Below are 115,343 nucleotides of genomic sequence, written 5' to 3' on the forward strand. Positions count from 1 at the left end.
TCAGCCACACCGAGCGCGAGCCCAGCGCCGAGGTCACGCAGATCCGGCTCATGCGCGCGCACCGCGTGGGCGTCATCCTCGTCGCCGGGTCCGGGTACGTCGAGCCCGCGATGGAGGCCGACGCCGCGCGCGAGCTCGAGGCGTTCCAGGAGGCCGGGGGACGGGTCGTCGTCATCGGGCGGCACCACCTGCACAGCGACGCCGTGCTCCCGGACAGCGAGGCAGCGGCCGCGAGCCTCACGGACCACGTCCTCGGGCTGGGCCACCGCCGCCTGGCCATCGCCGCCGGACCCGAGCGGCTCACCACCGTCGCCGACCGCACCGCCGGCATCCGGAGCGCGGTCGCGGCCCACGGCCTCGACCCGGACGACCTGTTCGTCGTCCACGCGCCCTTCACGCGCGAGGGTGGGCGCGACGCCACGCAGCGGATCCTCGCCCAGCGCCCGGACACGACGGCGATCCTCGCGCTCAACGACGCCATGGCCACCGGGGTGCTCTCGCTCCTGCGCGAGCGCGGCGTCGTCGTGCCGCGCGACATGTCCGTCACCGGGTTCGACGACATCCAGGTCGCCCAGGACCTCGCACCCGCGCTGACCACGGTGCGCCTCCCGATGAGCGAGATGGGCGCGACGGCGTTCGAGCTGGCGCTCCGGCCGCCGTCGGGCCGACCGCGCCGCAAGCGCACCGACCACGAGCTCGTGGTCCGCGACTCCACGGCCCCACCCCGCCCCGGCCCGCTGTGGGCTGGGTGAGGGCGCCTCAGAAGGGCTTGCGGGCCACGACGAGGAAGCGCGGGGCCTCGTCGACGAACTCGTGGCCCGCGGCGAGGTGCAGGTGCAGGGCCCGCAGCGGCGCCTCGTACCGGGCGACCGCCTCGGGCGACAGCGAGGCGAGGTCGGGCACCTGCCATGCGATGAGCTTGAGGTACCAGAGCACGGACGACAGGTCGCGGAAGCGGCGCAGCCCCTCGTGCTCACGCGCCACGTCGACGACGAAGCCCGCGTCCCGCAGCACCTCGACCGCGGCCTCGAGCGTCACCGAGTCCGGGTCCCACGGCAGCTCGACGCCGAGCGCCGTGTTGAGGCGCAGGCCGTCGCGGGTGTCGACCTGCTGGGTGATGAACACCCCGCCCGGCTCGAGCACGCGCAGCACCTCGTCGGGGTCGAACTCCTCGTGCCGGTCCAGCACGACCGCGAACTGGCCGTCGAAGAACGGCAGGAGCTGCTCGTCGTCGCCCTCCACGGACCGCACCTCGACGCCCAGGGGCTCGAGCCGGCGTCGGGCCACGGGCAGGTTGGGCGCCCAGCCCTCCGTCGCCGCCGACCCGGCGGGCAGCGGTCCCAGCGTGGACAGGAGCTCGCCGCCGCCGGTCCCCAGGTCGAGCACCGGGCCGCGGCCGCTGCCGACCAGCTCGCGCGCGAGCGCGGCGTAGTCCCACGGCAGCGGGTCCTCGACGACGCGCTCCGCCACGGGCGAGAGGTCGAACCCGACCACCGGCACGGCACGGGCCCAGGCGACGTGCTCCTCGAACGAGGCGTCCCGGGCGGGGACGGGCACGTCGGTCGCCCGGTCGGAGGTGGCGGGGGTGTCGGGGACCGCGGCAGGCATGGGTCGATTGTCACCCGCCCCGGCGCCGACGCCGAACGCGCACGCCGAGCCGGCAGAGACCCGACGGGGAGTCCTCCCCATCGCCGCGAGGCGCGTGCGCGCGGTAGCCTCCCCGATGCCCGTTTCGTGCGTTCCGTGACGCACGGGGCGCGGCGGGGACACGGATCGACCGACGAGGGGACGAGGACGACGTGAGCGGGATGTGGGGCGCCGACGTCACCGAGCTGAGGAGGCTCGCGCAGTCGCTGCGCTCCGCCTCCGACCAGCTCGTGAGCACGACGTCCGAGGTCAGCGGCCTCGTGGAGGCCGCCGGCCGGTGGCAGGGTGGGGACGCCGACCAGTTCCGGGGCGAGTGGACCGGGTCCTCGGTGGCGCTCCTGCGCGGGGTGAGCCAGACGCTCGCCGAGGCGTCGCAGGCGGTGCTGCGCAACGCCGACGAGCAGTACCTGACGAGCACCGAGGGCGGCACGATCCCGTCTCCCGGCGTGCCCGGCCCGGGCGTGCCCACGGGCCCCGGCGGCGGGCCGCTCGGTGGCGGGACCCCGCTCGCCGGGTCGATCTGGGACGTCGGTGAGACCCTCGTGGAGGCGGGGACGTACGTCCTCGACGGGCTGAAGGCCTGGAAGGTCGGCCAGTCCCTCACCGCGTTCCTCCAGGCCAGCCGCCTCGCCGACCTGTCCGACGCCGCCGCGAGCGCGTCGGTCTTCGCGCGCGGCATGGTCCTCGACGACGCGATGGGGTTCCTGGGCGGGCTCGGGACGGCGGGCCGGCTCGTGGGCGGCGTCGGCGGCCTGTTCGGCGTCATCGGCGGCGTCAACCAGATGTTCAACACCGAGTACGACGGCGTCCGGGGCGGCGTCGACCGCGTCATGGGCGGCCTGTCGGTCGTGGGCGGCGCGGGGACGATGCTCATGATGGCGGGCATGCTCACCAATCCCGTGGGCATCGGGATCGTGGTGGGCGCGGGCGTCGTCGCGGGCGCCTGGGCGCTGGGGAACCTGGTCGTCGACAACTGGGACGCGATCTCCGGGTTCGCCACCAACCCCGGCCCGTACCTCGCCGACGGGTGGAACACCGTGACGGACTTCGCGGGCGACGCGGTCGATACGATCGGGGACGTCGCGTCCGACGTCGGGGACGCGATCGGCGACGGCCTCTCCGCCGCCGGTGACTTCGTCGGAGGGCTCTTCTCGTGACCCAGCAGACCATGCGGTGGTCCGCGTCGGACATCGCCGCGGCCGAGAGCGCGCTGGAACGGGCCGTCGCGGGCGAGGTCACGCACGTCGTCACGCTCACCGACGAGGAGATCGTCATCCTCGACGGGCTCCAGAACCCCCAGCTCGTGGCGGTCCCGTGGCTCGACGCGCAGGAGGGCGCGGACCGCGCGCTCGTGGGCCGCGTCGCGCTCCGCTCGCTCCTCGCCCGCGGCATGGTCGTGCCGAGCGAGGACGCGGCCGCGGCCGAGCCCGTGGACGGCCGGCCGGCCGTCGGCATCGAGGCCGTCCCGGAGATCACGGGTCCGCTCGTCCTGCGCCGCACGGCGAACGCGATCCTGTCCGTCGAGCGCACGACGTCGCTCGGCCGGCACTGGGTGTACGTCTACCTCCACGAGGACGACCGCGTGCTCGAGGAGGAGGTCGCCCCCAGCGGCCACCACGCGTTCAGCGTCTACCCGTTGTCCGAGCTCGCGGGTCGGCTCGCGGTCTTCGTCGACCCGGCCTCCCAGGCCCTGCTCGACGGTCGCTCCCAGACGTTCACGCCCGACGACTTCGCCGCCCGGGCGTCGAGCCTGCCGGAGCTCGCGGGAGCGCTGGCCGTGACGACGCTCGGCGCGGTGCACGCGGGCTCCGACGTCCTGGAGCAGGTGAGCGTCTACGCGACCCCCGACGGCGTGTACACCGTCCGGGGCGGCGAGCACGGGGCCGACGGCGCACCGACGTCGCTCACGCTCTCCGAGGTCGGGGCGGCCACGGTCCGCCGTCTCCCGCTCGAGCTGCTCGGCCGATGAGCGGGCCGATGGCGGGGACCGTGACCGGTGCGCGCGCGACGCGCAAGGTGCGCCACCACGCCGAGCTGTCGGGCCTCGGCACGGTCCGGCACGTGTCGGCGGCGACGCCGAACGCCCCGGCGTGGGCGGTGACGGTGGTCGTGGTGCTCGTGTTCTCCGTCGGGCCGGCGCTCGTGGGGAACGCGGGGCCCGCCGCGATCGGCTACCTCCTGCCGTCGTTCGCGGCGATCGCCGCCGTGATCCTCTGGTTCCTCGGGTCCGAGAAGCTGGTCGTGCTTGACCACGGGATCCTCGTCGGCTCGTTCGCCCCGTTCCTGCGTCCGGTCGCGGTGCCCTTCGCGGCATTCGACGTGCGGACCGTGCGCGCCGCCGTCGCGAGCCCGCGCACCCTCGGTCTGCTGCTCACCGACCGCGGCGTGTCGACGGCGTCGCGCACCGTGGTCTGGTCGCGCCGCACCGTGACCTTCGTGGGGGTCGCGCCGAGCCAGCTCCGGCAGGCGCGCGCGCGGGGGCTGCACGTCGACCTCGCGACCGCGACGGCCGTCGACCTCTGGGTCTTCTCGGCCCGCGACCCGCGTCGCCAGGAGCAGGTCGTCCGCGCGCTGGGCGACGCCACGCGCGCGGCCGGGGTGCCGGGCGCGGAGCAGGTCGAGGCGCTCGCCCTGCCCGCGCAGCCCGTGCAGGTGTCGCCGCAGGGCGCGGACCGTCTCGCGGTCCCGGAGCGGCTGCGCAGCGCGCGGGCGCGGCACCCGCAGACGACGCGCTGAGCGCCTCGCGGGCGGTCGACCGCCGGCGTCAGGCGGAGGTGGGTCCGAACGCCGCGGCGAGGCGCGCCGTCGGGCCGTCGCCCTCGGTGCTCGCGGCGCCGAGAGCGGCGACCTGGAGCACCATCCACGGGCTGAACGCCCACGGGGTGGCGGCGACCGCGCGCGCGACGTCGCGCGGGTCCGCCCAGGCGGTCTCCATGACCTCGTCGGGGTTCGGCTCGACCGTGCCCGCCGCGCGCGCCGCGTAGACCGGGCAGATCTCGTTCTCCACGACGCCGGAGGCGTCGACGGCGCGATAGCGGAAGCCCGGCACCGCGACCTCGAGGCCCGCGATCTCGAGCTCGAGCTCGTGCCGCGCGTGGCGGACGATCGACTCCTCGGTGGTCTCGGTCCAGCGCGGGTGCCCGCAGAAGGAGTTGGTCCACACCCCCGGCCACGTGCGCTTCGCGAGCGCGCGCCGCGTGAGCAGGAGGCGGCCCGCGTCGTCCAGGACATAGCAGGAGAAGGCCAGGTGGAGGGGCGTCTCGGTCGTGTGGACCGCGGCGCGCTCGAAGGTGCCGGTCCGTCGACCCTGGTCGTCGACGGTGACGACGTGGTCGGCGGCGACGGGGACGTGCGAGGTCATGCGGCCACTCTCGCACACGCCGGTCCGGGACGGGGAAACGCTGTCAGGAGTCGGTGGGACGCCCGTGGCGGGGCCCGGGGGGGGAGGGTCGGGCGCGGCGCGGCCGTGAGGGGAGTCACCCCGACGGCTCGTCGCACCGTCTTGCCGAGCCCACCCCGGAGTGAATTAAGGTGAGGGTAACCTCACTCGCAGACGACCGACCGGGCACGCGCCCCCGAGCAGATCCGAGCACCATGACCTCGCCCGCGACCGCCGACGCGCCGGCCGGCGTCCCCGACGGGACGCTCCGGCCCGCGACGGACCGCGACGACCGACCGGCCGGGGTCGCCCGCACCAACGCGGGGCGCAGCCTCGGGCTCCTCGTCGCCGTCGTGGTCCTCGTGCTCGCGATCGTGCTCAGCCTGGTCGTCGGCTCCAAGCCGGTCCCGCTCGGCACCGTCTGGGACGCGCTCACCGGGTACGACGGCTCGGGCGACCACGTGATCATCCGCGACCTGCGGCTGCCGCGCACGATCGTCGGCCTCCTGGTCGGCGCCGCGCTCGGGGTCTCGGGCGGGCTCATCCAGGCCATGACGCGCAACCCGCTGGCCGACCCGGGCATCCTCGGCGTCAACGCCGGAGCCGCGTTCGCCGTCGTGCTCGCGGTCGCGTTCCTCGGGTTCACGGACATCCAGTCCTTCATCTGGTTCGCGTTCGCCGGGGCGGTCGTGGCGACCGTCGCGGTCTACGCCATCGGGTCGCAGGGGCGCGGGGGAGCGACGCCGGTGCGCCTGACCCTCGCGGGCGTCGCGCTCGGGGCGGTCCTGGGCGGCATCTCGCAGGGCATCACGCTGCTCGACCCCGCGGCGTTCGACCGCATGCGCTTCTGGGGTGCCGGCTCGCTCGCCGGGCGCACGATGGAGATGGCCGGCACGATCGCGCCGTTCGTCGTGGTCGGGCTCGTCATCGCGCTCGTCGTCGCCCGCCCGCTCAACACCATCGCGCTCGGCGACGACCTCGCGAGCTCGCTCGGCGCCCACGTCGGGCGCACGCGCATCCTCGTCGGCGTCGCGGTCATGCTGCTGTGCGGCGCCGCGACGGCGGCCGCCGGGCCGATCGCGTTCGTCGGGCTCATGGTGCCGCACGTCGCGCGCTGGACGGTCGGCCCCGACCAGCGCTGGATCCTCCCGTACTCGGCCGTGCTCGCGCCGGTCCTGCTGCTCGTGTCCGACGTCGTCGGCCGCGTCGTCGTCATGCCCGGCGAGCTCCAGGTCGGGATCGTCACCGCGTTCGTCGGCGCCCCCGCCCTCATCGCGCTCGTGCGCCGCTCGAAGGCGAGCGGGCTGTGAGCGCCCCGGTCCGGGACGACGCGCCCGTAGGCCCGTCCGTGCGCGGCGGCGGCGTGCACCGCGTCGACTTCGGCCGCCCCACGCGGGTGGTGCGCGCACTCGGCGGCCGCGCGAGCCTCCGGCTCGACCTGCGCACGCTCGGCGTGTGCGCGGTGCTGCTGCTCGTCGCGCTCGCGATCGGCGTCGTCGCGCTGACCACCGGCGACTACCCGCTCACGGTCCCGCAGGTCCTCCAGGCGCTCGTGGGGGCGGCCGACGGTCCCGTCCACATGGTCGTCGTGGAGTGGCGCCTGCCGCGCGCGCTCATGGCGCTCGTGCTCGGGGCGGCGCTCGGCGCGAGCGGCGCGATCTTCCAGTCCCTCACGCGCAACCCGCTCGGCAGCCCCGACGTCATCGGGTTCAACACCGGCGCGTACACGGGCGCGCTCGTCGTCATCATGCTGCTCGGCGGCGGGTACGTCGGTGTCGCGGCGGGCGCGCTCGTCGGCGGCATCGTCACCGCGGGGGTCGTGTACCTCCTGGCGTACCGGCGCGGGGTCCAGGGGTTCCGGCTCATCATCGTCGGCATCGCCGTGTCCGCGATGCTCGCGTCCGTCAACCAGTGGCTCATCATCAAGGCGGACCTCGAGACCGCGATGGCGGCCGCCGTGTGGGGCGCCGGGTCGCTCAACGGCATGACCTGGGCGCAGGCCGTGCCCGCGTGCGTGCTCGCGGCGCTCCTCGCGCTGCCGCTCGTGTGGCTCGCGCCGCGCATGGGGCTGCTGGAGCTCGGGGACGACGCCGCGGCCGCCCTCGGCCTGCGCAGCGAGCGGGTGCGCCTCGCCCTCGTCATCGTCGGCGTCGCGCTCACGGCGCTCGTCACCGCGGCGGCCGGGCCCATCGCGTTCGTCGCGCTCGCCGCCCCGCAGCTCGCGCGCCGCCTCACGGGCGCCGCGGGCGTGCGGATCCTCCCCGCCGCCGTCATGGGCGCCGTCCTGCTCGCGGCGAGCGACCTCGTCGCCCAGCGCGCGTTCGCGCCCACCCAGCTCCCGGTCGGCGTCGTCACCGTGAGCGTCGGCGGCGCCTACCTCGTCTGGCTCCTCGTGCGCGAGGCCCGCAAGTGACCACCAACCCGCAGACCGGAAGGACCCCGGTGGCTCTCACGAACCTCGCGGCCGCCCCGAGCGACACCGTCGCCGCCGCGTCGACCGACGCGCGCGCGGCCCGCGTCCCGCCCGCGGACCGCCTGCACGCCGAGGGGATCACGGTCGGCTACGACGACCGCGTCATCTCCTCCGACCTCGACGTGAGCATCCCCGACGGGTCGTTCACGGTGATCGTCGGGCCGAACGCGTGCGGCAAGTCGACGCTGCTGCGCGCGCTGTCGCGCCTGCTCAAGCCGTCGCGGGGGCAGGTCGTGCTCGACGGCCGCTCGATCTCCTCGATCCCCGCGAAGGAGGTCGCGCGCCGCCTCGGACTCCTGCCGCAGTCGTCGATCGCCCCCGAGGGCATCACTGTCGCCGACCTCGTCGCACGCGGGCGCTACCCGCACCAGAAGCTCCTGCGGCAGTGGTCGCGCGAGGACGAGGCCGCGGTGGTCGGCGCGCTCGCCGCGACCGGGACGACCGAGCTCTCGGGCCGCCTGGTCGACGAGCTCTCCGGCGGGCAGCGCCAGCGCGTGTGGGTCGCCATGGTCCTCGCGCAGGAGACGCCCATCCTCCTGCTCGACGAGCCGACGACGTTCCTCGACATCGCGCACCAGATCGAGCTGCTGGAGCTGTGCGCCGACCTCAACCGCGACCGCGGGCACACGCTCGTCGCGGTCCTGCACGACCTCAACCACGCGTGCCGCTACGCGACCCACCTCATCGCCATGAAGGACGGCGCGGTCGTCGCCGAGGGCGCGCCGGCCGAGGTCGTGACGGCCGAGCTGGTCGAGGACGTGTTCGGCCTGCCCTGCCGCATCATCGCCGACCCCGTGACGGGAACGCCGCTCGTCGTGCCCGAGGGTCGTCCCCGCCGCGCCTGACCGCGGCCCCGTTCCCCGCCGGTCGACCCACCCGCCCGACCGGCCCCCCACCGTCCTGCGCTCGCCCGCACCGCCTCGTCGGAGGAGCAACGCATGACCCGCAGCACCCGTCCCTCGTCCACCCTGCCCACGCCGGCCCGCGAGGCCCGGCCCCGGCGCGCGGTGCGTCCCCTCGCCGCCGGCACCATCGCCGTCGGGCTCGCGGCCACGCTCGCGGCGTGCTCGACCGCCACCGACCCGGGCGCCGACGGCGCGGACGACGGCGCGGCCCCGTCCGCCGCCGCGGAGGGCTGGACCTGGACGTCCTCGGGCTACGGCACGACGTACGCGCTCGACGAGGCGCCGGACAGCGTGGTCGTCGACGGCTACACCGCCGCAGCGCTGTGGGACTACGGCGTGCGGCCCGCGGGCGTGTTCGGCTACGGCTTCTCCGACGCCGGCGCGCTGTCGATCGGCAACGCCCGGGTCGACGAGATGGAGGTCGTCGGAGCCGACGCCGAGCTCAACCTCGAGAAGCTGCTCGCGCTCGAGCCCGACCTCGTGATCGGGTTCGGCAACGAGGACGGCACGGCCTGGACCTGGTGGGACGACAAGGTCACGACGGAGGCGACGGCGGTCGCGCCGTTCGTCGGCATGAGGTTCTCGGGGCGCCCGGTGGTCGAGGTGATCGAGGACTACGCGTCGCTCGCGGAGTCGCTCGGCGGCGACGTCGAGTCACCGGAGGTCACGGAGGCGAAGGTCGCGTTCGACGAGCGGCTCGACACGCTGCGCGGCATCGCGGCCGAGAAGCCGCTGACGATCCTGCCCCTCAACGGCGCGGAGCAGCTGTGGGTCGGTCAGAAGAACCTGGGCCAGCTCGCGCTGCTCGAGGAGCTCGGCTTCACGATCGGCGGGCCGCAGGACCAGGAGGGTTGGGCCGAGCTGAGCTGGGAGCGCGTGCCGGAGCACCCGGCCGACGTCGTGCTGAGCTACACGGGCTCCGACGAGGCGATGGCCGCCAACCCGGTCTACGCCGGGCTCCCCGCCGTGCAGGCGGGCCAGGTCGTGGGCTGGGACGACAAGCGCCCGTTCACCTACGCGAGCTACGTCGAGTGGTTCGACGAGCTCATCGCGGTGCTCGACGGCGCGGAGGTCGTCTCGGGGCCGCCCGCATCCTGACCGTCCCACCAGTCGAGCACGACGGTCGCGTGGTAGGTGAGCCAGCGTGACGGCTCGCCCGCGGGAGCGTCGACCTCGAACCACACCCGGCCCGGGTGGCGCCGGCCCTGGAGCCAGGTGCCGTCCGGGCGCCGGGCGCGGCGGACGTGCTCGACGGCGTCCGCCGCGCGCGGGTCGGGCGGCGTCCCGTCGAGCAGCGACGCCTCGCGGAGGTAGACCAGCGCGTTGAGCACGCTGTAGTACCAGCGGAACGGGTACGCGAGCCGGAAGACCCAGTCCCCGACGGGCTCGCCCGTGCTCAGGCGGCGGAACAGGCCCCGGCGCAGCAGGTACTCCTCGCCGGACCGACGCGCCGCGCGCAGCTCGTGGTCCCCGCCCGCGAGCTCCTGGTACGCGAGCAGACCCTTGAGCGCGTTGAGCGTCGAGTGGAAGGACGACACCGTGGCGCCCTCCACCCACTCGCAGTTCCACCCGCCGTCGGGCAGCCGTCCGGCGAGCACCGCGGCGAGCAGCTCCGACACGTCGACCCCGAGCCACGCACCCGCCGCGAGCGTGTACCCGTTGATGCACCAGTCGACCTCGCCGCCCCAGTAGGGCAGGTCGTCGTACTCCCAGCGGCTGTGCGCCGCGAGCAGCTCGGGCGTGCGGCGCGCGCGCAGCACGCCCGGATCGAGACCCCACTCGCGCAGCGCGACGAGCGACCACGTCGTCGCGGTCCACGGCTGACCCTCCTCGGGCCTGCCCCCGGCGTCGTACGCGGCGTCGGTCGCAGCGTCGACCGCGCCCACGTCTGCGGGGAAGTACGCGCCGCCCGCCCACTGCCCGTCCGGGTCCTGCAGCGCGAGCAGGCGTGCGCCGAAGCCCTCGGTCGCGACGCGCGCCCGCGTCGCCTCCCACACCTCGGGAGGCGCGCGCACGACGTCCCGCTCGACCCGCCAGCGCAGCGCAGGGTCGGCCTCGAGGAGCCAGTCGACCAGCCCGCCGTCGGGCGGCCCTCCGGGAGCGGCATCGGCCATCCCGTCACGCTACGCCCGGGCCGCAGCCGGCGTCAGCCCGTCAGACGAATCCGAAGACGGGCGGGAAGACGATCGCGACGATCGCGGCCCACACCGCGTACACGGGCAGGAACCGGGTCTGCCAGGCCACGAGGTCGGCGAACGGGCGGCGCCCGCGCAGGAACGCCGTCGCCAGCACCGCGGACCACACGAGGTGGACGAGGAGGAGCAGGTTGAGCCCCAGCGCCGCGGCCTTGTTCGGGCTCACGCCGAACTCCGCGATGCGCGTGAGCATCGCGGTGAGGGCGACGGCGTCGACCGCGAGCGCCGCGACGACGAGGACGACCTGGAGCCCGTCGAAGAACGACCGGGGCGCGAGCGGGTCGCGCGCCGAGACGGAGTACAAGAGCAGGCACAGGACCAGCACGAGGATCGCGTCCATGAGGATGAGCAGCTCGCGGTCGACGGCGGCGAGGTTCCCCGCGGTCGCGAGGACGACGAACACGGCGAGGAGCATGACGAGCGTCAGGGGCGTGAAGACGCGCGTGAGCACGGGCGCGATGTTCTCGACGACGTTCTGCTTGGCCTCGACGAGCCACGCGGCGACGATCAGCGCGGCCGGGACGCACAGCGGCAGGATCCAGTCCTCGAGGTAGGGCTCGAGGTCGACGTCGGCGAGGGAGAAGACGCCCGCGGTGAGGCCGAGCAGGACCCCGCCGCCGAGCGCGAGGAGCGTGTAGTACACGGCGAGCTCGCCGGTGAAGCGCGCGAAGTCCATGCGGCGCGCGTCCGAGCGCCAGCGCCCGCCGACGTACGCGAGCCCGACGACCGCCCACAGCGTCGCGGGGGCGGCGAGCGCCGCGAGGACGAGGGTGGAGCCCGTGGGCTCGAACGGGTACACGTTGAGGACGACGCCCAGCACCACGAACGGCACGGCCAGCGCCCCGACGACGCGCGCCGTGACCTGGCGCTTCCACGCGAGGTAGGCGGTGAGGAACGGCAGCACGAGGAGCCCGACGTTGAGGCCGACGGTCTCCGGGTCGAGGACGGCGGTCGCGACCTTGACCGTGATCCCCGTGGCCACGGCGAGCGCGAGGACGACCGCGAGCTCGCGCCACGACCGCGTGCGGCCCGGCTGCTCGCCGACGAGGACGAGCTGCTTCCACAGCCGCTCGGAGTGCTCCTGCGCGAACTCGCGCGACAGGTCGTCGAGCGTGCCCATGCGCTTCACCGCGACGAGGAACGCCTCGTCGTCGTCGAGCCCGGTCGCGCGCAGGTCCTCGACCCGCTCGCGCAGGTGGTCCTCCATCTCGTCGACGTCCGCCGCGGAGATGGCCTCGCGGCGGCGCACGTACCCGCGCCACTGGTCGATCTGGGCCTCGAGCGCGGCGTGCGGGCCGGGGTGCGCCCCGTCGGTCGGCGCGGTCGCGGCGCCCATCAGGCCCACCCCTCCGCGACGCGCGGCGGGGTCGGCAGCCCGTCCTGGGCCGTGCGCCAGACCTGGTGGAGCGCGTGCGCGACGACGTCCCACTGCGCCTGGCGCTCGACGAGCGCCTCGCGCCCGGCAGCGGTGATCGCGTAGTGCTTGCGGCGCCGGCCGACGTCGGACGTGCCCCACGACGCCTCGACGAGCCCGAGCCGCTCCAACCGGTGCAGCAGGGGGTACAGCATGCCGTCGGTCCACTGCATGCGGCCGCCCGAGAGCTCGTCGACGCGCTTGAGGATCGCGTAGCCGTACGACTCGCCGTCGGCGAGGATCCCGAGCACGAGCGGGGTGGCCGACGCGGCCACGAGGTCCTTGTCGATACGCATGGCACTCCTATGCCTAGTTCTTCTAGGGGTATTGACCCTAGCAGATCTAGGGTTGGATGCGGTCGGCTGCGAGGGGACGGGGAGGCGATGGCGCGACGACGGGCCTGGAAGCGGGACTGGGGGACCACGGTCGCCCTCGCGCTGGTCGCGGTGTTCCCGGTCGCCGTCCAGGGAACCGTGCGGTCCTGGCGGATGCACGACCGGGGGGAGCTCTCCGCGACCGGACTCCTGTGGATGGGCGTCGCGGGCGTCGTCCTGGTCGCCGCCGTGTCGATCGTCGCCCGGTCGCGGGTCCGACGCGAGCTCGACCGGGCCGTCGCCGCCAACCCCGGCGCGACCGTGGCCCTCGTCCGACCGGTCCGTCGCTCCACGGCCCTGCTCGACCAGATCCCGCTGAAGCAACGCAAGCGGCAGATGCCGTGCCTGCTCGTCGTCCGACGCGACGAGGTGGACCTCTGGAGCACCGTGGACCCGCCGACCTTCCTCCTCCGGGTGGAGCGCGAGGGCCTCTCCGTCGAGCTCGTGGCCCTCGACCTCTTCGAGGTGGAGGAGCTGCTGACGCTCCGGCTCACGCGAGGTGACACCCGCCTCGAGGTCGCCGTGCAGGGACTCGTCGGCTCGCGCTCGTGGGGCCACCGCGGTGCTCTCGAAGGGCTCGACGAGGTGCTCCGCGCCCTCGGTTACGCGATCCGGCCCACGGCCGACGCGAAGCGGGGTCGGCCGGGCCGCGTCGCGGAGCAGCCTCAGGGCTAGCGTGGTCCCACGGACGCGCGCCGCCCGGCCGGCCCGCGGAACGACGGGGGAGGGCTCATGCCTCGCACGTACCTCTTCGCCCTGACCGACGGCGGCGGGACGGTCCCGCCCGAGGTGGGGGCGGTGCGTCGGCTCGTGGAGCGCGGGCACCGCGTGCGCGTGCTCGCCGAGGACTCGATGGCGCCCGAGGTGCGCGCGACGGGCGCGACGCTCGTCCCGTGGCGCACGGCGCCCAACCGCCCCGACCGCGACCCGGCGCACGACCCCCTGAAGGACTGGGAGGCGTCGGGCCTGCTCGCGCAGGCGCGCGACATCGGCGACCACGTGATCGCCGGGCCCGCGCCGGACTACGCGCGCGACGTCCTCGCGGCCGTCGACGACGAGCGCCCCGACCTCGTCGTGACGTCCGTCTTCGCGTTCGGCGCGATGATCGCCGCGCAGTCGCGGGGCGTCCCGTTCGACGTCCTCGTCCCCAACGTCTACGCGCTGCCCACGCCCGGCCGCACGCCGTTCGGTGCGGGGCTCAAGCCCGCGCGCGGGCCGCTCGGCCGGCTGCGCGACCGCATGATCACCGGCCTCTCGACGCGCGTGTTCGACCGGTACACGCGCGACCGGCTCAACGCCCTGCGCGCCGACCTGGGCCTCGACCCGCTCGCGCGCTCGTGGGAGCAGATGAGCGCCGCGCGCCGCCAGCTCGTCATGACGAGCCCCGCGTTCGACCTCCCCGGCCCGCTCCCGGCGAACGCCCGGTACGTGGGGCCCGTGCTCGACGACCCGACGTGGGCCGACGACGTCCCGTGGGCCGCGCCGCCGCGCGACGACCCGCTCGTCCTCGTCGCGCTGTCGTCCACGTTCCAGGACCAGGCCGCGCTCCTGCGGCGGATCGTCGCGGCGCTCGCGACGCTGCCCGTGCGCGGGGTCGTCACGACCGGGCAGGGGCTCGCTCCCCGCGAGGTGCCGGGTGCGGCGAACGTCGCCGTGGTCGCGTCCGCTCCCCACCACGAGGTGCTGCGCGACGCCGCGCTCGTCGTCACGCACGGCGGGCACGGCACGCTCCTCAAGGCGTTCGCGGCGGGCTGCCCCGTCGTCGTCCTGCCGCACGGGCGCGACCAGGGCGACAACGCCGTGCGCGTCACGCTGCGCGGCGCGGGCGTCGCGCTCTCACGGAAGGCGTCCGCCGAGCGGGTCGCGCGCGCCGTCCGGCAGGTCCTCGACGACCCCGAGTACACGCGCCGGGCCACCACGCTCGGCGACGCGGTCCGGCGCGACGCCCAGCACAGCACGCTCGTCGCCGAGCTCGAGGACCTCGGCCCCCAGCGCTCCGCACCGCCGCTACGGTGACCCGATGGACGCCGAGACCCACGCCCGCCGCCTGCGCGACCACCTCGACGCCGCGACGCCGGACGCGGTCCGTCGCCTGCCGCTCGTCGCCCCCGGGCGCGCGGCCTACGACGCGCGCGACCTCGTCGTCGACACGGCCGCCGCGTGGGTCGTCGAGGTGTGGGACGCCGCGGCGCGGGGACGCTCGCGCCTCCCCGGCCGGGTCGAGGGGCACGACGGGTACGGCACCCGCGTCCCGCTCGCCCTGGCGCCCTGACCCGACGGCCCGTCCCTCGCCCTGGGCGAGGCGCATGAGATCTCCCGCTTGAGGCGCTGGACGACGGGAGGGCCGGCGGCGCCGGAGCCGGGTAACCCGGTCCCGGCGCCGTTGCTGCGCTCGGTCAGGCGACCGCGGTCGCCTCCAGCTCGACGAGCTGCCCGGTGACCGCCAGGCGGGTCACCCCGAGCATCGTCGTCGCCGGGGCGACGCGCGCGGCCCCGAGCCGTGCGGCGAGCACCCCGTAGTGCTGGAAGAGCGCGTCGACGTCGGTCGTGTAGACGTTCAGCCGGACGACGTCCGCGAGCGTCATGCGCGCCTCCGCCAGCACCGCCTCCAGGTTGTCCAGGCTCAGCGCGAGCTGCGCCGCGAGGTCGCCCTCGTGCTGGGGACGGCCGTCGGGAGACATCGCCGTCTGCCCGGAGCAGAAGAGCGTCCGGGTGTGCCCGGAGACCAGCTCCGCCTGGTTGAACCCCAGCTCCTGCGACCACGCCACGGGGTTGATCGCCGTTCGTTGCACTGCCATGCCGACTCCGTCCGACTCGTCCTGCCCGGGCGCGCGTCGACCCTCGTGGCCGACGTCCCGCACGCCCGTATCCGAGCCTCTCTGCGATAGACGACACCCTCTGTCATGTATCCCGGTACGTTTCTCGGGTGCGCGCCGACCGGCTGGTCTCCCTGGTGCTGCTGCTCCGGCAGCGGGGCCGGCTGTCCGCGACCACCTTGGCGCGCGAGCTCGAGGTGTCGACCCGGACGGTCCTGCGCGACGTCGAGGCGCTCTCCGCCGCAGGCGTGCCGATCTACGCCGAGCGCGGCCGGCACGGCGGCTTCGCGCTCCTGCCCGGCTTTCGCACGGAGCTCACGGGCCTCACCCCGGACGAGGCGCTCGCCGTGCTCGCCGCCACGTCGGGGCGTGGCGAGCAGGCGCTCGGCCTGGGGACCGCGCTCGCGTCGGCCGTCCGCAAGGTCGTCGACGCGCTGCCCGAGGCCCACCGTGACGCCGCCGACGACGCGGCCCGGCGGATCCTCGTCGAGCCGGAGATCGACCTGCTCGCTCGCCGGCAGGCCGCCGAGGAGGTCCCCGTGGGAGTCCTGCGCGAGGTCCGGCGCGCCGTGCTCGACGGACGAAGGCTCCGGATACGCTACGCCGCCGTCGACCGGCCGCCGGCCTCGCACGAGGTCGACCCGCTGGGGATGGTCACCGCCCGTGGCACGGGCTACCTGCTCGCCACCGTCGGCGGGGCGGACCGCACGTACCGCCTCTCCCGGATCCTTGCTGCCGAGGCGCTCGCCGAGCCGGCGGACCGTCCCGACGTCGTCGACCTCGAGCAGCTCTGGCGCGAGCGCAGCGCCCGGTTCCGGGCGGGAGACGACCAGGTCGTCGCGCGCGTCCGGCTCGTGCCGGACCGACGGGAGATGCTCGTGGGCACCGCGGTCTCCGTCCACGCCGAGTCCGTCGCCGACGACGGCCTGCTGGTGCTCGACGTGAGCTTCCAGGACCTCCGGCACGCCGTCTGGGCCGTGTGGCAGCTCGGACCGGACGCCGAGGTGCTGGACCCGGCACCGCTGCGCGACCTGCTGCGGGACCGCGCCGTCGCGACCGCGCGGCGCTACGGGGCACCGGAGGACGCCCCGGCAGAAGGACGGCCCCGCCGCGGACGGCGCGGCGGGGCCGCCGTCGAGCCCGGGCGGGACCAGGTGGTCCCGCCCAGGGTCGTGCACGGGTCTCCCGGAGGAGGGTCGGGCTACCCGGCGTAGGTCTCGAGCTCGGCGACGCGGGGAGTGCCCGACGCGCCGGTGATCTCGAGGTTGATCTTCTTGAGCGACGTCGCGGTGAACGTGATCGTGCCCGCACCGCTGCCCGTCTTGAGGACGGCGCCCGTGTCGTTGTTCACGAGGCGCCACGTCCCGATGCTGCCGCCGCCAGCGGCCTCCTTGACGACGACCCGGCCCACGGTCGTCGCGGTGCCCCACTTGACGGAGACGGTCCCCGTCGAGCCGCTGGGCGACCACCAGGTGGCGGTGCTGCCGTCGATCGCGTTGCCGTAGCTCGTCCCGCTGCCCTTGCTCGAGCCGTCCGCGCCGGCGCCGATGCTGAGGTTGGTGCCCGACGGCGGGCCGGTCGGGTCGGTCGGGTCCGTGGGGTCGGTCGGGTCGGTCGGGTCCGTGGGGTCGGTCGGGTCGGTCGGGTCCGTGGGGTCGGTCGGGTCGGTCGGGTTCGTCGGCTCGCCGCCGAAGGTGACCCGGAGCGAGCCGTCCGCCGCGAACGACCAGCCGAGCTCGCCGTCGTACGCGGAGCAGGCCGACCCGTTCGAGCCGGACCAGAACGAGTTGCCGCCCGCGTCCGTGCCGACCGTCTTGTCGTTCGCCCCGGAGTCGCACGACACGTTGCCGCTGAACCGGTGGGTCCCGGCGTCGAAGCTGAAGTTGCGCTCGGCGTTGCCGACCGCGACGTTGCCGCTCACGGCGATCGAGCCCGGGTTCGAGTTGTACGTGAACCCGTGCTTGCCGTTGTCCACGGCGAACGAGTTGCGCACGACGTGGTCGACCTTGATGTCCTCGCCGCCGAGCTTGTACCCGTTGCGGTCGCCCGCACCGGCCTGGCCGCCGTCGGAGAGCGTGCCGTTCTCGTAGGCGAGCGAGCTCTCGATCGTCACGGGCCCGATCGGCCCGGTGTCGGACTTCGTGTACAGGTCCCAGCCGTCGTCGATGTTGTTGTGGGCGACGGTGTCACGGAACACGTTGCCCGGACCGGACGTGAGCTTCGCGGCGAAGCCGTCCGCGTCCTCGCCGTCGGAGTCCGCGTTGTCGTGCGACTCGCTGCTGACGACGAGGTTGTTCGACGGCCACTCGCTCGCCGGGGCGCCCGCCACGAGACGGGAGAGCTGCAGGCCGGTGTCGTGGTTGTAGCGGGTCACGACGCGCTCGATGACGTTGTTGCTGCCGCCGAGCAGGATGCCGTTGTCGCCCGCGTGCTCGACCACGATGCCGTAGACGTGCCACCAGTCGCCGCCGATCGCGAGGCCGCGGTTCGCCGAGTTCTCCGCCTGCGCCGAGAAGTTCAGCACGGGCCGCTCCCCGGGGTACGCGGACAGCAGGGTGCGGTCGCCCGACGTGCCGTCGTTGCCCGGCTCGATCGTCACGGTCGACGACAGGTCGTACGTGCCGCCGCGCAGGAAGATCTCGCCGCCCGAGGCGACGCGCTCGATCGCGACGGGGAGCGTCGTCGGCGCCGACAGCGTGCCGGCCGCGCTCGCGCTGCCGTTCGGGGCGACGTAGATCGTCTCGGCGCCCGGCTCCGGCGGGTCCGTCGGGTCGACCGGGCCCGGGTCCGTCGGGTCGGTCGGGTCCGTCGGGTCGGTGGGGTCGGGGTCCGGCGTCTGCGGCGTGCACGAGCCGTCCGAGACCTTGAGGCCCTTGTTCGCGCCCGCGGTCTGGTTCACGAGGTTCGGCACGCAGCTCGCGCCGTCGAGCGTGTAGGAGTACGGGATGCTGACCGACGTCGTGGAGGTCAGGTTCGGGCCGGCCGGCTGGATGTCACCGCTCGGGCTCGACCACGTGACGTTGTCGAGGACGTTCCCGGCGACCTGCCAGGTGCCCTTCTGGTCGGTGTAGAACGTGCCGAGGACGTCCTTGGAGTCCTCGAAGTAGTTGTTCTCGACCTTCGCCTTCGCCCCGGCCCGCGAGTTGATCCCAGACTCGTTGAGCTGCACGTAGTGGTTGTTGTAGATGTGGGCGATGCCGCCGCGCAGCAGGGGCGTGCGCGAGTCGAGGTTCTCGTACTTGTTGTGGTGGAACGTCACGAACCCGTTGGACGTGTCGCTCTCACTCGAGCCGATGAGGCCGCCGCGGCCGGAGTTGCGCAGGATGCTGTAGGACAGCGTCACGTACTGGACGCCCGCCTTCATGTCGAAGAGGCCGTCGTAGCCCTCGGACTCCCCGCCCGACGCCTCGAGCGTCACGTGGTCCACCCACACGTTGTTGACGCCGCTCTCCATGCCGATGGCGTCGCCGCCGTTCGACGTGGGCGAGCCCGACTTCTTGACGTTCTTCACGGTGACGTTCTGGATGATGATGTTGCTGGCCTCACGGATGTGGATGCCCAGCTGGTCGAACGTCGCGCCGTTGCCGACGCCGACGATCGTCACGTTGCTGATCTGCTTGAGCTCGATCACGCCGGCCGCCGTGTTGCAGCTGTCGCCCGAGACCTTCGCCGTGTTGCCGTGGTTGATGGTGCCCTCGACCTCGATGACGATCGGGGTGTCGTCGCTGGCCCGGTTGCACAGGGCCGCGTGGATCTGGGTGCCGGTCGTGGCGCGGACGGTCTGTCCGCCGGCGCCACCGGTCGTGCCGCCGTTCTGGGTCGCGTAGCCGGTCGGGCTGCCGGTCACGGCCGCGTTCGCGGTCGTCGTCAGGGCCGTCACGCCCATCGTGGCCGCCAGGGCCGTCGCGGCGGTCGCCGCGAGCAGTCGTCGTGCGACGGGTCGTCTCATCGTGGTGCCTCACCTTTCGTCATCGAACTGGGGGCAGTGCGTGGTGACTCACGGCTCCAGGTCCGCGTTCGCATCGGTCGACGCGACGACCTCGTCCTGGTGCGCGGGCGCCGGGTCGTGCGCCCTGCGCGGCCGGCCGACGACGACGTCGGGCAGCCCGCCTCGGAAGAGCTCGTCGAGGCGTTCAGATGGGGTCGAGATCTGGGTAACCGGTTTCTCGATCGTAGGATACCGGTTTCCCATTGCGCAAGCCGCAGACACTTGACTAGTTCTTGACTCCTGCCGACCCGATGGCGGGGGAGCGCTCCACGCCCCCTGGCGTGGGGGATCGGATCAGGAGGAGCCCGGGATGCAAGAAGTCCCGGTCAGGATCACCTGACCGGGACTCTTGCGCGGGCCTTCCGACTGTGACGTCGAAGCCCTCGCCACGTGCGCGAGGGGGGACTTGAACCCCCACGCCCTTTCGGACACTGGCACCTGAAGCCAGCGCGTCTGCCATTCCGCCACTCGCGCGTGCCGCAGAAGACTAGCACGGCGCACAAGGACGCCTGGAACCCCGCGGCCCGACGTGACGGCCGCCACGTGCCGGTCGTCGCGCACCGACGAGGTGCCCGACGGCCGCGCGCCCGACGTTCACACGCTCCGCCCCGAACGCACCACATCCGTCCGGAGATCGTGCGACGAATCGGGCCTCCGTCGCAGACGTGATCGATACGATCTAGGTAGTCTGCCCGGGACGCAGGTGTGCACCAGAGGCCACCGGGAGCAGGTCCGGGAGGCGCAGACGAGGACCGCGGCACGAGCCGCAGCACGAGCGAGCACGAGGGAGGAGGTGGCATGGGAGTCCTGGACCGCTTCGAGAAGGGCGTCGAGCGCGTGGTGAACAACGCCTTCGCCAAGGTCGGACGCAGCGAGGTCAAGCCCGTCGAGCTCGCGAGCGCGTTGCGGCGCGAGGTCGACGACCGCGCCGCCGTCGTGGACCGCGAGCGCACGGTCGTGCCCAACGAGTTCACCATCGAGCTGTCGGTGGACGACTTCGGCCAGGTCGAGGGGTGGGGCGCGGAGACGCTCGCCGACGAGCTGGCGTCGAACGTCACGCAGTACGCGGCGTCGCAGCACTACGCGTTCGTCGGCCCGGTGAGCGTGAGCTTCGAGCAGAACGACACGCTCGACGTCGGCCGCTTCCAGCTCCGCTCGGCCAGCGTGCGCGGCAACGTGGCGCCCGCGACGTCCGCGTCCCCGAGCACGCGGCACCCCCTCGTCGACATCGACGGGCAGCGCTACCTGCTCACAGGCCCGGTCACCGTCATCGGGCGTGGCTCCGAGGCCGACATCGTCGTCGACGACCCGGGCGTCTCGCGCCGCCACCTGGAGATCCGCGTGACGCCGGAGGGCGTCATCGCGACGGACCTCGGCTCGACCAACGGCCTGTTCGTCGAGGGCCACCAGGTGCCGGCCGCGACGCTGCTGGACGGCAACTCCCTGACGATCGGCCGTACCCGCATCATGTTCTGGACCGGCGCGTCCGACAACGAGGAGTGGTGATCCGGCCCGCATGACCGACCTCACGTTCACCCTGCTGCGGCTGGGCTACCTGGTGCTGCTCTGGGTGTTCGTGCTCTCCGCGATCGGGGTGCTGCGTCGGGACCTGTACGGCACCAAGATCACGCCCCGCCGGGGCCGCAAGGGCGCTGCGCAGGCCGCGCGCCCGACGTCGGGCCCCACGCCTGCCGCGGCTCCGGAGCCCGCACGCCCCGCCGCACCCGCGGGACCGTCCCGGCTCGTCGTCACCGCCGGCCCGCTCACGGGCACGACGATCCCCCTCACGACGTCGTCGATCCTCATCGGACGGGCGCCGAGCTGCACGCTCGTGCTCGACGACGACTACTCCTCGTCGCGCCACGCGCGCATCTTCCCGCAGCACGGGTCCTGGTTCGTCGAGGACCTCGGCTCCACCAACGGCACCTACGTCGAGGACCAGCGCATCGCCCAGGTGACGCCGCTGGGCCCGGGCACGCGGGTGCGGATCGGTCAGTCCGTCGTCGAGCTGCAGAGGTAGCCCGCAGTGAACATCGCCCTGCGCTACGCCGCGCGCTCCGACGTCGGGCTCGTGCGCTCCAACAACCAGGACTCCGGGTACGCCGGGCCGCACCTGCTCGTCGTCGCCGACGGCATGGGCGGCCACGCAGGGGGCGACGTCGCGTCGTCGATCGCCATCGCGGCGCTCGCGCCGCTCGACGGCGAGTCGCACGGCCCGGACGACGCGCTCGCCGAGCTCGAGCGCTCGATCGACCACGCGCGCCAGGACCTCGTGGACCGCAGCGTGACCGACCCCGAGCTCGTCGGCATGGGCACGACCGTCACCGCGATCCTGCGGGCGGGCAACAAGCTCGCGATGGCCCACCTCGGCGACTCGCGCGCGTACCTGCTGCGCGACGGCGAGCTCACCCAGGTCACGACCGACCACACGTTCGTGCAGCACCTCGTGGACACGGGCCGCATCTCGCCCGACGAGGCGGAGACGCACCCGCAGCGCAACGTCGTCATGCGCGTGCTCGGCGACTTCGACATCGACCTCACGCCTGACATGTCGGTGCGCGAGGCGAAGCCGGGCGACCGCTGGCTCCTGTGCTCCGACGGCCTCTCGGGCTTCGTCAGCCCGGAGACGATCGCCCAGACGCTCGCGGATACCCCCGACGTCGACGAGTGCGCCGACCACCTGCTCCAGCTCGCGCTGCGCGCCGGCAGCACGGACAACGTGACCGTCGTGGTCGCGGACATCCTCGACCTCGACGTCCTGCCCGACGGCGCGGCTCCCGGCACCGGGGCGCAGATCGTCGGGTCGGCGGCGATCGACCGCGACGCCCCGACGTCGGCCGCGGACGGCCCCGCCGCGCGGGCGGCAGCCCTCATGGCCAGCGCGAACGCCCCCGCCGCGACCGAGGAGCCCGCCGCGGACGACGCGCCCGAGGCCGCGGAGGGCGAGGCGACCCCGGGCGACGTCGCGGAGGAGGGCGAGGGCGACGTGCGGCCCGGCCGTGCGCCGCGCCGCTGGATCACGGTCGTCGCGATCCTCCTCGTCGTCGCCGGCCTCGGCGTGGCCGGGTGGGCGGGGTACCGCTGGACGCAGACGCAGTACTACGTCGGGGTCGCCGACGGTCAGGTGGCCGTGTTCCGCGGCATCCCGGAGAACGCGGGCCCGGTGACGCTGTCCACGCCGATCGAGCTCACGGGGACGCGCGTCGCGGACCTGCCGGGCTACGTCGTCGACCGCCTGGAGACCACGATCCCCGCGGAGTCCCTCGAGGACGCCCGTGCGCGCGCGGAGCGCCTCGTCGCCGAGGCAGCGGAGGAGTCCACCGACGCGCCGGCGACCGACGGCACCACCCAGACGCCCACCGAGGGCGCGACCGAGACCCCGGAGGCCGGGGCGCCCGACGTGACCCCGGCACCCACCGACGGCGCCGGCTCGGGGGCCTGATGGCCACGGTGGAGACCACCGAGGTGCGCCCCGGCCGGGGCGCGGAGCTCGGTCTGCTCGTCCTCGCGCTCGCGCTGGGCATCGGGGCGTACGCGCTCGTGGGCCTGCAGCTCACGGGCGAGCTGCCGGGCCGCTTCTACGTGTACAGCTTCGGCACCGTGGTGCTCGCCGGCGCCGCGCACCTGCTGCTGCGCTTCAAGGCGCCGTACGCGGACCCGGTGATCCTGCCGATCGCCGTCGCGCTCAACGGCATCGGCCTCGCGATGATCTTCCGCCTCGACCTCGGGTCCCAGGTCACGGGCGGCACCCAGGACCTCGCGCCGCGCCAGCTCCAGTGGACCGCTCTCGGCATCCTCTGCGCGTTCGCGGTGATCTGGTTCCTGCGCGACCACCGGACCCTGCGGCGCTACACGTACACCGCGATGATCGCGGGCATCGTGCTCGTCGCGCTGCCGCTCGTCCCGGGCCTGGGCACGCGCATCAACGGCGCGCAGATCTGGATCAACGTCTTCGGCTTCTCGCTCCAGCCCGCGGAGTTCGCGAAGATCGCGTTCGCGATCTTCTTCGCCGGCTACCTCGTGACGAACCGCGACACGCTCGCGCTCGCCGGGCCCAAGGTGCTCGGCCTGCAACTCCCGCGCCTGCGCGACCTCGGGCCGATCATCATCGTCTGGCTCGTCTCGCTCGCGATCCTCGTGTTCGAGCGCGACCTCGGCACGTCGCTCCTGTTCTTCGGGCTCTTCGTCGCGATGCTGTACATCGCGACCGAGCGCGTGAGCTGGGTCGTCATCGGTCTGCTGCTCATCGCCGTCGGCGCGGTCCTCGCGGCGTCGACGTTCGGGCACGTGCAGGCGCGCGTCGACGTGTGGCTCCACCCGTTCGACCCCGAGATCTTCGGTCGCAGTCCCGGCGGCTCGGGCCAGCTCGTGGGTGGCCTGTTCTCGCTCGGCAACGGCGGCCTGTTCGGCACCGGCTGGGGCGCGGGCTACCCGCGAACGGTCCCGTACGCGTTCTCCGACTTCATCTACGCGTCGCTCGGCGAGGAGCTCGGGCTCACCGGTCTGATCGGCATCCTGCTCGCGTACCTCATCCTCGTGGAGCGCGGCCTGCGCACCGCGATCGGGGTCCGTGACGGGTTCGGCAAGCTCCTCGCGGGCGGGCTCGCGTTCGTCATGGCGTGGCAGCTCTTCGTCGTCGTCGGCGGGATCACCCGGATCATCCCGCTCACGGGCCTCACCATGCCGTTCGTCGCGCAGGGCGGGTCGTCGCTCCTCGCGAACTGGCTGGTCGTGGGCCTGCTGCTGCGCATCTCCGACGACGCGCGCCGGCCCTCGTCCCTGCCCGTGCGCGGGCAGGTGGCTCCCGGCGGCACGCGCACGCGCCCCGACTCCGAGCCGGTCGAGGTCGTGGGCAGCGGGGCTCCGGCCGTCGGCGCCCGGCCCGACGACGCACCCACCACGGTCGGCGCGCCCGCCGCCGTCGGGCCTCCCACCGGTCCGACGCGCGCGACGACGGGCGTGCAGCCCGCCGTCGGGCAGACGGGCGAGGTCTCCGCCCACCCCGACGAGCTCCGCACGGAGGTCGTGCGGCGCCCCGGTCCCGACGGCACCCACCCCGAGACCGACCCCTGGGGAGGAGCCCGGTGAACGTCCCCCTGCGTCGCGTCGCGACGGTCGTCCTCGTCATGTTCCTCGCGCTCATGGTGTCGACGACGTACATCCAGTTCGTCCAGGCGGACTCGCTCAACAACGACTCGCGCAACGCCCGCACCATCTACCGCGAGTACAACAAGTTCCGCGGCCCGATCGTCGTCGCGGGCGACGCGATCGCGTCCTCGACCCCGGTGGACGACGCGTTCGGCTTCCAGCGCCAGTACTCCAACGGCCCGCTCTACGCGCCCGTCTCCGGCTTCCTCTCGCTCACCAACGGGCGCACGGAGATCGAGGACAAGGAGAACGACTACCTCAACGGCGAGGCGAGCTCGCTGTGGCTCGACCGCCTCAGCGCGCTGTTCACCGGCAAGCAGCCCCAGGGCGCGTCCGTCGAGCTGACGATCGACCCGGCGGCGCAGCAGGCCGCCTGGGACGCGCTGGGCGACCAGCGCGGCGCAGTCGTCGCGATCGAGCCGAAGACGGGGCGCGTCCTCGCGCTCGTGTCCAAGCCGAGCTACGACCCCAACGAGCTCGCGACGCACGACACCGCCGCCGCGCGCGACCGGTACCAGGAGCTCCTCAACGCCGACGGCAACCCGATGTCGAACCGGGCGATCCGCGGCAACACGTACCCGCCGGGCTCGACGTTCAAGATCGTCACCTCGGCCGCGGCCCTCGAGAGCGGGCAGTACACGGCCGAGACCGTGATCCCGGCACCCGACGAGCTCCCGTACCCCCAGTCGACGCAGACGATGAAGAACTTCGGCGGGTCGCGCTGCTCCCCGACGGGCGAGATGACCCTCGCGGACGCGCTCCGCATCTCCTGCAACACCGCGTTCGGCGACCTCGCCATGACGCTGGGGGAGGACGCGATGCGGGACCAGGCCGAGGACTTCGGCTTCGACGCGCCGCTCGAGATCCCGATGGACGTCACCCCCAGCCAGTTCCCCGCGGAGGGCACCCCGGGCGCGGACCCGGCGGGCATCGCGCGCGCGGGCATCGGGCAGGGCGAGGTCAAGGTCACGCCCCTCCAGATGGCGATGGTCGCCGCCGCGATCGCGAACGACGGCGTGCAGATGGCCCCGTACACGGTCGAGACGATCCGCAACCCGGACCTCGACGTCGTCCGCCAGTCCGAGCCGCGCCGCCTGCGCACCTCGGTGTCGCCGTCGACCGCCGACCAGCTCACGCAGATGATGCTCGGGGTCGTCGAGAACGGCTCCGGGAAGGCCGCGCAGATCCCGGGCGTGCAGGTCGCGGGCAAGACCGGGACCGCCGAGACCGGTGGCGAGGCCGCGCCGCACGCGTGGTTCACGAGCTTCGCGCCCGCCGACGACCCGCAGGTCGCCGTCGCGGTCATCGTCGAGAACGGCGGCTCGCTGGGCAACGAGGCGACCGGCGGCGCGATCGCCGCGCCGATCGCGCGCGCCGTCATGGAGGCGGTGTTGAACGGATGAAGCCCGTGAGGGGGCTGACGCTCGGCAACCGCTACCGCCTGGTGCGGCGCATCGCCGTCGGCGGCATGGGCGAGGTATGGGTCGCGGCCGACGACGCGCTCGGGCGCGAGGTGGCCGTCAAGGTCCTGCGGACCGAGTACGCGGGCAACGAGGACTTCCTCAACCGCCTGCGGACCGAGGCCCGCAACAGCGCCGCGCTCTCGCACCCCAACATCGCCCAGATGTACGACTACGGCGAGACCGACGGCTCCGGGTACCTCGTCATGGAGCTCGTCGTGGGCGAGCCCATGGCGGACCTGCTGGAGCGCGAGCCCGTGCTCCCGCCCGCCCGGCTGCTGCCGATCCTCGCCCAGACGGCGCGTGCCCTCCACGCGGCGCACCTGTCCGGCGTCGTGCACCGCGACGTCAAGCCGGGCAACATCCTCATCGACCGCTCCGGCACGGTGAAGATCACCGACTTCGGCGTCTCGCTCGCGGCCAACCAGGTACCGATGACCGCGACGGGCATGGTCATGGGCACCGCCCAGTACCTGTCGCCCGAGCAGGCCGTCGGGCAGGCGGCCACGGGGGCGTCGGACATCTACGCGCTGGGCATCGTCGCGTACGAGTCGATCGTCGGGAACCGGCCGTTCACCGGGTCCACCCCGGTCGACATCGCGGTCGCGCACGTCAACGAGCCCGTGCCGCCGCTCCCGTCGTCTGTCGACCCGGAGCTCTCCGAGCTCGTCATGGTCATGCTCGCCAAGGACCCGCTGGCGCGGCCGCACCCGGCCGACGCCCTCGCGCGGGTCTTCGAGGAGATCCAGGCGCGCCTCGCGGCCGACCCCTGGTCCGCCCGTGCCGGCGCGGCCGCCAACACCCGGCGCGGCCGCCGCGCGCGCGCGGCGGAGGTCGACGCCCCTCCGGCACCCGAGCCGGCCCCCGCTCCCGTCATCACGCCCCTCGTCATCCCGGCCGCCGTGCGCGACCCGCACCCGGTCGACCCCGCGACGCCGTGGATCGCCCCGGAGGCCCGACCAGGCGCCCACGCCGCCGAACCCGCGGGTGGCCACCTCGCCGAGAGCGACGCCGAGCCCGTCGGTCAGGCGACCGCACCGCCGTCCGACACGGCGCCCGCCCCCGGTCCCGCGCTGCCCTGGGAGCGCCCCGTCCCCGCGTCGGCGGGCGAGGACCCGGCCGGTCCCCGCGCCTACCCGCCGCGCCGCGAGATGCACGGCGGCACCCGCTCGTCGCGACGCCCGCAGCCCGCTCGGGGCGGCACGCGGCCGGGCGCCGGCTCGCCCGCGAGCACCCCGTCGGTGGCGCCGGCCACGCGGGCCGAGGCCCGACGGCAGTCGCAGGCGGCCCCGTCGCGGTCGTCCTCCGGCCGCCGCACGTCCACGACGACGGGGCGGCGCCTCGGCGGGCTGCCGAACGGCCTCACGTGGCCCCTGGTGGCCCTGCTGGGCCTGCTCCTCGTGCTGGTCGTCGCGACGATCGCCTCCCTGGGCGACCGCGACCGGGACGACGCGGACGCTGCTCCGACGGCCGTCGTCGAGACAGTCACCGACGCCGCCGCGCCGGACTCCCCGACGCTCTCCGGACGGGTGACATCGTGACGACATCGTTGTGTTCCCGGCTTTCCCGGACGCCCTCCAGTGGGATGATTGCGCCAGATGTGCCGCGAGCGGACGCGCCCGCGGCTCCGACGACACCGAAGGACGAATGAGTGGTGGACAACGCTCCCCGAGTGCTTGCCGGGCGTTACCAGGTCGGTGAGCTCATCGGCCGTGGTGGCATGGCCGAGGTGCACATCGGGCACGACAACCGCCTCGGTCGCACCGTCGCGATCAAGATCCTGCGGTCCGACCTCGCCCGCGACCCCACCTTCCTCGCGCGCTTCCGCCGCGAGGCCCAGGCGGCGGCGTCCCTCAACCACCCGGCCATCGTCGCGGTGTACGACACCGGCGAGGACGTCCACGCGGACGCCACCGGCAACTCGGTGCACGTCCCGTTCATCGTCATGGAGTACGTCGAGGGCCACACCGTCCGCGACATCCTTCGCGACGGCCAGGCCGTCCCCATCGACGAGGCGGTCGAGATCACGGCGGGCGTGCTCGCGGCGCTCGAGTACTCGCACCACGCCGGCATCGTGCACCGCGACATCAAGCCCGCGAACGTCATGATCACGCCCACGGGCGCCGTCAAGGTCATGGACTTCGGCATCGCCCGCGCCATGGCGGACTCGGCCGCGACCATGACGCAGACCCAGGCCGTCATCGGCACCGCCCAGTACCTCTCACCGGAGCAGGCGCGCGGCGAGACGGTCGACGCGCGCTCCGACCTGTACTCCACCGGCTGCCTGCTCTACGAGCTGCTCACCGGCCGCCCGCCGTTCATCGGCGACTCGCCCGTCGCGGTGGCGTACCAGCACGTGCGCGAGGCCCCGGCGACGCCGAGCGCCGTCGCGCCCGACGTGCCCGAGGTCCTCGATCGCATCACGCTCAAGGCGCTCGCCAAGGACCGCACGGCCCGGTACTCGAACGCGGCGGAGTTCCGCGCCGACCTGGAGAACGCCGTGCGCGGCGGGGCGATCACGGCCCCCGCGCTCGGGGTCGCCGCAGCAGCGGCCGGCCTCGGTGCCGCCGCCGCGGCCGCCGACCTCCAGCCCACGATGGTGGAGTCCGCCACGCAGGTCATGGCCCCCGCGGCCGCCGCCCCGAACCCGTGGGCGACGAGCGTGGCGCCGGCGGTCCCGCCCGGCGACGAGGTGCCGGGGGAGGACGAGGAGGAGCCCAAGAGCCGCAAGGGCCTCATGTGGACCCTCATCGCGATCGGTGTGCTCGCCCTCGCCGCGATCATCACGATGCTCGTCATCAACGGCCAGGGCGAGGACGAGCCGACGACGGGCACGGTCCCGACGCTCTCGGCAGGCGTGACGCCCGAGGAGGCCGAGCAGAGGATCACCGACGCCGGGTTCGCGTACGAGCAGGCCATCGACCAGGAGTCGACGGAGGCCGAGGGGACGTTCACGAAGACCGATCCCGCGGGCGGCACCGAGGCCGACCTCGGCTCGACCGTCACGGCCTTCTTCTCCGCCGGACCCGACGCCGTCGTGATCCAGGACGTCAAGGGCAAGTCGCAGGACGAGGCGCGCCAGATCCTCGAGGCGCAGGGCCTCGAGGTCACGTCCGGAGGCTCTGAGGACTCGAAGGACGTCGCGAAGGACGCGGCGACGCGCACCGACCCCGCGGCCGGTCAGTCCGTCGCCGGCGGCTCGACCGTCACGCTCTACGTCTCGTCCGGACTCGTCGCCCTTCCCGAGCTCGTGGGCGACCAGCGCCAGAGCGCGGAGCAGAAGATCACCGACCTCGGTCTCAAGCCGGTCGTGAACGAGGTGGAGTCCGACGAGCCCGAGGGTCAGGTCGTCGCGCAGCGGCCCAACGCCGGCAGCGTGCCGCAGGGCTCGGAGGTCACCATCGACGTCGCGATCCCGAAGGCCGAGGAGCCGGAGACGACGAACGTCCCGAGGAACCTGGTCGGCATGACCTTGGACCAGGCGAACGACGCGCTCGGAGGTGCGGGGCTCAACCCCGGGACGCAGCAGAACCAGGAGTCCGACCAGTGGCCGGCCGGGGTCGTCATCGGCTCCGACCCTGGGGGCGGCACCGAGGTCGAGGTCGGCACGGAGGTCTCGCTCATCGTCTCGACCGGTCCCGGCCCGTCGACCGGCGGCGACAACGGCGGCGGAGGCAACAACGGCGGGGGCAACGGCGGCGGGGGCGGCGAGGGCTGACCTGACGCCCACCCGGCGAGCCATGACGAACGGGCCCGCACCTCGAGAGGTGCGGGCCCGTCGTCGTGCGGTCGGCTACTGCCGGACGAGCGGCGCCATGCCCGCCGAACGCTCGACGGCGCCGTCGAGCCCGCAGGCCTCGAGCCAGTTCGCGAGCAGGCGGTGGCCGCCCTCGGTGAGCACCGACTCGGGGTGGAACTGGACGCCGTGCAGGGGCAGGTCGCGGTGCTGGAGTCCCATGATGACGCCGCCGGAGGTCGACGCGGTCACCTCGAGCTCGGAGGGCACGGTGTCGCTCACGACGGCGAGCGAGTGGTAGCGCGTCGCGGTGAACGGGGCGGGGAGCCCGGCCAGGACGCCCTCGCCCTCGTGCTCGACGAGGCTCGTCTTGCCGTGCATGAGCTCGGGTGCGTGCGTGACCGTCGCGCCGTACACCTCGGCGAGCGCCTGGTGGCCCAGGCACACGCCGAGCATCGGCGTGCGCGAGGCCGCGCACGCGCGGATGACCTGCTCGCTCTGACCGGCCTCCTTCGGGGTGCCAGGCCCCGGGGAGACCAGCACGCCGTCGAACACGGTGCCGTCGGCGTCGTGGAACCGACCCTCGGCGTCGGGCTCGGGCACGGCGTCGTTGCGCACGACGACGGTCCGGGCGCCGAGCTGGTCGAGGTAGCCGACGATCGTGTAGACGAACGAGTCGTAGTTGTCCACGACGAGGATGCGGGTCTGGTGGGTCATCGCGGGGCCTCCACGGACACGGCGCCGGCGGCGTCGGTCTGGATGTTGGGGTCGTTGAACGGCATGTACTCGGACACGACGGGGAACAGCCACTCGAAGCACGCGAGCACGACGGCGGCCGCGAGGACGAGCAGGATCAGCACCCGGACCCATGCCGGGCCGGGCAGCACGCGCCACAGCGCCCCGTACATCACGCGCTCCCTTCGGCCGCAGGGGCCGCCTGGCCGACCAGGTCGGGCGGCGTGCCGTCCTCGACGGGCATCCAGTAGTCCAGCTTCGCGTTGACGATGAACCGCGCCACGAGCGAGTTCAGCCCGATCGGGTGGCATGTCGTCAGGGTGAGGTACCGCTCCGTCGGCTCGACGCCGGGCTGCCACGGGACGGGCGCCACGGCCTCCACCTGGTCGGGCTTCACGGCCTGCATGTGGTCCACGCGGTACACGTACCAGACCCCGCCGGCCTCCACGACGATCGGGTCACCGATCTCGAGCTCCTCCACGTCGTGGAAGATCTTGCCGTACGTCTGCCGGTGCCCGGCGAGGGAGAAGTTGCCGACGGCGCCCGGCATGACGGTCTCGGGGTAGTGCCCCGCCTGGCCCTGGTCGAGGATCGAGCGCTTGTCCGTCCCCTCGGCGATCGGCATCATCTTGCCGTCCCAGCGCGGCACGTAGAGCGTGCCCCACACCTCGCCGAGGGCGGGAGCCTCCATGACCGGCGGCTCGTCGCGGCGCACGGCCGTCGCGACGTCCGCGGCGTCCGGCGTGGGCGCGTCCATCTCCTCCAGGACCTGCGCCTGCACGCGGTCCGCCTGCACGTCCGTCCACCAGAGCTGCCAGACGACGTACAGCCCCAGCAGGATCCCGAGCGTGATGAGCAGCTCCCCGACGACGCCGACGACCGTCGAGACCGCGCCGCGCCCCGAGGAACGGCGGCCCGCGTGCCGCACCGGCGCGGGGGCGGTGGCCGTCACGACGCCACCGCGTCGGAGGGCCGGGCGTAGCGGAGCTCGAGCGCGCCCTCGTAGCCGGGGAGCTCGAGGTCGGACCTGTCCTCGACGGACCAGCCCAGGTTCACGGCGTCGACGTACTCCTGGTACACCTGCACGCCGGGCGAGCGCTCCAGGGCGTCACGCAGCGCCTCGGGGTCGCCCACGGCCTCCACGACGTAGGGCGGCGAGTACACGCGGCCGTGCAGCAGGAGGATGTTGCCCGCGCAGCGGAACGCCGACGTCGCGGTGACGCGCTGACCCTGGAGCGTCATCGCCTCCGCGCCACCGGCCCACAGGGCGTTGACGACGGACTGGATGTCCTGCTGGTGCACGACGAGGTCGTCCGGGCGGATCTGCGGCGGGTAGTTGCCCTCCGGGGGTGCGTCGTCGAGCGAGACGGACAGGCCCGTGCCGCTGACCGGCGTCGTGCCGGCCGCGACCGCGGTGCGCGACGCGAGGTCGGGATCGACGCCGGCCGGCGCGTCGCCGGTCTGCGACAGTCCTGCGATCTCCTCCGTGAGCGCGTCGACCTGGGCCGAGAGCTCCGCCACGCGGTCCGACTCGCGGTCGACGAGCTGCGCGAGGTTCTCGGGGTGACGCGAGTCGTCGCCCCGGGCGAGGCGCGCGTTCGCCGTGAACATCACGCCGGCGAGCGCGAGGACGAGCGCGACGGTCACGGCGGACCGGACCCGGCGGGAGCGCGGCGGCACAGCGGGGGCAGCGGGCGACGGCGCGGGACCGGCCGCGACCGCCTCGGCGGGGTCGTCGGGCGTCGCGGAGGCGGGGTCGGTGCTGCTCACGCGACCGTCTCCTTCCTGGGCGGACGAGGTCGTCGGCCGTCTCTCCGGTGTGTCTCTGCCGTGCGTCTGTCGTGTCGTCGCCGCCGCGACAGGGCCGTTGCCCGCGCGCGGTGTCCGTGACTATTGTGTGCGCCCACTACGCTAGTCGACGAACGTCGTCCACGATCGTGACGGACCCGTGCTCCTACGGAGCCTCCCGGCGCGTCGACGACCTTCGCCCGAGCCATGCACGGTTCCTGCACGACGACGGCAGGCGTCCGCTCCCGCGGTGCGTCCCGACGCCGCCGGCAGCGGACCCCACCAGGACAGGAGCCCACCCTCGTGCCCGAGTCGAAGTCGCGCAAGAAGCCCAAGCCGCAGCGTCCGCCGAGCGTGCCCAAGCCCGAGTCGGGCAACCCGCGCTGGCTCGTGCCCACGATGCTCGGGCTCATGCTCGTCGGGCTGGCGTGGATCGTGCTGTTCTACCTCAGCGGGTCCGCGCAGCTCCCGATCCCGGCGCTGGGCGCCTGGAACCTCGGCGTCGGCTTCGCGTTCATCATCGCGGGCTTCGCGCTCACCACGCGCTGGAAGTAGGCGGTCCGACGGCGGCCGCGCGCCTCGGGGCGCGCGGCGAGCCGGGCAAGCCGTGAGGTGCGGAATGACACCGGCGTAGTTCCACACCTGTGAGTAACCCTGGGGATAACTCACCGGACCGCGACCCGGGATCAGCCGACGATGTGTCCGACCTGGTCCGCCGAGGCATAGGTCAGCCATGCTGCCGCGACGAGCGCGACCGCGACGACCGCCGTCGCGCCCACCGAGACCACGGTGCGGCGTTCCTTCGGCGCGTACGCGTACGCGGCCCCGAGGACGAGACCGACGACGAGCCCACCGAGGTGCGCCTGCCACGCGATGCCGGTGAAGAAGAGACCGATCGCGAAGTTGATGCCGATGAGGACGACGATCTGCATCGCGTTACGACCGGTGCGCCGCAGCACGAGCAGGATGGCGCCGAAGAGCCCGAACACGGCGCCCGAGGCACCGACCACGGGCTGGTACCACCCCTCCGACGTCGGACCGCCGGCGAGGACGAGGTAGCCGACCGAGCCGCCGATCGCCGACAGCAGGTAGAGCGCGACGAAGCGCCAGCGGCCGAGCATCTGCTCGAGGAACGGCCCCGTGACCCACAGCGCGTACATGTTGAACAGGATGTGGACGGGGCTCGTCGAGTGCAGGAACGCCGACGTGAGGAACCGGTACGGCTCGTCCTCGCCGATGACCGGTGCGAACCACCACAGCCGCGTCCACTCGCCCCCGGTGACGAGCTGGAGGATCCAGCTCACGACGCAGAGGCCGATGATCGTGAACGTCACGACCGGCGGGCCACCGCGGACCCTGCCGCCCAGTGCGCTGCGCTGCGACGGCGCCTGCCGGGCCGCCTCGCGCACGCAGTCGACGCACTGGATGCCGACGGCTGCGGGGCGCTGGCACTCGGGGCACGCGGGGCGGCCGCAGCGCTGGCAGCGCACGTACGACACCCGGTCCGGGTGCCGCGGGCACACGGGCGGGACGGCAGGACCGTCGTGCGGTCCGGCCGTCCCGTACGCGGGCGGGCCGGGGGGCCCGGGAGGTGTGGTCGAGATGGTCAGTCCTCGATGGTGACCGAGGTGATGACGATGTCCTCCTGCGGGCGGTCGCCCGGGCGGGTCGGCGTCGTGTTGATCGCGTCGACCACCGCGCGGGACTCGTCGTCCGCGACCTCGCCGAAGATCGTGTGCTTGCCGTTGAGCCAGGTGGTGGGGACCGTCGAGATGAAGAACTGCGACCCGTTGGTGCCCTCGACCTCGCCCGTGACCGGGTTGCGGCGCAGGCCCGCGTTCGCCATCGCCAGGAGGTAGGGGCGGTCGAACTGGAGCTCGGGGTGGATCTCGTCGTTGAACGTGTAGCCGGGGCCGCCCGTCCCGGTGCCCAGCGGGCAGCCGCCCTGGATCATGAAGTCCTGGATCACGCGGTGGAAGATCAGGCCGTCGTAGAACGGCTCGGTGCGCTCTGCGCCGGTGCGGGGGTCGGACCACGTCGTGGTGCCCTTCGCGAGCCCGACGAAGTTCGCCACCGTCTTCGGGGCGTGGTTCGGCAGGAGCTCGATCCGGATGTCACCTGCGGTCGTGTGGAGGGTTGCGAACATGGGCACCATCCTCCCACGAGACCCGCGCGCGACCCGTCCGACGCGATGTCTCGCGGGTCGGGCACGGTGGTGGCAGAGTGGTCGGAAACGCCCATCGCATCCGCCCTTTCGTCCCGTCGGACGACGACCCCGGGGAGCACGCATGACCCGTTCTCGCTCAGCGAGCGACTCCGTCAAGGACACGCTCGAGTCGATCGACACCGAGAAGCTCAAGGACCAGGCCGCGCAGGCCGCCGCGACCGCTCAGAGCGCCGCGACCCAGCTCGCGGACCAGGCCAAGGACGCGGCCGTCCACGCCAAGGAGTGGGGCACGCCCAAGGTCGAGGCGTTCCTCGAGTGGCTCCAGCCGCGCGTCGAGAAGGCGTGGCAGGACAGCATCCAGGCCGCCGCGCCGCGCGTCGAGAAGGCCGCGGGCAAGGCCGCGCCCGCGATCGACACCGCGCACGACAAGCTCGTCGACGACGTGCTGCCGAAGATCGTCGCGAGCTTCAACGCCGCTGCCGCCAGTGCCGCCGACTCCGCCCAGCGCGCGGCCGACAACGCGGCCGAGGCGACCGCCGCGGCATCCGCCGCCGCGGCGGCGGCGACCGGCCGGAAGGGGCGCAAGCTCGCCAAGGAGGCGCAGAAGGCCGCCGCCGAGGCCGCGAAGCAGGCGCAGAAGGCCGCGGGCAAGGCCGGCAAGAGGGCCTCGAAGCACGCGGACAAGGCGGCGGAGAAGGCGGCAGCCAAGCTCGCCGCCGCGGCCGACAAGGCGGCGGCGAAGGCCGCCGAGGCCGACGCCTCGAAGGGCAAGGGCCGTACCCTCTGGTGGATCGCCGGCGGCGTCACCGCCGCGGGCGTCGGCTACGTCCTCTATCGCCGCGCCCAACCCACGACCGACCCCTGGGCCGAGCCGTGGGAGCAGGAGGAGCAGCAGGTCCACTTCGACGACGTGGTCGGCGACGCCCGGCACGCCGTCGGGGACGCCGCCGAGTCGCTGGGCGAGGCCGCGGGCGTCGCCGTGGCGAAGGGCCGCGAGGCGACCGACAAGCTCGCCGAGCGCGCCGCCGAGGTCCGCGACGACGTCAGCGACCGCGTCAGCGACGCCGTCTCCGACGCCAAGGACGCCGCCAAGAAGGCCACCAGCCGCGCCCGCAGCACCACCCGCGGCACGGCTTCCTCGGCCAAGGACGCGGCGGAGGACGCGAAGGACGACCTCGGCGACGCCGGCAAGAAGGCGCGCGAGGCGGCCGAGGCCGCCGCGGAGGACGCCGCCGAGAAGGCCGACGACGTCTGACCTCGCAGGACGGCGCGCCGAGCGCTCGCACGCGAAGGGCCCCACCGCGCGGTGGGGCCCTTCGTCGTCTCCGCGGACGGCCCGCCGGCCAGGCCGCTGACCAGCCCGCTGACCAGGCTTCCGGACCGGACGACGAGCGTGCGCCGTCGGTGCGCTTCCTCACGTCTCGCGCAGCTACGCCGGTGCGACCGCGGCGAGGCACAGCATCGCGACGCCGAGGCCGAGGTCGAGCACGAAGCACGCCTCCGCGAGGGAGCGCGGCACGACCCGGTCCCTGACGAAGTGGACGACGTCCCACGCGGCGTGCCCGACGGCGGCCAGCGCCGCGAGGTAGAGAGCGGGCACGGGGCCCACCATCATGGCCGTGAGCGCGACGGCGCTGAAGCCCAGGAACCCCAGGGCCTGGATGCCCAGCTCGCGGCGGTCGACGCCGGCGCCCCGGAGGAGGCCCAGCACCGCGAACGCCGCGCCCAGGACGAGCACCGTCACGGTGGGGTCGAGCCCGGTGACGCGCGCGAGGACGACGGCGACGATCGCTCCTCCGACCACGATCCAGCCGCTGCGCCGTGACCCGATCGCGCTGGCCGCGAGGTAGCACGCCGAGGCGATGACGATGATCATCGCGGTCACGTGCGCGTCGGCGCCGTTCGTGACGTTGAGGAGGAGAGCGAGCAGTCCCACGAGGGACGGCCACCGCTCCAGCAGATGGCGGCCCGGTCCGTGGTCACGGTGGGCGTCGTGGTGCTGCGCGGGATCGAGACGGGGCTGCTGTGTGTCCATGGTCGCGAGTCTGGGCCGGGGCCGCGCACGACGGACCCGTGAATCACGCACGGGACACCCGTGCGGACGCTGACCGAGGGCGCGTCAGACCCAGCCGTTCTCGCGGGCGATGCGGTACGCCTGGGACCTGTTGTCGGCCCCGAGCTTGCGGCTGACCGACGCCAGGTAGTTGCGCACCGTGGCCGGCGACAGGAACAGCTCTCGAGCCACGTCGCGGACGGCACGGTCCTGCTGCGCGGCCGCCAGCACGGCCGTCTCCCGGACGGTCAGCGGCGACGGGGCCACGGTCAGGGCGTCCGCGGCCAGGACGGGATCGACGTAGCGCTGCCCCTCGTGGACCCGCCGGACGACGTCCGCCAGCGCCGCGCCCGGCGCCCCCTTCGCGAGGAACCCCCGTGCCCCCGAGGCGAGGGCCTCGCGCAGCACGTACGGGTGACCGTGTCCGGTGAGGATCACGCCCGCGCACCGGGGGAGCGCTCGGGCCAGCTCCGCGATGACGCCGAGCCCGTCCACCTCGGGCATGTGCAGGTCGACGACGGCGACGTCGGGCGCGTGGCGCAGCGCTCGGTCGATCGCCTCGCGGCCGTCGCGGGCGGTGGCGACGACGTCCACGTCCGGCTCCCGTTCCAGAAGTCCGACCAGAGCCTCCCGTATCAGCTCGTCGTCCTCGGCGAGGAGCACCCGGATCCGTTCGCTCATCACCACCTCCCCGACGGCGCCGAGCGGCTCACCCGGACCACGAAGCGGTCGTCCCCGTCCGGGCCCGCGACGAGCTCCGCACCGACGGCACCGGCCCGTGCCGCGAGGGCCGCCAGACCGGTCCCGCCGGCTGCGTCGTTCCCGACCGCGGGTCGGACGCCGTCGTTCTCCACGCTCAGCGTCGTCACCGGTCCCTGCACCACGACGCGGATCGATGCCGTGCGGGCGTCGCTGTGCCGCAGGACGTTCGTGACGGCCTCGCGGACGACCGTCGCGAAGAGCCCGGCGAGCGAGGGCGGCACGGCGGCGAGCATCTGGGGATCGGCGGCGACCGACGGGGTGATCCCCGCCGAGCGGAGCACGAGGTCCGCCGACCGCAGCTGCGACGGGAGGTCCGTCACGGCCTCTCCGTGGATCGTGCGCCGGGCCTCCTGGAGCGCGCCGGCCGCGAGGTCGCGGATGCTCCGGCTCTCGCCCGCGGCCGCGTCGGGGTCTCGCGCGGCCAGGTCGGCGGCTCGCTCGGCCTTGAGCGCGATCACGGCGAGGCGCCGTCCGAGCACGTCGTGCAGCTCTCGGCCGACGCGCAGCCGTTCCTCGGCCACCGCGAGGCGTGCCTGTGCCTCCCGTCCGTCCTGCGCGGACCACCACAGCCGGTGCAACCACACCAGCGCCTGGCACATCGCCCACACGGTGAGGGCGACGCCGAAGGTCGTGACGACGCTGGGAAGGGGCGCACCGTCGAAGACTGCGCCGCCTGCCGCGGCAGCACCACCCAGGACGACGGCTGCCACGACGCCGCTGCGCCAGCCGGCGAGGCCCGAGGCGGCGACGACGAAGCCCGCGAGCCACGGCCAGGGCTCCTCGCCAGGCTCGGCCCACGAGAACGTCGGGGCCCAGAGCGCCAGGGTGAGCGCGATCAGCCCGGCGACCTTCCACCTCCGGGACGCCCGGTCCGGGGCGGGAGCGACGGCGTCGAGGAGGACGAGCAGCAGCGCGAGTCCGAGGAGGACCAGAGCGCCGACGAAGACCACCGTGCGCAGAGGCGTCGGCGGCTCGGTGAACGACATCGCGATGATCGGCGCCCACGCGAAGCTGGCCAGGAGGAAGCCCAGCACGATCCAGCGCGGAGTCCGTCGAGGCTGCGCCTGGGTCACGTCCTCGCCCCCCTTCCCCACCTCGACCGGCGGAGTAGGAGCGAGCGTAGCCGCACGCTCGACGGGGCACCCTGGCGCGCAGCGCTCGGGAGAGTGCTGCTTGGCCGTCCTCGGACAGCAAGAAGGACCCCCGACGGCAGACGTCGGAGGCCCTTCGGTGGTGGAGCCAGGGGGACTCGAACCCCCAACCCCCTGCTTGCAAAGCAGGTGCGCTACCAATTGCGCCATGGCCCCGGGTGACGCGGCCGGGGCCGGTCAGGAGTGAGACGTGCTCACTCGAAGGTGTCGGTGACCTCTGCCCAGAGGTCGCGCTCGGCGTTGTCCTCCGTGTACTTGCGCCACAGGAGATATCCGGCGCCGGCGGCGAGGAGCAGGACGAGAAGCTTCTTCATGACGTTCCCCCTCGAGTGGGTTCGGCAGTGGGCCTAAGAGGACTTGAACCTCTGACCTCTTCCTTATCAGGGAAGCGCTCTAACCGTCTGAGCTATAGGCCCGTACGCGCCTCGCCGGACAGCCCCTGGGGGCCGCTCCGCTCGCAGGCAGCGATTGAGGTTACCCCACCGGGAGCCGCAGACCCAAACCGAGGGGTCCGTGACCCCCGGTCCGGGAGCCGCCCTGGGTCAGTCGTCCGTGAGCGTGAGGTGCACGCCGCCCACGAGCGCGGCGACGATGTTGTACAGGAACGCCATGATCGTCGACAGCGCGGTGATGATCACCACGTTCACGACGCCCAGCAGCGTGGCGATGGAGATCACCCGGCCGAACGCGACGTACTGCTGGATGTCCACGTCGGTCTCGGTGCCGACGATCTGCGTGAACAGGTCCTCGATCTTCGCGAAGACCATCATCCCGTCGAGGACGTACCAGACCACGGCCGTCGCGACGACGGTCATGATGCCGATCGCGACCGCCAGCAGGAAGCCGAGCTTCATCGCGGACCAGGGGTCGATGCGCGAGACCGCGAGCCTGACGCGGCGCGGGCCGCCGTCGTGCCGGACCGTGGGCGTCGCGCCCGTCGCGGTCCCGACGGCGGGCGTGGCACCGGTGAGCGGGGTCGCGGAGCCGGACACGCCGGCCGCGGAGTAGTGCAGCGAGGCCGCCGCCGGGGCGTTCGTCGCGGCCGAGGCCGCCGAGGTGGTCGTGGGCACGCGCCTCACCGTCTCGTCGTCGATCTCGTCGTGACCGGTCTGCTGAGGGTCGGACTCCGCCGGTGCGGCCGGGACCGCCGCAGAGACCTTCTTGGCCGCGGTCTTCGCCGCGGCGATGGCCGCAGCGGCCGCCTTCACGGCACCCGCGCGCGCGACGGCGACGCGGCTCTCGCCCGACGCCCGCTCCATCCCGTCGTCGTCGACCCCGCGCTCCTGGCCGGTCTGGCTCCCGGACTGGCTCGGAGGCGGCGGCGGGGGCGGCGGCGGGACGGCGCCCGACGCCGAACCGTTCGACGCGCCGTTCGACTCCGCGTGCTTGCTCGCCGTGGACGCGCCCGCGCGCGAGGTCGTGTCCGTGTCCGGGCGCGGCACGGTCAGCCGGGGCGTGATCGTCGGCGGTGCGTTGTTCTCGCTGCTCATCTGGTTTCCTCGGTGGTTCCGGGGGCCGCCTCGGTCCCGCTCGCCCCGTCGGACGAGGCGGTCGGGTCGATGATCGGTGCGCTGCTCGTGTCGGTGCCGACCGGGGCCGTGCCGGTCCCGTCCTCGCCCTCCACGGTATCCCGATCCTCTCCGAGGCGACGCTCGACGTTCCGCGCGACCGCGATGATGCGGTCACCCTTGTCGGGCTTCGCGAACGTCACCCCCTGCGTGTTGCGGCCCGTGAGGTTCACCTCGTCGACCGCGGACCGCACGATCTTCCCGCGTTCCATGATCACCAGCACCTCGTCGTCGGCCTCTGTCACCAGAGCCCCCACGAGATCTCCACGAGCCTCCACCAGGTTCGCGACCTTGATGCCCAGCCCGCCGCGCCCCTGGACCCGGTACTCGTCGATCCGCGTGCGCTTGGCGAAACCGCCCTCGGTCACGACGAAGAGGTCCGAGCCCTCCTCGACCACGTCCGCCGAGAGGAGCTCGTCGCCCTCGCGGAACTTCATGCCCGTCACGCCCGACGTCGCGCGGCCGAGCGGCCGCATCGTGTCGTCGGCGGCGGGGAAGCGGATCGACTGTCCCTTGCGCGAGACGAGGATGAGGTCGTCGTCGGCGTCCACGAGGAGCGCCGCGACGAGCTCGTCGGGCGTGCCCGACTCGTCCTCGCGCAGGTTGATCGCGATGAGCCCGCCCGAGCGCGGCGAGTCGTACTCGGACAGCCGCGTCTTCTTGACCAGGCCGCGGCGCGTCGCCAGGACCAGGTACTCCGCGGCGTCGTAGTCGCGCAGGTCGAGCACCTGCGCGATCTTCTCACCGGGCTGGAACGCGAGCAGGTTGGCCACGTGCTGCCCCTTGGCGTCGCGACCGCCCTCGGGGAGCTCGTACGCCTTGGCGCGGTAGACCCGCCCGAGGTTCGTGAAGAACAGCAGCCAGTGGTGCGTCGTCGTCACGAAGAAGTGGTCGACGATGTCGTCCTCGCGCAGCTGCGCGCCGCGCACGCCCTTGCCGCCACGCTTCTGCGCCCGGTAGCTGTCGCTGCGCGTCCGCTTCACGTAGCCGCCGCGCGTGATGGTGACGACCATCTCCTCCTCGGCGATGAGGTCCTCGATGGAGACCTCGCCGTCGAACGGGAGGATGGTCGTGCGCCGCTCGTCGCCGTACTTGGCGACGATCTCGCCCATCTCCTCGCCGACGATCGTCCGCTGGCGCTCCGGCTTGGCGAGGATGTCCTCGTAGTCGAGGATCTTGCGCTCGAGCTCGTCGTGCTCGTCGAGGATCTTCTGCCGCTCCAGCGCGGCCAGACGGCGGAGCTGGAGGTTGAGGATCGCCGTCGCCTGGACCTCGTCCACGCCCAGCAGCTCCATGAGGCCCGTGCGCGCCACCTCGACGTCGGGGGAGCGACGGATGAGCGCGATGACCTCGTCGAGCGCGTCGAGCGCCTTGAGGTAGCCGCGCAGGATGTGGATGCTGCGCTCGGCCTCGGCGAGCAGGTAGCGCGTGCGCCGCACGACGACGTCGAGCTGGTGGGTCGTCCAGTGGCGGACGAACGCGTCGAGGCTCAGCGTGCGGGGGACGCCGTCCACCAGCGCGAGCATGTTCGCGCCGAACGTGTCCTGGAGCTGCGTGTGCTTGTACAGGTTGTTGAGCACGACCTTCGCCACGGCGTCGCGCTTGAGCACGATCACGAGGCGCTGGCCCGTGCGGCCCGACGTCTCGTCGCGGATGTCGGCGATGCCCTGGACGCGGCCGTCCTTGACGAGGTCGGCGATCTTCGCCGCGAGGTTGTCCGGGTTCACCTGGTAGGGGAGCTCGGTGACGACCAGGCACACGCGGCCCTGGATCTCCTCGACGTTGACCACCGCGCGCATCGTGATGGAGCCGCGTCCGGTCCGGTACGCCTCCTCGATGCCCTTGTGGCCGAGGATCGTCGCGCCGGTCGGGAAGTCCGGGCCCTTGATGCGCAGCAGGAGCGCCGCGAGGAGCTCCTCGCGGGTCGCCTCGGGGTGGTCCAGGTGCCACTGGACGCCCTCGGCGACCTCGCGCAGGTTGTGCGGCGGGATGTTCGTCGCCATGCCGACGGCGATGCCCGCCGAGCCGTTGACCAGCAGGTTCGGGAACCGCGACGGCAGGACCGCCGGCTCCTGCGTGCGGCCGTCGTAGTTGTCCTGGAAGTCGACGGTGTCCTTGTCGATGTCCCGGACCATCTCCATGGCGATCGGGGCCATGCGGCACTCGGTGTACCGCGGGGCGGCCGCCGGGTCGTTGCCGGGAGAGCCGAAGTTCCCCTGGCCGGCGACGAGCGGGTACCGCAGCGACCAGTCCTGCACGAGGCGCACGAGCGCGTCGTAGATCGCGCTGTCGCCGTGGGGGTGGAACTTGCCCATGACGTCGCCGACGACGCGCGAGCACTTCGAGTACGACCGGTCCGGCCGGTAGCCGCCGTCGTACATCGCGTACAGCACGCGGCGGTGCACGGGCTTGAGGCCGTCGCGGACGTCCGGCAGGGCACGCCCGACGATGACGCTCATCGCGTAGTCGAGGTACGACCGCTGCATCTCGAGCTGGAGGTCGACCTGCTCGATGCGCCCGTGGTGCACCGCGACCGCCGTCCCGTCGGCGTGCACGATCTCCTCGGCCCCGTCGCCGGGAGCCGCGGGCTCGGTCTCGGGGTTCTGCTCGTCGCTCACGGTCTACCTCGTTCGTTCGTTCGTGCGTGCTCGCTGTGCTCGTCGCCTGCCGCGGTCCGCGCCGCCGGGGCGCGTTCGCGGGCCGGTCGCCCGCGCGGGGCGGGCGCCGGCTGGTCAGATGTCAAGGAACCGCACGTCCTTCGCGTTCCGCTGGATGAAGCTGCGGCGGGACTCGACGTCCTCGCCCATGAGGACGGAGAAGATCTCGTCCGCGGCGGCGGCGTCGTCCAGGGTGACCTGGTTGAGCGTGCGGTGCTCGGGGTCCATGGTCGTGTCCCACAGCTCCGAGTAGTCCATCTCGCCCAGACCCTTGTAGCGCTGGATCCCGTTCTCCTTGGGGATCCGCTTGCCGGCGGCCTGCCCGGACGCGAGGAACGCGTCGCGCTCCTTGTCCGAGTAGACGTAGTCGTGCGGCGCGTTCGACCACTTGAGCCGGTACAGCGGCGGCTGCGCGAGGTACACGTGCCCGTTCTCGATGAGGGGGCGCATGTACCGGAAGAGCAGCGTGAGCAGGAGGGTCGCGATGTGCTGGCCGTCGACGTCCGCGTCGGCCATGAGGACGATCTTGTGGTAACGCAGCTTGGTGAGGTCGAAGTCCTCGCCGATGCCCGTGCCGAACGCCGTGATGATCGACTGGACCTCCTGGTTGGAGAGGGCCCGGTCGAGGCGCGCGCGCTCGACGTTGAGGATCTTGCCGCGGATCGGGAGGATCGCCTGCGTCTGCGGGTTGCGACCGCGGACGGCGGAACCGCCGGCCGAGTCACCCTCGACGATGAAGATCTCGCACTCCTCGGCGCGGTTCGACTGGCAGTCGCGCAGCTTGCCGGGCATGCCGCCCGACTCCAGCAGGCCCTTGCGGCGCGTGGCCTCGCGCGCCTTGCGGGCCGCGATGCGCGCCTGGGACGCCTGGATCGCCTTGCGGATGACGTCGCGCCCCTCGTTCGGGTGCGAGTCGAACCAGTCGGTGAGCTGCTCGTGGACGACGCGCTGGACGAACGTCTTCGCCTCGGTGTTGCCGAGCTTCGTCTTCGTCTGGCCCTCGAACTGGGGCTCGCCGAGCTTGACGGAGACGACGGCGGTCAGGCCTTCGCGGATGTCGTCGCCCGTGAGGTTGTCGTCCTTCTCCTTGAGGATGCCCTTGTCGCGCGCGTAGCGGTTGACCAGCGAGGTCATCGCCGCGCGGAAGCCCTCCTCGTGCGTGCCGCCCTCGGTCGTGGAGATGGTGTTCGCGTACGTGTGCACGGACTCGGAGTACGCGCTGGTCCACTGCATCGCGATCTCGACCGAGATCCGCTTCTCGGTGTCCTCCGACTCGAAGTCGATGACGTCGGGGTGGACGAGCTCGACCTTCTTCGCCGAGTTGAGGTGCTTGACGTAGTCGACGAGGCCGCCGTCGTACTTGTACGAGACGGTGCGAGCCGGGGTGGACGCGCCCGACGTCGTGTCGTCCGCCTCGGAGACGCCGTCCGCGTCGGCCGCCCCGTCGCCCCCGGTGACCTCGTCGCCGGTGTCGAGGTGGGCGGGACGCTCGTCGGTCAGCGTGATGTGCAGACCCTTGTTGAGGAACGCCATCTGCTGGAAGCGGGCGCGCAGGGTCTCGAAGTCGTACTCGGTCGTCTCGAAGATCCCCGGGTCGGCCCAGAAGGTCTGCGTGGTCCCCGTCTCGTCCGACGGCTCGAGCCGCTCGACGGGCGTCACCGGGTTGCCGCCCTCGGTGAACTCCTGGCGCCACGAGTACCCGTCACGACGGACCTCGGACACCATGCGCGTCGAGAGCGCGTTGACGACGGACATGCCGACGCCGTGCAGCCCACCGGAGACCGCGTACCCGCCGCCGCCGAACTTGCCGCCCGCGTGGAGGATCGTCATGACGACCTCGAGCGTCGGCTTGCCCTCGGTCGGGTGGATCGCGACGGGGATGCCGCGGCCGTTGTCGACGACGCGGACGCCGCCGTCCGCGAGGAGCGTCACGTCGATCGTGTCCGCGTGCCCGGCGAGGGCCTCGTCCACAGAGTTATCCACAATCTCGTACACAAGATGGTGGAGGCCCCGCTCGCCGGTCGAGCCGATGTACATGCCCGGACGCTTGCGGACCGCCTCGAGGCCCTCGAGGACGGTGATGTTGCTCGCGTCGTAGCCGCCGCCCGCCGAGGGTGCCGCCTCCGCGGACGCCGTCGGGTCGGAGATGGCGGTGTCGGTGTGGTCTGCCACGGGCAGGACTGCTCCTCGTCGTCGTGCAGACTGCGCCCGCGTTCGCGCGGAAGCAGGGCGCTGCTGCTCAAGGGTTCCGGGCCCGCACCACGGTCGGCGTCGGCTCCTGCGCGAGGATGGACGGTCGGCCGTGGACGGCTGGCCGCGCCTCCTCGGAAGGGCTGCGCGCACGGGTGGTGAACAGACCCGGAATGACCTCCCCAGTCTACCCGCCACGACCCGAATTCCGCGGATTGTGGCGCCCCTGGGGACATCTCCGAGGGCGTTCCCGACGTGATCCGTGCGGTGCCGTCGTGAGTTCTCCACATCGTTGTCCACAGGCCGTGCGCACAGGCGGCCCGACGGTCCGGCCACCCGTCGCCGGAACGCGCGCAGACCACCGCGCCGGGGCAGTCGTGGGAACGCTCCCGGTCCCGACAAGTCGGGAATCGGCATTTCGCCGCGAAGGTGGTCTAATACCACACACCATCCTGATTCGCGCGTCGTCCGCGCACGGAGTGATCGGCGCGCGGGCGGCCCGACCCCGAAGGGACCCTCACCCCGTGAAGAGACTCCTCGCGAGCGCTGCGGCGACAGCGCTCGCACTCGGCGGCCTGCTGGTAGCCACCGCGGCCCCCGCCTCCGCCCACAGCGGCGGACCCGTCGCCGACTGCCAGAGCCTGAAGGTCGACCTCTGGGCCTACGCACCCGGGAACGGGCTCACCGTCGTCGTCGACGGCAAGACGCTCGAGCCCCGCAGCTTCGACGGGCACTTCAAGAAGACCTACGATCTCGACCCGACCCAGGACCACACCTGGAGCGTCGCCGTCGACGCCTCGGACAACGACAGGTACGACAAGTCCTGGAAGGGCACGACGACGGCCTGCGAGGCTCCCGAGGAGGAGAGCCCGGTCCAGGTCGGCGTCTACGTCTACCCCAAGCTCGACCCGACGGGGGGTGCTGCCTGGGAGAACTCGGGACCGCAGAAGCTCGTCACGAGCGACGAGGTCGCCCTGCCCGAGAAGCCCTGGGACAAGACGTGGCTCGTCGCGCCTCTCGACCTCGAGGCGGTTCGCGAGGTCGCCAGGACCATCGAGCCCGACGTGACCACCGAGGAGCTGTGCACCGCGTGGGCGGTCCAGCAGGACCTCGTCGACCTGCCCGGTGGACTGGCCGAGCTCCCGACGGACATCCGCTACTCGCCCGACGGCAAGCACCTCGGCGAGTTCCCCGACGGCACCCTCATCTCCTGGGACCACCAGGACCTCGTGAAGCTCTTCCCCGAGGGCGCGTGCGACACGCCCGAGCCGGTCGACGAGGAGGTCGTCGCCCCCGCGACGCCGGTCGTCCCCTCCGCGGTCGAGGTGTGCGGTACCGAGCTGACGGAGGAGAACGTCCCGGCCGAGTCCGAGGAGTTCCGCTACACCGTCACGGCCGAGGGCGTCGTCGCGGAGCCGAAGGGCGCCACCGTGGAGTTCTCGGCGGAGACGGCCGAGCTCGGCTACGTCGTCGCCGAGGACGGCCGCAGCGCGCTCTTCCCGATCGCGGACCTGCTGCCGTCCGAGGAGGCCTGCGCGCTCGTCCCGGGCGCGATCGAGGCGGTCTGCGAGGGTGACGTGCCCTACCTCGGCTACGAGGTGGCCCTGCCCGAGGGGATCACGGTCGACGACGAGAACCCGCTGACGATCACGTTCCTGCACCCGAACGGTGGCGAGAACTACGTCGTGGAGGGCCAGCCGTTGAACGGGACGATCCTGTGGCCCGGCGCCTCGGCGGAGGAGCCGAAGCAGTGGCCCGGCTTCGTCCGCAACGAGGACGGGTCGTACACCGAGACCGAGGGCAACTACGCCTGGACGCGTGACGGTGTCGAGGTCCTCTTCGAGGTCAACCCGGCGTACTCGACGGTCGTGTCGTACCCGCCGGCGACGAGCGCGTGCGCCAACCCTCCCGTCGCGCCCGTCGCGGCCGAGGACGTCCCCGCGCCCGCGGGGGCGAGCGGTCCCGAGCTCGCCACGACCGGTGCGACCGTCGCCGGAGCCGCGGCGTTCGCGGCGCTGCTCGTCGGTGGCGGCGCGCTGGTGTTCTGGCTGCGCCGTCGCGTGCAGTCCTGACCCCATGACGTGGTGACCAGCGCCCCGGTCACCACCCGCGAGGCCCGCCGTGACCCGGTCACGGCGGGCCTCGTCGTCTGTCGGTACCGCCGCTGGTGCGTCTCTGGTCGACGCGGCCCGCGGCGTCGGGCCCTCAGCCCCAGGTGTCGCGCGGGCCAGGCCCGCGGACCGACTTCTTGCCGCGCCGGAAGCTCGGCCCCGCCGGCCCGAGGACCGTGACCGTCTCCACGACGCCCTCGCCGACCTCGCGCGCGAGGCGCTCCAGCAGCTGCGGGGTGAGCAGCCGCACCTGCGTCGCCCACGCGGTCGAGTCGGCGCGCACGACGAGCACCTTGTCCTCGAAGGTCTCGGGCTCGCAGTGGTCCGCCACCTGGTCCCCGACGACCTCGCGCCACCGCCCGACGACGCCGCCCACCGACACGTCGGCGACCCAGTCGCGCTCCCGCAGCAGGTGCGCGACGACGTCGCCCAGGAGCTGCGGGTCGCGTCCACCCGGCCGGGCGCCCGACGTGGGCGGGTCGGCCAGGATCCGGCGGCGAGGCTCCTGCCCCGGCCGCAGTCCCTTCGCCCGGGCCGCCGCCTTCGCGCGGTTGAGCGCCTGCCGTGCCACCTCCGCCGGCGGCGTCAGCTCCACGACGTCTCCGACGGGTACCCCGGTCGCCCGAGGCTCCACCTCGTCCCGGTCCTCGACGGTCTCGCGCGCCGACGCGGGGACGCCTGCCGAGGCCGCCTTCTCCCGCTCCCAGGGCGGCCCACCGGCATCGGACGACGCCACGCCGCGCGATCCGTCACGGTTCGACACGGGTCACCGTCCCGTCGTGGACGGCGAACCGCGCCCCGTCCAGGAGGGCGGGGACGTCGTCGGGCACGGCCGCGGTGATGATGACCTGGCCGGCGTCCGCGACGAGCTCGGCCAGCCGCTCGCGCCGCCGGACGTCGAGCTCGGCGAACACGTCGTCGAGCACGAGCACGGGCTCACCGTCGGGACCCCACTGGTCCGCCCACAGGAGGGAGTCGAGCCCCGCCGGCGCCCCGTCCTTGAGGAGGCGGTACGACGCGAGGCGCAGCGCGAGGGCGAACGACCACGACTCGCCGTGGCTCGCGTACCCCTTCGCCGGCAGGCCGCCGAGGGTGAGCACGACGTCGTCGCGGTGCGGCCCGACGAGGTTCACCCCGCGCTCGACCTCCTTCGCCCGCACCACGCGCATGGCATCCAGCATGCGCTGCTCGAGCGCCGGCGTGCCGGGGAGGGCCGACGTCGGCCCGTCGCCGCCGGGGACCGTCTCACCCGGCGCCGGACCGGCGCCTCCGGCCCCGTCCGGGTCGAGCGCCTCGTCGACCGACGAGCGGTACGCGATCCGCGCCTCGCCCTGCCCGGCGCTGACCTGCTCGTACGCCTCGGCGACGTACGGCGTGAGTGCCGCCACGAGCTGGAGGCGCAGAGCCGTGATCTCGGCGCCGAGGCTCGCGAGCCGCGCGTCCCAGACCTCGAGCGTCGCGAGGGGGGACGACGCGCCCTCGGGCGCGTCGTCGTCCGGCGGCGGCTCCGCGGCCGCGGGACGGCGGGTCCCGCGGCCGCGACCCCGGAGCGCGGTCGCGGACTTGAGGAGCGCCCCCCGCTGGCGCAGCACCCGCTCGTAGTCCGCGAGGAGCGCGGCCACCCGCGGGACCAGGAGGACGGCGAGCTGGTCGAGGAACCGTCGACGACCGTCCGGGTCGCCCTTGACCAGGGCGAGGTCCTCCGGCGCGAAGAGGACGGTCCGCACGATGCCGAGGACGTCGCGCGGCCGCTGCGCGGGCGACCGGTTGATGCGGGCCCGGTTCGCCCGGCCTGAGGCGATCTCCAGCTCGACCGTGCTCGCCCGGTCGCCCCGGACGACCCGCGTCCGGACGACGGCGCGTGCGGCGCCCGCGCGGACGAGCGCCGCGTCCCCCGCGACCCGGTGGCTCGCGAGCGTCGCCACGTACCCGATCGCCTCGACGAGGTTCGTCTTGCCCTGGCCGTTCTGCCCGACGAGGGCGTTCACGCCCGGGACGAGCTCGACGTCGACGGACTCGTAGGACCGGAAGTCGACGAGGGACAGGTGCGAGACGTACATCGGTTCAACGAGAGGTCGAGGACGAGGCGGGCGGACGCCCCGGTCAGGCCGGGGGCTCGAGCGGTCCGGCCCCCGGGGAGGCCGGGCCGGCGGCCTTGACGGCATGCCCGCCGAACTGCTGGCGCAGCGCCGCGACGGCCTTGAGCGCCGGGGACTGCTCCTGGCGGGAGGCGAAGCGCGCGAAGAGCGCGGCCGAGATGACGGGCAGCGGGACGGCGTTGTCGATGGCCTCGTCGACCGTCCAGCGACCCTCGCCGGAGTCGTCGACCCAGTCGTCGATCTCGGCGAGCTGGGGGTCCTCCTCGAGCGCCTTGACGAACAGGTCGAGGAGCCAGGACCGCACGACCGTGCCGCGCGTCCACGCCTTCATCGTGCCGTGCACGTCCTTGACGAGCTCGCTCTTCGCGGCGAGGAGCTCGTAGCCCTCCGCATACGCCTGCATGAGGCCGTACTCGATGCCGTTGTGGACCATCTTGGCGAAGTGACCGGCACCGACCTCGCCGGCGTGGACGAAGCCCTCCTCGCGGGGGCCGTCGGGCCGCAGGGCGTCGAAGATGGGCATCGCGGCCTCGACGTGGACCGGGTCGCCGCCGACCATGAGGCCGTAGCCGTTCTCGAGACCCCAGACCCCGCCGGAGACACCGACGTCGAGGTAGCCCACACCCTTCTCGGCCAGCTCGGCGGCGCGCGCCTGGTCCTCCGCGTAGTACGAGTTGCCGCCCTCGATGACGAAGTCGCCCGCGCCGAGCAGGTCGCCGAGCTCGGTCACCACGCCACGCGTCGGCTCGCCCGCGGGCACCATGACCCACACGATGCGCGGACCGTCGTCGGGCAGGTCCGCGACGAGGTCGGCGAGGCTCGCGACGTCGGAGACCTCCGGGCGAGGGTCGTAGCCGACGACCTCGATGCCGGCCGCGCGGATGCGCGCCCGCATGTTGTTGCCCATCTTGCCGAGGCCGACGAGTCCGATGCGCGTGACCATGCGAGTCCTCCGGGGTGCGGTGAGGCGGTCGAGAGACAGGGCGGAGCCGTCCGCGCGGTCAGCCCGCGAAGCGGATCGGCACGAGCAGGTAGCGGTAGTGCGAGGAGTCCTCGCCGTCCAGCGAGTCCTGCCCGGTGAACTCCACGGGCTTGTTCGGGTGCGTGAAGCTCAGGCGCACGAAGTCCGTCCCGAGAGCCCCGAGACCGTCCAGGAGGAACTGGGGGTTGAAGGCCACCGAGATGTCCTCGCCCACGAGCACGGCCTCCAGCGCCTCGGACGCCTGCGCGTCGTCGCCCTGCCCCGCGTCGAGCACCACCTGCCCGTCCGTGAACGACAGCCGGATCGGGGTGTTGCGCTCCGCGACGAGCGACACGCGCTTGGCCGCGTCGATGAGCGGAGCCGTGGGGACGACCGCGTGGATCGGGGTCTCGTCGGGGAACAGCCGACGCACGGCGGGGTAGTCGCCGTCGACGAGCTGCGACGTGGTGTGGCGGCCGCCCGCCTCGAAGCCGATGAGGTCCACCCCGGCCCCGGTGTTCAGGCCGACGTTCACGAGGCCCGAGCTGCCGAGCGACTTGGCCACGTCGTTGAGGGTGCGTGCCCGGACGAGCGCCACCGCCGAGTAGCTGGGGGTGACAGGAGTCCACGTGAGCTCGCGGAGCGCCAGGCGGTAGCGGTCCGTGGCGAGGAGCGTGATCTTCTCGCCCTCGATCTCGACCCGGACCCCGGTGAGCAGGGGGAGCGTGTCGTCACGGCTCGCCGCCACCGTGACCTGCGCGACGGCGTTCGTCAGCTCGTCGCCGGAGACCGTTCCCGAGAGCTCGGGCATGGCGGGCAGCGCGGGGTACTCGTCCACAGGCATGGTGAGGAGCGTGAAGCGGCTCGCGCCACACGTCACGGTGACCTTGCTGCCCTCGAGCACGACGTCGACCGGCTTCGCCGGGAGCGCGCGGGAGATCTCGGCGAGCAGACGACCGGACACGAGCACCGTGCCGGGCTCGCTCACCTCCGCGGGGATCTCCGAGCGGGCCGAGACCTCGTAGTCGAAGCTCGACAGGCCGATCGTCCCGGACGCGTCGGCCTCGAGCCGCACCCCGGCGAGCACCGGAGCAGGCGGGCGGGTCGGCAGGGTCCGCGCCGTCCAGGTCACCGCGTCGGCCAGGACATCACGCTCAACCCGGAACTTCATCCCAAACCCTCTCGTCCCAACGACCTGATCGGACTCGATCTTCACATGTGCCGTCCGGCTGCGCCTCGGCGCACGGCTCGTCGTCGGGCTGAGTGACGTCCTGACCGCCCGGGCGAAAGCCGTGGCGGGGGACGCGAGGAGCTCGGGTCGCAGGTCCGCGCACACGTGTCGTGCATGAACCCTACGCGAGGAGCAGGTCGGGAGGAACTGGAACGACGTGCCTGGGGACGGTCCTGTGCACCGACGTCGATGTGGTGTCGGCCGGTGCGCCTGCCCCTTCCGTCGGCATGCCGATGGCCGGTCGGCGGCTGGTGCGGGATCGTGGTCGGAGCAGGTCGCGCGGGTCGGCCGCCGGAGCCTGATGAAGGCGTGTGGAATTCCCCTTGATCAAACCTTCGTCGTCGTCATAGGGGTTGTGGAATGCGTGGAAAACGGGTGTCAGTGCAGGTCAGGACCCGGAAATGCGTGTGGACGAACCCGTGGTCTCGCTGTGGGAAAGTCGCACGGCCTGTGGGCGAGCGATCTGTCCCCACACGTCGTCCACCGTGGAGCACCTCGTCGTCCACACCGTAGGGCCGGTCGTCCACAGTTATCCACAGAAGCGTGCACAGCAGCCGCCTCCGAGTGCCGTCCGCAGACTGTGCACGACGCACCGTTTCCACAGGCCTCCCGGGAAAAACGCTCGGTACTCCGCGGATTGTGGAGAGCCGCTGGGTGCTGTGGGCGAACGCGGGTCCCCAGATCACGCGGATGTCACAACTCACAGATGCCCTGTGGATGACTGTGGACAACTCGACCCACACGCTGTGTACGAAGCGTTCTTCCGGGGTCGCCAGGCTACGTCGGGACGTTCGTGAGGGCTGTATCCACAGGATGATGCACCCCGGTGGGCATCTCTGTGGATCGGTGTGGACGAGGCGGAGGAGGACGTCGCCAGACGGTGCGGCGGAGGCACCGGTCGTCGCCGACGTGGCCGCACGGGCACCTGGGCGGCCGGGAGAGCCGGTGCGGGAACGTGACACGGTCCTGCTCGCGCGGGAGCCCGGCATGGACCCATGACGGGAGCGCGCTGCGGACCGAGGATCGGCACGGCTGGAAGCGTCGAGCGCGCCGAGACCCGACGCCGCGGGCGCGTGACGGGGAGCGTGCGGTCGTGCAGGAACCGAGCAGCCTCCCGTGCGGGGCGTAGGGAGACCACGGTGGATCGACGGACCGGGTCGGACCTTCCCGACGGCGTGCGCGGGCCGGCCCACGGCGACGCGCCTCAGCCCCGGTGCTGCTGCTTGATCCTGCTCGTCAGCTCGGTGACCTGGTTGTAGGTGGACCGTCGCTCCGCCATCTGCTCGGTGATCTTGCGGTTCGCGTGCATGACCGTCGTGTGGTCGCGCCCGCCGAACTGCTGGCCGATCTTCGGCAACGAGAGGTCGGTCAGCTCGCGGCACAGGTACATGGCGATCTGCCGCGCGGTGACGAGGACGCGCGAGCGCGAGCTCCCGCAGAGGTCGTCGATCGTCAGGCCGAAGTACGCGGCCGTCTGCGCGATGATCGCGGCGGGGGTGATCTCCGCGCTGTCCTCGTCGGTGATGAGGTCCTTGAGGACGATCTCGGCGAGCGGGAGGTCGACCTGCTGGCGGTTGAGGTTCGCGAAGGCCGTCACCCGGATCAGCGCGCCCTCGAGCTCGCGGATGTTCGTCGAGATGCGGGAGCCGATGTAGGAGAGCACGTCGTCCGGAGCCGCGAGCCGCTCGCTCGATGCCTTCTTGCGGAGGATGGCGATGCGCGTCTCGAGGTCCGGCGGCTGGACGTCGGTGATGAGACCCCACTCGAACCGGGAGCGGAGTCGGTCCTCGAACCCGTTGAGCTGCTTGGGCGGCAGGTCGGACGTGATGACGACCTGCTTGTTGGCGTTGTGGAGGGCGTTGAAGGTGTGGAAGAACTCCTCCATCGTCTGTTCCTTGCCCTGGAGGAACTGGATGTCGTCGATGAGGAGGACGTCGACGTCCCGGTAGCGGCGCTGGAACGCGCCCGCCTTGCCCTCACCGATCGAGTTGATGAAGTCGTTGGTGAACTCCTCGGAGTTCACGTAGCGCACGCGGACGTTCGGATAGAGGTTGTGCGCGTAGTGACCGATCGCGTGCAGCAGGTGCGTCTTGCCGAGGCCCGAGTCTCCGTAGATGAAGAGCGGGTTGTAGGCCTTGGCGGGCGCCTCGGCGACGGCGACCGCCGCCGCGTGCGCGAACCTGTTCGACGACCCGATGACGAACGTCTCGAAGACGTACTTGGGGTTGAGCCGGCTCGGCTCCGCCTGCGGTCGCGGCGGGGGAGGGGGAGGGAGGTCGGGAAGACCGTCGTCCGGCTCGATGTACGGGCGTTCCACGGCGGGGCGGGAGGCTGGGGCGACGACGGGGTCCGAGCTGAGCTCCGGGTCGACCGTGATGCCGAAGCGGACGTCGCGTCCGAGGCACGAGGACATCGCCGTCACCAGGTCGTCGCGCACCCGGGTCTCGAGGTAGGTGCGGGTCTGCTCGTGCGGCACCGCGATGAACACCGTGTCGTCGAGGATCGCGAGCGGCTTGGCCAGCCGGATGAAGGCGATCTGCCGCGGTGTGATGTCCGGGCTCGCCTCGAGGATGCTCAGGGTCTGCGCCCAGACGTCGGCGATGTTCTCGTCCGGGTTGGCCACGGGCAGTTCCTCACAGGTCGAGGGTGTGCGCCGGCACGCGGAGCCGACCGTCGAGCGCGCGCTGACGGGCCGGGCGAGGTGCGCCGACGAAAGAAGGTCACGGGTGTGGTGATGCTGGGGTCGATCGTGCCATGGGAACCCCTCGTCCACATAGTTGTCCACAGGCTGTGGGTTGTAGGGTGAGGATGCTCTCAGCCCCGATGGGTGTCGTTGGGACCGCGTCGGCGCGGCACTCGCGGCGCGGCGCCTCTCACCTCTCCTGGTTTGACCCGAAGGGGTCGCGCAGCGTAACGTCAGACAGCCGTTCCAGGTGTTCTTGGCGCGCCCGCGTGGAGGAGACTCGACACGAGGCCTCGCGTCCTGAGCTGCCTGCAAAGATCCGGTGCCCCCAGCAATGGCCCACTCGATCCGCGTGCCTGGACGGCGACCGTGCGGGTGACCGCGCGGTGCACGACCTGAACCACCGACAGGCTCCAACCGGGACCTGTCACTGCATCGTCGAGGACATAGACGGTGTACCTCCCCGACGTTCTTGGAGTACCTCGTGAGCAAGCGGACCTTCCAGCCGAACAACCGGCGCCGGGCGAAGACCCACGGCTTCCGGCTGCGCATGCGGACCCGTGCCGGCCGCGCCATCCTGGCTGCCCGCCGTCGCAAGGGCCGCACCGAGCTCTCTGCCTGATCCCACGTGCTCCCCGCGGCGCACCGACTGCGCCGTTCCGTCGATTTCGAGCGGGCGGTGCGCCGTGGCGTGCGTGCGGGTAGGTCGACCGTGGTCGTGCACCTCTCCGAGGATCTCGAGGGTGATGCGCGACCACAGGTCGGCTTCGTCGTCTCCAAGGCGGTGGGGAACGCGGTGCACCGCAACCTCGTGAAGCGTCGGCTGCGCGCCGCCACTGCGGCGCGCCTCGACATGCTGCCCGACCACGGGCGTGCTGTCGTCCGGGCGCTTCCCGCCTCCGCCGCGGCGACGTTCGGCGACTTGAGCGCCGACCTCGACCGCGGCCTTGATCGCGCCGTACGGCGCCTCCACGAGCGTGCGGGCGTGGATCAATGACGACCACCCACCCGGTCGACGCTCCCGGCGCGACGTCCCCTGAGGACGCCGCCGACCGCGGAACTCCCGGCTTCGTGCGTCGCGTCGTCGCCGTGCTGCGTCGCGTCCCGGCGCTCACCCTCATCGGCATGATCCGGGCCTACCAGTCGGTGATCTCCCCGATGACCGGGCCCACGTGCAAGTACTACCCGTCCTGCTCCCAGTACGCCCTCACGGCGGTGCGTCGTCACGGCGCCCTGCGCGGAACGGGCCTCGCCCTCTGGCGGCTGCTGCGCTGCAACCCCTGGAGCCTCGGTGGGGTCGACGACGTTCCGCCGGCACGACACACGCACTAGTCCGCAGCCCGACATCGGGCGATTCACAAGCTTTGTCTGAAGTTGAGGGAGCAGTCACCGATGGACTTCTTCGCGTTCCTCGCCCCGATCGAGTGGGTCGTGGCGTGGATCATGTACCTGTGCCACCAGGGTCTGGTGTTCCTCGGGTTCTCCGACGGCCCCGGCCCGGCGTGGGTCCTGTCGATCGTCGGGCTCGTCATCATCATCCGCATCCTGCTGATCCCGCTGTTCTTCAAGCAGATCAAGGCATCGCGCGGCATGCAGATGCTGCAACCGGAGATGCAGGCGATCCAGAAGAAGTACAAGGGCAAGACGGACCCGGCGTCCCGCGAGGCCATGAGCCGCGAGACGATGGACCTGTACCGCAAGCACGGGACGAACCCCTTCGCGTCGTGCATGCCGATCCTGTTGCAGTCCCCGATCTTCTTCGCGCTCTTCCGCGTGCTCAACGGCCTCGTGCCCATCTCCAACGGCACGGACGACCCGATCGGTCCGATCAACTCGGCGGTCGCGAGCGACATCGAGAGCTCGTCGGTGTTCGGAGCGCAGCTGTCCGACGTGTTCCTGCGTACAGACGACCTGCAGACCAAGATCGTCATCGCCGTGCTCATCGTCGCGATGTGCGCCACCACCTTCTTCACGCAGCGCCAGCTCACGATGAAGAACATGCCGAAGGCCGCCCTCGAGGGCCCGATGGCGTCGACGCAGAAGATGATGCTCTACGTCTTCCCGTTCATCTTCGCCGTCTCGGGTGTCAACTTCCCGGTCGGTGTGCTCGTGTACTGGACGACGACGAACCTCTGGTCCATGGGTCAGCAGTTCTACACGATCCGTCGTATGCCGGCGCCGGGCTCCGAGGCGGAGCGACTCCTCAAGGAGCGCCAGGCGCGCAAGCGCGCGGCGAAGGGGGTCGTCGAGGACGCCACGCCGGTGATCGAGCAGCCGCGCGGGCAGCGTCAGCAGCCGAAGCGTAAGGACCGACAGAAGGCTGCGCCCCGTCCGGTCGGGACGACCACACCCAACGTCGACGACGTTCCGGTCGAGGACGCTCCCGTCGAGGACGCCCCCAAGGCGGCAGATGGATCTGGGACGAACGACGGCGCGAAGGGCTCTCCGGCCACCGGGGCGTCCAAGCCCGCGCCCAAGAAGAAGAAGCAGAAGTAGACCCGCGCGCGTGCGCGCCCCGCCGTGAGGAGCACCGTCATGACGCCTACCGAGACCCCAGCACCTGAAGACGCCGCCACCGAGGAGTCGACGCGCGAGACCACCAGCCTGGAGGAGGAGGGTGAGATCGCAGCGGACTACCTCGAGGAGCTGCTCGACATCGCCGACCTCGACGGTGACATCGACATCGACGTCGAGCACGACCGCGCGGCCGTCGAGATCGTCGCTGACGATCCCGCCGCGCTGCGTTCCCTCGTCGGTGAGGACGGCGACGTTCTCGACGCGCTCCAGGAGCTGACCCGCCTCGCTGTCCAGGCGCGGACGGGGGAGCGGAGTCGACTGATGCTGGACGTGGCCGGTTTCCGCGCCGCTCGACGTCGTGAGCTCACCGCTCAGGCTGAGGAGGCGATCTCTCGTGTTCAGTCCGGTGGGGCGAAGGTCTCGCTGGAACCGCTGAACGCCTTCGAGCGCAAGGTGATCCACGACGCGGTGGCTGCCGCCGGCCTCCGGAGCGACTCCGAGGGCGTCGAGCCTCAGCGCTACGTGGTGATCTACCCCGCTGACTGACACTGCTTCACTGCTTGGTGTCGGATTCCGTTCGCCCCCCGTTTCACGTGAAACGGGGGGCGAACGTCTTTTTCTGCCGTCGCAGGACCCGGTAGCGGTCGCTGGCAGTCTTGCGTCGGGCCCGGCGTCACTCCTGTCTCCTTCAACGGGTGGCCTTCGGCCCGCCTCGAGCTGACGCGGGAGCGGCGGGCGCACGGATGTGGCTCTGGTGCCTGGGAGTCGCACGGGACGACGCGGATCACGTGGTGGTCGGGCACGCCGTCGGGCGTTTCACGTGAAACGATGTGGCGTGCCCATTGACGAGGAAGCAGAGGAGCCGATGCGCGACCTGGTAGACGGCAACGCGGAGCCGGAGATCTCCCGGGAGTCGCTGACCGAGTACTTCGGTGCGGCGTACCCGACCATCGAACGGTTTGCGGACCGCCTGCGCGAGGAAGGCGAGCTGCGGGGACTGATCGGTCCCCGCGAGGTTCCTCGCATCTGGGACCGGCACATCCTGAACTCTGCCGCGGTCGTGCCGTTCCTTCCGGAGACAGGGCTCATCGCAGACATCGGATCCGGCGCGGGGCTCCCCGGGGTCGTGATCGCAGCGATGCGGCCAGGGGCCTCCGTGTACCTGGTCGAGCCGATGGAGCGGCGCTGCGCGTGGTTGTCGGAGATCGCCACGGATCTGAACCTCGCGAACATCGAGGTGAAGCGGGGCCGTGCGGAGGAGTACCACGGCGCGTTCGAGTGCGACGCGGTGACGTCTCGCGCCGTGGCCGCCCTGGACAAGCTGGTCCGGCTCTCGCTGCCGCTCGTTCGACCGGGCGGCGAGATGATCGTGCTGAAGGGGCGCAACGTGGCGCGCGAGGTGGAGCCCGCCCGCAAGGTGCTGCGACGGCTCAAGGGGGGCGAACCCGAGATCGTTGACGCGCCGACGATCCCCGGTGTAGAGACCACCACTGTGGTGCGCATCGTGCGGCAGACTGGGGCACGCTGAACCCAACCCTCGACGTCGGCACCGCTGTGTGACGACACGGGGGCGACGAGCGCTCGACATCCACCGATGGGTGGGCTGGACGGCGCATGCTGGGACGCGACGACGGAGAGGATGAGACGCGTGACGGAAAGCCCTGTCGACCCTGGAGGACCTCAGGATCGGTCGGCGACGTCGCTCTCCCGGGACGGGGGAGGGGCTCGGAACTCCGGGAGTGAGGACGACCGGAGAGCAGCCCTGATGGCGAGCCTGCCGGTCACGGACGAGTCGACACCGCTCGCCGCTCAGCTCGCCGAGGACGCCAGGCGCCGCATCGACCTCCAAGGCCGCCGCTTCCCACGTCCGGCGTCGACGCGCATCATCACGGTGGCGAACCAGAAGGGCGGCGTGGGGAAGACCACGACGACGGTGAATCTCGCTGCCGGTCTCGCCCTGGCGGGGCTCAACGTGCTCGTGATCGACAACGATCCTCAGGGCAACGCATCGACCGCGCTCGGCGTCGAGCACCGCGCCGGGACCCCGTCGGTCTACGAGGTCCTGGTCGACGGCGATCCGCTCGCCAGCGCGGTTCAGCAGTGCCCTGACATCCCGACGCTGTGGTGTGTACCGGCGACGATCGACCTCTCGGGCGCGGAGATCGAACTGGTCTCCCTCGTTTCACGTGAAACACGGCTCCGCCGCGCTCTGGACGAGTACCTGGCAGCGCGGGAGCGTGAGGGCCTGGCACCTATCGACTATGTCCTGGTCGACTGCCCGCCCAGCCTGGGCCTTCTCACCGTGAATGCCTTCGTCGTCGGTCGGGAGGTGCTCATCCCGATCCAGTGCGAGTACTACGCGCTCGAGGGACTGAGCCAGCTCCTGAAGACGATCGAGCTCATCAAGTCGCACCTCAACCCCGGCCTGCATGTCTCGACGATCCTGCTGACGATGTACGACGGGCGAACCAATCTCGCGCAGCAGGTGGCGGCAGAGGTGCGCGAGCACTTCCCTGACCAGACCTTGCGGACGACCGTGCCGCGCTCGGTGCGCATCTCAGAGGCCCCGAGCCACGGGCAGACGGTGATGACCTACGATCCGGGCTCGACGGGTGCGCTCGCGTATCTCGAGGCAGCACGTGAACTGACGCACCGCGGAGCGAACAGGCCTGCCGATCGCGAGCTGGGTGCGCCCGCAGGGCAGGATGCGGCTCTCGAGCACGGCGACGATCCCGAGACTGCCCCTGTGCCCGAGGCGGTCCGAACCGAACATGAGTTTGCCGGCACCATCGGTGGTCCCGGCCTGCGGCAGGAGGAACTGCGATGAGCGAGAAGCGTCGAGGGCTCGGCCGGGGGCTCGGGGCTCTCATTCCGACCAGCTCAGAGGGGAAGCGACCGGTAGACGTCTTCTTTCCGAGCCCGACGACTGAGGAGCCCGCGACCGACGCGCTGAACGAGGGCGCTTCCGCAGGTGACGGGGGCGGGAAGGGGTCGGCCGAGAGCGGGACGCAGGGCACTCCTGTCGTCACCCTTGTCGCGGAGGCCGGCTCAGGTCCTGCGGACCTGGACTCTCTGACATCGCTCTCGGCTCATGACCTCGCCGAGCTGGAAGCCGTGAGCGCGGGAGACGATGGTGCGCTCGGCCGGAGTGACGACGAGCCGGCGCGGCCCAGGGAGCACGACAGCGCGGAGGGGACCGAGCAGAGCACCGAGGGTGCGCCTTCGATCCGTGACGATGCCGCGAGCGTCGTTTCACGTGAAACGACGAGCGCCACGACGGATGGCGTGGACACGCCGGGCGAGGGGATCGCGAAGTCGCCTCGGGCGGATCCCCGCGGCGAGCCCACCCCCAGCACCGAGGAGTGGATGGGGAGCGCGGCTGAGGACCTCGTACCGGTCCCCGGCGCACGATTCGCCGAGGTGCCGACCGCGTCCATCCGTCCGAATCCACGCCAGCCACGCACGGTCTTCGACGAGGGGGATCTCGACGAGCTCGTCGGTTCGATCCGTGAGATCGGCGTTCTTCAACCCATCGTCGTTCGACCCGTCCCCGGGGAGGACGGTTCCTTCGAGCTGATCATGGGGGAGCGGAGGTGGCGCGCGACGCAGGCCGCCGGACTCGACGTGATTCCCGCGATCATCCGCGAGACAGATGACGCTGACCTGCTGCGCGACGCACTGCTCGAGAACCTGCACCGGAGCGCCCTCAATCCCTTGGAGGAGGCGGCAGCGTACCGCCAGCTCCTCGACGACTTCGGATGCACGCACGAGGAGCTCGCTGAACGCATCTCTCGGAGTCGCCCGCAGATCTCCAACACTTTGAGGCTTCTGCGACTCCCACCCCTGGTCCAGCGGCGGGTCGCGGCGGGCGTTCTCTCCGCTGGTCATGCGCGCGCGCTCCTGGGTCTCACCGACGGTGCGGAGATCGAGCGCCTCGCCCAGAGGATCGTGGCTGAGGGGCTCTCGGTCCGTGCAACCGAGGAGATCGTCGCGATGGGCGGTCTGGACGGCGAAAGGCGTGCGCCGCGCGCGCCGCGCGCGGGTCAGCGCTCCGCTGCGATCGACGAGCTCGCTCATCGCCTCTCCGACCGCTTCGAGACGCGCGTGAAGGTCGACCTCGGCAAGAACAAGGGGCGCTTGACCGTCGAGTTCGCCTCGGTCGAGGACCTGAACAGGATCCTCGACGTGATGGCGCCCGACGACCCGGGCCTTCTCCGCAAGTAGCGATCCCAGTCGGGCGCTCTTAGCGCAGCGCACGTCCGAAGCCGATACCGGGACTGTCGTGAGGTGCTCGCCCGCACCCGCGGCAGTCCCGGTCGCATGTTCGCCGCTCTCGCCGGGGGAGGGTGTGCACTTCTTCCTTCGAGCGCGAGCGGTGCGGCCGACGAAGTCTTCCACGTGAAGCGGCGACTGGGGGCGGCCGCCGCGTCCCGCTCGCGTGTGCTCGAAACCGACATTGCCTGGGCCGGCCCGACGCCCCGGGCACGTACCGACGCCGTTCGTGCCGGTGGGTCATCGCTTTCAGCCAGCCCTGCGCTCCACGCGACCTACCGCTCGGTCTGCGGGCACATGATGGCGAGGCCGCCCCCCGCAACGTTTCACGTGAAACGCGCTCCTACCGCTGGACGGGGCCTGTGCGCCGGCGAGGACTCCAGGGGCAACGCACTCGCGGAGTCGTCGTCACCCACGGAGTGAGGAGGGAGGCCGCAGAAGCTCGAAACGGCGCGTGGGCCTCACGGCATGATTCGAGCCGGAGTACGTCGCGCGACCCGCACCGTAGTTGATTCCGCGCTGGGTACTTCGCGGAGGGCCGCGCATCCGGTGACGGTCTCGCGGCGCATGACGATCTCGATACCGCATGACGATCTCGACATCACGTGACGATCTGGACAACACGTGACGGTCTCGCGTCGCTGAGTCAGGCTGTATCCGTGATGGCGCGCCGTTCGCCAGATGTCAGGACAGTGTGAACTGCGGGCGGCGGAGAGCACGGTGTCGGAGACCACAAACCCGTCCGCTGTTTCACGTGGAACTACGTGGCGGAGAGCCGCGCGCGGAGGGGCCGTTTCACGTGAAACAGTCCGGCGGTGCCCGCTGACCGATGACGAGGCGTCCCGCGGCACGGGGCCTTCCGACGCACTCGGGTTCCCTGGCTCTCTGCGGGGGGAGGGGTACACGCAAGCGCTGGCGCCCGGTCTCTACGGGGCGGGGACTTCGGCGCGCGGGCCCCGCTCGGTCCGTGCTCATCGCTAACGGCATCAGCGCTCAGGGCAGCGACCGACGGCAGCCGCCACACGGCCCCCAAGCTCTGGTCCACGTCCGTACAAGTGCCCGAGAGAGCGCCAGAGCACGCACTAGTGCCGGAGCTTAAGCCGGGGTCTGCCATCGGGCCGGTGTCTGAACCTGAGCCTGCGCCCCCAAACTGGGCCGCGTCTGGACTAGTGCTGCGCCTGAAAACTGAGCCGCGTCTGAACTGGTGCCTCGACCGAACTACCGCCCGAGAGCGAAACCAGGCCTGAAGTCACGTCACCCTCCCCTATCTAAGCCCCAGTCCGAGGGAGGCCGCGTCCGGGCCTGAGCCGGGTGTCCGAGCCCAAGCCGGACCTCGTGTCCGAACGAGCGCCTGCGTTCGAGCCCATGCCTGATCCGGTCGAACCAACCCGGTCCCGCGCGGCGCACTGTCGCGCCGTGCGCCGTCCCGCTTCGACCACAGGGAGCTCATCGAACCGTGGAAGCGCGTGACGGGTGAGCAACCTCTGCGGTGACGTTCGTGTGGAATCTGGCAGACGAGTTCGCCCCGGACGAGCGATCCGCAGCACGACGCGGCGCGGCGGACGGATGAGTGGTGTTCATCCGGGACGGTGGGGGCGCCTGATGAGGAAGTCCTCTCGGCGAATCGGCTCGCGCCACGGCACGGGACGCTCGCGCCACAGCACGGGACAGAGTGGCATCGGGCCGCCGGGTGGCGTCGCCACCGGAAGAACGGGTCATGTCCCGGGAACCCTGGGGCTCTGGGCGAGGCCATGGTGCGTCGTCATGTGGTCGGCATGTTCACCGAGGCTCCGCGGATGAGATGCGGCTCACCGTCCGGATCGTCTGCAAGAGCCACGCTGACGCGAGCACGTCCGCGGTCGATCGCGCGACCGATGACCGCCCCCAGGTTTTCTGGACCGACGCGATGCGTGTCCCTTCTTCCTCCCCACGGACCGTGGTCGCCTGGTGTGCGGTACGAGATCAGGGGAGAGGGCGTCGGCAAGGATCGATGAGGCCTGAGGTCAGGAGCATGCGCCGGACCGTGGGGGCGATGGACCCGCGGCCCGGTTGACCGGACGGTGAGCTGTCGTGACCACGACGTGTGTGGGCGTCGGCGGGGACGATCCTGTCGGCCGGGTCGAGCACCGTCGGCCCGAGGAGCGTGACGTGGGGCGGGATCGACCATGCGTCGGGGGAGGCGTGTCTCCGGATGTCCGCGGCGAGGACCAGCCGGGAGCCGAGTCCTTCACGACGCTCCGGCGACGGCGGAGCCCCGCAGAGACCCGAACGACCGAAGAAGACGACCGACGAGCACCACCAGGCAAGAAAGACCGATCGATCAATGCCAGTGATCAAGAGCCGTGACCGAGACCAGGCGATGACCACGAGAAGGCCAGCACCGAGCAGGCAGCACCAGGCGGGCAGCACCAGGCGGGCAGCACGAGGTGGGCAGCACCAGGCGAGCACGACGAGCGAGCAAGACCCAGCGAGGCGTACCAGGTAAGCAGGGCCACGACACGGCAGTACGAAACGACGGAGATCAGGAACCGCGGCGTGGGAGCGAGGACCGCCGACCCGTCGAGCCTTCGCTAGTTCGACGTTTCACGTGAAACGGCGACCGGCAGCACGGAAATCCCACCGTAGCCGCTCAATGTCGCACGTGGGCGTTGACGAGTGATCGGTAGAGGTGACCGAGGTCGAGCCCAGCGGCACGTGCCGCCTGGGGGAGGAGCGACGTCTCGGTCATGCCGGGTGCGACGTTGACCTCGAGGAACTGCACAACGCCGTCCTGGTCGAGGATCACGTCGGTACGTGACAGGTCGCGCAGGCCGAGCGCGACGTGAGCGCGGACGGCGACCTCGCGGACGATGCCGAGCACGTCGCCGTCCAGGCGGGCGGGAGCGAAGTACTCGGTTCGTCCGGGGTTGTATCGCGCGTCGAAGTCGTACGGACCGGCGGTGACGATCTCGACAGGCGGCAGCGCCTCAGGACCGTGGCCGAGGTCGACGACGCTGACCGCGAGCTCCACGCCGCGCACGGCGCGCTCGATCAGGGCGACGTCGCCGTACGCGAAGCAGTCGACCATGGCTCGGGGGAGCTGGTCGGCACGCTCGACGAGGGTCACGCCAAGTGCCGATCCGCCATGGGTCGGCTTGACGACGAGGGGGAGACCGAGGCGCGCGACGACGGCGTCCAGGACGGGCTGGGCGCCGAGCTCCCTGAACAGGCTCTGCGGCAGGGTCACGTACTCGGGTGAGCACAGGCCGGCTCCGAGCACCACGCTCTTCGCGACGGGCTTGCTCCAGGCTGCACGACTCTCCCGCGGCCCGGTGCCCACGTAGGGAACCCCGACCAGCTCGAGCACGTCGCGGATCGAGCCGTCCTCGCCGCTCGCGCCGTGCAGGAGCGGCCACACGACGTCGGGGCGCGTCGCGGCGAGGAACGGGAGGAGGTCGGCGTCGACGTCGTGGATCGTCACCTCGAGACCGGCGGCACGCAGGCTCTCGGCGACGCGGCGCCCGGACCGCAAGGAGACCTCGCGCTCGTGGGAGAGGCCACCGGCGAGGATCGTGACGTGCCCGCCCGGGGGGACGGCGTCGTCGGGCCGGAGAAGGTGAAGGTGCTGGTCAGGGCGCTGCGCGTCGGTCCGGGCTGTGGTGGCAGCCTCACCCGTGGCCGCCGGGGTACCCGTGGTCGTGTCCACTGTTGACGGACTCCTGTTCGGTGCCGGCGTCGCCCGGTGAGGGCCGGCTCGGCGTCGTGGTGAGGTGCTTCAGGCCAGGTTGGGCGAGGGGTTCTCGACGTCCGTGAGGTCAGGGTCGAGCTCGGCGTTGGTCCCGAAGATCTCGACGAGCTCCTGCTCGGCGTTGACGACCCCGGCGAGGCGTCGGACTCCCTCTCGGATCCGCTCGGGGGTCGGGAAGCAGTAGGACAGGCGAACGTGGCTCGAGCCGGTGCCGTCGGCGTAGAAGGCGGTACCCGGCACGTAGGCCACGCGTGCCGTGACGGCGCGCGGAAGCATCGACCGTGCGTCGAGGCCCTCCGGGAGCTGGACCCAGGTGTAGAAGCCGCCGTCGGGCACGGTCCAGCGGGCCGAGGGGAGATGCTCGGAGAGCGCACCGATCATGGCGTCCCGGCGTTCCCGGTAGAGCTCGCGGAACTGCTTGATCTGCCCCTTCCAGTCGCACGTGTCGAGGTACGCGGCGATCGCGAGCTGCGAGGCGTTCGACGGGCAGAGGATGGCGGACTCGCTCGCGAGGACGAGCTTCTCGCGGACCGCGTGGGGTGCGACGACCCAGCCGACGCGGTATCCCGGGGCGAAGGTCTTGGAGAACGACCCGAGGTACAGGACGCCGTCCTCGTCGAGCGAGCGCAGCGCAGGGAGTGTCTGTCCGTCGAAGCCGAGGAGGCCGTAGGGGTTGTCCTCGATGACCAGGACGCCGTAGCGCTGCGCGATCTCCAGGATGCGCGGTCGGCGCTCCGCGGTGAGGGTGACCCCGGCGGGGTTGTGGAAGTTCGGCACGGTGTAGAGCAGCTTGACGCGGCGACCGTCCGCGGCGAGGCGGGCAAGCGTCTCCTCCAGCGCCTCAGGGACGAGGCCGTGCTCGTCGAGGGGCACGTGCACGACGTCCGCCTGATACGAGCGGAACACGCCGAGCGCCCCGACGTAGCTCGGCGCCTCGGCCACGACGACGTCGCCGGGGTCGACGAAGATCCTCGTCACGAGGTCGAGCGCCTGCTGCGACCCCGTCGTGACGACGACGTCGTCGGGGTGGCACTCGATCCCCTCGAGCCGGACGACGTCGAGGATCCGCTCGCGCAGCGTCTCGTCACCCTGCCCGGAGCCGTACTGGAGGACCGTGGCACCACGCGTCGCGACGAGGCGCTGCATCGTGTCGGCGATCTGGTCGAGGGGGAGTCCTTCGAGGTACGGCATGCCGCCGGCGAGCGAGACGACCTCGGGTCGGTTCGCCACGGCGAACAGCGCTCGGATCTCCGACGCTCGCATCCCGTGCGCTCGCTCTGCGTAGGCACCGAACCACGGGTCGAGGCGGGTGCCGCTGGGAGCGGGCTGCTGCGGGGGAGTCGTCGGTCCAGTCACGACCCCCAGTGTCGCACGGGGCATCGGGGGATCCCGTGAAGACGCCGGAGGGCGGACCGCGGTGCTCGCGGTCCGCCCTCCGGCGGCGTGGTGGTGGCGCGGGTCAGACGCTCGTGGCGAGCACGGCGTCGATCTCCTCGGTGAGCGCCCGCTTGGGGCGCGCCCCGATGATCGACTTCTGGAGCTCGCCGCCCACGTAGACGTTCAGCGTGGGGATGGAGACGATGCCGTAGGCGCCGGTCGTCTCGGGGTTCGCGTCCGTGTCGAGCTTGGCGATCTTGATCTTGCCGTCGTACTCCTCGGCGAGCTCTTCGAGGATCGGCGCGACCTGGCGGCACGGGCCGCACCACGTCGCCCAGAAGTCGACGAGGACGGGGACCTCGGACTCGAGGACCTCGGCACGGAAGGTGTCGTCGGTGACCGGAACGGTCGGCATGGTTGACCTCCTGCAGTAGGACTCGGTGGGAGTGAGGGACGCTGGTTCAGGCCTGGAGCTCGGCGAGCGCCTCGGGCAGCTCGTCCGGGTTCGGCGTGCTCGGCGTGCCGGCGAGGTCCGCCAGGCCGGCGGCGTCGGCCAGCTCGGTGAGGTAGCGCTGCGCGTCGAGCGCGGCGGCGCACCCCGAGCCGGCCGCGGTGATGGCCTGGCGGTAGGTGTGGTCGACGGCGTCGCCGCACGCGAACACGCCCTCGAGGTTGGTCGCGGTGGTGCGCCCGACGACCTGGATGTAGCCCTCGTCGTCCAGGTCGATCTGACCCCTGACGAGCTCGGTGCGGGGCTCGTGACCGATCGCGACGAACAGGCCGGTCGCGGGCAGCTCGCGCTCCTCGCCCGTCACGGTGTCGCGCAGCGTGAGCGCCTCGACCTTGTTCTCGCCGCCGATGCCGGCGACCTCGCTGTTCCAGGCGAAGTCGATCTTGGGGTCGTTGAGCGCGCGGTCGGCCATGATCTTCGACGCGCGCAGCTCGTCGCGGCGGTGGACGAGGGTGACCTTCTCGGCGAACCGGGTGAGGAACGTCGCCTCCTCCATCGCGGAGTCGCCGCCGCCGACGACGGCGATGTGCTGGTCACGGAAGAAGAACCCGTCGCACGTCGCGCACCAGGACACCCCGCGCCCGGACAGGCGCTTCTCGTCGTCCAGGCCGAGCTCGCGGTAGGCGGACCCGGTCGCGAGGATGACCGCGCGGGCGCGGTACGTCTCGCCGTTGCCCGTCACGACGGTCTTGATCGGCCCCTCGAGGTCGAGCAGCGTGGCGTCGTCCCACTCGATGCGCGCGCCGAACCGCTCGGCCTGCTTGCGCATGTTCTCCATGAGGTCCGGGCCCATGATCCCGTCGGGGAAGCCGGGGAAGTTCTCGACGTCCGTCGTGTTCATGAGCGCACCGCCGGCGGTCACGGAGCCCGCGAGCACGAGCGGGGCGAGCCCCGCGCGCGCCGCGTAGATCGCCGCGGTGTACCCCGCGGGACCGGACCCGACGACGATCAGGTTCTGGACGGCAGACTGCTCGGTCACGTGCTCTCCTCGATGCTCGGTGCGTGGCGGCCGACCACGCGAGAGTGTGAACGCCGCCGAGGCGGCTTCTGTTCCACGGTACGGGTGTTCGCCACGCTACGGGGCACCGGCGCACGGCGCGTGTGCCGTCCATGCACCGTGGGTCGGCGACGGTAGGACCGGACGGGACCGACGGTCACCCGTCCCCGGGGAGCGTCAGGAGACGAGGATCTCGTTGATCTCCGCGCGGAACTCACCGGCCGGGTTCTGCGGCAGCTCGGTGAACCACAGCACGATCGACTCCGCCTCGACCGGCTGGTCGAACGTGAACTCCGCGCCGGGCGACAGCGGTCCCTTCGCGAGGACGGTGCCCTCGGTGGGGGCGTCCGGGCTCGTCGCCCGGATCTCGACGTTGCCGCCGGTCGTCGCCGTGTCGATAACGACCGTCGAGACGGGCGCCTTCTCCTCGAGCGTGACGGCGAACCCGATCCCCGAGCGCAGGCCCGCGAAGTCCGCCGCGTTGTACCGGCGCGAGATCCAGGTCGTGTCGGGCTGCTGGTCGTAGGCGAGCGGCGCGAGCTCGGGGTGCTCGCCGTCGTTGTTGCCCGAGGCGTCGCCCTCGGGGTCCAGGGCCTGGCCCGACGCGATCACGGGCCGGACCTCCGTCGGCGGAGCGGCCTGCTCGCCGTCCGCGGTGCCCTCTCCGCCCTCGGACGGAGCCTCCGACCCCTCGCCCGTCGGTTCCTCGCTCGTCTGGAGCGCGGGTCCGAACCCGTCGAACGCGGTGTTCACCGCCCACACGACGCCCCACACGACGAGGCCCAGGACGAGGACGAGGACGATCGGGGTGGCGTTGAACCGGCGCGGTCCGCGCCGGCGTGGCGCGGGCTCGCTCCAGGCCTGCGGCGCCTCGGTGGTCGGGGGCACGGGCGGCGGTGCGGCCGCGTACTGGACGGGCGCGGTCCCGGTGTCGTAGCCCACGGGGGGCGGGGGCACCGCGTAGGCCGCGGTCGCCGGGTCCGGCGCAGGCGGCGGGACCGCTGCCGTGGCGCCCGTGGCGACCCCGGCGGCGTACGCGACGCCCGGACCGGCGGAGCCCGGCACGTCCCCCACGCGGTGGATGCGCCCCGTCGTCGGGCGTCGGACCGGTGGTGCGGGCGGCGGCGTCCCCGGAGGCGCGCTCGTCGCACCGTCGAACGCCGTGCGGACGGACTGGCGGCTCACGCCAGCTGTCGCGGGCTGCACGAACGACGGCAGTGCCGCGACGACCGAGACCTCGCCCCAGGGCTCGACCGCGCCGACGACGTCGGCGGGGGAGCGGGGCGCGTCGCCCGCGGGCGGAGCCGTCCACTCCTCGACCGTGCCGTGGGTGCCCGCGAAAGCCTCGGCGCAGAGCGTGTCCAGCTCCGCGGGGACGTCCGGGCGGACGGCGGAGAGCGGGAGGACCCCGTCGCCCGCGCGCTGCGCGGGAAGGGGGTGGATGGCGTCGGGGGCGATCCACGGGACGTCCAGGGACGGCCCGGCCCAGCGCGCCGTCATCGCGTAGTAGAGGAGCGCGACGAGCCCGACGGCGTCCGTGCGCGACGTCAGGTCGGCGTCGTGCTGGTCGTGGCCCGCGACGCCGGCGTCGAGCCCGAGGCCCGTGACGAGGACCCGGCTGCCGTCGACGCGGAGCGCGTCGGGCCGGAGCGCGAGGTGGTGGACCCCCCGCCGCCGGGCGACCTCGAGCGCGGCCGCGGCCTCGCCGACGATCGCGCGTGCCTGCTGCGGGTCGACGATGCCGCCCGCGACGACCTCGCTCAGCGTGATGCCCGTGTACCGCTCGGTCACGACGTACGCGCCGCCGTCCTCCGTCCCGACGTCGAGGACGCGCGTCAGGCGCGGGTCGACGACGAGCGCGGCGCGCCGCGCGGAGTCGAGGGCGTCGGCGACGTGCGGACCGGAGACCAGCGAGATCCGGACGGGACGGTCGAGGATCTGGTCGTGCGCCGACCATGCGGTGACGTCCGACAGGTCGGACGTGAGCTGCTCGTCGAGCCGGTAGCGCGCGACGAGCAGTGTTCCTGGGGCCACGCCGTTCACCGGACCTCCTCCGTGGGACTCGTGGTCGACACACCATGGTACGCGGGCCCTGATTGCCCGCGTATCACCCGATTGCGGCCCGGCGGCCGCGCGCCGCTCACCGTCGCACGAGCCGTCGGACGCGTCCCACGATCGGACCGGCGAGCTGGTCGAGCTCGCGCACGCGCATGAGCTTGAGCCCGCCCGCGTAGACGGCCGTCATCACGGCCCCGGCGACGGACACCACGACGACGGCCTGCCACCACGAGAGCCCGTAGATGCCGTCCGGGCCGTCGCCGGTGAGGACGACGAAACCCCGCAGCACGCCCCAGCCCGCGACGCCGCTGACGAGCGCGGCGATCCCGGCCTTGACGTGCAGGCGCAGGATCCGGGCGCCGTCGAGCCCGCGGAGCGTGCGTCGTAGCCCGACGGTCCGCAGCGCGACGGCCACGAGGTTGGACACGCTCATCGCGAGGCCGATGCCCACGACCCAGAGCTGGGGTGCCAGCACCTGCGTCGCGAGCCAGGACACGCCGACGAGCACGAGCGTGCCCGGCACCTGGATCCAGAAGACGGTCCGGCCGTCCTCGAACGCGTAGTAGACCCACTTCATGAGCACCATGCCGCCCAGGGGGACGAGCCCGAGCGCCATGGCGCGCAGCACCTCGGAGACGGCCTCGCCGGACGCGGCGTCGACGGAGGGGACGAGCAGCTTGGTGATCGGCAGGGCGAGGACGACCAGCACGACGGTCGCGAAGACGGTGAAGACCCCGACGGTGCGCACGCCGCGCGAGAGGTCGTGCCGGACGCGCGCGAGGTCGCCCTCGTGCGCCGCGGCGCTCATGCCCGTGAAGAGCGCCGTCGCGATCGACACCGTCACGAGCGAGTGGGGCAGCAGGTAGATCATGAGCGCCTGCGTGTAGGCGGCGTTGCCCGCCACGGCGAGGGCTCCCGAGAACGCGTCGGGCGCGCCCGTGATCAGCCCGGTGACCGCACCGAGCGTCCCGGGGTCGTCGCGGTAGGGCCCGAACGTCTGCGCGAGCGCCGCGCGGGGTGCCTCGCTCGCGAAGCGTGTGGTGAACAGGACCCCGACCTGCTCGAGGAGGACGGCCGCGAACGTCCACAGCGCCACCTGGCCCGCGGACCGCAGGCCGATGCCGTGCAGGCCGAACCGGAGGTGCCAGCGGAAGCCGGCCCGCCACAGCGGGACGACGAGGATGAGCGCCTGCGCGGCGACCCCGAGCGTCGCGGTGCCGGCCAGCAGCGCGATCTTGGGCCCGTCCCACTGCGTGAGGTCGTCGACGTTCCCCGTGGCCGCGGGGCCGTAGATCGCGATGAACGCCGCGAACCCGACGATCGACACGACGTTGTTGAGCACCGGTGCCCACATGAAGGGTCCGAACTGGCCCCGCGCGTTGAGCACCTGCCCGAGGAGCGTGTACAGCCCGTAGAAGAAGAGCTGTGGCGTGCACCAGAAGGCGAAGGCGACGGCGAGCGACGTCTGCGGTGCCGTCCACCCCGGCCCGGTGTAGAGCGCGACGAGGATGCTCGACCCCGCCGTGAGCAGCGCCGAGAGCGCGACCAGCACGACGCCGGAGAGCGTGAGCAGCTTGTCGAGCCGCTCCTGGGTGTTGCGCGCACGATAGGCGCGGACGATCTGCGGCACGAGGACGGCGTTGAGGACGCCGCCCGCGAGGATCGCGAAGAGGACGTTGGGGATCTTGTTCGCGACGTCGAACGCGTCCGCGACCAGGCCCGTGGTCCCGATCGCGGCCACGAGGAGGACGTTGCGGACGAGCCCGAGGCCGCGCGAGACGAACGTGCCCGACGCCATGAGCGCGGACGAGCGGCCGAGGCCGCCCGCGCGGCGGGCGGGCGCCTCCGTGGCCCCGGCCTCGGCGGTCTCGTCCGGGGTGCCCGACGCCGCCGGGTCGCCCGGGAGCGCCCCGGACGGGACGACGTCGCGCGTCGTGCCGGGACGCGTGCCGTGCCCGGCGCCCGGGGGCCGGACGTGCCGCGGCTGGTCGGGGCTCACTCGACGCGCTCCTCGTCCCGACGGGCGGGCTGCGCCGACGGCGTCTGGTCCTGCGCGGGCGGCGCCGGCTGGTCCACCGTGGCGCCCGCCAGACGGCGGGGCGAGCGGCCGCGGCGCACCGTGCGCCAGATCCCCGCCACCAGCGCGAGGACCAGGAGCACCGCCACGACCACGGTGCCCACCGACTCCCAGTCGGCGCGCACGCGCACGACGAACTCCTGCGGCTCCGCGACGCGGACCTGGGGCTGCGCCGCGCTGACGAGCTCCACCTCCACCGTGACGTTCCCGCTCCCGAACCCCTCGACGGGCACGCCGACGCTCGTCTCGGCCGCGACCAGGTCGCCGTCGGCGTCCCGGGTGGCGGCCGGGATCGTCACGGTCCGGCGCTCCGGTGCGCGCAGCCGCGGGTCGTCCGGCCGGAGCACGACCTCGACCGTCGCCTCCTGCTCGAGGGTGCTGCGCACCCGGACGGGGAGGTCCTCCTGCTCGGCCACGAAGAGGAACGGAGCGCGCGTCTCCACGGAGAGGGTGCCCCGGACGGCGGCGGACCGTTGCTCGGCGTGCTGGACGGCGAGCACGCGCGAGGGCTGCGCGGCGCGGAACGCGACGGCGGTCGGGGTGACGAAACCGGGCTCGAGCGGGCGCGTGATCGTCGCGGGATCGGTGGCGACGGTCGCGAAGGCGGCGAGGTCCGCGCGCGACCGGTCGAGAGCACGGAGCTGGGCGACGGTGATCTCGCCCTCGCCCACGACGTCGTCCGGCAGCGTCGTCCGCTCGACGGCGGGCGGCGCGGACGCCAGGAGGTCGTCCACCGGGGCCAGGTCGACCCAGGGAGCCGCGCGGAGAGCGTCGAGCCGTGCCGTGAAGAGCGTCGGCTCCGCCTCCCAGCTCCGGGGCAGGGCGATGACGACGTGGCGCTGCTCCGCAGGGCGTTCGCGGGCGATCACGGCCGTCTCGGCGAGGATCCGCTGTGTCGCCGTGACACCCGAGCCGTCGCCGGCCGACAGGAGGGCGGTCAGCACCGCGTCCGCGACGAGCGCCTTCACGGGCCCGGCGGTCGTCGCGATCTCGGCGACGCCGGACGGCGTGTAGGTCAGCGACTCGTCCGGGACGAGCCCGCCGGGACCGACGACGGTCGCGGTCGCGCCCGACGCCGCGGCGAGCGTCGTCGTGGCCAGGTCGGGGACGGCGTCGCCCGGCCAGGCGAGGTCGGTCCGCCACGACGCCGTCGGGTCGGCAGCGGCGTCGGGCGTCTCGTCCGTGGCAGCCGCGTCGTCCTCCGTCGCGTCGCCGTCCGTCGCCTCGCCGTCCGTCGCCTCGCCGAGGGTCTCGTCGTCGGTCGTCGGGTCCTCGGTCGTCGGTTCGGTCGCGGCCGGTAGCGGGGTGCCCTCCGGCAGTGCGAGACCGGCGTGCGCGAATGCCGCGACGTCCGGGTCGTAGGCGCGCAGCGCGAACGCCGACCGGCCGGCGGCGGCGGCGCTCACGGCGTCGGCCCAGGCGTTCACGGCCGGGTCGCCGGCTCCCGTCGCCGCGGCGAGCAGGGCCGGGTCGGCGACCCACGCGACCTCCGGCGCGCTACCGGTCGCCGCCAGCAGGCGCCCGAGGCGACCGTCCGTCGCCACCGCGGCCGAGAGCGCGTCGTCGTACGCCTGGGGGTCGGGGTCCACCGGCGGGCCGGTCAGGGCGGCGACCACGCTCAGGCGCAGCGGGGTCACCTCGCCCGACGGCTCCCAGAGGACGAAGGTGCGTTGGACGGCCTGGCGTGCGCCGCCGTCGGACACCGTGAGGGAGATGCCGCGCGGGCCCCAGTCGCTGCCCGCGTGCAGGTCGAGCTCCGCGACGGGGACGGTGAGCGTCGTCTCCGCCGTCGCACCCGGAGCGAGGGCCCCGAGGTCCTCGCCGGTGACGCGGACCCCGACGCGACCGTCGAGCCCGATCGTCGTCCAGCTCTCGAGCGCCGACCGGGTGCTCAGCACCCGCCGGTCGATGCCGAGCGCCACCACGGGCGACCCGAGCGTCTCCGCGGTCCCGTTGGTCACGCGCGCGGTCACGGTGAGCGTGTCGCCCGGGCCGAGGACGGTCGGCTGGAGCGACGAGACCTCGAGCGTCACCGCGTCCTCGGTCTCGGCCGCAGTGCTCGTCGAGGTGCTCGTCGAGGCGCTCGTCGAGGTGCGCGTCGTCGTGCTCGCCGTCACGCCGAACGCCGCGCCGGCACCGCCGAGGACGACGCCGACGGTCAGGACCAGCAGGGCGACCAGGGTGACGAGGAGGTGAGCGGACCTGCCGAGGAGCGGAGCCGACGCGGCGCCGCCGGGGCGCGCGCCGCTGCTGGGGGAGGGCGTCATGAGTGGTCGGTCGAGCTCCGTGGGGCGGGCGGTGCCGGGCCGCCACGGCCGTCGTGCGGACGGCCGGGCGAGCGGACGATCGTCCGGGTCACCCTACTCTCGACCACCCCGTGGAACCGCGCCGGCCTGCCCTCGAGGACGCTCTGCGCGACGGCGGCGATCCGGCGCTCGTTGGGGTAGGCGAGCCGGTCGGGCAGGTCCGCCACGGGGATCCACGCGACGTCCTCGGCCTCCCCGTCCGGGTCGCCCTCGACCGTGAGGTAGCCGCCCGTCGCGCGCAGCAGGAAGTGGTGGACGACCTTGTGCACGCGGCGGTCGTCGCCGGTGAACCAGTAGTCGATGACACCCAGCGGCTCCTGCACCGCCCCCTGGATGCCCGTCTCCTCCGCGATCTCGCGGACCGCGGCCTGCTCCGGCGTCTCGTCGCCCTCGAGATGGCCCTTGGGCAGGCACCACTCGAGGCGTCCTCCCCGGTTGCGCCGGGCGATGATCGCCGCACAGAGGTCGCCGCCCGCGACCGTGACGACGAGCCCGCCGGCCGAGACCTCGTCGACCACGGGCAGCGGCGGCGGCGCGGGGGCCGTGCGCGAGCGCGGGTCGATGCGCAGGGCGTGCCCGCCGGGCGGCGCGGGGACCGGGAGGGGCTGCCCGCGACCGCTGTCACGCCCGCCCGCCGGATCCCTCCGGGGCTCGTCGGCGTGCGCAGGGGTGGACATGTCCCAACTTTACCGAGTGGACGTCGGCTCCCCGGGACCGGCTCCCCGGTGCGGGCGTCGCATCTGGCAGGCTTGGGTGTCGTGCCCCAGCCTTCGTCGCCCCAGCCGGCGCCCCAGCCGACATCGCAGCCGACGCCGCAGTCGCTCGAGCTCCAGCGCCGCGCCCTCGCCGTGCTCACCGAGATGGCACCCGCGGCGATCGAGCTCGGCGAGGCGTTCCGTGCCGCCGGTCACGAGCTCGCGCTCGTGGGCGGGCCCGTCCGCGACGCGTTCCTCGGGCGGGCGAGCAACGACCTCGACTTCGCCACGTCCGCGTCGCCCGACGAGACCGAGGCGCTCCTCGCGCGCTGGGGCGACGCGCACTGGGACATCGGCAAGGAGTTCGGGACGATCGGCGCGAAGCGCTTCGGCCGTGGAGGGCCCGGGGACGACCTCGTCGTCGAGGTGACGACGTACCGCACCGACGAGTACGACCCGACGTCGCGCAAGCCCGTCGTCGCGTTCGGCGACACGCTCGAGGGCGACCTGTCGCGCCGGGACTTCACCGTGAACGCGATGGCGGTGCGCGTCCCGGAGATGACGTTCGTCGACCCGTTCGACGGCCTCGACGACCTCGCACGCCGCGTGCTGCGCACGCCGATCGCCCCCGAGCGGTCGTTCGACGACGACCCGCTGCGCATGATGCGCGCCGCGCGGTTCGCGGCCCAGCTGGGGTTCGACGTCGACGGCGGGACGCTCGCCGCGCTCGTCCTCATGACCGAGCGCATCGAGATCGTGTCCGCCGAGCGCGTGCGGGACGAGCTGTCGAAGCTGCTGTGCGCGGCGTCCCCGCGTCGCGGGCTCGAGGTGCTCGTGGACACGGGCCTCGCGGACCACGTGCTGCCCGAGCTCCCCGCGCTCAAGCTCGAGATCGACGAGCACCACCGGCACAAGGACGTGTACGAGCACTCGCTCACGGTCCTCGACCAGGCGATCGCGCAGGAGACCGGGCCCGACGGCGCGGTCCCGGCACCCGACCTCGTGCTCCGGCTGGCCGCGCTGCTGCACGACGTCGGCAAGCCGCCGACGCGGCGCTTCGAGTCGGGGGGCGGCGTGAGCTTCCACCACCACGAGGTCGTCGGCGCCAAGATGGTCGCCAAGCGCCTCAAGGCGCTGCGGTACGACAAGCAGGTCGTCAAGGACGTCGCGCGGCTCGTCGAGCTGCACCTGCGGTTCCACGGCTACGGCGACGGCGCCTGGACCGACTCCGCGGTGCGCCGGTACGTGACCGACGCCGGTCCGTTGCTTGAGCGGCTGCACCGCCTCACGCGCGCCGACTGCACGACGCGGAACCGGCGCAAGGCGCAGCGGCTGCGCGAGTCGTACGACGACCTCGAGCGCCGCATCGCGGACCTCCAGGAGAAGGAGGAGCTCGACGCCGTCCGCCCGGACCTCGACGGCCAGCAGATCATGGCGATCCTGGGGATCCGGCCGGGACCGGTGGTGGGGAAGGCGTACAAGCACCTGCTCGAGCTGCGCCTGGACCGCGGCCCCGTCGACGAGGAGACGGCACGCGCGGACCTCCTGGCCTGGTGGGCCAACCAGCCGGAGTCGTCGACGTCCTGAGATTGGTCTGCGCTGGGCCGAGCTCGACATGGGTGCCGTTATCGGGCTGATAACGGCACCCATGTCGTGTTCGAGGGCGCATGACGTCGTGGTCGACGCCGCGGTGACGGGTCAGACGTCGTCCGTGGCCAGTGCGGCCTCGACCTTGACATCCTCGACCGGCGCGTCCTGCGTGCGGTCCTGCGCGGGGCCGTGGCCCGGGCCGTGGACCTGCGGCGCGGGGCGGCGCAGGAGGAACGAGAGGCCCACGGCCACGAGCATGACTGCCGTGCCCCAGACGAACGCGTCACCGACGCCCTCGGCCAGCGCGGCCTGCGGCGACGCGCCCGCCTCGCCGTAGGCGATGGAGCGGGTCGTCATGACGGCGACGAACATGGCGGTGCCGGCGGCGCCCGCGAGCTGCTGCACGGTGCCGATCGAGGCCGACCCGTGCGAGTACTGGTGCGGCTCGAGCGCCGAGAGCGCGGACGTGAACAGCGGCGTGAACATGAACGCGAGGCCCAGGCTCAGCGTGACGTGCAGCGCAAGGACGAACCACGGCGACGAGTCCGCGTGGATCGTCGTGAACGCCGCGAGAGCGACGGCGACGACGCTCACGCCGGGGATGACGAGCGGGCGCGGGCCCACCCGGTCGTAGAGGCGGCCGACGGTCGGGCCGAGCAGACCCATGAGGAGCCCGCCGGGGAGCACGATGAGACCGGTCGCGAGCGGCTCGAGACCCATCGCGTCCTGGAGGAACAGCGGCAGGAGGATGAGGGACCCGAACATGGCGACCATGCCGACCGCCATGATGCCGAGCGGCACGCTGAACCCGCGGTGCGTGAACACGCGGAGGTCGAGCAGCGCGCGGTCCTCGCGCTGGAGGACGAGCTGGCGCCACACGAACGCGCCGAGCGCGAGGGCACCGAACGCGATGGGCACGGCCGGCGGCACGACGGGCGTGTGGCGCGCCGCCTCGCCGATGCTCGAGAGCCCGTAGACGAGCCCGCCGAAAGCGAACGCCGCGAGGACGAGCGAGAACGGGTCGAGCCGCGAGTGCGTACGGTCGGCGACGTCCCGGATGTACAGGAAGCCGAGGACGAGTGCGACGAGCGCGATGGGGAGCACGATCCCGAACACCCACCGCCAGCTCAGCGAGTTGAGGATGAGGCCGGAGAGCGACGGGCCGAGCGCGGGCGCCGCGGCCATGACGATCGAGATGTTCCCCATGACCTTGCCGCGGATCGTCGGCGGGACGAGGGTCATGATCGTCGTCATGAGCAGCGGCATCATGATCGCCGTGCCCGAGGCCTGCACGACGCGGCCGGTGAGGAGCCACGCGAAGCCGGGCGAGACCGCCGCGAGCAGGGTGCCGGCGCTGAACAGCGACATCGCGAGCAGGTAGGCCCCACGCGTGCCGAGGCGCTGGAGCAGGAACCCGGTCGCCGGGATGACGACCGCCATCGTCAGCATGAACGCGGTCGTCAGCCACTGCCCGGTGCTCGCCGTGATGCCGAGGTCCTCCATGAGCGGTGCCAGCGCGACGCTCATGGTCGTCTCGTTGAGGATCACGACGAACGCGGAGCCGAGCAGCAGCGCGATGACGAGGAAGTCCGCCCGGGGGAGCCGGTCGACGGGTGCCGAGGTGTCGTGGGTGGGGGAGGCTGTCACGGGGGTCTCCGCTCGCGTCGGTGGCGGCCCGGGCACATGGTCGAACCCGGTCGGGGCAGGGCGGGCTGCGTGGGGGCAGCACGGGGGTCGCGTGCGGTGCACGCGACGACGGTGTCGGTTCTCGGTCGGCGGGCCACGGGGAGGGGAGGGCCCGGGCCGATCGGCGCGGCCCAGCCACGTCGATCCGTACCCTGTACGACCATCCACCATCCTGCGTTATTCCCGCCCGACGTGACGACCTCTTTTCGCTCGCGGACTCATCGGTGCTGCCGACAGCAGAACGCCGCGGTCGCGCGGCGGGGAGGAGCGACGAGAAGAGGACGGCGGCTGACCGCTACCCCGCCTAGCGTCGAGGACGGACCCACCACCCAGACACCGGAGGCCCTGATGGAGTTCCGACCGTTCACGATCGACGTCCCCCAGGCCGAGCTCGACGACCTGCACGAGCGCCTCTCCCGCACCCGTTGGCCCGCCGAGCTCCAGGAACGCGGCTGGGAGCGAGGCACCGAGGTGGCGACGATGCGCCGCCTCGTCGCGCACTGGCTCGACGGCTACGACTGGCGCGCGCAGGAGGCGCGACTCAACCGTCTCCACCACGTCGTGGCCACGGTCGACGGCCGCGACCTCCACGCGATCCACGAGCGTGCGGTGCGCCCGGACGCCCAAGCGATCCTGCTGCTGCACGGCTGGGCGGACTCGTTCTACCGGTTCGCGCACGTCGTCGACCGCCTCACGGGCCGCGATCCCGCGGTCGGCCCCGACGAGCCGGTGTTCGACGTCGTCGTCCCGTCGCTGCCGGGCTTCGACTTCTCGGAGCAGCCCGATGCCGGGACGGTGAGCGGTGCCCAGAGCGCCGAGGTCGTCGCGAGCCTCATGGAGGGCCTCGGCTACGACCGCTACCTCGTGCACGGTGGCGACTGGGGCGGTGTCGTCGCGCAGGAGGTGGCGCGCGCCCACCCCGACCGCGTCGTCGGCCTCCACCTCACCGACGTCCCGTTCCCCAACCTGTTCCTCGTCGACCGCGGTACGGCGAGCGAGGGGGAGCGCGCCATGTTCGCCGCCGTCGACGCGTGGGGCGAGACGCACGGCGGGTACGTCGGGATCCAGTCGTCGCGCCCGCTCACGCTGTCCTACGGCCTGAGCGACTCGCCCGTGGGCCTCGCGGCGTGGCTCGTCGACCACTTCGGCTACCTCTCCGACACCCTGCCGTCGGACGACGACCTGCTCACCAACGTGATGCTCTACTGGCTCGGCAACTCGATCCGCTCGTCGATGCGCCTCTACAACGAGGGGCTCGACGGCGACTGGGGCGTTGAGGCAGGGGGTGACTCCGGGGACGACGCCGCACGGTCGGGCGGGGAGGGCGCGGACGGAGCATGGTCGGGCGGGGAGGGTGCCGACGCCGGCTGGTCAGTCCGCATCGACGTGCCGACGGCGCTCGCCGTCTTCCCGCGCGACATCTCGCAGCCGCCGCGCGAGTACGCGGAGCGGTTCTTCGACGTCCGGCGGTTCACCACGATGCCGCGCGGCGGGCACTTCGCCGCGCTCGAGGAACCGCAGCTCATCGTGGACGATCTCCGGACCTTCGCCACCGAGCTCGGCTGAGCCCGTCGGGCGGCTGCGCCCCGTCAGTCGCCGGGCCGCGCGGCCGGGACGCCGTCGCCGGTGGCCGAGCCCTGGCCGGGTGCGGCGGCCTCGGAGGCCGGCCGTGCGCCGTCGTGCCCGACGGCGTCCCCCACCCCGGCCGGAGTCCGTGCCCCGCGCGTCCACATCACGAGGGCGGCGAGCGCGTAGGCGACCGCGAGGGCGACGAACACGCCGCGCGACCAGCCAGTGTCCGGCAGGGTGAACGCCGCCAGGGCGGCCGCGCCGACGAACGCCGCGTTGTACAGGACGTCGTAGAAGGCGAAGGCTCGACCGCGGAACGCGTCGTCGGTGTCGCGCTGGACGATCGTGTCGACCGCGATCTTGGTGCCCTGCGCGGCGAGCCCGAGCAGTGCCGCGCCCGTGTACACGACCGCGCGCTCCGGCGTCGTCACGAGCAGGAGCTGGCTCGCCGCGGCGAGCAGCAGCATGATCGCGATCCACACCTGCGGCCCCGTGTAGCGGGACAGCGTCGGGGTGAGCACCATCGCGCCCGCGCCACCGAGGCCCGTGAGCCCGACGACGATCGCGAACGTCGCCATGCCGGCCGTCTGGCTCCCCGGGTCGAGGAGGTTCCGCGAGATGAGGATCGACGCGATGAAGACGACCCCGTAGAGGAAGCGGTGCGTCGCCATCGCGAGCAGCGCCTGCCCCGGGGTGCGCCGTGCGACCAGGTACCGGGCGCCGTCGGCCAGCCCGCGCGCCACGCGCGCGATCTCCGACCGGATCGCGGCCTCGGCCGGGTGCTCCGGACCGAGCTGGGTGCGCCCGAGGCGCAGCGCCAGGAGCGACGCGATCCCGAACACGAGCGCGGCGCAGACGAGTGCGGACGAGTCCTTGACGCGGCCCGGCTCGAACGCGAGCCCGAGCAGGAGGCCGATCCCGCCCCCGAGGAACGCCGCGCCCGCGCCGAGCGTGGGCGTGAGCGAGTTCGCGGTGAGGAGCAGCGGGCCGTCGACGACGCGGGGCAGGCCCGCGGACAGGCCCGCGAGGAGGAAGCGGTTCACCGAGAGCGCCGCGAGGCCGAGCGCGTAGATCCACCCGCTCACGCCGCCCGAGAGCATGAGGGCCGCCATCCCCAGCGTGATGACCACGCGCACCGCGTTGCCCCACGCGAGCACCTGTCGGCGCTGCCAGCGGTCGAGGAACACGCCCGCGAAGGGCCCCACGATCGTGAACGGCGCGAGCATCACCGCGAACGCGCCCGCGATCGCCGCTGCCGTGCCCTGCGACTCGGGCGAGAAGAACAGCAGCGACGCCAGGCCGACCTGGAACATGCCGTCCCCGGCCTGCGAGACGAGGCGGACGGCGAACAGCCTGCGGAACCCGCGCAGCCGCAGCAGCGCTCGCAGCTCGGCGACGACACTCACCCCCCAACCCTAGGTGGTCCCCACGACCCGACGGGCCGACGTCGGCCGACCCGGCGCGCGACGCGGCGTTCTCGCATCCTGGGAACCCCCTGGGCAAGAATGCTTAGGAAGGTTACCTTTGCGTTTTCGTCACGACCCGCCGCAGTGGCCGGGCCCGGAGAAGCAGCGAGGCATTCTCGAATGACACGAACCCCCAGGACGGCAGCCGCAGGGCTCGCCTTCGCAGCGACGGCGGCGCTCGTCGCCGGCACGGTCGGGGCGGCGCACGCCGCACCCGCGACGGCCGGCGGAGACGGCGCCAACGGCTACAAGACCGTCGGCTACTACCCCGCGTGGGACGCCGGCAACGAGGACGGCTACCAGGTCGCCGACCTTCAGAGCACGGGAGCGGCGTCCGACCTGACGCACCTCAACTACGCGTTCGGCAACGTCACGACCGACCTGGTCTGCGACATCACCGACCGGGAGGACCCCGTCGACGGCGGGCTCGAGGGCGACCCCCTCAACGACTACGTGCAGCTCAAGCCGGCCGGGCAGGCCGTCGACGGCGTCGCGGACACCGCCGACCAGGCGCTCGCGGGGAACTTCAACCAGCTCAAGAAGCTCAAGGAGGCCAACCCGGGCCTGAAGGTCCTCATCTCGCTCGGCGGCTGGACCTGGTCGGACAACTTCTCCGACGCCGTGTCCACGCCGGAGAACCGCGAGCGGCTCGTCGAGTCCTGCCTCGACGTGTACTTCCGCGGGAACCTCCCCGTCGTCCAGGACGCGGAGAACGGCACCAAGGGTGGCGACGGCGTCGCCGCCGGCATCTTCGACGGCGTCGACCTCGACTGGGAGTGGCCCGGCGCGACCGGCGAGCACCCCACGCCGCGACCCGAGGAGGACGCGGAGAACTTCGTCCAGTTCGCGCAGCTCCTGCGCGCCGAGCTCGACGAGCTCGGCACCGAGACGGGCCAGGACTACCAGATCACCGGCTTCGCACCGGCCGGTTGGGCCCCGCGCACCTACGGCGGCTGGCTCGACCCGCGCTTCGTCGAGGCGCTCGACTTCATCAACGTCCAGGGCTACGACTACCACGGCGACTGGAACACCACCCGGACCGGCCACCAGGGCAACCTGCACGTCTACGACGACCCGACGACGGGCGATCCGGCCAACTGGGGCCTCGCCGCCGACGGCGTCCTCGGCGCGTACCACGTGGCCGGGTGGCCCAAGGAGAAGCTCGTGCTCGGCATGGCCGCATACGGCTACGGCTGGAAGAACGTCACCGACCCGACACCCGGCGCCGCGGCCGACGGCGCCCTCCCGTTCACCTACTACTCCGAGATCAAGGCCAAGGGCCTGCCGGAGTACTACGACGAGGTCGCCGGGCAGGGCTACTTCTACGGCGACGGCGAGTGGTGGAGCGCGGACACCCCGCGCTCCGTGACGGCCAAGGCCGAGTACCTCGCCACCCACGGCTACGGCGGCGGCTACTTCTGGGACCTCGCCGGTGACGACGACAACGAGCTCCTCGGGACCCTCCGCGGCACGTTCGAGACCGCCACCCCCGGCCCGCTCGTCCCCGCCGACGCGGCGGCCCCCTGGTACGCGTCGGGCGTGTACACCAAGGGCGACGTCGTCTACCACGACGGCGTCGAGTACCGCGCCGCCTGGTGGACCCGGAACCAGGAGCCCGGCGAGCCGAACGGCCCCTGGCGTGCCATCGGCGGTGCCGGCACCGCCCCGGCGGGAGAGGCACCCGCCTGCGGCGACGCCTGGGACGCCGGCCGCACCTACACCGCCGGCGACGTCGTCACCCGCGCGGGCGTGAACTACACCGCGCAGTGGTGGACCACCGGGTCCCGGCCCGGCACCGACGTGCACGGCGCCTGGGACGCGGGCAGCCCCTGCGCCTGACGCACCGCACCACGAGCACACGAGCGGGGCCCCTGCCGATCACCGGCAGGGGCCTCGCCCGTCGTCACCCAGCGCCGAACGCGCCAGGCTTCACACCTCCGTCGCGCTCCGGAGCAGCGCTCGACCCTTTCGGTCGCGCTGGTCCTGCGCTCCGCTACGGCCGAGGGCCCGGCGAAAAGCGTGCCGGGCCCTCAACCTTCGCTGCACTCCGGATCAGCGCTCGACCCTTTCGGTCGCGCTGACCTTGCGCTCCGTTCCGGGCGAGTGCCTCGTTCCTCGGCCCTCACCCTGCACTGCGCTCCAAGTCAGCGCTCGACCTCGCCGGCGATGAAGGCCTCCAGCTGCGCACGGCCCTTCGTGTCCTCCATCTGCACCGGCGGGGACTTCATGAAGTAGGTCGAGGCCGAGAGGATCGGGCCGCCGACGCCGCGGTCCTTGGCGATCTTCGCAGCGCGCACGGCGTCGATGATGATGCCGGCGGAGTTGGGGGAGTCCCAGACCTCGAGCTTGTACTCCAGGTTCAGCGGGACCTCGCCGAACGCGCGGCCCTCGAGGCGCACGTACGCCCACTTGCGGTCGTCGAGCCACGCGACGTAGTCCGACGGGCCGATGTGGACGTTGCGGTCCTCCTTCTTGCCGCCGAGCGGGCCCTCGAGGTTCGAGGTCACGGCCTGCGTCTTGGAGATCTTCTTGGACTCCAGGCGCTCGCGCTCGAGCATGTTCTTGAAGTCCATGTTGCCGCCGACGTTGAGCTGGTACGTGCGGTCCAGCACGACGCCGCGGTCCTCGAAGAGCTTGGCGAGCACGCGGTGCGTGATCGTCGCGCCGACCTGCGACTTGATGTCGTCGCCGACGATCGGGACGCCGGCCTCCTCGAACTTCGCGGCCCACTCCGGGTCGGACGCGATGAAGACGGGCAGCGCGTTGACGAACGCCACGCCGGCGTCGATCGCGGCCTGCGCGTAGAACTTCGCGGCCTGCTCCGAGCCGACGGGGAGGTAGCAGACGAGCACGTCGACCTGGGCCTCGCGCAGCGCGGCGACGACGTCGACCGGCTCCGCGTCCGACTCCTCGATCGTCTGCGCGTAGTACTTGCCGATGCCGTCGAGGGTCGGGCCACGCTGGACGGTCACGCCGAGCGGCGGGACGTCCGCGATCTTGATCGTGTTGTTCTCCGAGGCGTTGATGGCCTCCGAGAGGTCGAACCCGACCTTCTTCGCGTCGACGTCGAACGCCGCCACGAACTCCAGGCTCGACACGTGGTAGTCGCCGAACTGCACGTGCATGAGGCCCGGGACGGTGCTGCTCGGGTCGGCGTCACGGTAGAAGTGCACGCCCTGGACGAGGGACGATGCGCAGTTGCCTACGCCGACGATGGCGACGCGGATGGAGGTCATCCTCGCTCCTTGGTGTTCGTTGTTCCAGGGTCCTCGGGACGCCTCGCGCCGTCGGGCTCCTGCTCGGATGGTTCCGCAGGATGCGGGGTGCTGCTGGTCCGCGCACGGGTGGTGCTCCGGGAGTGCCCGGAGCTCCGGTCGCGTTCGGTGGTGATGAGACCGTCGAGCCAGCGCACCTCGCGCTCGACCTGCTCGAGTCCGTGACGTTGCAGCTCGAGCGTGTACTCGTCGAGCCGCTCGCGGGTGCGAGCCGCGGACTCCCTGACCGCCTCCAGCCTCTCCGTGAGCCGGGTGCGCCGGCCCTCGAGGATGCGGATGCGGGTCTCGGCGTCGGTCTGCGCGAAGAACGCGAACCGGACGTCGAAGCTCTCGTCCTCCCACGCGGCCGGCCCCGACGAGGCCAGCACGCTCTGGAGGTGCTCCTTGCCCTCGGCCGTCAGCTCGTAGACGATCCGCGCGCGCTTGCCCGAGAGGGCGGGCGCGAGCGTCGACTGCGCCGCGGACTGCTCCGTGCCGGTGATGAGCCCGCGGGCCACCAACGACTTGAGGGCGGGGTACAGCGAGCCGTAGGACAGCACGCGGAACGACCCGAGCATGAGGTTGAGCCGCTTGCGCAGCTCGTACCCGTGCAGCGGGGACTCCTTGAGGAGGCCGAGGATCGCGGTCTCGAGCACCGGTGTCTTGCTGCGCACGAACCCACCTCCTGACGCTCCTCGGGCGTTCCCTGGCGGGCTCGCTGTGACCTGAGGTCGACTCGATGTATCGAGTCGATACATCGACAGGTTAGGTCGTCTCGATGTGTCGTGCAATCTTCGGGGAGTGTCGCGCATCGCGCCACAGATGTGAAGGACCCGCGGAGGCGGCGGGACGCCGCGGCGAATCAATGGCGCACGATCACGCTGTCAGTGCCGCAGACCCTTGTCCCGACAGGGCGACGCCCTATTGTTCAGGGTGGTCCGGCGTGTGCCGACCCCGTGCCCGACGACGTCCCGCGCCCGAGGCGGGGACGCGCCGTCGGGCAGGCGGTCCGCTCGCGGCGGGCCACGAGCAGGTCCGCGGACGACGTGGAACCGGCTTCCCGTTGCCCCCCAGAGGAAGGTAGACCGTGGCGCGATCCACGAGGACGAACGGACGGACGACCCCCCGCGGGCGCCGTCGGTTCTTCAACTACCCCCGCTCGCACGTCAAGAGCTTCCGCCGCTGGCTGCCGTCCTGGCGCGTCGTCGTCGGCACCATGCTGACCGGCGTCGCGCTCGTCGCAGGCGTGCTCGTCGCCGCGTGGGTCACGACCGACGTCCCGACGAAGCTCCCGAGCGTGGGTGCCCAGACCTCGACGGTCTACTGGGGCGACGGGACGACCGAGATGGGGAAGTACGCCTCGGAGGATCGCACCCTCGTCGACTACGAGACGCTGCCCGACTACGTGGGCAACGCCGTCGTGGCCTCGGAGGACAGCACCTTCTGGACGAACTCGGGCGTGGACTTCCGTGGCATCGCGCGTGCCTTCTACAACAACCTCAAGGGCGGCGGCCGCCAGGGCGCCTCGACGCTCACCCAGCAGTACGTCGAGCGCTACTACACGGACACGGTCACGGACTACGCGGGCAAGGCCCGCGAGGCGATCCTCGCGCTGAAGATCACGCAGCAGCAGAAGAAGGAAGTCATCCTCGGCAACTATCTCAACACGATCTACTTCGGTCGCGGCGCGTACGGGATCCAGGCGGCCGCGCAGAAGTACTACGGCGTGAACGCGGCCGACCTCACGGTGTCGCAGGCCGCCATGATCTCGGGCATCATCCCCAACCCGACCAACTGGGACCCGGCGAACAACCCCGAGCAGGCCGAGCACCGCTGGAAGCGGTCCCTCGACAACATGCTCAAGGACGGGCACATCGACAAGGCCCAGTACGACGAGGCGATCGGGGCCGGTTTCCCGGAGGCGATCCCCTACGTGAAGTCGGACAAGTACGCCGGGCCGACGGGGTACCTGCTCGCCATGGTCGAGAAGGAGCTCGCGAGCGAGGGCATCGACATCTCCGAGGCCGACCTGACGAGCAAGGGCTACCAGATCACCACGACGATCGACCCGGCGATGCAGAAGGCCGCGGTCGACACCATCGACACGCTGCCCCAGGAGAGCCGCGGCGACGACAACCCCGTCTCCCCGAACCTCCGCGCGGCGCTCGTGTCCATCGACCCGAACGACGGCTCCATCCGCGCGCTGTACGGCGGTGCCGACTTCCTCCAGAACCAGTACAACAACGCCACGCTCGGCGCCGCCCAGGGCGGGTCGACCTTCAAGCCGTTCACGCTCGTCGCGGCGCTCGAGAACGGCCACACGCTCGACGAGCGGTACGACGGAAACTCGCCGATGACGTTCGAGGGAGCGAACGACGGCGGCGACTGGAAGGTCCGCAACTTCAGCGACCACTCGTGGGGGAACATCGACCTCGTCAAGGCGACCGCACAGTCCGTGAACACCGTGTACGCCGAGCTCAACATCGAGACCGGCCCGGACAAGACGGCCGAGGTCGCGACCCGACTGGGCATCACGAAGGGCAAGGTCGCACCTAACGCGTCCAACGTGCTCGGCACCGCGACAGTGACGCCGCTCGAGCTCACGAACGCCTACGCGACGATCGCGGCCGGTGGGCAGAAGGCGACGCCGCACATCGTCGCGAAGGTCGTCGACGCGCGCGGGAACGTCAAGTACGAGGCGCCGGGCGCCGACAAGCGGACCGCCGAGTTCGACACCGAGACGATGGCGGCGACGCAGTACGCGCTGTCCCAGGTCGTCGAGCAGGGCTCCGGGGAGCCGGCCAAGGCGCTCGGTCGTCCCGCCGCGGGGAAGACCGGGACGTCGAACGAGAACAAGTCCGCATGGTTCGCCGGCTTTACGCCGGGTCTCGCGACCGTCGTCGGTCTCTACCAGACCGGGCCGGAGAACGAGCAGGAGCAGATCACGCCGTTCGGCAAGTGGGCCAACATGAACAATCCCGAGATCACGGGTGGTTCGTGGCCGGTCGAGGCATGGACCTCGTACATGCAGGCCGCGACGGCCAACCTGCCGGTCGGCGAGTTCCTGCCGTACACGCCGCCCAAGCCGAAGCCGACGGAGACTCCGACCGAGACGCCGACGGAGGAGCCCACCGAGGAGGCGCCCGCGACGGAGGAGCCCGAGGAGCCGCAGCAGCCGGAGAACGTCACAGTGCCCGGCGTCGTCGGCATGGAGAGCCGGGCCGCGCGCGCCCAGCTCGAGGCGGCCGGCCTGAAGGTGCGGATCACCGAGGAGTTCTCGGACCAGCAGCCACGCGGCTTCGTCATCAGCCAGTCGTCCATGAGCGAGGTCCCACCGGGATCGACCATCTCGCTCGTCGTCTCGAAGGGCGTCGACCCGGGGCAGCAGCCGACGGAGGAGCCGACCGAGGAGCCGACCGAGACGCCCGACCCGGCGACGGGGCGGCGGGGCCCCGGTGGCGGCGGTGGCGGCGGCGGAGGGACGAACCCCGGCCAGGGCGGCTGACGCCCGGCTGTTCCGCAGATTTCCAGGGGCCCGCGGCGAGCGGGTACCCTGGGGAGCTGCCGTCCGCTCGTCGGACGGAAGCAGCACGAATGCATGAACCCTCCTGTCACGGAGAGACCGTGACCGCGAAGACCAGAGGAGGTGGGTTATCCGCATGCGTCAGTACGAACTGATGATCATCCTCGACCCCGAGATCGAGGAGCGCACCGTCGCCCCGTCGCTCGACAAGTACCTGTCGGTCATCAAGACCGACGGCGGCTCCGTCGACAAGGTGGACATCTGGGGTCGTCGCCGCCTGGCGTACGACATCAAGAAGAAGTCCGAGGGCATCTACGCGGTCGTCGACTTCACGTCGACCTCCGACACCGCCAAGGAGCTGGACCGTCAGCTCGGCCTCAACGAGGTCGTCCTGCGGACCAAGATCCTGCGCACGGACGCTCGCTGATCCTCCCCGCGTCCCCCGTCCGACCGTCCCGCGCCGGGATGCTGCACGCCGTAGCGCGTGTGGGCGCCGCGTGATGGGATGAGCGACGCGAGACCCGTTACGAGCACGAACGCGACGATGCTGACGACACACGAAGGAGCTGGCCATGGCAGGTGACACCGTCATCACGGTGATCGGGAACCTCACGGGAGACCCGGAGCTGCGTTTCACCCCCTCGGGTGCGGCGGTGGCCAACTTCACGGTGGCGTCGACGCCGCGGACCTTCGACCGCCAGTCGAACGAGTGGAAGGACGGGGACACCCTGTTCATGCGCTGCTCGATCTGGCGCGAGGCCGCGGAGAACGTCGCGGAGTCGCTGACGAAGGGCATGCGCGTCATCGTGCAGGGCCGCCTCGTCCAGCGCTCGTACGAGACTCGCGAGGGGGAGAAGCGCACCGTCGTCGAGCTGCAGGTGGACGAGATCGGTCCTTCCCTGCGCTACGCCTCCGCGAAGGTCACCCGCGCCCAGCGCTCGGGTGGCGGTGGCGGCGGCTTCGGCGGCGGTGGCGGCTACGGAGGTGGCGCCAACTCCGGCGGTGCCTCCGGCGGCGGATTCAGCTCCGGCGGCGGTCAGCAGCAGAGCGACGACCCGTGGGCCTCGGCTGGCCCCGCGTCGTCCGGTGGTTCGTTCTCCGACGAGCCCCCGTTCTGATCGCCCGCCACTCCCAGAACACACACCCGTCCCCGCGGGTGCCGCACCGCCCGGCGGCGCGGACCGCGCGCGGGGATCGCACCTTGTAGAGGAGCAACACCATGGCGAAGCCTGTGGTGCGCAAGCCCAAGAAGAAGTCCAACCCGCTGAAGTCGGCCAAGATCGAGTCGGTCGACTACAAGGACACCGCGCTGCTGCGCAAGTTCATCTCCGACCGCGGCAAGATCCGCGCGCGTCGCGTGACCGGCGTCTCCGTCCAGGAGCAGCGCCAGATCGCCCGTGCGGTGAAGAACGCGCGCGAGATGGCGCTGCTGCCGTACACGTCGACGGCTCGCTGAGCGGGAAGGGAGAGAACTCATGGCCAAGCTGATCCTGACCCACGAGGTCACCGGTCTCGGTGAGCCCGGCGACGTCGTCGAGGTGAAGGACGGGTACGCCCGTAACTTCCTCGTCCCGCGCAAGCTCGCCACGCCGTGGTCCAAGGGCGCCGAGTCGCAGGTGACTGCGATCCGCAAGGCGCGCAAGGCCCGCGAGATCGCGTCGCTCGACGACGCGAAGGCGATCCGCGACTCGCTGCAGTCGAAGCCGGTCGTCGTCGAGGCGAAGGCCGGCGCTGCCGGTCGCCTCTTCGGTGCCGTGACGACGGCGGACATCGCGTCCGCCGTGACCGCCGCGGGCGCGTCGGTCGACAAGCGCAAGATCGAGATCGGTCAGCCGATCAAGGCGACGGGGGACTACACGGTCTCCGTCCGCCTCCACCCGGAGGTCTCCGCGACCCTCGCGGTGAAGGTCGTCGCTGCCTGATCTGCTGCTGAGCAGTCCTCGAAGGCCCGGTCCCTCCACGGAGGGCCCGGGCCTTCGTGCTGTTCACGCGGTGCCGGTGACCATCCAGGCGCTGCCGCGGGCGCGCAGGCCGGTGGTGACGGCGCGGGCCGCCATGAAGACTCCCGCGAAGGCGAGCCACAGCCACGCGAGGCCCGCTGCGCCGTCGGGCGCCCACTGCCGGACGGCGAGGGCGAACGGCACGTAGACCACGAGCGTGAGCATGCCCGCCCAGGCGAGGAAGCGACCGTCGCCGGCGCCGATGAGGACGCCGTCGAGGACGAACACCCACCCCGCCATGGGCATCAGGAGACCGCACACCGCCATGCCGACCGCCACGGCGGTGCGGACGTCGGGGTCGGACGTGAAGAGCAGTGCGAACCACCAGCCGCCCGCGGCCATGACGAGCCCGATCGCCGCGCCCGCCGCGACGCCCCATTGGAGCGTGCGCCGCAGGACGGCGCGGACGCGCGGGACGTCGTCGGCCCCGAGCCCGTAGCCGACGAGCGCCTGCGCGGCGATGGCGAGCGCGTCGAGGGCGAACGCAGCGAGCCCCCAGACGGAGTTCACGACCTGGTAGCCGGCGAGCGTGACCTCGCCGAGCCCGGTCGCGACGAAGACGGTGAGGAGGATCGCGAGGCGCAGCGAGAGGGTGCGGACGAAGAGCGGGGCGCCGGCGCGCGCGTTCGACCAGATGCCGCCCGCGGCGGGGCGCAGGGACGCGCCGTGGCGGCGCGCGCCGCGCACGACCACGACGACGAGCACCGCGCCCATGGTGAGCTGGGCGACGGCCGTCCCGAGGCCCGAGCCGGCGATCCCGAGGCCTGCGCCGTAGACGAGGACGACGTTGAGGACCGCGTTGAACGTCGCACCGCCCGCCGCGACCCACAGGGGCGTCCTCGTGTCCTGCATGCCGCGCAGGACGCCTGTGGAGGCGAGGACGAGGAGCATCCCGGGGAGGCCGAGGGCGGACCAGCGCAGGTAGACGACGGCGTGCTCGGCGACCTCGCCGGTCCCGCCCATCGCGCCGACGGCCCAGGGCGCGGTCGCCCACAGCGCGGCGGCGAGCAGGACGCCGAGCCCGACGGCGAGCCACAGGCCGTCGACCCCCGACTGGAGCGCCTCGCGCGTGTGCCCGGCACCGATGCGGCGGGCGACGGCGGCCGTGGTCGCGTAGGCGAGGAAGACGCACAGCCCGACGAGCGTGACCAGGAGCGTCGAGGCGAGGGAGAGCCCGGCGAGCTGGGCGGTGCCGAGATGACCGACGACCGCGCTGTCCACGAGGACGAAGAGCGGCTCCGCGACGAGCGCGCCGAGGGCGGGGACGGCGAGCGCGAGGATCTCGCGGTCGAGCCGGGAGCGGGTGCGGCGACCTGTGGACGACGGCGCGGGGTCGGGTGGCGTCCGGGTGTCGCCGGGGTGGCCGGGCGGTGTCCGGCGTGTCGTCGGCGTGTCGTCGGACTTTCTTTCTTCCACACCCCTGAGGGTAGTGACGAGGCAGGTCAGAGGCCCCTCACGCTGATGTACACAGGGAGATCGTGAGGTTGTCCACACCGTTTTCCACCGGGTGTGCACAGTGTGGGGGAGTGTGTCCACAGGTTCGGGGGTCCCTGTCCACCGGGCGTGCACAGGGCCGTTTGCGGGGCGTGGAGCAGCGATCTAGTGTCGCGGGGTCGTGCTTGTCGGAGGCGGGAGGCGCGGCCACCGGGACAGTCGTGTGGGTGGCCCGCTGTAGAACACGTGTACGACGAAGGTTTGTCCCGGTCGCGCGGTCCCTCGGTGGGTCGTGACGGGCTCGGGGGAGCGAGGGGCGCATGTCGATCGAGGAGCTCGAGGAGAGCTACGGGGGACCGGGGCCGTCAGGTTTCGACCGGACGCCACCCCAGGACGTCGCGGCGGAGATGAGCGTGCTCGGCGGCATGCTGCTGTCCAAGGACGCCATCGCCGACGTCATCGAGCAGATCCGTGGCTCCGACTTCTACCGGCCCGCGCACGAGGTCGTCTACGAGTCGATCATCGACCTCTACGGCCGCGGCGAGCCCGCCGACGCCATCACCGTCGTCGCGGAGCTGACCAAGCGCGGCGAGCTCCAGCGCATCGGCGGCGCCCCGTACATCCACGACCTCATGGCCGGTGTCCCGACCGCCGCGAACGCCGGGTACTACGCGCGGATCGTGCGCGAGCGCGCCGTGCTCCGGCGCCTCGTCGAGGCCGGCACGCGCATCGTGCAGCTCGGCTACGCGACCGACGGCGGCGACGTCGACGAGATCGTGAACAACGCCCAGGCCGAGGTCTACGCCGTCACGGAGCGGCGCACGACCGAGGACTACCTCCCGCTCTCGGAGATCCTCGGCCCGACGTTCGACGAGATCGAGGCGGCCCAGGGCCGCGGCGAGGGCATGACCGGCGTCCCGACCGGCTACTCCGACTTCGACCGGCTCACCAACGGCCTGCACCCCGGCCAGATGATCGTCGTCGCGGCCCGTCCGGCGATCGGCAAGGCCCTCGCGCTCGACACGCCGCTCCCCACGCCGTCGGGCTGGACGACGATGGGCGACGTCGCGGTCGGCGACCTGCTCGTCTCCGCAGACGGGACGCCCACGCGGGTCGTCGCGTCGACCGAGGTCATGGTCGACCGCCCGTGCTACGAGGTCGAGCTCGACGACGGCACGGTGATCGTCGCGGACGCGCAGCACCAGTGGGTGACCTCGACCCGCGCCCAGCGACGCGCGGTGCGTGCGGGTGAGACACCCGAGTCGTCCGTGCGCACGACTGAGGAGCTCGCCGCCACGGTCCGGACCGCGACGGCTGAGCGACGCGCGAACCACTCGATCGCCACCACGGCACCCCTCGACCTTCCCGAGGCCGACCTCCCGATCCATCCCTACGCGCTCGGCGTCTGGCTGGGCGACGGCAGTTCCCGACGCGCCGAGTTCACCTCGGCCGACCCTGAGATCGCCATGCGGATCGAAGGCCTCGGGTACGTCGCACAGCCGAAGGGGAGCGCGAAGGGTCGTGCGCGGGCGTACAACATGCTTCTCCCCGAGGCCGAGGCCCTGGTTCGAGCGTGCATCGTCTGCGGCACCGAGTTCGCGCCCAAGAGGGCGACGCTCTTGGCGTGCGGAAAGGTGTGCGCAGCGCGTTCGCGCGGCATGGAGCGGCCGGCGCCACCGACGTGCCCCGACTGCGGCAAGCCCGGCTGGGGCTTCCGCCGGTGCCAGGAGTGCCACACCGCGAACGGCACCATGGGAGGTCGGCTCCGGACGCTCGGTGTGCTGTCGAACAAGCACATCCCCACCTCCTACCTGCGCGCGAGCGAGTCCCAGCGTCGAGACCTTCTGGCGGGTCTGCTCGACACCGACGGCACCGTCATGCCGCAGGGCAGCGTCCAGATCAGCCTGACGAACGAGCGCCTCGCGCGCGAGACGCGTGAGCTCGTACTGTCGCTCGGGTACCGCACGGGATGGTCCACGAAGACGGTGAAGGGGCGGACCGAGGCGTCGTCGACGGCGTACACGATCACCTTCACGACCGAGGACGATGTGTTCTGGCTGGAGCGCAAGCGCCTCGTCCACAAGGAGCGTCGCCGTCCGGGCACCGCGCGGCTCACGTCACGGTTCGTCGTCGACGTCCGCCGGGTCGAGTCGGTGCCGGTGCGCTGCGTCGAGGTCGACCATCCCTCGCACCTGTACCTGGCAGGACGATCGATGGTGCCCACGCACAACTCGGTTCTCGGCATCAACGTCGCGACGCACGCCGCGGTGCACCACCAGATGTCGTCCGTCATCTTCTCCCTGGAGATGAGCCGCAACGAGATCACGATGCGTCTGCTCGCCGCCGAGGCACGGGTGCCGCTGACGCGGATGCGGTCCGGGAAGATGGACGAGCAGGACTGGCAGAAGCTCGCGTCGACGATGGGCAAGGTCGCTGAGGCGCCGCTGTTCATCGACGACTCGCCCAACATGTCGCTCATGGAGATCCGGGCGAAGTGCCGCCGCCTCAAGCAGCGGCACGACCTCAAGCTCGTCGTGATCGACTACCTCCAGCTCATGAGTTCCGGCAAGCGCGTCGAGTCGCGCCAGCAGGAGGTCTCGGAGTTCTCGCGTGCGCTGAAGCTCCTCGCAAAGGAGCTCGAGGTTCCGGTCATCGCGATCTCGCAGCTGAACCGCGGTCCGGAGCAGCGCGGCGACAAGAAGCCGCAGATGAGCGACCTGCGTGAGTCGGGTTGCCTCACCGAGGACACGAAGATCCTGCGCGCCGACACTGGCGCAGAGACCAGCTTGGGCGAGCTGTTCGCGCTCAACGCCAAGGACGTCCCGGTATGGGCGCTCAACGACCGACTCCAATACGTGCGCCGCCATCTGACGCACGTGTTCCCCACGGGCGTGAAGCCCGTGTTTCGCATGCGCCTTGCGTCGGGCAAGGAGATCGAGGCGACGGCGAACCACCCGTTCCTCACCTACGACGGCTGGACCGCGCTCGGCGACCTCGAGGTCGGCTCGCGCATCGGCGTGCCGCGCCACGTCCCCGGCCCGGAACGGAACCTCGAGTGGGACGACCGCAAGGTCGTGATGCTGGCGCACCTCCTGGGCGACGGGTCGTTCGTGAAGCGACAGCCGATCCGCTACGCCTCGATCGACGAGCGGAACCTCGCCGCCGTCTCCGAGGCGGCGGGCGCCTTCGGCATCACCCCGATCCGCGACGACTACGCCGCGGCCCGAGTCACGTCCCTGCGCCTCCCCGCGCCCTACCGGCTCGCCCGGGGTCGCCGGAACCCGATCGCCGAGTGGCTCGACGACATGGGGCTGTTCGGCGCACGCAGCCACGAGAAGTTCATCCCCACGAGCGTCTTCCACCTGCCGAAGCGCCAGATCGCGCTCTTCATCAAGCACATCTGGGCCACGGACGGCTCGGTCACGATCAACAAGAACGGGCGCAGCGGGCGGATCTACTACGCCTCGACCTCGCGCGAGCTCGTCGACGGGCTCTCTCGTCTTCTGCTGCGCTTCGGTATCTCGACGCGCGTGCGGACGGCGACCCCCAAGGGGTCGTACCGTCCCGGGTACACCCTGGACGTGAGCGGGGTGGACGATCAGCGCCGCTTCCTCCAGGAGATCGGCGTGCACGGTGACCGAGGCGATATCGCCGAGAAGCTGCTGACGATCATCCGCGAGGCGCGCGCCAACACGAACGTCGACACCGTTCCGCGTCGGGTCTGGGACGACGTCCGCGAGATCCTCGTCGAGCGCGGCATGACGCACCGCGAGTTCGCGGCAGCGATCGGCACCGAGTTCTGCGGCAGCGCGTTGTGGAAGAACTCTCCATCGAGGCATCGCCTCGGCAAGATCGCGGCCGTGCTCGAGAGCGAGGAGCTCGAGATCATGGCGGTCAACGACCTCCTGTGGGACGAGGTCGTCTCGATCGAACCGATGGGGGAGAAGCAGGTCTACGACGCCACCGTCCTCGACGGGCACAACTTCGTCGCCAATGGCATTGCCGCACACAACAGTATCGAGCAGGACGCTGACGTGGTGATCCTGCTCCACCGCGAGGACGCCTATGAAAAGGAGTCACCCCGCGCGGGCGAGGCCGACCTGATCGTGGCCAAGCACCGTAACGGCCCCACTGACACGATCACCGTCGCGTTCCAGGGCCACTACCAACGGTTCGCAGACATGCAGATGTAGTGGTTGTCTGCGTGTCGACGTGCAGCGACGTGTGCGGCGGCGTCCGGCAGTACGGCGGCAGTCATCACGTGACAGCGACGTGCATGCCGGTCAGTCACGCGTGCTGACGGCGATGTCGTGCAGGACGAAGGTGGCAAACCCTAGTTCGCGTCGTGCGCCGCTCAGCCAGGCGTCGCGATTCCCACGTGCAGCGGCAAGTGCCTGATCGCGATCCTCGGTCGTCGGGGCCTCCCGCACGGCCCAGTCGACGAGCGACCCGGTCCAGCTGAAGTGGTAGTCGTCCCACTCGGCCAACGTGCTGACGTGCCCGTACGACGGCTCGAACCCGTGCTCGCGGACGGCTCGCACGAAGCCGACGAGGTCGGGATAGGCGTCGGCGGAAACCTCGAGCGCTGCCAGCGCAGAAGCCGACGGGGCGCCCTCCCAGATGCTGTCACCGATCAGCGCTTGGCCACCGGGGCGCAGGCGCCGCCGGACAGCGGCCAGCATGTCCTCCAGCCTGCCGAAGGCGTGGCTTGCACCGATGCACAGCACCACGTCGAAGACCCCGTCGTCCCAGGTGGCGGCATCCGTCTCGATCCAGCACACCCGGTCGCTCAGCTTCCGCTCCTCGGCACGCCGGGCGGCAGAGGCCGGGAGCATGTGGTCGATCCCCACGCCGGTGATTCCGGGATGGGCGAGCAGCAGCTCCTGCAGCCACTCGCCCTCGCCGCACCCGAGGTCGACGGCGCGGGCGCCGTCGCTCGGGCTCAGCCAGCCGACCAGTTCGCGTAGCCGCTCGGGTGCCACCGGCGCCCCGATCGGATGGCGCAGGTGGGCGATGTCGAAGATCTCGGAGCGTTCCATCTCGGCGACGCTACAGGCCACCGCCTACCCGCGCCGACGCTGTCTGACGAGCTATCACCCTATGGCTCACGCGGCCACGAGACACGCCCTCTTCCGCTGCCGTGGACCGCTGAGTGCAACCAACCGTGCGCGACCCGACCGACACGCCCGAGGTCGTGCACGGTACAGCGGCGGGTCCGCGCGATCTGCGCTGCACGTCAACAGTTGTGGACGTGCAACCCAGTTTGCAAGCGGCCTTTGTTGCAAAGCGCTCCCGTGCTCGTTGGTGACCACCTGACGCAGTAGTGGCCCCTTGGTGGCCGCCAGGTGTGGGGCAGCGGTGTCACTCGTAGTTCGTCGCCGCCTGGAGCGCGTCGTTGAAGACCTCCCAGCCGTCCTGGGGTGGAACCCGGCGCCCCCTGACGTTGAAGTAGTACCCGTCGGAGTCGTCGAGCCAGCCCGCGAGAGCTTCGAGGTACTGGTGCAGCGTGGGGTTGGCCCACGGCTCACCAGCAGCTGCCGCGACGGCGAGGGTTCTTGCCGTCGCAATCACGGCGTGCTTCCCCGACCCGCGCGCGGTCGATGGGCATCCAGCGAGCCCGCAACTCTCGTCGACGTCGACGTCGCGGTGCTCGAACTCGTAGTGGAAGCAGATGTAGTGCATCTGCTCGAACGTGTCGTAGTCGGCTGCGCCGACGGTGACTGACCGGTGGCATCGGCGGCAGGGGCGCTCCCATCTCGTGATGATGGCAGAACGGCTGAACGCCGGAGGTGTCGCGCAGTCTCGCACGGCTGATGCGGGCGCTGCGATACGGCTCGGATCCGCCTGCATCCAGGCGGTGCAAGTATGCGCGTCTGAGCAGTTCGATTCGTGACGCCGGGTGCCCCGTGAGCGCGAGCCGGTGGAGCGATGAGGCCCCGGTCTTTCGTCCACCCAGCCGTCCCAGACAAAAGCGTTGGTGCGGCTTCGTAGGCTGAGGCGCTCAAAGACACGTTCTGGGGGGTGAGGGGCTCATGGCCGACGTCGTCGCGATCTCCGTACAGGTGGAGGCGGCGGTTCGTGCCGCCCTGGCTGAGGTGCTCCCGGTCGAGCTGGCCGGCGTGGACCCGGTGGTCCGCCGGTCCGCGCGGGCGGACTTCCAGGCGGACGGTGCGCTCGCCGTCGCGTCGAGGCTGGGTCGCCCGCCGCGCGATGTCGCCATGGAGGTCGTCCGCCAGATCAGTCGGCAGGCCGACGCGTTTCCTGTCGAGGTGTCGGGGCCGGGTTTCGTCAACGTCACGGTGCCGGACGGCGCGGTGTGGGCCGCGGTGGCCCAGCGCCTCGCGGACCCGCGGCTCGGCGTCGGGAAGTCCCGGAGCGACGAGCGGGTGGTCGTGGACTACTCGGGGCCGAACGTCGCCAAGGAGATGCACGTCGGTCACCTGCGGTCGTCGGTCATCGGCGACGCGCTCGTGCGGGTGCTGGGCCACCTGGGAGCCGAGGTGGTGCGGCAGAACCACGTCGGCGACTGGGGCACGCAGTTCGGGATGCTCATCCAGTACCTCGACGAGCATCCCGAGGCGGCGTGGCAGGGCCAAGGAGCCGCGACGATGTCGGCGCTCGACGCCCTGTACCGGGCGGCCCGCGCGGCGTTCGAGGCGGACCCCGGCTTCGCCGACCGGTCGCGCGCCCGCGTCGTCGCGCTCCAGTCGGGCGACGAGCCCACGCTGGCTGTCTGGCGCGCGCTGGTCCAGGAGTCGGAGGAGGCGTTCGCGCGGGTCTACGCCCGCCTGGGCCTCCTGCTGGACGCCGGGGACCTCGACGGCGAGTCCCGCTACAACGTCGCGCTCCCCGGGATCGTGGCCGAGCTGCTCGCCGCGGGCATCGCCGTCGAGTCCGAGGGCGCCGTGGTGACCTTCATCGACGGCGTGGACGACCCCGACGGCGACCCGGTCCCGCTCATCGTGCGCAAGAAGGACGGCGGCTACGGCTACGCCGCGACAGACCTCGCGACGCTGCGCCTGCGCGTCGAGCACTACCGGGCCGACCGCATCCTCTACGTCGTGGACGCGCGCCAGGCGCTGCACTTCCGGATGGTGTTCGACACCGCCCGGCGTGCCGGCTGGCTCCCCGACACGGTATCCGCGGAGCACGTCCCGTTCGGCACCGTCCTCGGCGCGGACGGGAAGCCGTTCAAGACCCGCTCCGGCGCGACCGTCCGCCTCACCGACCTGCTCGACGACGCGGAGGCGGCCGCCCGCGCCGTGCTGCGGGAGAAGGGCGACGACTTCACCCCGGCCGAGCGGGACGCTGTCGTGCACGCGGCCGCGACGGCGGCGGTCAAGTACGCCGACCTCTCCACCACGCGGACCCGGGACTACGTCTTCGACGTCGACCAGATGGTTGCCTCGTCGGGGAACACGGGCGTGTACCTCCAGTACGCGCACGCGCGCGTGCGGTCCATCCTGCGCAAGGCGGGGGAGAAGGCGCAGGGCGTCGACGACGCCGCGCCCGCTCACCCCGCCGAGAAGGACCTGGGCCTGACGCTCGACGCGTTCGAGGCGACCCTGCGCGACGTCGCGGCGACCCTGGAGCCGCACCGGCTGTGCGGGTACCTCTACGACGTCGCCACCGCGTTCACGCGGTTCTACGAGCTCTGTCCCGTCCTGAAGGCCGAGGGCGCCGCGCGCGGCAACCGCCTCGCGCTGTGCACGCTCACGAGCCGCACCCTGGCGACTGGCCTCGACCTCCTCGGGATCGCCGCGCCCGAGCGTCTCTGACCGCCCCGGCGCGACGACAGCGCGCGCCCCAGCGCGCGTCGTCCAGGCGCGTCGTCCCACGGGTCGCGCGAGGCCTCGCTGCCCGTGTCGTGACCCGTTGACCTGCTCCGGCACCCGGGCTACCCTCTGCGCCCCCGTTCGGAAAGTTGCGCCCGAAATTTCGGGGGTCACGACACGAAGGAGTGCCTGATGGATGCATCGACCACGCCCCACCGGAGCGATCCGCCCCGCCGGCGGGGAGCCGCGCTCGTCGCGGGCGGACTCGTCGGCGGGCTGGCCCTCGCGGCCGGTCTCGCCGCCCCCGCTGCGGCGGAGAGCGTCCCGGCGGCGAGCGTCCCCGCGAAGGCGGAGCCCGGCGTCGGGCCGTCCGGTCTGACCGGCGCGCAGCGCGCGACGCTGGAGACCTACCTCGAGGACACGTACACCTCGCTGGTCGCCATGACGGACGAGGAGACCGGCCTGCCCGCGGACAACATCGAGGGCGACCTGGACCCGGCGTCGAGCAGCGCGTACACGTCGCCGACGAACATCGGTGGCTGGCTCTGGTCCACGGTCGTCGCGCGCGACCTCGGCCTGGTGGACGACGCCGAGGCGCACGACCGCCTCGCGACGACGCTCGGAACGCTCGCCTCGCTCGACCGGCACGACGCGAGCGGCATGTTCTACAACTGGTACGACCCGGCGACGGGCGACCGGGTCGAGACGTGGCCGGACAGCGGCGATGTCGTCCACCAGTTCCTCAGCTCGGTGGACAACGGCTGGCTGGCCGCGGGCCTGCGAGTCGTCGCGGAGGCGGAGCCGAGCCTCGCCGAGGAGGCTCGCGCGATCTACGACGACATGCACTTCGGTGCGTTCTACAACCCGGAGGCGCGCCCCGACCTGGGCGTCGGGCTGCTGCGCGGCGGGTTCTGGGACGAGGAGCCGCCCGGCTGCTCGGTTGCCGGCGACTACCTCGGCACGGGCACGGACGTGTTCTACACGTGCCACCACTACGACACGACGGTCTCGGAGACGCGCATCGCGACCTACCTCGGCATCGCGGAGGGCGAGGTGCCCCCGGAGGCGTACTACGCGAGCTACCGGACCTTCCCGGACACGTGCGACTGGTCCTGGCAGGAGCAGAAGCCGATCGGCGAGACGCGCGAGTACCTCGGCGTCCCGGTCTTCGAGGGCGCGTACCGGTACCGCGACCTCGCGGTCGTGCCGGGCTGGGGCGGCTCGATGTTCGAGGCGCTCATGCCGGACATGCTGGTGCCCGAGGCGGAGTGGGGCCCGACGTCGTGGGGCGTCAACCACCCGCTCGTCGTCCGCGCGCACAAGGAGCACGGGCTCGACGAGGCCGGGTACGGGGCCTGGGGCTTCTCGCCCGCGAGCAACCCCTTCGGCGGGTACGCGGAGTACGGCGTCGACGCGATCGGGCTGCGCTCGGACGGCTACCTGTCCGACGGCGAAACCGACGTCGACCTCGGGTTCGAGGGCTGCCGCGAGGCGACCAACCCTGCGCCGGAGTTCGGCGACGGCGTCGTGACGCCGCACGCGTCGTTCCTCGGCCTCGCGTACGACACGGACGGCGTGCTCGACAACCTGGCCCACCTGGCCGACGACCTCGGCGCCTACGGGCCGGGCGGTTTCTACGACTCCGTCGCCGTGCGGTCGGGCACGGTCGCCGAGCGCTACCTGTCGCTCGACCAGGCGATGATCGTCGCCGCGATCGGCAACGTCCTCGACGACTCGCGCCTCAAGGACTACTTCGTCGACGACGAGCTCGAGCAGCGCCTGCGGCCGCTCATGGAGGCGGAGACGTTCTCGGCCACGGCCGACCTCACGCCCGGTGTGGGGGCCGACGTCCAGGTCCAGGCGCGCTGCGTGGGGCACCGCGCGGCCGTCGCGGTCCGGGCGACGAGCACGGGGGACGGTCGCGCGGACGTCACGCTCGCCACGCCCTACGGGACGCGGTCGTTCGGCGACGTCGTCCCGCACCGCAGCACCTACCAGTCGTTCGCGGCGCGCACGGCGGAGATCCCGTCCGGCACCGCGACGGTGACGGTCACGTCCGCGGACGGGTCGACGACCCAGGAGCTGTCCTACCGCTACCCGGGGATCTCCTGCGGCTGACCGGCTGACCGGCTGACCGGCACACGATGACGGGAGGGGCGCGGACCGTGCCTCTCCCGTCCGCCGCGCCCTGAGCGGCTCAGGTGCTCGGATGCTCAGGGACGCGTCAGGTCCCCTCACGAGCGCGGGGGAGCCGTGGACTCGCGGACGACGAGGCTCGTCGCGAGCTCGGTGCGCAGCGTGTGCCCGCTCGCGGTGCGCGCGCGGTGCACGAGCTCCACGGCCGAGGCGCCCATCTCGACGAGCGGCTGGCGGACGGTGGTGAGCGGCGGGTCGGTCCACGCCGCGACGGGCAGGTCGTCGAACCCGACGAGCGAGACGTCGCGCGGCACCGACAGCCCGGCCTCGCGCAGCGCCCGCAGCGCGCCGAGGGCCGTGTCGTCGCTGCATGCGAAGATCGCGGTCGGCGGCTCGTCGAGGGCGAGGAGCCGCTGGACCCCCTCATAGCCCGCGGGCACGCCGTACGTGCTCAGGCAGACCAGGTCGTCGTCGACGGGGACGCCCGCGCGGATCATCGCGGCGCGATAGCCGGCGAGCCGCGCGATCGCGTTGTCCTGCTCGGGAACGCCGGTGATCGTCGCGACGCGCCGGTGCCCCTGGGCGAGCAGGTGCGCCGTCGCCTCGAGCGCGCCCTGGTAGTTCGCGGCTCCGACGCTGAGGACGTCCTCGGGCGGGAGCCGGCGCGGGTCGACGACGACGAGCGGCACGCCCGCCTCGGCCAGCGTGGCACGCGCCTCGGCGTCGGGCACGGCGACCACGCTCACGAGCCCGTCCGTGCCGCGGGCGAGCGCGTGCCGGACCCACGCGCCGCAGTCGTCGGGGTCCAGCTCCACCGACAGCACGACGTCGAGCCCTCGACGCCGTGCCTCGGCGACCGCGCCGCGCACGACCGCCTCGGACCACGGCCCCTCGAAGTCGACGATGCGGACGTCGACGAGGCCGGTCCGCTTCGCCGTGCGGGGCCGGATCTCGTAGCCGTGCCGGCGCAGGACGGCCGCGACGCGCTCGCGCGTCGTCGCCGCGACGTCGGGCCGCGCGTTGAGCACCTTCGACACCGTCGGGACGGAGACCCCGGCGTCGGCCGCGATGCGGGCCAGCGGGACCGACGACCGTCCGGGCGGCGACGCTGCCATCGGATCCCTCCTTCCGTGCTGTGGCCCGGCCGAGTTCCGGCCGGGGGTTCTCGACGCTCGGATCGTCGTGACGCCCCGGAACCAGTGCGGGGACGAGCCCCGGGGACGACGACGGCCCGGCCCGGGACCGAGAGGTCCGGACCGGGCCGTCGTGCGTGCGGTCAGTCGTCGAGCGAGACGGTGCCGCGCGCGACGCCGCCGAGCCAGCCGAGGCTCGGCTTGGGGGTGCGCTCGAACGTCTCCGGGTCCCACCCGACGAGCCCGAACGTCGGGGCGAACGAGCCCCACTCGTAGTTGTCGAGCAGCGACCAGTGCAGGTAGCCGAACAGCGGGAGGCCCGCCTCCATCTCGGCGTGCAGCGCGCGCAGGGCGTCGCGCGTGTAGTCGATGCGGCGTGCGTCGTCCGCCGTCGCGATGCCGTTCTCGGAGACGAGGACCGGCAGGCCGGTGATCTCGTGCCCGAGGCGCGCGGCCTCGGCGATGGCGGCCGGGTAGTACTCCCACCCGGTGAGCGTCTTCTCGGAGTCCTCCGGGGCGGGCAGTGGGCCGTCCACCGTGATGCGCGTGCGCGTGTAGGCCTGGACGGCGATGAAGTCGTCGCCCTTCGCGGCTTCCAGGAAGACCGTCTCGCGCGGGTAGGCGTACTCGCGCAGGACCTCCTCGGCGCCCGGGTCGGCGAAGAACTGCTGGGGCGCGACCGGCCATCCGACGGGCACCCCGACGGTCCGGACGAGCTCGACGGCCCGGCGGTGCGCGGCGATGAGGTGCTCGGTCGCGACCGGGTCGGGCGCGTGCATCGTGCCGGCCTGGAGCTGCTCGGCGCCCTTGGCGGCCGTGATCATCATCGCGAGGATGTTCGGCTCGTTGATGGTGAACACGTGCGACGCGCGGTCGAGCAGCGGCAGGACGTGCTCGACGTACCGCGCGAACCGCTCGACGGACCGCGGGTCGGTCCAGCCGCCGTCCTCCGCGAACCAGCGCGGCGACGTGAAGTGGTGCAGCGTGACGAGCGGCGTGACCCCGTGCTCGAGGCAGCAGTCGATCATGCGGCGGTAGTGGTCGACCTCGGCCCGCGAGAAGCGGCCCTCGGCCGGCTCGATGCGCGCCCACTCGATCGAGAACCGGTACGCGGTGAGCCCGGACTCGGCCAGCAGCCGGATGTCCTCGGCGTACCGGTGGTAGGAGTCGGCGGCGTCGCCCGACGGCTCGGCGAGGGTCGAGGCCGGGTCGACCTCGCGCGCCCACCAGTCGCTGTTGACGTTGTTGCCCTCGATCTGGTGGGCCGCCGTCGAGGCGCCCCAGAGGAAGGACTCGGGGAAGGTGATCGACACAGGCTCTCCTCGTCGGTCGCCGGTCACTTGATGCCGGTCATGGCGATGCCCTGCACGAAGTAGCGCTGCAGGAACAGGAACAGGATGAGGATCGGCGTCACGACGAGCACGGACCCGGCCATGAGCAGGCCGTAGTAGGTGCCGTTCGAGCCGACCGAGTACAGCGAGAGCGCGACCGGGAGGGTGTACATGTTCTCGGTCTGCGCGACGACCAGGGGCCAGAGGAAGTTGTTCCACGACCCGAGGAACGTGAGGATGCTCAGCGTCGCGAGCGGCGGCCCGCACTGGGGCAGCACGATCCGGAAGAAGACCCGGAACTCGCCCGCCCCGTCGATCCGGGCGGCCTCGATGAGCGCGTCCGGGATGCCGAGCATGAACTGCCGCATGAGGAACACGCCGAGCGGACCGGCGAGGAACGGCAGGATGAGCGCCGGGTAGGTGTTGACGAGCCCCATGTTGGACACGAGCACGAACATCGGCACGAGCGTGACGACGCCCGGGACCATGAGCGTGAGCATGACGAGCGCGAACAGCACCTTCTTGCCGGGGAACTGCATCTTCGCGAGGGCGTAGCCGACCATCGAGCAGAAGATGATGTTGCCGAGCACCACGACGACGGCGACGACGATCGAGTTGGTGAAGTACTGCCCGTAGTTGAGCTGGGAGAGCCACCGCTCGTAGTTGTCGAGCGTCGGGTTCTGCGGCCACCACGTGATGGGTCGCTGGAGGAGCTCGCCCTGCGTCTTGAAGCTGCCGAGGGCCATCCAGATGAACGGCATGAGGGTCAGGAGCAGCCCGACGACGAGCGCGGCGTACGTGGCGCCGCGCGACCAGCGGATCGGGCGCCGCGCCCGACGGCGGGGCGCGCCCTCCGGGGTCGACGTCGCGGGGGTGGTCCGCGAGGACGTGACGGTCATGTCAATCCTCCTTCGACCGCAGCAGGCGGAACTGGACGGCGGCCAGCGCGGCGATCAGCGCGAAGAGCACGTACGCGGCTGCGGAGGCGAACGCGTAGTTGCCGTACCCGAACTGGTTGTAGACGTAGTAGCTGATGGTCAGCGTCGAGTTGACCGGGCCGCCCTTGGTCATGACGAAGGGCTCCTCGAACACCTGGAGGAAGCCGACCGACAGCAGCACCGCGCCGAGCAGCAGCGTCGGGCGCATGAGCGGGACCGTGATGGAGCGGAAGCGCCGCCACGAGCCGGCGCCGTCGACCTCGGCGGCCTCGTAGACGTCGCGCGGGATCGCCTGGAGGCCGGCCAGGAAGATGATCATGAGCGTGCCCATGTTGCGCCAGGCCGCCATGACGATGATCGACGGCATCGCCGTCGCGCTGTCGTTGAGCCAGTCCGGGCCGTCGATGCCGACCCAGCCGAGCACGGTGTTGACGAGGCCGGAGTCCTGGAGGATGAACCGCCAGACGACCGCCACGGCGACGATCGACGTCACGACGGGCGTGTAGAAGCCGACGCGGAAGACGCTGCGGAACTTCTCGATGCCCGAGTTGAGCGCGACGGCGAGTGCGAGCCCGAGCACCATCGTCAGCGGGATGCCGACGAGGACGAAGTAGAAGGTGTTGAGCAGCGCCTTGCGGAACAGCTCGTCCTGGAAGACGCCGGTGAAGTTCTCGAGCCCGACGAAGTTCACCGCGAACGGTGTCTTGATGTCACGGATCGTGAGGTCCGAGAACGACATCCCGAACGACGCGAGCAGCGGCCCCAGCATGAAGACCGCGAAGACCGCGACGAACGGGAGAGCGAACAGCCAGGCGACGAGCGCTTGCCGTCGCCGGTGGACGGCGCCGGCCGTACGCCGGCGCCGTCCCTCGGTGGTGGTGGTCATGACTGACGGGCCCTGTTACCAGCCGAGCCCGAGCGTGTCGGCCTTGGCCTGGATCGCCTTGGCGGCGTCCTCGGACGTGACCTGACCGTTCGCGACCTTCTCGGCCTCGGTCTCGATCGTCGCGGAGAGCTCGTCCCAGCTCGGCACGGTCGGCGGGGCGATCGTGTTCTCGAGCTGCTCCTGGAGCACCTGGGTGCGGGGGTTGGACGTCAGCGGCTCGTAGTCCCACGCGGTGGTGAGGGCGGGGAGGTCGCTCGTGGCGTCGAACCAGGCCTGCTGCGTCTCGGGCTGGGCGAGCCAGCGCACGAGCTTCCAGGCGCCGTCGGCGTTCTTGGCCTCGGCGAACACGCCGAGGTGGGCGCCGCCGATGTAGGAGTCGTTGTTCGCGGAGCCCGCAGGCACCGGGACGGTGGCGACGTTCTGCTCGACCCAGTCCTCGCCCTGGAGGTCGGCGAGCACGTTGACCATCCACGGGCCGGAGATGAAGGCCGGGTCGGAGCCGTCGACGAACGCGCTGTTCTGCGAGTCGCCGTAGCCGGACAGCGGCGACAGGCCCTCGGTGAAGAAGGACGCGTAGTAGTCGAGCGCGTCGACCATCGCCTGGTTGTCGAGGTCGAACGCGTCGCCCGCCTCGTTGAGGACCGAGCCGCCGGCCTGCGAGTAGAACGGCAGGATGACCTGCGTGGAGTCCTCGGCGTCGCCCATCGGGAGCTGGAGGCCGTAGGTCGAGCCGTTGGCCTTCATCGCCTCGGCGAACGACGTGAGCTCCTCCCACGACGTGGGCGCCTCGACCCCGGCCGCCTTGGCCAGGTCGGAGCGGTAGTACAGGACGCGGGTCTCGACGTACCACGGCACGCCGTAGTCGACGCCGTCCGCGACGGTCGAGGCCGCGGCGCCCTCGACGAAGTCCGCGCTGTCGACGAGGCCGTCCGGGACGGGCGCGAGGCCGCCGGTGGCGACCATCGTCGGCATGAAGGACGAGCCGATCATGATCGCGTCGGGCACGGTGCCCGCGGCGACGGCGGTCTGGAACTTCGTCATGACGTCGGCCCACGGGATCGTGGTGACCTCGACGTTCGCGTCGGGGTTCTCCTCCGTGAAGCCCTGGACGAAGTCGGGCAGCTTCTCGCCCTCCTCACCCATCGCCCAGATCGTGATGTCGCCCTCCGCGGGCGAGTCGTCGACCGTCGTGGTGGACCCGGCGGCGCTCTCGCCACCCGTCGAGTCGTCGTCCGCGCGACCGCACGCGGTCAGGGCCAGGAGTCCGACGACGCCGATGGCGACCGCCTTGCGTCCGAGCTTCATGAGCAATCCTCCTCATCGAGCAGTCGGCTCGTCTGGTGTGAGCCGCTGTGGAAACTACCTTAGCGTGCGCTCGGTTAGTATTTTCAACCGGGGCGTCCAGGCCGTACCGTTGGCGCCGAGGGACTGGCGAAGGAGACGGTGATGAACGAGAGCGACTCCGCAGGTGGCGGCGCCACGACGGGGACGGCAGGGGGCGTGGCGAGCCGAGCGACGACGACGACCGCGACGCGCGGCACGACGGCGGCGGGGCTGCCCGACCGACGCATCGTCCGGGGCGAGCAGCGCCGTCGCGAGATCCTGCGCACGGCCGTCGAGGTGTTCGGCGAGCAGGGCTTCCGCGGCAGCTCGCTGCGCGAGATCGCGGCGCGCGTCGGCATCTCCGAGGCCGGGCTCCTGCACCACTTCGGCAGCAAGGCGGGCCTCCTGACCGCGACGCTCGAGGAGCGCGACCGGCGCGACCTCGTGCGGCGCACCGAGGACGAGGCCGCGGGCGCGGACCTCCTCACGACCATCCGCGACCAGGTCCGGCGCAACGCCGAGACGCCCGGTCTCGTCTCGCTCCACGTGGTGGTCGCCGCCGAGGCGACGGACGCCGCCCACCCGGCCCACGACGTCGTGCGCGACCGTTACCGCGCCCTGCGCCACCAGGACGACACGCGCTTCCAGGACGCCGTCGCGCGCGGCGAGCTGCGCCCCGAGGTCGACCCGCAGGCGATCGGCCAGCTCTTCTCCGCCGTCATGGACGGCCTCCAGCTCCAGTGGCTGCTGGACCCTGACAACGTCGACATGGTCGCCCTCTTCGACCAGTTCCTCGCGCTGCTGCGCCCCGAGGGCTCGGCCCCCGCAGCGCCCGCGCCCCGCACCACCGAGCAGGAGACCGCGTGACCCTCACCGCCAGCCCCGCAGGCACGACCACCCTCGAGGGCGCGACGCTCGCCTCGGGCGACCTGACCGTCGAGCTCACCGGCGGCGGCGACGTGCGCGCCGTCAGCACGGGCGGCCTGCTCGTCAACCAGTACCTGCCGGGCGAGCACGACCGTATGCCCGGTGGCGTCCTGCTGCGCGCGACCCGCGCGGACGGCACGGTCGAGGTCGCGCGGCTCACCGGCTCGGCGCCCGCGGTGACGTCGGTCGAGGTCGGCACCGACCGCGTCGTGTGGTCGGGCGAGGCGCTCGGGCTCGCCACGCGCGTCGCGCTGACGCTCGACGGGCGCACGCTCGTCTGGCGCGTCGACCTCACGGCGGGCGCGAGCACGCCGGCGGACGCGCGCTACGACGTCGTGCACGCGCAGGATCTCGCGCTCGCGCCGCCCGCGGCGGCGCTGTCGAGCGAGCCGTACGTGTGCCAGTACCTGCTGCACCGCGCGATGGAGCACCCCGACGCGGGCACCGTGCTCGTCAGCCGGCAGACCATGTCCGCCCAGCCGCGCCTCCCGCTCGCCGTGGCGTTCCTCGTCGAGGGCGCCGTCGCGCACCTCACGGACTCGCTCCAGGTCTTCACGCCCCGGTCGCGGCGCGACGGCGTCCCGCACGGTCTGCTCGGGACCGTGGACGCCGGGGTGCTCCAGTACGAGTACGCGATGCCGACCCTCGTGTCCCGCCCCCTCGACCTGTCGGGCGGGACGGCCCGCGTGCACGCGGTCACCGTCGTCGACCCCGACGCGCCCGGACCGCTCGCCGCGCACCTCGACGAGGTGGCCGGCTGGGCGGCAGCCGCGGTCACCGCCGCCGCCGACGAGCGCTCGACCACCCCGCTGCCGCGGAGCGCGTCCGTGCTGCGCGACGCCCCGCTCCTCGCGGGCGACGAGCTCGGCGAGGCCGACCTGCTCGCGGCGGTCGGGCTCGGCGCCGACGACGTGCTCCTGCCCGAGCGCGACGCCGACGGCACGCTCCTCTCGTTCTTCACCGCGGCGGGGACGCACGTCGTCGACACGCGCAAGGACACCGTCACCGAGCGCTCGCACGGGCACGTGCTCAAGGCGGGCGACGACGTGCTCCCGACGGACGACGTCCTCTCCACGACGGCGTTCGCGCCGGGCGTCTTCGCGTCGCACGTCGTGCTCGGCAACACGACGGCGAACCGCCTCGCGACCGTGCACCGGCACCACCTCAACCTGCTGCGCAGCAGCGGCCTGCGGGTCCTCGTCGACGACGGCCGCGGGCCCCGGCTGCTCGGGCTGCCCTCCGCGCTCGTCCTCGACGTCGGCGGCGTCCGCTGGGTCTACGTGACGGCGCTCGGCCGCGTCGACGTGCGGACCGTCGCGCACGACCGCGAGAACCGCATCGACGTGGACGTGCGCTGCGAGCGCCCCCTCCACGTCACCGCGACCCTCGAGCTCGACGACGAGGCCGGCGGCTGGGTCGTCGAGCACGTGGCCCCGACGTCGGACGCCGGCGAGGCCGTCGTCGTGCACCCCGTCCCGGGCGGCGACGTCGACGCGCACTACCCCGACCTGCGGTACGTCGTGGCGTCGAGCGCGCCCGTCGCGCTCGACTCCGAGAGCTCCGCGCGCGCCTCCACCGGGACCGCGCACCGCCTCACGAGCGCGAGCGACACCGGCGCGCTCCGGCTCGCGATCACCGGTTCGCTGGACGGTGCCGACGCCGCGCTCGCCCTCGCCGCGTCGACCCACGACCCGCTCGCCGACCTCGACGCGACGCTCGCGGGCCACCTCGCGACCGTCCGCGGGGTCGTGCGCGGCCTGCGGTTCGCGCCGCACGCGGCGCTCGAGACGCAGGAGCTCGACCTCCTCGTGCCCTGGTACGCGCACGACGCCCTGATCCACTTCCTCGTGCCGCACGGGCTCGAGCAGTACTCGGGCGCGGCGTGGGGCACGCGCGACGTGTGCCAGGGGCCGTTCGAGCTCGCGCTCGCGGGCGGACGGTACGACGTCGCGCGGGCGATCGTGCTGCGCGTCCTCGCCCACCAGCACACGTGGGGCGAGTTCCCGCAGTGGTTCATGTTCGACGCGTACGGCGAGCGCTACAACGACTCCTCGCACGGCGACGTCGTGGTGTGGCCGCTGTTCGCGCTCGCGCAGTACCTCGACGCGAGCGGCGACCTCGCGGTGCTCGACGAGCCGGTCCCGTTCTGGGACCACGCGCACCGGCGCCCCGCCGCGTCGGGGCCCGACGCCGCGGCGACCGTGCGCGACCACGTCGCGCGCCTGCTCGACCACCTCGACCGCGACCGCCTGCCCGGCACCGCCCTGCCCGCGTACGGCGAGGGCGACTGGGACGACACGCTCCAGCCCGCCGACCCGCGCATGCGCACGGACCTCGCGTCCACGTGGACGTCCGCGCTGCTCGTGCAGGCCGCCGAGCTGCTCGCCCGCACCACGTCCGGCAGCGACGACCACGCCGCCCTCTCGGCGCGCGCCGGGGCCCTGGCCGCCGAGGTGCGCGCCGACCTGCGCGAGCGCGCGCTCGTCGACGGCGTCATGGCCGGGTACGTGCGCCACGGCGCCGACGGCGACGAGCTCGTCATCCACCCGTCCGACACCGTGTCCGGGATGCGCTACCGCCTCATCCCCATGACGCAGTCGATCATCGCGGGCATCCTCACGCCGGAGGAGGCGGAGCAGCACGAGCGCCTCGTGGTCGAGCACCTCCACTTCCCCGACGGCGTGCGCCTGATGGACCACCCCGCCGCGTTCGACGAGGGGATCCCGCACACGTTCCTGCGGGCCGAGCAGGCGGCGAACGTCGGACGCGAGATCGGTCTCATGTACGTGCACGCGCACATCCGCTACGTCGAGGCCCTCGCGGCCCTCGGCCGCGGCCGCGCGCTCGACGAGCTGTTGCGCATCAGCCCCGTCGACCTGGGCCGCCGCCTCGCGCACGCCGCGCCGCGCCAGCGCAACGCGTACTTCTCGTCGAGCGACGCCGACTTCCCGGACCGCCAGAGCTTCGCGCGCGACTTCGACCGGCTGCGCGACGGGACCGTGGGCGTGCGCGGCGGCTGGCGCGTCTACTCCAGCGGGCCCGGCATCTACCTGCGTCAGCTCGTGCAGGGCGTGCTCGGGCTCACGGAGCAGCCGGGGACCCTCGTCGTCGACCCCGTGCTGCCCGCGACGGCGGACGGGCTCGCCGTCGACCTCGAGCTCGCCGGGCGGACGCGCCGCGTCGTCTACCGGGTCGCCGAGCCCGGCCAGGGCGTCCGGGTCCGCGCGGGATCCGACCTCGGCTCGCTCGTCGACGTCCCCACGACCCCGCGGGCGGGTGACTACCGCGAGCGCGGCGTCGTCGTCGCGACGGGCGACCTGGGTGACGCAGGGTTCGTCGAGGTCACGGTGCCCGCGGGGTCGTAGGACCGCGACAGCTCGCCGTCCCGGGGCGTGGCCCCGCGCGGGGGCCCGAGGCGCTAGCCTTCGGACCACGCCGCCGTCGGGACGGCGCCACCCGCGACGAAGGAACACGCCGTGAGCCAGCCTCCGTACCAGCAGCACCCGGGCGGCGACGCCCAGCAGCCCCCGCAGGCCCCCGGGCCGTACGGGCAGGGCCAGCCCGCCTACGGGCAGCCGTCCGCGCCCGGGCCCTACGGCGCGCAGGCGCCGTACGGCCAGGGCCAGCCCGCCTACGGCCAGCCCGCGCAGCCCGAGCAGCACCAGCCGGCCTACGGGCAGATGGCGCCGCAGGCTCCTCCCGCGGCGCCGTACCCGCCGCAGGGCCAGCAGCCCTACGGGGCGCCGTACCCGCCGCAGGGCCAGCAGCCGTACGGCGCGCCCTACGGTCAGCCGGGCTACGGCGGTCAGCCGGGCTACGGCGCGTACGCACCCGTCGGCCCGCAGCCGATGACGTGGCGCACGATCCTCGCGTACGTGTTCAGCCCGATCGCGGTGTTCTTCCTGCCGATCGTCTTCGGCGTGCTCGCGATCGTCTTCTCCGCGATCGCGGTCCGCCGGAACGAGAAGACGGCGAAGATCGCGCTGGGGATCGCGATCGCGTGCACGGCCCTCGGGTTCATCCTGGGTGCGATCAGCGGCGTCCGGACCTTCCAGGAGCTCGCCGGCTGACCGCCACGCCGGGGCGGGCGCCCCCGCCCGGGCCGGTCAGCCGCAGTCGATCCCGGCGTACGGCGTCTCGACGACGGTCGGGCCGTCGTCGGTCGCGACCGTCAGCGTGGCCGTGCCCGGCTCGACCGACGAGGCCCGCGTGCTGAACGACTGGTACGCGTTGCGGCCCGGCTGGACGTCGGCGAACGAACGCTCGCCCGCGGCGGTGCCGAGCGTGACGTCCACGGCGTCCTCGCCGACGTTCAGCGCGCGCACGGCGAGGTGCGCCGTCCCCGCCAGGCACCGCGCGTCCACCTCGACGTGGACGGGCGGGAGCTCCCGGATCCGGACGTCGCGGTACGACACGACGTCGGGCGCGGACCCGTGCGCCTGGAGACCGACGTACCCGACGAGGCCGCGGCTGCTCGAGTCCGGGTCGAGCGGGCGGTCGGGGAACGGGACGCCGGGCAGGTTCTCGTACTCGTTGATGACGACCCCGTCCCGGATCACCGTGTAGTGCTGCCCGACGACGCGCACCTCCAGCTCGTTCCACGTGCCCTTGGCGGTGGGGCGCGCGCGGTCGAGGCCGATGTCGGCGAACCCGTAGACCGACCCGGTCTTGCGGGGGTCGTTCGACCCGCCCTCGGGGGAGTCGTTGACCTGGATCTCGTGCCCGCAGTTGACCGCGATCCACGAGAGGTTGCCCGTCTCGTTGCCGTTGAACGTCGTCGGGCACCCCTCGACGGGGCCGGACAGGTCGGGGAACCGGACCTGCACGCCGCTGTTGGCGCGCGCGTCCCCGGGCGCGTCGTCGCGGAACTGCACGACGAGCGAGAAGTCGCCGTACTGCCGGACCGGGTACCAGAGGGTGCCGAACCCGCCGCCCGCGCCCGCCCGGGAGCGGATCGTGCCGTCGTCGAGCAGGTCGAACCCGCCGTCGCCCGCGTACTCCCAGGCGTCGAACGACTCGGCGGTGCCGTCGAAGATCACGTCGTACCCGTCGTCGGGCGCGGCGGTCAGGGCCGTCGGTGCCTCGGCGGCCGTGGTCCCCGGTGCCGCGGGCACGACCGCCGCGGCCGGCGCCGCGAGGGCGACCCCGACGGCGAGCGCGGCCGCCCCTGCGAGGCGAGCGCGGTGCGCCCGGCGGAGGACGGGGGGACGGGTGGTGCTCGACATCGGAACTCCCTCGTTCGACGCGTGTCCCTCCACCCTCGCACGGATGCCGGGCGCTCTCCACGGCACGGGGAGCGAGCGCGCACCCGGGGGCGCCCACCCTCCGCACCCGCGTGCGCGCGTCGGGCGCGGTGGGAGAATCGACCGGTGTCCGGAGCCGAGGAGCGAGTGCTGGAGTCCGCCCGGGTCGCAGCGACGCTGCGCGACGAGATCCTCGACGGGGTGCGACGCCCGGGTTCCCGGCTGGTCGAGCGGGACCTCGCGGCCGACTTCGGCGTGAGCCGGATCCCCGTGCGCGACGCGCTCAAGGCGCTCGAGGGGGAGGGGCTCGTCGTGCTGCGGCCCCACACGTGGGCCGTGGTGCGGGAGTTCTCCGACGCCGACCTCGCCGACCTCGACGAGGTCCGCGAGGTGCTGGAGCCGCTCGCGTTCCGCCTCGCGGCCCAGCGGCACGGCCCGGAGGGGCTGGACCGGCTGCGGAGCGCGCTCGCGAGCGAGCAGGAAGGGGCGCGCACCGCCGACAGCGTCGGGTCGCGCCGGTCCGCGGCCGATTTCCACGAGATCGTGACCGACCTCGCCGACAACCAGCTCCTGCGCGACATGATGCAGGGCATCCGCAGCCGCGTGCGCTGGGCGCTGTCGCAGCACGACGACCTCGCGCACGTGACCGAGGAGCACGCGGAGCTGTTCGAGGCGGTCGCGTCGCGGGACGGCGAGCGTGCCGCCGCCCTGGCGGAGGCGCACGTCGACAGCAGCCGGCGCCAGCGCGCGGCGCACGTCGCGGCGCTGCGCTCGGGGGGCTGACCCGGCCTCGTCGGGACCGCGGGCTCGCCCGGGCCGGCTCAGACGGGGCCGGCGGTCCCGTCGTGCGACGTGGCCGGCCGGGCAGGGATCTCGGTCGCCTTCTGCCACGACCCGACCAGCCTCCCGTCGCTCGTCTCGAGCCGGAACGGCGCGAGCGGGAGGTTGCCGGCACGGCGGCGCGCGCGGAGCACGTCGATCGCGTCCTCGTCGCTGTCCGCGCCGAACGGCTCCCCGCGGCGTGCGCCGGTGGCGGTGACCACCCGGTAGCTGGTCATGCTGTCGTCGTCGTGGTGGACGTCGTCGGCGAGCGCGGCGACCTCCTTGGCGACCTCGAGGTTCGGCAGCGCGACCCAGGTGCGCCCCGGCCCGTCGAGCGTCCAGCCGTCGGTGTCGTCGCGCCGGATCACGTACTCGCGCGACGCGCTGCGGGCGCGCCAGGTCGCGTCGTCTTCGGCAGTCCAGGTGAGTGTGTTCATGAGCGCTGGTGCGGGTCGGACGGCGGTCCGGTCTCTCGTCGGTCGAGCGGTAGTTCCCCCTGTCCGCCGTCCGGTGACCCACCCGCAGCGTACGCTGCCCGCCCCGCGGGCGTGTCCACCCTGAGGAGGAGATCACCCGTCGGGCGCATCACACGGCACCGCCGTGCGACAGCTCTGTCGCCGCGCTTTCCTCACGTCCGGCTACCCCAGGCGTTCCTCCAGGAGGTCCGCGGCGGCGCGTGCGCCACCCAGCGACCGCAGCTCGCTCCCGAGGCGGGCGGCCGCGGCACGGTAGGCCGGGTCGGTGGCGACCTCGCGGTAGGCGTTCCGGACCGCCTCGGGCCGCGGGGTCCCGGTGCGCAGGTTCACGCCGGCGCCGTGCCAACCGACGCGCGCCGCGACCTCCGGTTTGTCGAGGTCCCCGCCCGCGACCACGAGCGGGATGTCGTGCCGCAGCGCCTGGAGGACGCCGCCGTACCCGCCGTTCGTGATCATCACCGAGGTCCGGGGCAGGAGCTCGGGGTAGGGGACCATGGGTGCGACGCGGGCGTTCGCGGGCAGCGGACCGGGCAGTGGCTCGGTCCGGTGGCCCAGCCCGACGACGACGAGCACGTCCTGGTCGGCGAGCGCCTCGAGCGTGGGCAGGATCAGGTCGCGCGGGTCGACGTTCGCGGTGCCCTGCGTGACGTGGACGACGGGCGCGCCGGCGCGGACGACGTCGTCCCACCACGGCGGGAGCGAGCCTGGCGCGGGCGTCGTCCCGTCGTCGGTGAGGTCACCGACGAAGCGGATGTGCGGTGGCAGGTCGTCGCGCGGGTAGTCGAGGCCCGGCGAACCGGCCGCGACGACGAGGAACGGCGAGTACCACATCGTCGCGAAGGTCGCGGTGTCCGGCGCGAGCCCGACCGACCGCCGCGTGCGCTGGTAGCGCCGGGTCAGCGCGGCGGTGCCCGCCCCGGCGACGGCGCCGAGCACCGCGTCGCGCGCCCTGCCGACGACGCCGACGCCAGGGGCGAGCCCGAGGCCCGTCGGCGGGATGCCCTTGCCGGGCAGCCAGACCGCGATCGGCGAGACCGTCGCCCACGGCGACCGGAGCCGTTCGGCCGCGAGCCGGGTCCCGAGCGCCATGGGGTCGCCCGCGAGCAGGTCCCAGGGTTCGTCGTCGTGCAGCGCGAGGAGGTCCTCGGCCTGCGCGGGCGCGGTCCCGAGGAAGAGGTCCTCGAGGTTGAGGAGCACCTGGCGGAACCCCTTGCGGTCCTGCAGGCGGGGGAAGGTGGCGGCCAGGTCGCGCTCGTCGAAGTCGGGAGCCGCGACCCAGGGGACGCCGCGCGCGCCGACGTCGTCGAACATCGCGTCGTACGACCTGCCGGTGTACACGCGGACGCCGTGGCCGCGGCGGACGAGCTCGGCAGCGACCGCCCGGACCGGCCGCGCGTGCCCGGCGAAGGGCATCGCCGTCAACAGGATCGAGGCCATGGGGCAAGCATGACCCCTCGTCGGTGTCTCGGCCCGCGAGCGGTGACCCGCTACCCTGCACGAGCCGCCCGCGACGAGAGGACCCGCCCGATGTCCCACCCCACCGACCCGTACGAGCCGGTCGACGACCACACCGTCATGCGGCCGCCGCGACGGTACGGGGAGG

The 115,343-nt window shown here is 72.5% G+C and carries 94 protein-coding genes and 3 tRNA genes (2 of these 97 cut by a window edge); 46 read left to right on the forward strand and 51 right to left on the reverse strand.

Translation table 11 applies throughout. The features are described from left to right. On the forward strand, window positions 1-752 hold the 3' portion of the coding sequence (locus FB00_RS00270; RefSeq protein ID WP_047230872.1) for a LacI family DNA-binding transcriptional regulator. The gene continues 316 nt to the left of window position 1, outside the view; only the last 752 of its 1,068 coding nucleotides appear in the window; the start codon falls outside the window, past its left edge; it ends in the stop codon at window positions 750-752. 7 nt (window positions 753-759) lie between these two features. Here the strand turns inward: FB00_RS00270 and FB00_RS00275 are convergent, their stop codons facing one another. Further along, entirely contained in the window at window positions 760-1,608 is an 849-nt protein-coding gene (locus FB00_RS00275) for a class I SAM-dependent methyltransferase (protein WP_197088704.1), read from the reverse strand. Window positions 1,609-1,799: 191 nt separating this feature from the next. On the opposite strand from FB00_RS00275, the gene FB00_RS20780 reads away from it, so the two are divergent. The 3 genes from FB00_RS20780 to FB00_RS00290 are packed head-to-tail and all read left to right on the forward strand — an operon-like array spanning window position 1,800 to window position 4,383. Further along, a complete protein-coding gene (locus tag FB00_RS20780; protein WP_144425538.1) occupies window positions 1,800-2,804 on the forward strand; it encodes a hypothetical protein in 1,005 nt (334 codons plus the stop codon). Beyond that, window positions 2,801-3,616 carry a hypothetical protein gene (locus tag FB00_RS00285; RefSeq protein ID WP_047230873.1) on the forward strand — a complete coding sequence of 272 codons (816 nt, stop codon included), beginning with the start codon at window positions 2,801-2,803 and terminating at the stop codon, window positions 3,614-3,616. Before FB00_RS20780 ends, FB00_RS00285 begins: the two co-directional genes overlap by 4 nt. 8 nt (window positions 3,617-3,624) lie before the next feature. Then, window positions 3,625-4,383, forward strand: a complete 759-nt coding sequence (locus FB00_RS00290; protein WP_047230874.1) for a hypothetical protein — start codon at window positions 3,625-3,627, stop codon at window positions 4,381-4,383. A gap of 28 nt (window positions 4,384-4,411) precedes the next feature. On the opposite strand, the gene idi is transcribed toward FB00_RS00290, so the two are convergent. After that, window positions 4,412-5,008 carry an isopentenyl-diphosphate Delta-isomerase gene (gene idi, locus FB00_RS00295; RefSeq protein ID WP_047230875.1) on the reverse strand — a complete coding sequence of 199 codons (597 nt, stop codon included), beginning with the start codon at window positions 5,006-5,008 and terminating at the stop codon, window positions 4,412-4,414. Between the two features lie 233 nt (window positions 5,009-5,241). Between idi and FB00_RS00300 the strand changes: the two genes are divergently transcribed. From FB00_RS00300 to FB00_RS00315, 4 genes are all read left to right on the forward strand, one after another. After that, window positions 5,242-6,336: an iron chelate uptake ABC transporter family permease subunit gene (locus tag FB00_RS00300; RefSeq protein ID WP_047230876.1), complete on the forward strand. Its 1,095-nt coding sequence runs from the start codon at window positions 5,242-5,244 to the stop codon at window positions 6,334-6,336. Window positions 6,337-6,389: 53 nt separating this feature from the next. Further along, the gene (gene fepG / locus FB00_RS00305; protein WP_082140880.1) at window positions 6,390-7,439 is read left to right on the forward strand and encodes an iron-enterobactin ABC transporter permease; all 1,050 of its coding nucleotides are present in this window, start codon (window positions 6,390-6,392) and stop codon (window positions 7,437-7,439) included. 122 nt (window positions 7,440-7,561) lie between these two features. Further along, window positions 7,562-8,344, forward strand: a complete 783-nt coding sequence (locus tag FB00_RS00310) for an ABC transporter ATP-binding protein (RefSeq protein WP_047231185.1) — start codon at window positions 7,562-7,564, stop codon at window positions 8,342-8,344. Between the two features lie 93 nt (window positions 8,345-8,437). Further along, window positions 8,438-9,502: an ABC transporter substrate-binding protein gene (locus FB00_RS00315; protein ID WP_052877321.1), complete on the forward strand. Its 1,065-nt coding sequence runs from the start codon at window positions 8,438-8,440 to the stop codon at window positions 9,500-9,502. On the opposite strand, the gene FB00_RS00320 is transcribed toward FB00_RS00315, so the two are convergent. From FB00_RS00320 to FB00_RS00330, 3 genes are read right to left on the reverse strand one after another with little or no spacing between them, the layout of a single operon-like run. Continuing rightward, window positions 9,427-10,518, reverse strand: coding sequence for a hypothetical protein (locus FB00_RS00320; RefSeq protein WP_047230878.1), 1,092 nt, complete (start codon window positions 10,516-10,518; stop codon window positions 9,427-9,429). The genes FB00_RS00315 and FB00_RS00320 overlap by 76 nt on opposite strands. 40 nt (window positions 10,519-10,558) lie before the next feature. Beyond that, window positions 10,559-11,935, reverse strand: a complete 1,377-nt coding sequence (locus FB00_RS00325) for a permease prefix domain 1-containing protein (RefSeq protein WP_047231187.1) — start codon at window positions 11,933-11,935, stop codon at window positions 10,559-10,561. Beyond that, window positions 11,935-12,309, reverse strand: a complete 375-nt coding sequence (locus tag FB00_RS00330) for a PadR family transcriptional regulator (protein WP_047230879.1) — start codon at window positions 12,307-12,309, stop codon at window positions 11,935-11,937. Before FB00_RS00330 ends, FB00_RS00325 begins: the two co-directional genes overlap by 1 nt. A gap of 87 nt (window positions 12,310-12,396) precedes the next feature. On the opposite strand from FB00_RS00330, the gene FB00_RS00335 reads away from it, so the two are divergent. The 3 genes from FB00_RS00335 to FB00_RS00345 are packed head-to-tail and all read left to right on the forward strand — an operon-like array spanning window position 12,397 to window position 14,659. Next, the gene (locus FB00_RS00335) at window positions 12,397-13,062 is read left to right on the forward strand and encodes a hypothetical protein (RefSeq protein ID WP_047230880.1); all 666 of its coding nucleotides are present in this window, start codon (window positions 12,397-12,399) and stop codon (window positions 13,060-13,062) included. A gap of 57 nt (window positions 13,063-13,119) precedes the next feature. Beyond that, entirely contained in the window at window positions 13,120-14,403 is a 1,284-nt protein-coding gene (locus tag FB00_RS00340) for a glycosyltransferase (protein ID WP_047230881.1), read from the forward strand. Window positions 14,404-14,407: 4 nt separating this feature from the next. Next, on the forward strand, window positions 14,408-14,659 hold the full coding sequence (locus tag FB00_RS00345) for a DUF6389 family protein (RefSeq protein ID WP_052877322.1): 252 nt from the start codon (window positions 14,408-14,410) through the stop codon (window positions 14,657-14,659). A 124-nt stretch (window positions 14,660-14,783) separates the two neighbouring features. Here the strand turns inward: FB00_RS00345 and FB00_RS00350 are convergent, their stop codons facing one another. Next, a complete protein-coding gene (locus tag FB00_RS00350; protein ID WP_082140881.1) occupies window positions 14,784-15,179 on the reverse strand; it encodes a RidA family protein in 396 nt (131 codons plus the stop codon). A 134-nt stretch (window positions 15,180-15,313) separates the two neighbouring features. Here FB00_RS00350 and FB00_RS00355 point away from each other — a divergent pair, with 134 nt between their 5' ends. Next, a complete protein-coding gene (locus tag FB00_RS00355) occupies window positions 15,314-16,417 on the forward strand; it encodes a helix-turn-helix transcriptional regulator (RefSeq protein WP_082140813.1) in 1,104 nt (367 codons plus the stop codon). Here the strand turns inward: FB00_RS00355 and FB00_RS21440 are convergent. After that, entirely contained in the window at window positions 16,405-19,152 is a 2,748-nt protein-coding gene (locus tag FB00_RS21440) for a pectate lyase family protein (RefSeq protein ID WP_082140814.1), read from the reverse strand. The two genes, FB00_RS00355 and FB00_RS21440, sit on opposite strands and share 13 nt — an antisense overlap. Window positions 19,153-19,582: 430 nt before the next feature. Continuing rightward, a tRNA-Leu gene (locus FB00_RS00375) sits at window positions 19,583-19,665 on the reverse strand. Window positions 19,666-19,989: 324 nt separating this feature from the next. Here FB00_RS00375 and FB00_RS00380 point away from each other — a divergent pair. From FB00_RS00380 to pknB, 7 genes are all read left to right on the forward strand, one after another. Next, a complete protein-coding gene (locus tag FB00_RS00380) occupies window positions 19,990-20,697 on the forward strand; it encodes an FhaA domain-containing protein (RefSeq protein WP_047230883.1) in 708 nt (235 codons plus the stop codon). 10 nt (window positions 20,698-20,707) lie between these two features. Beyond that, window positions 20,708-21,211 (forward strand): FHA domain-containing protein FhaB/FipA, encoded by a 504-nt coding sequence (locus FB00_RS00385; protein WP_047230884.1) that lies wholly within the window; start codon window positions 20,708-20,710, stop codon window positions 21,209-21,211. Between the two features lie 6 nt (window positions 21,212-21,217). Further along, window positions 21,218-22,633 carry a Stp1/IreP family PP2C-type Ser/Thr phosphatase gene (locus FB00_RS00390; RefSeq protein WP_047230885.1) on the forward strand — a complete coding sequence of 472 codons (1,416 nt, stop codon included), beginning with the start codon at window positions 21,218-21,220 and terminating at the stop codon, window positions 22,631-22,633. Next, on the forward strand, window positions 22,633-24,279 hold the full coding sequence (locus FB00_RS00395) for an FtsW/RodA/SpoVE family cell cycle protein (protein WP_082140815.1): 1,647 nt from the start codon (window positions 22,633-22,635) through the stop codon (window positions 24,277-24,279). Before FB00_RS00390 ends, FB00_RS00395 begins: the two co-directional genes overlap by 1 nt. Beyond that, the gene (locus tag FB00_RS00400) at window positions 24,276-25,742 is read left to right on the forward strand and encodes a peptidoglycan D,D-transpeptidase FtsI family protein (RefSeq protein WP_047230886.1); all 1,467 of its coding nucleotides are present in this window, start codon (window positions 24,276-24,278) and stop codon (window positions 25,740-25,742) included. Before FB00_RS00395 ends, FB00_RS00400 begins: the two co-directional genes overlap by 4 nt. Further along, a complete protein-coding gene (locus FB00_RS21445; protein WP_047230887.1) occupies window positions 25,739-27,340 on the forward strand; it encodes a serine/threonine-protein kinase in 1,602 nt (533 codons plus the stop codon). Before FB00_RS00400 ends, FB00_RS21445 begins: the two co-directional genes overlap by 4 nt. A 110-nt stretch (window positions 27,341-27,450) precedes the next feature. Further along, window positions 27,451-29,517 (forward strand): Stk1 family PASTA domain-containing Ser/Thr kinase, encoded by a 2,067-nt coding sequence (gene pknB / locus FB00_RS00410; RefSeq protein ID WP_047230888.1) that lies wholly within the window; start codon window positions 27,451-27,453, stop codon window positions 29,515-29,517. A 75-nt stretch (window positions 29,518-29,592) separates the two neighbouring features. On the opposite strand, the gene FB00_RS00415 is transcribed toward pknB, so the two are convergent. The 4 genes from FB00_RS00415 to FB00_RS00430 are packed head-to-tail and all read right to left on the reverse strand — an operon-like array spanning window position 29,593 to window position 32,040. Next, window positions 29,593-30,252, reverse strand: coding sequence for an aminodeoxychorismate/anthranilate synthase component II (locus FB00_RS00415; RefSeq protein WP_047230889.1), 660 nt, complete (start codon window positions 30,250-30,252; stop codon window positions 29,593-29,595). Further along, the gene (locus tag FB00_RS00420) at window positions 30,249-30,443 is read right to left on the reverse strand and encodes a hypothetical protein (RefSeq protein ID WP_047230890.1); all 195 of its coding nucleotides are present in this window, start codon (window positions 30,441-30,443) and stop codon (window positions 30,249-30,251) included. Before FB00_RS00420 ends, FB00_RS00415 begins: the two co-directional genes overlap by 4 nt. Continuing rightward, complete coding sequence (locus FB00_RS00425; protein WP_064316701.1) at window positions 30,443-31,222, reverse strand: class E sortase; 780 nt, start codon at window positions 31,220-31,222, stop codon at window positions 30,443-30,445. Before FB00_RS00425 ends, FB00_RS00420 begins: the two co-directional genes overlap by 1 nt. Continuing rightward, window positions 31,219-32,040 (reverse strand): DUF881 domain-containing protein, encoded by an 822-nt coding sequence (locus tag FB00_RS00430; protein WP_231581646.1) that lies wholly within the window; start codon window positions 32,038-32,040, stop codon window positions 31,219-31,221. Before FB00_RS00430 ends, FB00_RS00425 begins: the two co-directional genes overlap by 4 nt. 321 nt (window positions 32,041-32,361) lie before the next feature. Between FB00_RS00430 and FB00_RS00435 the strand changes: the two genes are divergently transcribed. Beyond that, window positions 32,362-32,613, forward strand: coding sequence for a cell division protein CrgA (locus FB00_RS00435; protein WP_047230891.1), 252 nt, complete (start codon window positions 32,362-32,364; stop codon window positions 32,611-32,613). 131 nt (window positions 32,614-32,744) lie between these two features. On the opposite strand, the gene FB00_RS00440 is transcribed toward FB00_RS00435, so the two are convergent. Then, window positions 32,745-33,557, reverse strand: coding sequence for a rhomboid family intramembrane serine protease (locus tag FB00_RS00440; RefSeq protein ID WP_331386730.1), 813 nt, complete (start codon window positions 33,555-33,557; stop codon window positions 32,745-32,747). 107 nt (window positions 33,558-33,664) lie between these two features. Then, window positions 33,665-34,204, reverse strand: coding sequence for a peptidylprolyl isomerase (locus FB00_RS00445; RefSeq protein WP_047230892.1), 540 nt, complete (start codon window positions 34,202-34,204; stop codon window positions 33,665-33,667). Between the two features lie 142 nt (window positions 34,205-34,346). On the opposite strand from FB00_RS00445, the gene FB00_RS00450 reads away from it, so the two are divergent. Beyond that, window positions 34,347-35,480: a hypothetical protein gene (locus tag FB00_RS00450; protein ID WP_052877323.1), complete on the forward strand. Its 1,134-nt coding sequence runs from the start codon at window positions 34,347-34,349 to the stop codon at window positions 35,478-35,480. 174 nt (window positions 35,481-35,654) lie between these two features. Here the strand turns inward: FB00_RS00450 and FB00_RS00455 are convergent, their stop codons facing one another. The 9 genes from FB00_RS00455 to gyrB all read right to left on the reverse strand — a co-directional run bounded on the left by FB00_RS00455 (window position 35,655) and on the right by gyrB (window position 44,564). Further along, the gene (locus tag FB00_RS00455) at window positions 35,655-36,260 is read right to left on the reverse strand and encodes a hypothetical protein (protein WP_231581648.1); all 606 of its coding nucleotides are present in this window, start codon (window positions 36,258-36,260) and stop codon (window positions 35,655-35,657) included. Window positions 36,261-36,344: 84 nt separating this feature from the next. After that, window positions 36,345-36,959, reverse strand: coding sequence for a response regulator transcription factor (locus tag FB00_RS00460; protein ID WP_047231199.1), 615 nt, complete (start codon window positions 36,957-36,959; stop codon window positions 36,345-36,347). Beyond that, window positions 36,959-38,113, reverse strand: coding sequence for a sensor histidine kinase (locus FB00_RS00465; protein ID WP_156186241.1), 1,155 nt, complete (start codon window positions 38,111-38,113; stop codon window positions 36,959-36,961). Before FB00_RS00465 ends, FB00_RS00460 begins: the two co-directional genes overlap by 1 nt. Window positions 38,114-38,271: 158 nt before the next feature. Further along, window positions 38,272-38,347, reverse strand: a tRNA-Ala gene (locus FB00_RS00470). Between the two features lie 38 nt (window positions 38,348-38,385). Continuing rightward, window positions 38,386-38,505: a DLW-39 family protein gene (locus tag FB00_RS22545; RefSeq protein ID WP_208863433.1), complete on the reverse strand. Its 120-nt coding sequence runs from the start codon at window positions 38,503-38,505 to the stop codon at window positions 38,386-38,388. Window positions 38,506-38,533: 28 nt separating this feature from the next. Continuing rightward, window positions 38,534-38,607: transfer RNA gene (locus tag FB00_RS00475), tRNA-Ile, on the reverse strand. A 126-nt stretch (window positions 38,608-38,733) separates the two neighbouring features. Continuing rightward, the gene (locus FB00_RS21450) at window positions 38,734-39,681 is read right to left on the reverse strand and encodes a DUF3566 domain-containing protein (RefSeq protein ID WP_064316697.1); all 948 of its coding nucleotides are present in this window, start codon (window positions 39,679-39,681) and stop codon (window positions 38,734-38,736) included. Next, on the reverse strand, window positions 39,678-42,317 hold the full coding sequence (gene gyrA, locus FB00_RS00485) for a DNA gyrase subunit A (RefSeq protein ID WP_047231202.1): 2,640 nt from the start codon (window positions 42,315-42,317) through the stop codon (window positions 39,678-39,680). Before gyrA ends, FB00_RS21450 begins: the two co-directional genes overlap by 4 nt. Before the next feature lie 174 nt (window positions 42,318-42,491). Then, the gene (gene gyrB, locus FB00_RS00490; protein WP_047231203.1) at window positions 42,492-44,564 is read right to left on the reverse strand and encodes a DNA topoisomerase (ATP-hydrolyzing) subunit B; all 2,073 of its coding nucleotides are present in this window, start codon (window positions 44,562-44,564) and stop codon (window positions 42,492-42,494) included. 566 nt (window positions 44,565-45,130) lie between these two features. Between gyrB and FB00_RS20790 the strand changes: the two genes are divergently transcribed. Continuing rightward, window positions 45,131-46,678: a hypothetical protein gene (locus tag FB00_RS20790; RefSeq protein WP_052877325.1), complete on the forward strand. Its 1,548-nt coding sequence runs from the start codon at window positions 45,131-45,133 to the stop codon at window positions 46,676-46,678. 133 nt (window positions 46,679-46,811) lie between these two features. On the opposite strand, the gene FB00_RS00500 is transcribed toward FB00_RS20790, so the two are convergent. The 5 genes from FB00_RS00500 to dnaA all read right to left on the reverse strand — a co-directional run bounded on the left by FB00_RS00500 (window position 46,812) and on the right by dnaA (window position 53,631). Beyond that, a complete protein-coding gene (locus FB00_RS00500; protein WP_231581649.1) occupies window positions 46,812-47,453 on the reverse strand; it encodes a DUF721 domain-containing protein in 642 nt (213 codons plus the stop codon). Between the two features lie 13 nt (window positions 47,454-47,466). After that, entirely contained in the window at window positions 47,467-48,777 is a 1,311-nt protein-coding gene (recF, locus tag FB00_RS00505) for a DNA replication/repair protein RecF (RefSeq protein ID WP_047230893.1), read from the reverse strand. A gap of 43 nt (window positions 48,778-48,820) precedes the next feature. After that, window positions 48,821-49,759, reverse strand: a complete 939-nt coding sequence (gene gnd / locus FB00_RS00510) for a phosphogluconate dehydrogenase (NAD(+)-dependent, decarboxylating) (RefSeq protein ID WP_047230894.1) — start codon at window positions 49,757-49,759, stop codon at window positions 48,821-48,823. 58 nt (window positions 49,760-49,817) lie between these two features. Continuing rightward, on the reverse strand, window positions 49,818-50,948 hold the full coding sequence (dnaN, locus tag FB00_RS00515) for a DNA polymerase III subunit beta (protein ID WP_047230895.1): 1,131 nt from the start codon (window positions 50,946-50,948) through the stop codon (window positions 49,818-49,820). Between the two features lie 1,264 nt (window positions 50,949-52,212). Then, window positions 52,213-53,631, reverse strand: a complete 1,419-nt coding sequence (gene dnaA, locus FB00_RS00520) for a chromosomal replication initiator protein DnaA (protein WP_047230896.1) — start codon at window positions 53,629-53,631, stop codon at window positions 52,213-52,215. A 544-nt stretch (window positions 53,632-54,175) separates the two neighbouring features. On the opposite strand from dnaA, the gene rpmH reads away from it, so the two are divergent. The 8 genes from rpmH to FB00_RS00560 all read left to right on the forward strand — a co-directional run bounded on the left by rpmH (window position 54,176) and on the right by FB00_RS00560 (window position 60,432). Continuing rightward, window positions 54,176-54,313: a 50S ribosomal protein L34 gene (gene rpmH, locus FB00_RS00525; protein ID WP_034225701.1), complete on the forward strand. Its 138-nt coding sequence runs from the start codon at window positions 54,176-54,178 to the stop codon at window positions 54,311-54,313. 6 nt (window positions 54,314-54,319) lie between these two features. Further along, window positions 54,320-54,688: a ribonuclease P protein component gene (rnpA, locus tag FB00_RS00530; RefSeq protein WP_047230897.1), complete on the forward strand. Its 369-nt coding sequence runs from the start codon at window positions 54,320-54,322 to the stop codon at window positions 54,686-54,688. Beyond that, a complete protein-coding gene (gene yidD / locus FB00_RS23060; RefSeq protein ID WP_082140818.1) occupies window positions 54,685-55,023 on the forward strand; it encodes a membrane protein insertion efficiency factor YidD in 339 nt (112 codons plus the stop codon). The genes rnpA and yidD overlap by 4 nt, the downstream gene beginning before the upstream one ends. A gap of 60 nt (window positions 55,024-55,083) precedes the next feature. Continuing rightward, the gene (gene yidC, locus FB00_RS00540) at window positions 55,084-56,187 is read left to right on the forward strand and encodes a membrane protein insertase YidC (protein ID WP_047230898.1); all 1,104 of its coding nucleotides are present in this window, start codon (window positions 55,084-55,086) and stop codon (window positions 56,185-56,187) included. A gap of 39 nt (window positions 56,188-56,226) precedes the next feature. Continuing rightward, window positions 56,227-56,754: a protein jag gene (locus FB00_RS00545; RefSeq protein WP_047230899.1), complete on the forward strand. Its 528-nt coding sequence runs from the start codon at window positions 56,227-56,229 to the stop codon at window positions 56,752-56,754. Window positions 56,755-57,073: 319 nt separating this feature from the next. Beyond that, complete coding sequence (gene rsmG / locus FB00_RS00550; protein WP_047231206.1) at window positions 57,074-57,736, forward strand: 16S rRNA (guanine(527)-N(7))-methyltransferase RsmG; 663 nt, start codon at window positions 57,074-57,076, stop codon at window positions 57,734-57,736. A 237-nt stretch (window positions 57,737-57,973) separates the two neighbouring features. Further along, the gene (locus FB00_RS00555; protein WP_156186242.1) at window positions 57,974-59,035 is read left to right on the forward strand and encodes a ParA family protein; all 1,062 of its coding nucleotides are present in this window, start codon (window positions 57,974-57,976) and stop codon (window positions 59,033-59,035) included. Next, entirely contained in the window at window positions 59,032-60,432 is a 1,401-nt protein-coding gene (locus FB00_RS00560; protein ID WP_047230900.1) for a ParB/RepB/Spo0J family partition protein, read from the forward strand. Before FB00_RS00555 ends, FB00_RS00560 begins: the two co-directional genes overlap by 4 nt. 2,677 nt (window positions 60,433-63,109) lie before the next feature. Here the strand turns inward: FB00_RS00560 and FB00_RS00565 are convergent. From FB00_RS00565 to FB00_RS00600, 8 genes are all read right to left on the reverse strand, one after another. Then, window positions 63,110-64,030 (reverse strand): D-alanine--D-alanine ligase family protein, encoded by a 921-nt coding sequence (locus FB00_RS00565; protein WP_047231208.1) that lies wholly within the window; start codon window positions 64,028-64,030, stop codon window positions 63,110-63,112. Window positions 64,031-64,234: 204 nt separating this feature from the next. Further along, on the reverse strand, window positions 64,235-65,587 hold the full coding sequence (locus FB00_RS00570; protein ID WP_082140820.1) for a PLP-dependent aminotransferase family protein: 1,353 nt from the start codon (window positions 65,585-65,587) through the stop codon (window positions 64,235-64,237). A gap of 79 nt (window positions 65,588-65,666) precedes the next feature. Then, window positions 65,667-65,999 (reverse strand): thioredoxin, encoded by a 333-nt coding sequence (trxA, locus tag FB00_RS00575; RefSeq protein ID WP_047230902.1) that lies wholly within the window; start codon window positions 65,997-65,999, stop codon window positions 65,667-65,669. 46 nt (window positions 66,000-66,045) lie between these two features. Beyond that, window positions 66,046-67,074 (reverse strand): thioredoxin-disulfide reductase, encoded by a 1,029-nt coding sequence (gene trxB, locus FB00_RS00580; RefSeq protein ID WP_047230903.1) that lies wholly within the window; start codon window positions 67,072-67,074, stop codon window positions 66,046-66,048. Between the two features lie 195 nt (window positions 67,075-67,269). Next, the gene (locus tag FB00_RS00585; RefSeq protein WP_231581650.1) at window positions 67,270-69,126 is read right to left on the reverse strand and encodes a protein kinase family protein; all 1,857 of its coding nucleotides are present in this window, start codon (window positions 69,124-69,126) and stop codon (window positions 67,270-67,272) included. A gap of 106 nt (window positions 69,127-69,232) precedes the next feature. After that, window positions 69,233-71,149 carry a murein biosynthesis integral membrane protein MurJ gene (murJ, locus tag FB00_RS00590; RefSeq protein WP_231581651.1) on the reverse strand — a complete coding sequence of 639 codons (1,917 nt, stop codon included), beginning with the start codon at window positions 71,147-71,149 and terminating at the stop codon, window positions 69,233-69,235. Beyond that, window positions 71,146-73,494, reverse strand: coding sequence for a DUF6049 family protein (locus FB00_RS00595; RefSeq protein ID WP_047230905.1), 2,349 nt, complete (start codon window positions 73,492-73,494; stop codon window positions 71,146-71,148). The genes murJ and FB00_RS00595 overlap by 4 nt, the downstream gene beginning before the upstream one ends. Continuing rightward, complete coding sequence (locus FB00_RS00600) at window positions 73,491-74,210, reverse strand: NUDIX hydrolase (protein ID WP_082140821.1); 720 nt, start codon at window positions 74,208-74,210, stop codon at window positions 73,491-73,493. Before FB00_RS00600 ends, FB00_RS00595 begins: the two co-directional genes overlap by 4 nt. A gap of 171 nt (window positions 74,211-74,381) precedes the next feature. Between FB00_RS00600 and FB00_RS00605 the strand changes: the two genes are divergently transcribed. Next, complete coding sequence (locus FB00_RS00605) at window positions 74,382-75,815, forward strand: CCA tRNA nucleotidyltransferase (protein WP_144425579.1); 1,434 nt, start codon at window positions 74,382-74,384, stop codon at window positions 75,813-75,815. A 111-nt stretch (window positions 75,816-75,926) separates the two neighbouring features. Here FB00_RS00605 and FB00_RS00610 read toward each other — a convergent pair whose 3' ends face one another. After that, window positions 75,927-77,465, reverse strand: a complete 1,539-nt coding sequence (locus FB00_RS00610) for an MDR family MFS transporter (protein ID WP_231581652.1) — start codon at window positions 77,463-77,465, stop codon at window positions 75,927-75,929. 387 nt (window positions 77,466-77,852) lie between these two features. Here FB00_RS00610 and FB00_RS00615 point away from each other — a divergent pair, with 387 nt between their 5' ends. Further along, window positions 77,853-79,070 carry an epoxide hydrolase family protein gene (locus FB00_RS00615; RefSeq protein WP_047230906.1) on the forward strand — a complete coding sequence of 406 codons (1,218 nt, stop codon included), beginning with the start codon at window positions 77,853-77,855 and terminating at the stop codon, window positions 79,068-79,070. Window positions 79,071-79,093: 23 nt separating this feature from the next. Here the strand turns inward: FB00_RS00615 and FB00_RS00620 are convergent, their stop codons facing one another. Continuing rightward, entirely contained in the window at window positions 79,094-80,479 is a 1,386-nt protein-coding gene (locus tag FB00_RS00620; protein ID WP_047230907.1) for a hypothetical protein, read from the reverse strand. A 180-nt stretch (window positions 80,480-80,659) separates the two neighbouring features. On the opposite strand from FB00_RS00620, the gene FB00_RS00625 reads away from it, so the two are divergent. Beyond that, window positions 80,660-82,378: a glycosyl hydrolase family 18 protein gene (locus FB00_RS00625; RefSeq protein ID WP_047230908.1), complete on the forward strand. Its 1,719-nt coding sequence runs from the start codon at window positions 80,660-80,662 to the stop codon at window positions 82,376-82,378. A gap of 305 nt (window positions 82,379-82,683) precedes the next feature. Here FB00_RS00625 and FB00_RS00630 read toward each other — a convergent pair whose 3' ends face one another. Both FB00_RS00630 and FB00_RS00635 read right to left on the reverse strand, forming a co-directional pair. Continuing rightward, window positions 82,684-83,775, reverse strand: a complete 1,092-nt coding sequence (locus FB00_RS00630) for an inositol-3-phosphate synthase (RefSeq protein ID WP_047230909.1) — start codon at window positions 83,773-83,775, stop codon at window positions 82,684-82,686. Then, window positions 83,772-84,467, reverse strand: coding sequence for a PadR family transcriptional regulator (locus tag FB00_RS00635; RefSeq protein WP_047230910.1), 696 nt, complete (start codon window positions 84,465-84,467; stop codon window positions 83,772-83,774). Before FB00_RS00635 ends, FB00_RS00630 begins: the two co-directional genes overlap by 4 nt. A 413-nt stretch (window positions 84,468-84,880) precedes the next feature. Here FB00_RS00635 and FB00_RS00640 point away from each other — a divergent pair, with 413 nt between their 5' ends. The 5 genes from FB00_RS00640 to rplI all read left to right on the forward strand — a co-directional run bounded on the left by FB00_RS00640 (window position 84,881) and on the right by rplI (window position 89,238). Beyond that, a complete protein-coding gene (locus FB00_RS00640; RefSeq protein ID WP_047230911.1) occupies window positions 84,881-87,298 on the forward strand; it encodes a transglycosylase domain-containing protein in 2,418 nt (805 codons plus the stop codon). Window positions 87,299-87,452: 154 nt separating this feature from the next. After that, window positions 87,453-87,743: a 30S ribosomal protein S6 gene (rpsF, locus tag FB00_RS00645; protein WP_172819989.1), complete on the forward strand. Its 291-nt coding sequence runs from the start codon at window positions 87,453-87,455 to the stop codon at window positions 87,741-87,743. Between the two features lie 145 nt (window positions 87,744-87,888). Then, complete coding sequence (locus FB00_RS00650; protein ID WP_047230913.1) at window positions 87,889-88,434, forward strand: single-stranded DNA-binding protein; 546 nt, start codon at window positions 87,889-87,891, stop codon at window positions 88,432-88,434. A gap of 101 nt (window positions 88,435-88,535) precedes the next feature. Further along, entirely contained in the window at window positions 88,536-88,772 is a 237-nt protein-coding gene (gene rpsR, locus FB00_RS00655; RefSeq protein WP_021481584.1) for a 30S ribosomal protein S18, read from the forward strand. Window positions 88,773-88,791: 19 nt separating this feature from the next. Beyond that, window positions 88,792-89,238, forward strand: coding sequence for a 50S ribosomal protein L9 (rplI, locus tag FB00_RS00660; protein WP_047230914.1), 447 nt, complete (start codon window positions 88,792-88,794; stop codon window positions 89,236-89,238). Between the two features lie 63 nt (window positions 89,239-89,301). Here the strand turns inward: rplI and FB00_RS00665 are convergent, their stop codons facing one another. Further along, the gene (locus FB00_RS00665; protein WP_047231213.1) at window positions 89,302-90,597 is read right to left on the reverse strand and encodes an MATE family efflux transporter; all 1,296 of its coding nucleotides are present in this window, start codon (window positions 90,595-90,597) and stop codon (window positions 89,302-89,304) included. Between the two features lie 473 nt (window positions 90,598-91,070). Here FB00_RS00665 and FB00_RS00670 point away from each other — a divergent pair, with 473 nt between their 5' ends. Continuing rightward, window positions 91,071-94,943, forward strand: coding sequence for a replicative DNA helicase (locus FB00_RS00670; RefSeq protein ID WP_047230915.1), 3,873 nt, complete (start codon window positions 91,071-91,073; stop codon window positions 94,941-94,943). Between the two features lie 90 nt (window positions 94,944-95,033). On the opposite strand, the gene FB00_RS00675 is transcribed toward FB00_RS00670, so the two are convergent. Next, complete coding sequence (locus tag FB00_RS00675) at window positions 95,034-95,789, reverse strand: SAM-dependent methyltransferase (protein WP_047231214.1); 756 nt, start codon at window positions 95,787-95,789, stop codon at window positions 95,034-95,036. Between the two features lie 322 nt (window positions 95,790-96,111). Continuing rightward, window positions 96,112-96,432, reverse strand: a complete 321-nt coding sequence (locus FB00_RS00680; RefSeq protein WP_052877327.1) for a DUF7660 family protein — start codon at window positions 96,430-96,432, stop codon at window positions 96,112-96,114. Between the two features lie 350 nt (window positions 96,433-96,782). Here FB00_RS00680 and argS point away from each other — a divergent pair, with 350 nt between their 5' ends. Further along, entirely contained in the window at window positions 96,783-98,528 is a 1,746-nt protein-coding gene (argS, locus tag FB00_RS00685; RefSeq protein WP_047230916.1) for an arginine--tRNA ligase, read from the forward strand. A gap of 189 nt (window positions 98,529-98,717) precedes the next feature. After that, entirely contained in the window at window positions 98,718-100,643 is a 1,926-nt protein-coding gene (locus FB00_RS00690; protein ID WP_156186243.1) for a glucoamylase family protein, read from the forward strand. Between the two features lie 116 nt (window positions 100,644-100,759). Here the strand turns inward: FB00_RS00690 and FB00_RS00695 are convergent, their stop codons facing one another. The 5 genes from FB00_RS00695 to FB00_RS00715 all read right to left on the reverse strand — a co-directional run bounded on the left by FB00_RS00695 (window position 100,760) and on the right by FB00_RS00715 (window position 106,254). Then, window positions 100,760-101,776, reverse strand: a complete 1,017-nt coding sequence (locus FB00_RS00695; protein ID WP_047230917.1) for a LacI family DNA-binding transcriptional regulator — start codon at window positions 101,774-101,776, stop codon at window positions 100,760-100,762. A 161-nt stretch (window positions 101,777-101,937) separates the two neighbouring features. Continuing rightward, window positions 101,938-103,107, reverse strand: coding sequence for a glycoside hydrolase family 1 protein (locus FB00_RS00700; RefSeq protein WP_047230918.1), 1,170 nt, complete (start codon window positions 103,105-103,107; stop codon window positions 101,938-101,940). A gap of 23 nt (window positions 103,108-103,130) precedes the next feature. Then, complete coding sequence (locus FB00_RS00705; RefSeq protein WP_047230919.1) at window positions 103,131-104,024, reverse strand: carbohydrate ABC transporter permease; 894 nt, start codon at window positions 104,022-104,024, stop codon at window positions 103,131-103,133. Window position 104,025: 1 nt separating this feature from the next. Continuing rightward, entirely contained in the window at window positions 104,026-104,949 is a 924-nt protein-coding gene (locus tag FB00_RS00710; protein WP_047230920.1) for a carbohydrate ABC transporter permease, read from the reverse strand. Window positions 104,950-104,964: 15 nt separating this feature from the next. Beyond that, a complete protein-coding gene (locus FB00_RS00715) occupies window positions 104,965-106,254 on the reverse strand; it encodes an extracellular solute-binding protein (RefSeq protein WP_047230921.1) in 1,290 nt (429 codons plus the stop codon). A gap of 141 nt (window positions 106,255-106,395) precedes the next feature. On the opposite strand from FB00_RS00715, the gene FB00_RS00720 reads away from it, so the two are divergent. From FB00_RS00720 to FB00_RS20795, 3 genes are all read left to right on the forward strand, one after another. After that, complete coding sequence (locus FB00_RS00720) at window positions 106,396-107,139, forward strand: TetR/AcrR family transcriptional regulator (protein ID WP_082140827.1); 744 nt, start codon at window positions 106,396-106,398, stop codon at window positions 107,137-107,139. Next, complete coding sequence (locus FB00_RS00725; RefSeq protein ID WP_047230922.1) at window positions 107,136-110,564, forward strand: GH36-type glycosyl hydrolase domain-containing protein; 3,429 nt, start codon at window positions 107,136-107,138, stop codon at window positions 110,562-110,564. Before FB00_RS00720 ends, FB00_RS00725 begins: the two co-directional genes overlap by 4 nt. A 111-nt stretch (window positions 110,565-110,675) precedes the next feature. Continuing rightward, window positions 110,676-111,269 (forward strand): hypothetical protein, encoded by a 594-nt coding sequence (locus FB00_RS20795; RefSeq protein ID WP_052877328.1) that lies wholly within the window; start codon window positions 110,676-110,678, stop codon window positions 111,267-111,269. A 36-nt stretch (window positions 111,270-111,305) separates the two neighbouring features. Here FB00_RS20795 and FB00_RS22555 read toward each other — a convergent pair whose 3' ends face one another. After that, the gene (locus FB00_RS22555) at window positions 111,306-112,424 is read right to left on the reverse strand and encodes a 3-keto-disaccharide hydrolase (protein ID WP_231581653.1); all 1,119 of its coding nucleotides are present in this window, start codon (window positions 112,422-112,424) and stop codon (window positions 111,306-111,308) included. A 144-nt stretch (window positions 112,425-112,568) separates the two neighbouring features. Between FB00_RS22555 and FB00_RS00740 the strand changes: the two genes are divergently transcribed. Beyond that, on the forward strand, window positions 112,569-113,225 hold the full coding sequence (locus FB00_RS00740; protein WP_047230923.1) for a GntR family transcriptional regulator: 657 nt from the start codon (window positions 112,569-112,571) through the stop codon (window positions 113,223-113,225). A gap of 38 nt (window positions 113,226-113,263) precedes the next feature. Here FB00_RS00740 and FB00_RS00745 read toward each other — a convergent pair whose 3' ends face one another. Together FB00_RS00745 and FB00_RS00750 are read right to left on the reverse strand one after the other, a co-directional pair. Then, window positions 113,264-113,701 carry a hypothetical protein gene (locus FB00_RS00745; protein WP_047230924.1) on the reverse strand — a complete coding sequence of 146 codons (438 nt, stop codon included), beginning with the start codon at window positions 113,699-113,701 and terminating at the stop codon, window positions 113,264-113,266. 201 nt (window positions 113,702-113,902) lie between these two features. After that, the gene (locus FB00_RS00750; RefSeq protein WP_047230925.1) at window positions 113,903-115,177 is read right to left on the reverse strand and encodes a glycosyltransferase; all 1,275 of its coding nucleotides are present in this window, start codon (window positions 115,175-115,177) and stop codon (window positions 113,903-113,905) included. Window positions 115,178-115,267: 90 nt separating this feature from the next. Between FB00_RS00750 and FB00_RS00755 the strand changes: the two genes are divergently transcribed. Further along, a protein-coding gene (locus tag FB00_RS00755; protein ID WP_047230926.1) for a hypothetical protein crosses the window boundary here: on the forward strand, window positions 115,268-115,343 show its 5' portion. The gene runs 1,235 nt beyond the window's last position; the window shows 76 of its 1,311 coding nt (coding positions 1-76); its start codon is at window positions 115,268-115,270; its stop codon lies beyond the right edge, outside the window.

The organism is Cellulosimicrobium funkei (assembly GCF_001019615.1).
Classification (GTDB): domain Bacteria; phylum Actinomycetota; class Actinomycetes; order Actinomycetales; family Cellulomonadaceae; genus Cellulosimicrobium; species Cellulosimicrobium cellulans_E.

Coding starts and splice junctions, on each gene's coding strand:
- FB00_RS00275 (WP_197088704.1), bottom strand. CDS start 1,608: ATGCCTGCCGCGGTCCCCGACACCCCCGCCACCTCCGACCGGGCGACC.
- FB00_RS00290 (WP_047230874.1), top strand. CDS start 3,625: ATGGCGGGGACCGTGACCGGTGCGCGCGCGACGCGCAAGGTGCGCCAC.
- idi (WP_047230875.1), bottom strand. CDS start 5,008: ATGACCTCGCACGTCCCCGTCGCCGCCGACCACGTCGTCACCGTCGAC.
- FB00_RS00300 (WP_047230876.1), top strand. CDS start 5,242: ATGACCTCGCCCGCGACCGCCGACGCGCCGGCCGGCGTCCCCGACGGG.
- FB00_RS00315 (WP_052877321.1), top strand. CDS start 8,438: ATGACCCGCAGCACCCGTCCCTCGTCCACCCTGCCCACGCCGGCCCGC.
- FB00_RS00320 (WP_047230878.1), bottom strand. CDS start 10,518: ATGGCCGATGCCGCTCCCGGAGGGCCGCCCGACGGCGGGCTGGTCGAC.
- FB00_RS00325 (WP_047231187.1), bottom strand. CDS start 11,935: ATGGGCGCCGCGACCGCGCCGACCGACGGGGCGCACCCCGGCCCGCAC.
- FB00_RS00330 (WP_047230879.1), bottom strand. CDS start 12,309: ATGCGTATCGACAAGGACCTCGTGGCCGCGTCGGCCACCCCGCTCGTG.
- FB00_RS00335 (WP_047230880.1), top strand. CDS start 12,397: ATGGCGCGACGACGGGCCTGGAAGCGGGACTGGGGGACCACGGTCGCC.
- FB00_RS00340 (WP_047230881.1), top strand. CDS start 13,120: ATGCCTCGCACGTACCTCTTCGCCCTGACCGACGGCGGCGGGACGGTC.
- FB00_RS00345 (WP_052877322.1), top strand. CDS start 14,408: ATGGACGCCGAGACCCACGCCCGCCGCCTGCGCGACCACCTCGACGCC.
- FB00_RS21440 (WP_082140814.1), bottom strand. CDS start 19,152: ATGAGACGACCCGTCGCACGACGACTGCTCGCGGCGACCGCCGCGACG.
- FB00_RS00380 (WP_047230883.1), top strand. CDS start 19,990: ATGGGAGTCCTGGACCGCTTCGAGAAGGGCGTCGAGCGCGTGGTGAAC.
- FB00_RS00385 (WP_047230884.1), top strand. CDS start 20,708: ATGACCGACCTCACGTTCACCCTGCTGCGGCTGGGCTACCTGGTGCTG.
- FB00_RS00395 (WP_082140815.1), top strand. CDS start 22,633: ATGGCCACGGTGGAGACCACCGAGGTGCGCCCCGGCCGGGGCGCGGAG.
- FB00_RS21445 (WP_047230887.1), top strand. CDS start 25,739: ATGAAGCCCGTGAGGGGGCTGACGCTCGGCAACCGCTACCGCCTGGTG.
- FB00_RS00415 (WP_047230889.1), bottom strand. CDS start 30,252: ATGACCCACCAGACCCGCATCCTCGTCGTGGACAACTACGACTCGTTC.
- FB00_RS00420 (WP_047230890.1), bottom strand. CDS start 30,443: ATGTACGGGGCGCTGTGGCGCGTGCTGCCCGGCCCGGCATGGGTCCGG.
- FB00_RS00445 (WP_047230892.1), bottom strand. CDS start 34,204: ATGTTCGCAACCCTCCACACGACCGCAGGTGACATCCGGATCGAGCTC.
- FB00_RS00450 (WP_052877323.1), top strand. CDS start 34,347: ATGACCCGTTCTCGCTCAGCGAGCGACTCCGTCAAGGACACGCTCGAG.
- FB00_RS00455 (WP_231581648.1), bottom strand. CDS start 36,260: ATGGACACACAGCAGCCCCGTCTCGATCCCGCGCAGCACCACGACGCC.
- FB00_RS00460 (WP_047231199.1), bottom strand. CDS start 36,959: ATGAGCGAACGGATCCGGGTGCTCCTCGCCGAGGACGACGAGCTGATA.
- FB00_RS22545 (WP_208863433.1), bottom strand. CDS start 38,505: ATGAAGAAGCTTCTCGTCCTGCTCCTCGCCGCCGGCGCCGGATATCTC.
- FB00_RS21450 (WP_064316697.1), bottom strand. CDS start 39,681: ATGAGCAGCGAGAACAACGCACCGCCGACGATCACGCCCCGGCTGACC.
- recF (WP_047230893.1), bottom strand. CDS start 48,777: ATGTACGTCTCGCACCTGTCCCTCGTCGACTTCCGGTCCTACGAGTCC.
- gnd (WP_047230894.1), bottom strand. CDS start 49,759: ATGGTCACGCGCATCGGACTCGTCGGCCTCGGCAAGATGGGCAACAAC.
- dnaN (WP_047230895.1), bottom strand. CDS start 50,948: ATGAAGTTCCGGGTTGAGCGTGATGTCCTGGCCGACGCGGTGACCTGG.
- yidD (WP_082140818.1), top strand. CDS start 54,685: ATGACGACCACCCACCCGGTCGACGCTCCCGGCGCGACGTCCCCTGAG.
- yidC (WP_047230898.1), top strand. CDS start 55,084: ATGGACTTCTTCGCGTTCCTCGCCCCGATCGAGTGGGTCGTGGCGTGG.
- FB00_RS00545 (WP_047230899.1), top strand. CDS start 56,227: ATGACGCCTACCGAGACCCCAGCACCTGAAGACGCCGCCACCGAGGAG.
- rsmG (WP_047231206.1), top strand. CDS start 57,074: ATGCGCGACCTGGTAGACGGCAACGCGGAGCCGGAGATCTCCCGGGAG.
- FB00_RS00555 (WP_156186242.1), top strand. CDS start 57,974: ATGGCGAGCCTGCCGGTCACGGACGAGTCGACACCGCTCGCCGCTCAG.
- FB00_RS00560 (WP_047230900.1), top strand. CDS start 59,032: ATGAGCGAGAAGCGTCGAGGGCTCGGCCGGGGGCTCGGGGCTCTCATT.
- FB00_RS00570 (WP_082140820.1), bottom strand. CDS start 65,587: ATGCCCCGTGCGACACTGGGGGTCGTGACTGGACCGACGACTCCCCCG.
- trxA (WP_047230902.1), bottom strand. CDS start 65,999: ATGCCGACCGTTCCGGTCACCGACGACACCTTCCGTGCCGAGGTCCTC.
- FB00_RS00595 (WP_047230905.1), bottom strand. CDS start 73,494: ATGACGCCCTCCCCCAGCAGCGGCGCGCGCCCCGGCGGCGCCGCGTCG.
- FB00_RS00600 (WP_082140821.1), bottom strand. CDS start 74,210: ATGTCCACCCCTGCGCACGCCGACGAGCCCCGGAGGGATCCGGCGGGC.
- FB00_RS00615 (WP_047230906.1), top strand. CDS start 77,853: ATGGAGTTCCGACCGTTCACGATCGACGTCCCCCAGGCCGAGCTCGAC.
- FB00_RS00625 (WP_047230908.1), top strand. CDS start 80,660: ATGACACGAACCCCCAGGACGGCAGCCGCAGGGCTCGCCTTCGCAGCG.
- FB00_RS00630 (WP_047230909.1), bottom strand. CDS start 83,775: ATGACCTCCATCCGCGTCGCCATCGTCGGCGTAGGCAACTGCGCATCG.
- rpsF (WP_172819989.1), top strand. CDS start 87,453: ATGCGTCAGTACGAACTGATGATCATCCTCGACCCCGAGATCGAGGAG.
- FB00_RS00650 (WP_047230913.1), top strand. CDS start 87,889: ATGGCAGGTGACACCGTCATCACGGTGATCGGGAACCTCACGGGAGAC.
- rpsR (WP_021481584.1), top strand. CDS start 88,536: ATGGCGAAGCCTGTGGTGCGCAAGCCCAAGAAGAAGTCCAACCCGCTG.
- rplI (WP_047230914.1), top strand. CDS start 88,792: ATGGCCAAGCTGATCCTGACCCACGAGGTCACCGGTCTCGGTGAGCCC.
- FB00_RS00670 (WP_047230915.1), top strand. CDS start 91,071: ATGTCGATCGAGGAGCTCGAGGAGAGCTACGGGGGACCGGGGCCGTCA.
- FB00_RS00675 (WP_047231214.1), bottom strand. CDS start 95,789: ATGGAACGCTCCGAGATCTTCGACATCGCCCACCTGCGCCATCCGATC.
- FB00_RS00680 (WP_052877327.1), bottom strand. CDS start 96,432: ATGCACTACATCTGCTTCCACTACGAGTTCGAGCACCGCGACGTCGAC.
- argS (WP_047230916.1), top strand. CDS start 96,783: ATGGCCGACGTCGTCGCGATCTCCGTACAGGTGGAGGCGGCGGTTCGT.
- FB00_RS00690 (WP_156186243.1), top strand. CDS start 98,718: ATGGATGCATCGACCACGCCCCACCGGAGCGATCCGCCCCGCCGGCGG.
- FB00_RS00695 (WP_047230917.1), bottom strand. CDS start 101,776: ATGGCAGCGTCGCCGCCCGGACGGTCGTCGGTCCCGCTGGCCCGCATC.
- FB00_RS00705 (WP_047230919.1), bottom strand. CDS start 104,024: ATGACCGTCACGTCCTCGCGGACCACCCCCGCGACGTCGACCCCGGAG.
- FB00_RS00710 (WP_047230920.1), bottom strand. CDS start 104,949: ATGACCACCACCACCGAGGGACGGCGCCGGCGTACGGCCGGCGCCGTC.
- FB00_RS00715 (WP_047230921.1), bottom strand. CDS start 106,254: ATGAAGCTCGGACGCAAGGCGGTCGCCATCGGCGTCGTCGGACTCCTG.
- FB00_RS00720 (WP_082140827.1), top strand. CDS start 106,396: ATGAACGAGAGCGACTCCGCAGGTGGCGGCGCCACGACGGGGACGGCA.
- FB00_RS22555 (WP_231581653.1), bottom strand. CDS start 112,424: ATGTCGAGCACCACCCGTCCCCCCGTCCTCCGCCGGGCGCACCGCGCT.
- FB00_RS00745 (WP_047230924.1), bottom strand. CDS start 113,701: ATGAACACACTCACCTGGACTGCCGAAGACGACGCGACCTGGCGCGCC.
- FB00_RS00750 (WP_047230925.1), bottom strand. CDS start 115,177: ATGGCCTCGATCCTGTTGACGGCGATGCCCTTCGCCGGGCACGCGCGG.